This is a genomic window from Deltaproteobacteria bacterium (assembly GCA_019308905.1).
GTDB lineage: Bacteria > Desulfobacterota > BSN033 > WVXP01 > WVXP01 > JAFDHF01.
On record JAFDHF010000003.1, the window covers coordinates 1 to 115,343 of the forward strand.

The following is a 115,343-nucleotide window of genomic DNA, read 5'->3' on the forward strand; positions in this document are numbered from 1 at the left end:
TTTTGCAAGCAGGGCCGTGGTTATCCTGCTCCGAATGGTGAGAATCTTTCTGCTCACCTCCTCCAGAGGAGCATCGTCCTTGAAGGAAAGACACACCTTGAGCTTGAGGAAGCGGTCTGTTTTCGTCCCCTCTGTCGTGAGGGGGATAAAGAAAGGCTCCAGGGAATAAGAGGGAAGGGAGTCAACTACGGGTCGAGGTTCGGATCGACTCTGGGGGGCTGGTGATGGGACCGGGATTCGAGGCTCTCTTATTCTTCCATTTCGGCTCCTTCCGTACTGATAGCCGAGAGTGAAAGCACTTCCTGCCAACATGACAGCAGTAATCAAGATGACAGTGGTACGTGTTGGCCGAGTCCGGGTTTCCCCTGCGAGCTGGTGGGAACCGGCGGCACCGGATGGGGGAGTGCTTTCTTCCTCTTGTTTTTCGAGGCCTTCCAAATCGAGTTCCACCTTTTCCTTGCGTCTTCTCGGAGAGGGACCTTGTTCACGAGACCCGGTCTTTTCAGGTTGATCGCCTGAGATGGGTGTCGAATCATGGGAAGAGATCTCCTCCTGCCCGCTCGCTTCCGCACTCTCGGGTTCGAAGGATGTGTCGGATCCGCTGAGGCGGATCTCTGGATTTACAGGGGGTGCCTCGTTCTTCTCCGACATCTCGTGATCCTCGACGGACGGCGACACGGTCGCCAAAGCAAATACTGTGCCGTTTTACCCATCGCGGGCGGCAAGACCGGGTCGAGAAGGCTCGTGGTATCTGTGGCGAAGCCAAGGGGGACTCCGCCGAAGTGTAGCACCCGCCTTTGCCATGGCTTCGGTGCGGTTGCCTCTCGCTTCCTTCCTGCGGCAAGTCGCGGCATCCGCGTGAAGACGAGTGAAAGAATCTCCGAGTAGGCCCCTTCTGTCAAAAAGGTTGCAGACTTGACAACAAATTGACATTCTCTCAAGGCTTTCTATCCAAAAAGACTTGTGATTTCAATAAATTAAAAATAAGGAAGTGGCAGCGCATTTGCTTTTGACACGGGCCAGCGGGTCTGTTTCCGGTCTTTTTCCTTAATGGGGAACCGGATTGTTGCCGAAAAGATAGATGGGACCGGGTCTGCACGATCGGATTCGGCGAACGGGAGAGGCAAGTGAGCGGCTTGTGAGGGTGGCCTTGGGGTAAGAGAAAAGGGTTTGACCGAATGGCTCGGCAGGAGGCACGGCGGATCGATATTCCCGGAAAAGAGGGCTACTCCGGCCGATCGCCCTGCTCCGTTTGCTGGTGCCCATGCAGGAGTGAGGAGAGGGAAATGGATCGGACCGGAGCCCAAAGGGTAGTACGGCGGATCGAAGAGCTCCCGACTCTCCCGGCCGTTATCGCCCGTATCCTGGAGGTGCTTGAGGACGAGGGTTCTTCTTCGAGAGACCTCGAGAGGGTCGTCTCGTTTGACCAGTCGATTTCGGCCAAGGTCTTGAGAATCGCCAACTCGGCCTATTACGGGTTTCCCCGGGAGATTACCACGATTCATCGGGCCATCGTACTTCTGGGGTTCCAGGCAGTGAAGGGGTTGGCCCTGGGGTGTTCCATCTTCGAGACATTCTTCCGCCAAGGTGGAGTCTCCTATTTCGATCGGACCGCATACTGGCTCCATTCGATCGCCTGTTCCAGCTGTGCCAGGCTCCTGGGAAAGAGACTCGAGGGGCTCGACCCTGAAGGGACGTCTCTGGCCGGATTGATCCATGATATCGGAATGGTTCTGATGGATCACGTCATGCACGAGACCTACAGCAGAGTCCTGGAAAGGGTCATCAGACAGGGGGGGCGCCTTGCCGAAGTGGAGAGGGAGGTCTGGGGATTTGATCATGCCGAGGTTGGGGCATGGCTTGGAGAACAGTGGAAATTCCCCGCGCCCCTTGTCGAAGCGATCCGTTTCCACCATGGGATTCCGGGTGGCGGAAGGAGTTGGACGAGACTCCCCGCTGCCATCCATCTGGCTGACTTCTGCTCTAACGAAGCAGGCTTGAGCGTGACGGGCGGGCACGACTCCGCGGAGCTAATCACCGACGCGTTGGCGGCAACTGGCCTGGGCCGAGACGACCTAGCCGAACTGACGGCGGGGATCCGGAGTGAGAGGGAGGGGATCGAGGCCTTTTTTGCGGCCCTGTCGGCATGAAACCGAAGTTGAGGCGGTGAAGGGTTGAAAAGGAGAATCGCTCAAAAGCCACAGAGTCATAAAGCCTATGCAGAGGCTCTGGCTGCCATGAGCCGGCAGTTCGAGCAGAAGGTCAGAGAACTCTCTGCCATCCGCCGTATCGGGGATGCCCTTGCCTATCCCATGGAGATGGGCAGAGTGTGCACAGCGGTTCTCGATGCAGTCGTGGAAGGGCTGGATGCAGAAGGGGGTGTACTGATCCTCTTTGAACCGTCCGGACAGGTTCCCATGGCCGAGGTTGTCCCCCCTGCTTATCCCCGAGGTGAGGCGAATCCTTTCTATCCCAGTGGGGAGATGATCGATTGGGTTCTCAGGGAAAAAAGGCCCCTTGTCATCGAGGACGCCTCTCAGGAGACCCGTTTTCCCCCATCAGAACGGCCGGCCGGCGGCTCGGCGATGACCCTCCCCCTCATCTGCAGAGACGTGACCATCGGCGTGGTAAATCTGGGCCACTGCGAGGCGAATGCTCTCCGTTCCGAACAGATTCCGGCGGCCCACCTGATGTCCTCCCAGGCTGCCATCGCTCTTGAAAACGTGAAGCTGGTCCATGAACTCATTGCGATGAACGAATGCCTTGAGGAGAAGGTCCTTGAGAGGACCAGAAGCCTCCAGGTGACCAACCAGAAACTCATGGAACTCCAGGACCAACTGGTTCAGGCGGAGACGATGAAGGTTGTCGGCCAGTTCACGGCCGGAATCGGCCATAACTTGAGAACTCCCCTTTCGGTCATCCTCTCCACCGCCGATCTCATCAAGCTCTATGGAGACGGAAACAACAGGGTTACAGGCTACGCGGAAAAGATACTACAGCAGGGCTCGAGGATGGCCGAGATCATCGAGAACCTGATGGAGAAGTGCTACAAGACGCAGAGACAGGAGCTCGAAAGACTCGACATCAATCAGATCCTGGCAAAGGAACTCAGCTTCATGGAGGGGAACCTCGATTTCAAACACAACGTGGTCAGGGAGTGCGACTTCGACGAGGATCTTCCACGGATCGAGGGGTTTTATGGGGATTTCAGCCAGACCTTTGTGAATCTCATAAACAACGCCGTTGATGCCATGTACGAGACCGAGTCCAAGCGGCTGAAGATCTCCACGAGACACGACGAGGAGTATATCTACGTGGCCATCCAGGACAACGGGTGCGGCATCCCGGAGGAGGAGCAGAAGAAGATCTTCGATTTCTCCTTTAGTACAAAACCGGCAGTGCGGCAAGACGGCAGGCCGCCGGGCATGGGTATAGGGCTTTTCAACAGCAAATACCTTATGAGCAGGTACGGGGCTCAAATCAGGGTGAAAAGCCGCCCGGGTGAGACGGTCTTCACGGTCTGTATACCCATCCGTAGAGAGGGTGTGATCGGCGAGACCGACGAGATCCGTCCGCCAGGGGGGGGATCGCGACGATGGGCAGAGAAAAGATCCTGATTGTAGATGACGACGACGGTGTCAGGGAGATGCTTGCCGAGTTCTTCGGTGTCTTGGGCTATCCCTCGATTGTGGCCTGCAACGGCAGGGAGGCCCTCGGCCTTTTGGAGACCCAGGAAGTGGCACTGGTGATTTCCGATATCAAGATGCCGGTCATGGATGGGATCGAGATGTTGAAACGAATCAAGGAGGCCCATGCCGATCTCGACGTGATTCTAATCACAGGGTACGAGTCCGACTATTCACGCCGTTCGGTGAGGGAGGCCGGTGCATCGGACTACCTCTGTAAACCGTTCAATATCGACGTGATAGAGAAGAAGGTGAAAAGCCTTATGGACAAGCGGAGTGCAAGGAGGGGCGATGCACGATAGGGTGTCGAGAGGAATTCGGGGTTTCCTGGCCGAGCGGGCATCCATGGTGTTGCCCCTTCTGAGGCAGCTCACCCTCTCGGTTCTCGAAGGGCCCGCGAAGTGGCCTGAGAGGCTTCGGGAAGCGGGGAACGGGGCGAGTCCCGCGTGGCCTTTCGAGGCAGACGGAACCCGTAGGATACTCAGAGAGGGACCCTGCTGCTGCGGATCAAGGGTAACAGGGATTTCCGAGGTTGAGAGGGATCTCGCCGAAAAGAACGAGTATCTCCGAGTCGTGAATGAAGAGGTCATCAAGCTCACGCCGAGTCTGGAAGCCACAAATGCCGAGCTCGAGAAGACCCGGGACCATCTGGACAGCCTGATCCAGAACTCTGCGGGCATGATCGTTTCCACCGGTCGCAGGCGGACCATTACCCTGTTCAACAGGAGGGCCGAAGAGGTTCTCGGTTACAGATCCGGACAGGTCGTCGGCAGGCCGGCTCGATAGCCGGGCGGGAAGTGGGGAAAATGACCAATGGTCGGCCCCCTTGATAGCCAGATAGTCATCAACCAGAGCACAACGGCCGAAAGGGTCCAGGAGGTTCAGCAGCGGCACCCTGACTTCCAACAAAAGCACTTCGCCCTCCAACTGCAGGAAGAGCAGGAAAAGAAGCAACGGGACATCAGAGACACGGAAAAGGCCGACCAGGCCCTGATCAGGGATAGGAGGCGAGGAGGGGGCGATCGGGGAGAGAGGAAAAGGTCGCGCCAGGATCGGTCGGGCAGAGAAGGTGGTGCGGCTGCCCGGGAATTGAGTGGAGAAGAGACGGGGGGACAGGTCGACATCTTTGTCTGATTGGCCCACGGGCGTCAAGACGCGTTTCAAGGGGCCCGGAGGAAAGCCCGTCTGGAAGGCCGGCAGGTGATACTGGAATCCACATTGGGGAACCATCTGATCCTTCTCCTGATCATGGCGGATCTGGCGGTCTGCGCCGTTGTACTCTTCTACCTTTTTGGTGGTCGGAAGCGGCAGGGGAGGTCCGGGGATACGGGCAAACTGCAAGAGACGGTATCCTCCCTAGGTGTTCTGCTCAGGGAATCGGACAGGGCCTCAAAGAATCTTATCGACGCGCTCCATGAAAGAAACAGGAGGACCGAAGAGCTCCTCACACAGATGGACTCCCAGGAAAAGCGGATAGTCGAGGCGATTCGGCGAGCCGAGAAGTTGACCCTCGAGCTGGAACATTCTGACATATCCGGTATGTACCGTGAAGTCTCCCGTCTGGGAAACCTGGGGCTCGACGCAGACGAAATAGCGAAGCGGGTGAAGCTGCCCAGGGGGGAGATCGACTTGATCCTGGGCCTGAAGAGATAGCAGAGCATGCCTTCCATCCACAGGGTCGGGCCGTCCCTTAAGACAGGAGAATCCCCAGCAGCACCAGGTTCCCGGTTGTTCGTGAGGGGCTCGGGGTGCCCTGGTCTGCTGAAAGCTCTCCATGTGGGCGATCTTTTGACCGGCCGTGTGGTCAGAGTGCTTGGTGGTTCCCGGGTGTTGATGGATATTGGAGGGACCGAGTTGGTCGGTACCACTGAGCTTCCCTTGTATGAAGGAGATCAGGTGGAGGGTGTCGTCAAGACCAAGGGCCCACCCATCATCCTCAAGATAGTCTCCCGTAACACTTCCGCCGATGCCAGAATCGTTGTTCTCTTCAGAGCGCTTGCCTCGCGGCTGCTCGTCTCCGGGGAGGATCCTTCGCCCATGGCCTTGCTGGAGAGCCTGAGCCCGGCCGATGGGGATTGGTTTCAACCCCTGCTGAGATGGTTTGCCTCCTTTGCCCTGGATCAGGGCGATCTGCCTGACCCGGCTTGGGTGCGGACCGCTTTGACCAGGGGAGGGTTGTTCTATGAAGGAAAACTTCGAAAGTGGGTCGAGGCGGGGGCCAAAGGGGATTTTCAGGAAGCGGAGACAGATCTCAAAGCACTGGCCCTTAAGCTCCTCGGCCTGAGTCGGGACCTCGGCAAAGAGGGGGGGTCTCTCCATGACAGAGCCGTGGGATTTCCAGAGTCACTGGTCGACAGGCTTGAGTTTTTCCAAACTGCAAACCTCCTTGCCAGGCAGCAGGGACTCGGCCTTCTCCTGCAGATCCCCTTTTTCTTCGGCAGTACCCCCGGGGCAGCCGACCTGCTGGTTCGACTTCCAAGGGGAAAAGGGAGGAAGGGAGAAGGGATTCTTCTGGTTGTCCTTCTCTCTATGGGGGGGCTCGGCCGTTTTCAGATCGAGGGGAAGATCTCCAACAAGGGAGTGACAATCAGAATCGGCATTGACCAAGAGGAGACCGTCACCCTGGTCCGGTCCATGGCGGGGGATCTCAAGGAAGGACTCCAAGGCCACGGCCTGACCGTTCTGGGAATGGAATGCTTTCTTCTCGAAAGGCCCCTTACCAGGAAGGCACTTCTAAAGAAGATCCTCCTGCCCCTGGATAGGCTGGAAGGGGTGAACATTCGAGTCTAGCCATGAGGAGAGTCCGAAACAGAGCGATCCGCGAGGCCCTGGCTCTTGACTACAGACCAGGGGAGGGAGAGGTCCCCAGGGTGGTGGCCAAGGGTAAGGGCGTGGTGGCTGAAAGGATAATCGGGGCGGCCAGAAAGGCCGGTGTTCCTATCAGGGAAGACCCCGCCCTGCTATCGCTCCTCTCAACCCTCGACCTGGACGAGGAGATCCCTCCGGAGGCCTATGCAGTTGTGGCTGAGATTCTGGCCTTCGTCTACAGGGTCCATCATAGGTGGAAGGCCGGCTTGGCTGGAGGGCCGAGATAGGCAATTTCTTCCATACCGGGGGCAGAGGCAGGAAAGCGAGGAGAGGAATCGGCATGGCCATGGATCCCTCCTGGGCCTAATTCAGCTGGAAATTCCATAGGTTATAACCGGAAGCACGAGGATCTCTCTTTGGCACGTCTCTTGATTCACCTCGTGATATCCTGATGTCTGGGGGGAGTCTGTTGAATCACGGGATCTATGTTTCGACCTCAGGATTTCTCAGCCAGCAGAAGAGGCTGGAGATGATCGCCAACAACCTGGCCAACGCAAACACGGCGGGGTTCAAAGGAGATGTGGCCGTGTTCGAGACTTCGAGCCCGCCCCTGACCGCAATCTGGGCGGGGGAGGGAAGACCCGTCTGGACCCCGACGTTCGTGAATCTGTCGGCAATAGTCACGGACTTCTCCGAGGGTCCCTTGACAGAGACGGGGAATCCTTTGGATGTGGCAATCGTGGGCCAGGGGTTCTTCGAAATCCAGACCCCTCAGGGCCCACGCTATACTCGAAGGGGCGACTTCGCCCTCACGGGTGACGGGAATCTTGTCACTCAGGAGGGACAACCTGTTATGGGACAGGGAGGACCTATCACCCTCACGGAAGGGGAGATCGAAATCGACCAGGGGGGGATCATATATGTCGACAGAAACGAGGAGGGACGCCTCCGAGTGGTGACCTTCCCTGACACGAGGAGACTCGTCAAACAGGGACGAGGTCTGTTTGCCTGGGCCGGGGGCTCTTCCGAAGTCAGGCCGCTTGAACATGTGGAGGTGAGATCAAAACACCTTGAGAATTCCAACGTGAACCCGGTCATGGAAATGGTTCGGATGATCGAAACGATTCGCACCTATGAGGCACAGCAGAAGGTGATTCATTCCTTTGATAGTACGGAGAAGAAAGCCGTGGACGAAGTCGGGCGGCTGAGATGATTTGCAATCTCTTCTACAGGCTTGCCCGGGTCTTGAACCCGGGTGCCTTGCCCGATGAATTTGGAGGATTGTAGGGGATGTTGAGGAGTCTGTGGATTGCCGCCAGCGGGATGCGTTCGCAGCAGATGGACATCGATGTCTGCGCCAACAACTTGGCCAATGCCAACACGGCCGGATTCAAGAGGAGTCGGATCGATTTTCAGGACCTGATGTATCAGACCCTGAAGCTACCGGGCACAGAGGCCGGTGGAGGAGGGATGATCCCCACGGGTATATACCTGGGTTACGGTTGCCGTCCGGTGGCCATTCAGAAGGTCTTTGTCCAGGGCGATTACCAGCAGACGGGGAACGAGCTCGACCTCGCCATTGAAGGGGCAGGGTTCTTTCAGGTGACGATGCCGGACGGGGAGACAGCATATACGCGGGCCGGTGCTCTCAAGAAGGACAACGAAGGCCGCATATGTACAAGTGACGGATATCTCATCGACCCCGCGATCACCATCCCGGAGGACACTATCAAGGTGTCGGTGGAAGCGGACGGAACGGTCTCGGTCCTGCAGGCAGGTCAGTCTTCTCCCACTCAAATAGGGACGATAGAACTGGCGACCTTTGTCAATCCCGCCGGTCTTATCCCCCAGGGGAAGAACCTCTACCTCGAGTCAGAGGCATCCGGGACGGCCATCACCGGGACCCCCGGGACCGAAGGTCTTGGAACCATCGCCCAGGGTTACCTCGAGTTGTCCAACGTGAGTGTGGTGGAAGAGATGGTCCAGATGATCGTGGGGCAGAGGGCATACGAGATCAACAGCAAGGCGATTCAGACTGCAGACGAGATGCTCCAGATCGCCAACAACCTGAAGCGCTAGCAGGTGATGCAGACCATGAAAGAGAGTGACTGCGGCATTCCGAAGAGAGGGCGTTCATTCCTGATGGTTCTCTGCTCGCTCATTCTTCTGTACGGCCCTGGAATGGGCCCGGGGGTCGAATCCGCCGGGGCCGTCGAGATTTCGAAGGAGACGATCAGAGAAGCGGTGGTGGGGTTTCTCGAGTCGAACCATCCCTGGAAACCGGCAGAGGTCCGGATCAGAGAGGTCCGCGTACCGGGCCCGGTCGTTCTGGCCGGCCAGAGGTACGATCTCTCCCTTCATGTACCGCCCAACACCCGGTATCTGGGCCGGACGCCGGTGCAGATAGTCTTCAATGAGGGCCGGCAAGATGAGAGAAGGATCTGGGCCAGAGCCTATATCGAGGTGCTCAAGGAGGTAGTGGTCACGAGGAGGCCGGTTGGGAGAAATCAGGTCCTTTCGGTCGAGGACGTCAGCCTGGACAAGAGGGACCTTGCCAAGGTCCCGCCCGGTGCGCTGACAGACCTGGGCGACGCCCTGGGACTCAGGATGAAGAGAACCATTGGCGCAGGCGTGGTTCTGAGAAGCGTCCTGGTGGACAAGCCCCCAGTAGTCAAGAGGGGGGACGTGGTGAAGCTGCTGTTCGAGACGCCAAGGCTGGAGGTGATCGCCCTGGGCCGGGTGGACCAGAGAGGAGGGGTGGGCGATACCGTACGGGTTCTAAACCTCGATTCCAGAAAGCGGGTATACGGCCGGGTTGTGGACAGCCAGACGGTCCGTGTGGAGTACTAGTTCCCCGGTTGGAAAGGGGCCGCAGGAATCGACCGGGTAGTGCCCGGTTTGATCGAGGAGGATCATGAAAGGGAAAAGGCTTTTCGGGTTGATTCTGTGGACCGGCTTGCTCGTGTTCGGGTGCGGAGCCCACACCGAGAATGCAAAGAGGGGCGGAGGAGTGGTGCCTGAGGGCACTGTCGCTCCCCTTGCCCAAGAACAACCATTAGAGGGTTCACTATGGAGAAGTGATTCGACCATGGCTTCGCTCTACTCGGACATCAAGGCGAGAAGGGTCGGGGACATAGTCACAATCACCATTGTCGAGTCTTCAAGCGCATCGGAGAGCGCCAACACAGACACGAGCCGCGATTCCTCGGTCAAGGCGGGAGTCGAGAGTTTTCTGGGTCTCGAGAAACAACTCGCTTCTCAGTACGACAATCTCAATCCCGCGGAGCTGCTCAATGCCAGCCTTAGCAACAACTTCAAGGGAACAGGGAAAACGGTGCGGAGTGGAAACCTGACGGCAAACATCACCGCCCGAATCATAGAGGTTCTTCCCAACGGCAACTTCGTCATAGAGGGGAAGCGGGAGGTGGAAGTCAACCATGAGGCCCAATATATCGTAATCAGTGGGATCATCAGGCCGGATGACATCTCGCGGGATAACGTGGTACTGTCGACATACATTTCGGACGCCCGGATTGCATACTCGGGCAGGGGCGTGGTCAACGACTACCAGCGGCCCGGATGGTTTACACGTTTTCTCAACAGGACCTGGCCGTTCTGAGGGCCGTGGCTTTCAGTATGGCATCCTGGCAATCAGATAGAAGCCGAACAGTGGCGGAGAACCCCTTCAGAGGGGAGACCAGATGAAGCGGATAGAGGCGCTGCTTGCAGTTACAATCCTCCTGTGGCTTTTGCTTTCGCCGGCGGCCGCGGTGCGGATCAAGGATCTTGCCGATATCCAGGGTGTCAGGTCCAATCAACTGGTGGGCTACGGCCTCGTCATCGGCCTCGACGGAACAGGGGACAACCAGGGGACGGAGTTTACCATTCAGAGTCTGGTCAGCATGCTGAAACGGATGGGAATTCAGGTGGACCGCTCCAAGGTCAAGGTGGACAACGTGGCTGCCGTAATGGTGACGGCGGACCTGCCGCCCTTTGCAAGGGCAGGAACCCGCATCGACGCCCTGGTTTCGTCTATCGGCGACGCCGAGAGCCTACAGGGAGGAACCCTCGTGCTGACCTCCCTGAAGGGACCGGATGGGTTGGTCTACGCTGTAGCCCAGGGCCCCGTTTCCATCGGCGGAGGATTCACGGTCTCGGGTGCAGCGGCAAAGGCACAGAAGAACCATCCCACGGTCGGGCGTGTCGTGAACGGAGCATTGATCGAAAGGGAGATTCCCTTCCGGTTCGGAAACAGGAGGGAGATCAGCATCAATCTCAGGCGCCCGGATTTTACCACGGCTTTGCGCCTTGCTCGGGTCGTCAATTCCGCCTTGGATGGAGAATTCGCCACGCCCATAGACGGCGGCACGGTGAGGGTGGAGCTGCCTTCCGAATATGCGGACGACGTTGTGGGACTCGTTGCCTCTATTGAGGGACTGGACGTAACCCCGGACAGGATTGCAAAGGTGGTTCTCGATGAAAGAACCGGTACGGTGGTGATCGGAGAGGAGGTACGGATCTCCGCCGTGGCTATCTCCCATGGCAATCTCAGCATCGTGATCAAGGAAAGGCCCGAGGTCTCACAGCCCATGCCCTTTGCGAGGAGGGGAGAGACGGTCGTTACGCCCAAGACCGAGCTCAGGGTCAAAGAGGAGAAGCAGAAGGTGATGCTCATGCCCGAGGGCGTCAGTATACAGGAGGTGGTCAAAGCCCTCAACGCCATCGGTGTTTCACCTAGAGATCTCATCGCCATCTTCCAGGCCCTCAAGCAGGCCGGAGCCCTTCAGGCTGAGTTGGAGATCATGTAGTTCGAAGCTGTCAGAAACAAGGGAATGAACCTGTTGGTGGAGTTGGAGTGGAACGAGTTTTCCCCCTTAGCGGTATGGTCGAGAAGGAGTTGCCCGGCGCTTCTCCACGTTTTTTGCCCGTGAGAGGCGGTGACCGCCCGGGGATGACCGACAAACCGGGTCGTCTGCGGAGGGCCTGCCAGGATTTTGAGTCGATCTTTATCTACACCCTGCTCAAAACCATGCGAGCCGGCCTTGCACAACCCCAGGGAATGGGCCTGCACAGCGGGTTGTATACATCGATGGGCGACCTTGAAGTTGCACGCTTCCTGGCCCGCGGCCGGGGTATAGGCCTGGCGGATCTCGTCTTCGAACAACTCAACGCCTCCTTAGACGAGCCGGGTGCCGGGGCAGGGAAGCGGGTTGCTCCCTACAAACCGGGTACGGTCTGGAATGTCCAGCGGGTGAGCGGAGGAGGGGGTGTCACCTTTGCGGGATCGCGTCCCCGCGATGGAGAATCGACCGGAGAAGACCGGAAGGGCCCGGCGGAGCGCCGGAATGGCTAAAGTTTTGCTTGTCGGCTGTCGATAGGTGTGGTAGACACGGTTTAGAGTCTGTGGAAGGAGTCGCGGCTATGAAGATTTCCGGGGACAAACCCTATGTGCTCGAGCCCTATATCAAAAGGGCGGGAGAGAAGGAGAAAGCCTCACAAGGGCGAGGGCCTGACAAACAGTCATCCAGGCTCGATAGGGTCGAGATTTCAAGGGCAGCGCGGGAGAGGGAGACCCAGGAAATAACACAAAAGGTGAAAGGACTTCTGGAGAAGGTCCCTGATGTTCGAGAGGATAAAGTGGTCGGCCTCAAAAGGGCGATCGAGGCAGGGACATACTCTGTGAAGGGCGAAGATGTCGCCCGGAAGATGATAAAAGAGGGGATTGATGAGTTTGCCTAGACCCTCCTCTTTTGTGTCTGAAACGCGGGCAACGGGAAAAATACCTTGGAATTCATCCTCACCGATTTATCGGATCTTCTGGCCAGGGAACTGGAAATCTATCGCTCCCTCCTCTCTCTTCTCCAGCAGGAGAGAAGGATCGTCGTTGACTGTTCCATACCCGAACTGATACAGGCCACCAAGGAGAAGGAGAATCTCGTCCTCAAGATACGGATACTGGAGCAGTCTCGACAGGCCATACTCCAGGATCTGGCCGGGAGAATGGGGCTCTCCCCCGATGAGCTGACCCTTTCGGCCCTGGAAGCGCGGCTCGAAGAGCCTCTGGCAGGGCGGCTGAGGAGCCTCCGGTCGAATCTGTCGGCGATCCTGAGGAGTATCCAGGAGGCGAACGAAGAGAACCGGGTGTTCCTCCAGCATTCTGCGGACTTTGTCAGGGGGTCTCTCGCCCTGATCCGGTATCTCGCGGTGTCGAGTCCGAAGTATGCTGCCTCCGGGGTCTTGGACGGTGACCGAGGCGGCGGCCGATTCCTTTCGGAGAAAGCTTAGGGCGGGTTTGAAATGTCGACCATATATGCCATCATGAACACGGCCAAATGGGCCCTTCTGACCCATCAGAAGTCCCTCCAGGTTGCGAGCCACAACATCGCAAATGTGGGGACACCGGGCTTTTCCCGGCAGGAGGTGATCCTCGAGACGGCCACGCCCCTCTCTTCCAATCCAGGACAGATCGGAACCGGAGTCCGTGCGGAGGAGGTGCGGAGGGTCTACGACCGGTTCCTCCAGTCTCAACTCGCAAAGGAGTCCCAGATCCTGGGCAGATGGCAGGCCCGCAAGGGGGCCGTAGGCCAGGTTGCCGCGATTTTCGATGAGACCTCCGAGACAGGCCTGAGTGCACGGATGACCGAATTCTGGAATGCCTGGCAAGAGTTGGCCAATAATCCGTCAGGCCAGGCCGAGAGAACAGATCTTGTCCTGAAGGCCACCTCCATGGCGGAGATGTTCAACCGTGCTTACTCGAACCTGTCCGACCTCCGGGATCAGATGGACGACTTGGTTTCAGATGGATTAGACACCGTCAATACCATTTCCACCCAGATTGCCAACCTGAACGAGAAAATAGCCTCCGTCGAGGTGACCGGGCAAAACGCCAACGACTACAGGGACCAGAGAGACCAACTCCTGAAAGACCTCTCCGAGATGATCGATTTCAACAGCTTCGAGAGTTCAGACGGGATGGTGACCGTTTTTGTCGCCGGGGGCAAGCCGATCGTCCAGGGTAAGATCAGTTTTTCTCTCCAAGGCGAGACGAACAGCTCGGGCTTTTACGATGTAATGTGGAACGACGGCAAGGATAACCTGACCGACATCACCTCAAAGATCGAGCAGGGGAAGCTCGGGGCATGGCTTGAGATGCGGGATGATACGATAGCGGGGTACATCGACCAGTTGAACACCCTCGCCCAATCGATGATAGGCGAGGTCAACCGGCTCCACAGCTCGGGGGTGGGGCTCAGCTACCACACTTCTCTTACGACCTCGTACGAGGCCGACCCGGCAGCCTCTCTCGCCTCGTCCGCGTCGGGCCTCCCTTTCTGGGACGAAATAGTGGAAGGCAACGGTTTTTCTCTCTGGGTGTACAATACGGCTACACAAGGGGAGACAGAGACGTCGATAACCGTGGACCCAGGGGATACGCTCCAGGACCTCGGGCAGAAGGTCGACGCGGTGACCGGGGTTTCTGCAACGGTCTCGGGAGGCTACATGACGATCAGCGCGGATAGCGGGTATGAGTTTCATTTCTCAGATGACCAGAGTGACGTCCTCATGGCCCTGGGGTTGAACGGTTTCTTTGACGGGACCGGTGCTTCGGACATGGCGGTAAACTCCGTCATCCAGAACGATGTGAGTAAAATCGCCGCAGCCACGGACCACCGGGCCCTGCCCGGAGACAACCGGAATGCTCTTGCCATCGCCGATCTTCAGAATGCCAACCTCCTCGCCGGCAACACGGCCACCTTCGACGGGTATTACAACAGCCTTGTTGGTTCGGTGGGTGCCTCTCTGTCGGACGCCAAGACTGCCACGGACCATCAAGAATCCATGGTCGAACATATCGAGAACCGGAGGGAGGAGGTTTCAGGCGTCTCCCTGGACGAGGAGATGACGAATCTGATGGAATTCCAGCAGGCCTACGAGGCATCGGCTCAGATGATTCGTGTGGTGGGAGAGATGCTGGATACTGTTATGAGTCTGGTGTGAAGGAAGACGAGAGAAACCCAGGCAGATCCATCAAGGAGTGATCTATGCGGGTTACCAACAGAATGGCCTACAATCTGATCGGTAAGGGCCTTTCCCAGAGAGCGGAGAGGATCATGAGGGTTCACGAGTCGATCTCCTCTGGGAAGCGCGTCAACGACCTCTCTGACGATCCGCTGGCCTTGACCCGGATCCTGGACCACCGGAGGAGTCTGGCCTCCCTGGATCAGTATACGGAGAATATCGACCAGGCCACCTCCTGGCTGAAGGCGACCGAATCGAGCCTCTACGATGTCAATAAGCTCCTGGCGAGAACCAAGGAGCTGGTTCTCGGTCAGACAACAGGGACGGCCACGGATGAGACAAGGCAGGCCGTGGCCGAGGAGGTGGACAGGATTTTCGAACATGCCATTCAACTGGCCGACCTCCGTCTGGGAGACAGATACGTCTTCTCGGGTTTCAAGACAGATACACTGCCATTTTCTTCGACTTCTGACTACACCTATCAAGGAGACACGGGATCGATTCAGGTGGAGATCGCCAGGGATCAGAAGGTAACGATCAACCTGAACGGGGCGGAGGTCTTTACCAGTGGTTCCATCAATGTATTCTCGGTTTTTGACAACGTGGTCACCCATCTGGGAAGCAACGACGTCTCGGGCCTCCAGGCAGACCTAGCCGATCTTGACACAGCCATGGACCAGATTCTTGGAAAACTGGCCGAAGTGGGAGCCAAGGCAAACCAACTGGAGTCGACCAAACAGAGCCTCCTGGATCTCAAACTCAACATTACCGGAATGGTCTCGGAGTTGGAGGATACGGACCTGGCAGATGCCGTGGCCGAACTCTCACTCCAGGAGACGGCCTATCAGGCCTCCCTGGCTTCTTCCGTTAGGTTGATGGAGACAAACCTGTTGGACTTCTTGAAATAGAACTGCTCGCGAGGCGGGTCCAATCCCTTCGCCATACACCATGGAGGGTGGAGTGCTGATCTTGACAAGGAAGTCAGGTGAGAGGATCACTATTGGCGATCGGATCCGGGTAACGGTCGTCGAGATCAAGGGGAAACAGGTTCGTCTGGGTATCGAGGCCCCACCGGATACCAAGGTTCACCGGGAAGAGATATTCCAGAAGATCCAGCACGAAAACGAGGTGGCAGCCAGCAGCGGTGTGAAGGCCCTGGAAACCCTGGCCCGCTTCTGGCAGGAGAAGTCCGAGTGAAGACCGGCGGCAGCGGGTTTTCCCGGGCCAGGCGGGTTGAGGCAGAAGGTATGAGAGGTGGCAACTCTTCATTGAGCCGAGAATCCCGGAGGAGCATGCATCGTGCCGGAGAGGCTTGGCGGTTGCCCGCCGACGGGGGAACCCCGTCGGCGAGGACTCCTCGCCTCAGGGCAAGCAGCCGCTCTCAGGAGAGCAAGGCGCGGACCATGAAGCTCATTTCCAAGAAGCTCGGCGAGGTTTGCTACAGGGAAGACGAGGTAATCACTTTCCCAGAGGGTCTGCTCGGTTTTCCAGAAAAGAAGCGCTACGTCTTTGTCGAGCACCGAGGGGGAAGCCCCCTGAAGTGGCTCCAGTGCCTCGATGATCCGTCGCTCAGCTTCGTAGTCGTCAATCCTCTGCTTTTCAAGAGGGATTACGAGGTGCGGGTTGACAAGAGGGATCTCGCCCTTGTGGGGGATTCCGATCCCGCCCATATCACCATCTGGACCCTGATCTCCTTCACTCCCGACGCTCCCGAAGCCAGTACGGCCAATCTCCTGGGTCCCCTGGCCATCAACTGTGCAACCCGTCTCGGAAAGCAACTGGTCCTCGATCCCTCCAAGTACGATCTCCGGTATCCCATCTTCAAGAACAAGAGATGAAAGGCGCAGGATCGTTCTTGCCTGGTGAACCCCCTCCGGTAAGCCGCCGGGCATCCGCGTGAAGGCGAGTGAAAAGGCTAAAGTCCTCCCTCCAATCGACCGATAACTCAACTGAATACGAGAGGGTCTCTCAAGGACCCGGAAAAAGACCGGAGAGAAAGGGGGGATGAAAGCGCGATGTCAGGTTCTCACAAGGCAACAAATGTGAGGACCCAGCAGGGTAAGGATACCCTGACTATTAAGACACGGACGGCCCAAGGCCGGCCGCAACAGGACAAGGAGGTTTGAATCATGGCACTTCGTATCAACCACAACGTAATGGCTCTCAATTCCTACCGGCACCTGAGCATCACCCAGGGCAAGCTGTCCAAGTCGATCGAGAAGCTCTCGTCTGGTCTCAGGATCGTCCGGGCAGCCGATGACGCCGCAGGCCTCGCGATTTCCGAGAAGATGCGGGCCGACATCCGCGGTTTCAATCAAGCGGTTCGGAATGCCAACGACGGTGTGAGCATGCTCCAGACCGCTGAAGGGGCTCTGAACGAGATCAGTGGCATGCTGACCCGAATGAGGGAGCTTGCCGAGCAGGCGGCAACGGGTACCGTGGGGACGAGCCAGAAGGGAACCCTGGATCAGGAATTCCAGGCCCTGGTGAGCGAGATCAACCGGATCGCCGACGCTACGGAGTTCAACGGCACCAAGCTGATCAACGGTGCTCTCTCTTCCGGGTCCGCCACCGCGGCGACCTTCCAGATCGGTATCGGCAACAACTCGAGCACAGACAGGTTGAGCATCGGCATCAGCGGCATGCACGCGGCATCCATCGGCCTCAGCGGCATCTCCATAAGCGCCACCGCCAATGCTCTGACCGCTCTGGCGGCCGTCGACACGGCTATTGCCAATGTGGCCAGCCAGCGAGGCGATATCGGTGCGGTTCAGAACAGGCTCGAGAGCACCATAGCCAACCTCAATATCTCGGCAGAGAACCTGACGGCGGCCGAGTCTCAGATCCGTGATGTGGACATGGCGCTCGAGATGGCCAATTTCACCAAGAATCAGATCATGACCCAGGCTGGAACAGCCATGTTGGCCCAGGCGAACCTGGCCAACCAGTCGGTTCTGACGCTTCTTGGTTAATCGGTATCGAGATGCCTGGAGGGGAGTTCTCCTCCAGGCATTACCGCCGAGAGGTGAACCATGAAGCCCTTTGATGGTATTGGATCCATAGAAGCTTCCTCAGTTCAGTCCGTGGAGGGCTACCCCTCTCAGGAACGGGGAAAGACCCCCCAGGTGGCCGGGCCTGAAAGGGCGACCCGGGACGCAGAGGCGTTGAATGAGAGGAGACAGGCCGAGAGGGAGCAGGCAAGGAGGATCGCCGACCATCTGAACCGCACGAGCCGCGTCTTTGACAGGAGAATCCACTTCGAGGTACCGTCTGACAGCAGGGAAGTGATCGTGAAAATCGTCGACCGTGAGACAGGGCATGTCATCCGTCAGATTCCGCCGGCCGAACTCGTGAAACTGGCAAAACAGATGGACGAGATCTGTGAGACCATCTTCAGTTCCAAGCTGTAGTCAAAAGGGAGAATGATCGATCATGGCAACATCTACTGTGAGCGGCTTGGCTTCGGGGATCAACTGGACGGACATAATAAGCCAGTTGATGGAAATCGAACGCCGCCCCATCACACTTCTTGAGAGCAGGAAGTCCGACTACCAGGAGAAGCTCTCCGCGTGGCAGACGATCAATACGCGTCTTTTGTCTCTCAAGAGCGAAGCCGACTCCCTGAAAACCGCCTCCGATTTTCTAGCAAAGACCGCCTCGTCCAGCGACGAGGACATCCTTACGGTCTCCGCCACCAGCTCCGCTGTGGCAGGCAGTTACTCGGTAACGGTCAACCGGCTTGCCCAGTCCCACAAGATCGGCTCTCAAGGTTGGGAGGACGAGGACAGTACGGCTGTGGCCAGCAGCTCCGGGACCTTCACATTCTCGGTGGGGTCCGGTGACAGCGTGGAGATATCGGTGGATTCCACCACCACCCTGCTCGATCTCAGGGATGCCATCAACGGAGCCGACGGCGGCCTCACCGCTACGATCCTCAATGACGGTTCGGCAACCAATCCTTACCGTCTGGTACTGACGGCCGACGAATCCGGAGAGGAAAATGCCATCACGATCTCAAATAACGACACTTCTCTCAACTTCAGCACAAAGAGTATCGAGACGGCCGCGGCCGACAGCGACAACACCTTTGACGGTACCGTAACCTCTTCCGGCACGTACACCGGTACGGAAAACAAGACCTATCTGATCGAGATCACCACTGGAGGGGCTCTAGGGGCAGCCAAATTCAAAGTTTCCGAGGACGGTGGAGTAACCTGGGGTGCTGCCGATGCGTACACGACCAGTGCGACCGCCACGTCGATTTTCGACGAGCTCCACAGCACAGATCAGGGGGTGGATGTGGCCTTCGGAGCCGGAACCCAGGATTTCGCCGTGGGAGACCGCTTTACCATTGACGTATTCAACCCCACCCTTCAGGCTGCACAGGACGCGAGCCTCGAGGTGGACAACATCAGCATGACCAAGAGCTCCAATACAATCACCGATGTGATCGAGGGAATGACCCTCAACCTTCTCTCCGCAGATTCCAGCAGTCCGGTTTCCGTCACTGTCTCGAACGACACGTCGACGGTCATGTCCAATATCAGCGATTTTGTGGAGGCTTACAACAGCGCCCTTTCCCTTATCGATGAGCAGTTTCAGTACGATAGCGACAACGATACTTCGGGTCCCCTCAACGGGGACGCAACTCTGCGCAATATCCAACAGCAGCTCAGGAGCATTATCAGCACATCCATCGATGGGCTCACCGGCGACTATGTGGTTCTCTCCCAGATCGGAATCAAGACCGGAAGCGACGGGCAACTCGCGATCGACGAATCTGATCTCTCTGACGCCCTTTCTGACGATTTTGTGGGGGTCAGCCGGATTTTCGTTGGTCACGGCAGCACGAGCCACGGTTCCGTCTCCTACCTCTCCCACACCGATGACACCGAGGCCGGCACTTACGATATCCGTATTTCCGGCAACACCTTGCAGTTCAGAGTGTCCGGCGGGGATACATGGTACGATGCCCCAGAGGCGGTGGACAGTTCGGATGTTTTTACCGGGCCAGAAGACAGTCCCATGGAGGGCTTGAGAATCCAGACAGCGGCGTCGACTCCCGGCGACTATGGGACAGTGACCATTACCCGTGGGGTGGCCGCCCAGCTGAGCAGGCAACTGGATTATCTCACCGACTCGTACACGGGTACGATTCACTACCAGGAAAAGGGCATCGAGGACCACATGGACTATCTGGACGACCGGATCGCCGATCTCGAAGTCCGGATGGACCAGATTGAGGCGAGGTACACCAGGCAGTTTTCTGTTCTGGAAGCCCTGCTCGGTCGGATGCAGAGCCAGAGTGACTGGTTGACCAACCAGGTGGTGAGATTGCGTTAGAATACCGGACAATGAAGGGAGTATGTCACATGGATCTGAACTATTCCTTTACCCAGTACCAGAAGACCCGCTTTGTCACGGCGGACCAGGGCAGGCTGATTCTCATGATGTATGACGGGGCTATCCGGTTCATTGAACAGGCAAAGACGAAGATGGAAAGGGGAGACATCCCGGGCAAGGGGATTGCCATTGCAAGGGCCCAGGGTATAATTTCCGAATTGAACGGCAGCCTGAACCGAGAAAAGGGAGGCCAGTTGGCCCTTTCTCTGGAAACCCTTTATCTGTACATCAACAATCAGCTCTCCATGGCCAACCTCAAGAACAGCCAAGAACACCTGGACGACGCACTCAAGGTTATTCGGGAACTGTTGACCGGGTGGAAGGCGATTATCCAACGGCCCAACTCCCAGAGGCTCCACAGGGCAGCAAGAGATTTCAGGCCTGAGACCGCATCGGCTCTGTAGGGAAGGTTGCAGGAAACCCCAAGGTTGTTCCTTTCTGAAAGGGGCGAGGCAGATCTTTCCTCTCCTGCCGGAGTTGCCCGCACCCGGGGTTGATACCTTGCAGGGTCCGTGGTCCGGGGATACGCCTCCCCGCCTTTGCTCCCGAATAACAACAAAAGACATCCATGGGTACCTTGCCTCACCGGCCCGGTCTCCGTCTCAGGCATGGGTTGGTACGGCCTTTGCTTCCAAGGCGGTGGATATTTCCCTGACCGGAAAAGCAAACTGGAGGACGGGGTGGCTACCGGGTCGTGTCTCAATATCCTCACCTTCAACTGGCATGAGGCTTATCTGACGATGCTCGCCCGAACAGGGCATCTTTTCCACGCGGTGGAGGTCGCCAAGGGGGGACACTTCGGGTGGCAATACAACATGCGACCTCTCCCTGAAAACATCACCCTCCTGCAGGAGGCGGAGGCCCTCGCAAGGCTCCGGGCAGGGGATTTCGACCTCGTGGTATGCCATAACATGAGGGACCTTCTGGCAGTCGAAGGGGTCGATATCCCCAAGATCCTCGTGTTTCACAACAAGATCTCCACCGAAATCGCCCTGGGAGGCCACAGGGCCACAGCCGAACAGTACCGTACCGGGATCCGTGACCTTGCGGCAAGAAACCGTCTGACCCTTGTCTTTATCTCCGAGTCTAAGCGGGAGAACTGCGCACTGGAAGGACCCGTGATCCTCCCAGGGATCGACCTGAATCACTACGGCGGGTATAAGGGGGAGGTGGAGCGGGTTCTCAGGGTGGGCAACCTCATGAAAGAACGGGACATCATGCTCGGGTTCTCATGGCAGGAGGAGATCCTGAGGGGTATCCCCTCCACCCTTGTAGGAATCAATCCTACGGTTGCCGAGTCGAGAGTGTCGGAAAGCTGGCAGGATCTGAAGAACCACTATCAGAGCCACCGCCTTTTTCTCAACTCCACCCTCCATCCGTGGGAAGACGGGTACAACCTGGCCATGCTGGAGGCCATGGCCACGGGGATGCCTGTTGTCTCCATTGCGAACCCGACATCCCCGATCGTGGACGGCATAAATGGTTACATTTCTCAGGACACGGCTTATCTGAGGCATAGGATCGAAGAACTTCTCTCGGACAGGGAAAAGGCCTCCGAACTCGGGAGGCAAGCCCGGAAGACTGTGGAGAAGCGGTTTCCCATGGCCCGGTTCGTCCGAGGCTGGAACCGTCTTTTCGAAAAGGTCATGGAGAGATCGACGAATCCCGCGATCCCCCGCTGGCGGAGAAATCCCGAGTGGTGTCGAGGCGGTCGCTCTCGGTCCACGAGGGAAAACACTGTTGGGATGAAAAACGTCCTTCTCTGCTATACCTCCAACCCGACTACGACGGGATGCTACCTGGAGAGAAGCTTCAGAAGGCATCACAACGTTATCACCTGTGGTCCTGCTATCAGCCGGGAAATGATCCGCGCCTGGAACCTTGAAAACATGAAGGAGAAGCCCAGGACTCATGATTTTTCCTCGGCTTCAGTGGATCTGAGGGTTGTCATGGGATCCGTGGGCAAGGTTTGGCGCCCCGACTTCTTGCTCTGGGTCGAGACGGGGATCTGGTTTCCCCTGGAGGGGCTCGATTCACTCGACTGCCCCAGGGCCTGTTACCTCATCGACACCCATCTGCACAGGGATCTCCATCTCAGGTGGGCCAGAAACTTCGATGTGGTCTTTCTGGCCCAGCGGGCCTATATCCCGATTTTCCAGGAGGCAGGGATAGAAAGGGTCTACTGGCTTCCTCTGGCCTGTGATCGTGATATCCACGGCAGGAAGAGGGTAAAGAAGCGCTATGATATTGGGTTCGTAGGGAGCATCACCGCTGGAAACCAGAGGAGAATCGTTCTTCTCGATCGGCTTTCAAAGCGTTTTGATCTTCATGTTGAGAGATGTTTTCTCAAGGACATGGCCCGTGTTTTCAGTGCTTCGAGAATCGTCTTCAACAACGCCATCAAAGATGATCTCAACATGCGTATTTTCGAGGTCCTTGCCAGTGGAAGCCTTCTCCTTACCGACAGGGCCAGGGGGAGCGGGCTCGAGGACCTCTTCCAGGACAGGGTCCACCTGGTGATCTACGAGGACGAGAGTCTGGAAGATATCGCCGGATACTATCTCGACCATGAGGAAGAGCGGGAGGCCATAGCGGCCAGGGGAAGAAGAGAGGTCCTGATGAGGCATACCTACGACCACAGGGTTCGGGAGATCATCAACAGGCTCGGGGACGTGAGCCAACAGGGCAGTCGGAGGGCTTCCTGGAGGGCAATGAGAGGATTCAGGCGGAGGCCTCAGCAGGGGCCGAGCCCCGCGAGTTCGATTCCAGGTGAGAAACTCGAAGAGAAGGGCTGCCTGACCGAAGCGAGAGAGCGATATTGGGAGCGGTTGAAGAGAGACCCATCAGACAGAAGGGCGCTCATGGGGCTCGGCAGGATCTCCATCCGGTTTCAGAAGTGGCAGGCCGCAGAGTCATACCTCCAGAGGGCGGTTGATGTGGAGGAGGATTGGGAGTCGCTCTTTCTCCTGGCGAGGTGCAAGATGAATTCTGGAAAGCAGTCAGAGGCACTGGCCTATCTCGACAGAGCCAGGGATCAGGACGGCCGGGATCCCCGTCGTCGGACGGCGGTGCTCAGCGCCATGGGGGAGTGCCTGGGACAATTGGGTGATTACGAAAGAGCAGAGGCGAGCTTTGTCGAGGCCGCCGGTGTGGACCCCTCTTCCGATGAGGCCTGGACCGGCTTGGGAGAGGTCGAAAGTATGAGAGGGAATCACGAAAAAGCAGAAGGGGCCTTTCGAAAGGCCGTCGGTATCAACTCGAAGAACGATCGTGCCCGGTGCGGCCTGGGACTCGCCGTGTGGGAGCGGGGCAAAAGGGACGAGGCCATCGAAATACTCCAAAGGGCTCTCGACATAAACCCCGAAAACCTGGTCTGCCTGAACCGTCTTCTCGGATGCTGCCGCGAGGAGGGGATGTTCAATGTGGCGGAGAGGTATCTCAAGGAGTACCTGAGGGTCCATCCCTTGAATTGCGAGGTTCTTTACGGCTTGGGCTCGCTCTACTACGAGTGGGGGCGGTACGAGGAAGCCAGGAGAGCGGCGGAGACGATCCTCATGTTCGAGCCGAACCACAAAGGAGCAAATGAGATGACAGCCCTCCTCGCGGGCAAGGAGGAAAAGGGAAGTGAGGGGCGGCCCCCTCTGCCCGATCCGGGGGGTCCCGGGTCCTGGAAAAAGCAAGACCGGCCTATGCCTTGATCCTCAGGGGAGAGCGGTGTCAACCCATACTGGCAAGGTCAGCCTTTACATACCCTGCCGAAACGCAGAGAAGCATCTGGAAAAGACTCTGAGGAGTGTCTTCTCCCAAACCCACCCGCTTCTCGAGGTCATCGCGGTGGACGACGGGTCCGAAGATCGTACGGGGGAGATTCTCGAGTCTTACGGGGTCAGAGTCGTCAGGCATCAAGAGCCCATGGGGATCACCCGGGCGCGCAATACCGCCCTCCACCATGCCAGAGGGGAATTCCTCGCCTCTGTCGATGCGGATGTCGTGCTCGAACCGGACTGGTTGGAGAAAATCATGACCAACTTCTCCGAAGGGTTTGTGGGGGGTGTTGGAGGGAGAATCGTCGAAAGGAACGTCGATTCTCTGGTGGGGAGGTGGATCCTCGCCCACCGGAATCCAGACAAGGGAGAGACAAAACTGGTACCCCCGGCCCTTCCGACCACGGCCGTGGTCTACAGGAGAAAGACCCTCCTGGAGATCGGCGGGTTCAACGACGATAAGCGTTACGACCACTCCGACCTCGACGCCTCAATGCGGGCGGTCATGATCGGATACAGGCTCGTCTATGAACCCGAAGCCACGTGCTATCACTACTTTCAGGGAGACATACGAAGGCTCTTTGACGGGATGTGGCGGTTCAAGAAAGACGCCTATGTGAACTGCGGGCTTTTTGTCAACCCCTTTGGTTTGAGAAGAAAGGTCGAAATAAACCTTGGCGAGTTTTACCAGATGCTGATGGACGATTTCGGCGCTGGAAGGCGCACCATCATGCCTCTGGATATTATCGGGGCATTGCGTCATTCCCTCATGGACATCCGGCTTTATTGCAGACTCCACCCAGACCACATCAGAGGTCTTGAAGGGGACACCTTTGGAGCCCTGAAACTCGGGCTCCGATACATTCTGGAGCAAAAGGAGGCTGTCTCCGGCCCGCTGGCAGCGGATATTCTGAGAGAGATCTGGGACATTTCCGTGGACTCCGCAAGAGAGGGGGCGTTGTCCGAGTCCGCAGGGGGAAATGGGAATGTCGGCCTCTCCGGTTTTCTCAGGGCCCGGTTTCCAAGGGCCGATCTGGAGAGGGTCTCGGAGTGGCTGACCATGTTCCTGGGCTTCCTGAACAGTTTTCCCGACGAGATATGGGAAAGCATGAATAGACCGGCCGAGCAAGCAGGCCGGAGTATGACGGATCAGGGTTGAGGGCAGAGCATATGGAAAAGACGATGGCTGAAACCGCAAGCTGGAAGGCAGGGGAAGGCGACGTCAGGGTCTTCGACACCCACCCGGAAGCCGTTGCCCTTCAGCCTTTTTGTGTGGGAAAGGGTGTGGACGTGGGGTGCGGCTTCAGGAAGACACACCCCGACGCGATCGGTATCGATTTGCTGGGAAAAGGTGAGATAGGGCAGTACGGTTGCATGGAGGGAATGCCCTCTGTTGCAGACATAAAGGCATCAGGGGACGATCTCTACATGTTCAAAGACGGGGAACTCGACTACGTGGTGAACAGGCATAATCTCGAGCACTATGTGGACGTCGTCAAGACTCTTTGGGAATGGAAGCGGGTGCTTAAGATCGGAGGAGTGCTGGGCATGGTCCTTCCCGATGAGACCAGACTCGATACCATAGCTCTCGATCCCACCCATAAGCATGTTTTCACGCCCGAAAGCATAACGAACCTACTTGTATTGATCGGTGGGTTTCGGGTGGAGAAGGTCGAGGTCGTAATTCCCGACTGGTCATTCCTCGTGGTCGCAAGGAGGGTCGAGGAGAAGGGGGCGCTGGGTAAAACGTTACCGAGTGGGCTGTTCGGAGAACTTCGGTCTTGCCTTCCGGAGCGGCGCGGATCCTTGCAGCAGGAAGACTCGGATTCGGCTTGTGAAGGATCTGCCGTGGCGACAAGTACGTACAGCCATATACCCACAATTATCCGTTTCCTGAAAAAGACAAGGCCTTCGTCGATTCTCGACGTGGGCGTTGGAAACGGGAAGATCGGCTTTGTTGCGAGGGACTACCTCGATGTGATGCTGGGCCAGAGAAACAGGAGAAAAGACTGGAGAGTGAGGATAGACGGAATCGAGATATTCTCTGACTATATCCAGGAACATCAGAAGGCCGTTTACGACAGTATCTTCATCGGTGACGCCTTGGATGTCATCCAGAAGCTGGAAAGATACGATGTTGTCATCCTCGGCGACGTGGTCGAGCATCTCGAGAAAGAAAGGGCAATGGATCTGCTGGACGCATGTGCTTCTCGGTGCGGTTACATGATTCTGGCCATGCCACTGGGAAGGAACTGGAAACAACCCGCCGTGTACGGCTACCCCTCCGAGGAGTGCTGCTCCTTTTGGCAATACGAGGAGTTCAAGCCTTTTGTCTGTGATGAGGAGCTCTTCTCGTTTTCCGGTACCGGTGACTACGGGTGCTTTCTCGTGCAAACCGAGGATTATCTTCACCATCGTACAAGGGAGAAGGCGGACGCCCTCTTCTCGGAAGGAAAGAGGGATCAGGCCGTGGCGTACATGGAGAATTCGATCCGTCAACTTCCCCCAAACGTGGAGAGTGAGTATATCCTGGTGGACCTGCTTCTCAAGAGCGGCAGGATCCGGGAGGCGGTGGATCGCCTCAAAGGGATTCTGAATGTATTCCCCGAGAACAGGGCGGCCAAGCGGTATCTTGGCATGCTTGCCGAAAAGACTACGGTAGCTTCCCAACCGGGGAACCAGTGAGGTGGAAGCCCGGTCGCTCGATCCCATGGAGAGATACCATTGGCGAAGTTGGTCTGGGCCAGCCTGGATGACTACCTGCCCCCTGGCAAGGGTTTTGGGTGTGTGGGCAGAAGCGTGGCAAACCACGCCTTCTTCCAGGCTCTCATGAGATACGGCCGTTTCGACGAATACCACTTTTTCCTCGCAAACGGGAGTCACAGGAGGGCCTTCGAGACGGGCCACGGAGGCTTTCTGGAATCCGTGGGTGCGAGCAAGAAGGTGAGACTATTCGACCGCTTGGACCTACCGGAGCAGGTGAGCAAGTACGACTATACGGTCTTTCATCAGGGCGATCACATAACCTACTTCAACTCTCTCTGCCACTTTCGTAACCGATCGGCTTCCTTCCCTGTCACGGCTTTCATCCACTCGTTGAGCTATCAGAGCTTTATGAGCACCTACCTCCAGATGACCCTCGGGGGGGTGACATGCTCTGATGCGTTGATTTGTTCGTCCGTGAGTGGGAAAAAGGTACTCGAAAACTGTTTTGGACACATTGCCCGTCAGTTGAAAAGAGAGCCCCCCTCCGTTCAGATGGAGGTCATTCCGCTCGGGGTGGACGGCGGGGGCATGTACAAACTCAGCCGGCGTGCTGCCAGGAAGCGGCTCGGGCTTGATGAGAAGGAAGTGATCGGGCTCTGTTTCGGCAGATTCTCAGACTACGACAAGATGGATCTCTTCCCACTGTTGCAGGCCTTCCAGATGATTCTGAGAGCGGGCCGGCCGTGGAGACTGATCCTGGCCGGGGCCGTTCACGTGGAGGCCTATCTTGAAATCTTGAAGCTATGGGCCAGGGTTTTGGGAGTTTCCAATAGGGTGACTTTTCTCACCAACCTCTCAGAGGAGGAGAAGGCAGCTGTCTACGGGGCTGCCGACTTCTTTACTTCCGTCAGCGACAACCCCCAGGAGACCTTCGGGATTACCCTTCTGGAGGCCATGGGATGGGGGCTCCCCCTCCTTGTCTCCGACTTTGACGGATACAGGGAGATCGTCACCGAGGATGTGGGAAGGAGAATCGCGACCACATGGGGCGACTTTGAACCCTTCTGGAAGCTGAGCCCTCTGATGGACGAGGTCACCCTCCATCGATATCTCGGCCAGTCGGTCTGTGTGGACGTGGAGGGACTGGCCGACGGCCTGGAGTTCTTCTTCTCGGACCCGGATCGCTGCCGGGAAATGGGAATGGCAGCCAGAGAACGATTCTTGAGGCTCTACGACTCACGCGTGATCATTCCACGGTTGGAAGCCCTCTGGACGAGGCTGAAAGAGGGTTTTCGTCCCGGCCCCGGAGCTTCCTGCGAAGACCCTCTGGCCATGAAGGCCTTTCCCTGCTTCTCGCACTATGTGACCCAGACTCTGAGTCACGAGATGAGGATAAGAACCACCCGGTTTGGGCGGAGCCTGCTGGCTTCAGAAGTGCGGTATCCCCTGCTCTCGGGGATGGGCCGTCTGGTAGATCCTGAAGAAACAGGTCTTGTTATGGCCCAGGCAATGGACCCCTGTTCGGTCGGCCAGATTTTGAGGAGCGCCGAGCACCAAGAGTGGAAGAGGCGCTATCTGATACTGTGGATGCTCAAACACGGCCTCTTGCAGTTTGTTCCGCATACTGATCGAGAAGGGAACAGACATGCCCCGGAACAGGATGAAACGAGTCCGCTGCTCTTTGCAGGAGACACAGGGCGTACGGTCCATCGGTAGATGATGGAGATCGGGCGAGTCACGGGCGGTTTGTATTATGCAAGGGCCGAAGATATTCTACTTCTGCTATGACCACCAGAACCCCACAGGGGGGCAGAAACAGGTATACAGACATGTGGACATCCTCAACGGCCACGGCCGTCAGGCCTTTGTGCTCCATCTGGAGAGAGGATTTAGGCTCACCTGGTTCGACAACACGACCCGGGCGATCAGCCTGGACGAATTCAAGGGGACCTACCAGGCCGACAGGGACGTACTGGTTATTCCAGAGGATCTGGGTGAGAGGATCCTCGCATTCCCGGGCCGAAAGGTCATTTTCAACCAGAACTGCTACTACGGGTTCTCCTGTTTCGGTCTCCGGGAGCCCGAGATCTACCCGTACCTACACCCTGACATAATAGGCGTGTTCGTGGTATCGGATCATAACCGGGAATATCTGAGTTTTGCCTATCCTCGGTTGAAGATTCACCGGGTCTACTATGGAATAGATCCGGAGAGATTCGCCTATCGGCCTCTGAAGGAAAAGAAGAAAATGATAGCCTGCCTCCCGGCCAAGAACTCTATGGAGGTTGCACAGGTTTATCACCAACTGATTTCCAGATCGAAACAGGCTCTGAACGTACTGGAGGACTATGAATGGGTTTTTATCCAAAATCGATCCGAGACAGAGGTGACCAGAATACTCGGAGACGCCTTGCTGTTTATCTTTTTGAGCACGAATGAGGGCTTCGGGCTCATGCCCCTCGAGGCTATGGCCTCCGGGAGTCTGGTTGTTGCTTACGATTCTGGCGCTTCGTCGGAATTCCTTGGCCCCTCGAACTCGTTTCTTTCTGCACCGGGCGATGTGTTGGGTATCGTAAGGACTGTGGAGCGAATCACTTCTCTCTTCCCCGGCGATACGCGGGAACTGCAAGCGGTGAGCGAGGCAGCCCTGAGAGGGGCACGTGAATACTCGCTCCAGAGAGAGATCGAAAGCGTGGTCGCAGCGTGGCAAGAGATCACAGGAGAAATCCGCCCTTGAGACGGGGACGACATGATCGGATCTGCACCCGGCTCGGCAAGGCGTTCCGTCTTTCCGATGTGAATGGCCATCGCTTTCCTGGAGCGAGGATTTCTCGCCTCGCGGGAGGGAGGAACGATCTTCCCAGGGGTTGTCAAGGGGCCGGCCTCGGATGTCAATAACCCGTACGGGTGACTCTCTGCTTTTCTGATCAATTTCCTCCTCGGCCAGACTTCTTTGGCCTTCCGGTCTTCCGTGGTGAACAGCCCCCAGTGGCACACTAATTGCTTTTCCACTCACTGAATGGACAGTTGGGTTTCAGTCGGGCGTATTGGCTATGCCGCGAAGTGTCGAGGAATATCCACGGATCAGCTTTCCTGAGGATGTGCTGGAGCACCGGGTTGACGGCGAGCTATGGTGGGTGGCTCACACCAAGAGCAGGAGGGAAAAGGCGCTTGCCGTTTTGCTGGAGAGGCAGAGAATCGGGTACTTCCTGCCCCTGATGAAAAAGCGTTACCGGAGCAGTGGCCGGGCCAGAATATCCATAGTTCCCATGTTTTCGGGATATGCCTTTTTCAAAGGTTCGAGATTGGACCGCTATCATGCTTTGAAGACCGGTCATGTTGCCAACGTTCTCGAGGTCTCTGACCAGCAGCAACTGGTCAGGGAGCTGAAGCAGATTCAAAAGGCAATCTGTCTGGATGCCCCGGTTGAACCCTTCCCTTTTGTGAAGCAGGGAAACAGGGTGAGGGTGGTTGATGGACCCTTCATGGGGCTCGAAGGGGTCATTGAGAGGCGCAAGAGGTCGGACCGGCTGATCCTGTCTGTCGATACCATCAGACGGTCAGTCGCCCTCGAAATCGACGCGGATAGTGTCGAACCGGTTTCCTGAGAACCACCTTCCACGATCCATCGATGCCTACAACGCAAGGGTTTTGACAAACTCTGACATCGAAGGGGACGAAGTGCAGCCAGGCAGTGCGTGGTGGTATCGAAAGATGGGCCGCAGGGCACCTTTCTTCTCAGCCAAAGGGGCTCAAGTGGGACCTGATTCCTGCCGATAATGACCATATAGTGAATGGACGGTCGGCTGTCCATCTCCAGTACGATCTCAGAATTTCTCCCGCGGACTGCAACACCCAAAGGTACAGCGAAAGGGACGAAGTGTGTTCCCCCGGCGCCGTTAGGAACGGTATTGTCGACCGAGACATCTCTCTTTCCAGGGTAACCATGTAGTGAATGGATAGTCTCTTCAAGGAAGCGAAATGATAAACGGAGAATCGAGATTTTTCGTACCCAGCAAGCTCCTGAGGACTCTGCATGTTTTGACCGAGATAGGGCGGCAACCCGACATCAGCCAGCACCAGCTTGCGTTGCGGGCCAGACTGAGCAGCTCGCAAATCAACAACTACGTCAAAGAACTGAAGGCCAAGGGCCTGGTCAATACCAAGGGCAATACGAACCGGACGATGCGCTATCTCCTGACTCCTGAAGGGCATCGGACGAGATCTTCGCTGCTGGTGGCATACTCGGTGGATGTGATTCAGCTTTACTCCCGGGTGAAGAGGGAATTCGCGGCAAAATTGCAGCAGATCTTCGACGAGGGATTGGCCAGGGTCATTCTCTTTGGGGCTGCAGAAACCGGGGAGTTGGCTTTGACCGCCTCGAGGGAAACTGATCTGGACGTCATCGGTATTTCCGACAACGACCCGCTGAAACACGGTAAACCCTTCGGAGATCTGAGGATCATCCCTCCTTCGGAAATAGAGGGTTTGAACCCGGATGGAATCGTCATTACTTCCTTTGGACGGTTGGGAGAAATCCTCGAGAGCCTGCGGTTCTTGGAGAAAAAGGGGATAGCCATGAGGAGCCTCACTGATGAATAGACACTGCCCGGAAGAGCACCCCGGGGTGACAGGAAAGAGGCCATGAAGGGAATGGACAAGATTAGAGTTTTTGTAATGGATTGCGACGGCGTCCTTACGGACGGGACGATTTATTACGGCAAAGACGGGGAGAGCCTGAGGAAGTTCAACACGAGGGACGGCATGGCGATCGAATTACTCCGGCGACACAATGTCCGGACTGCCCTCGTTTCCGGCGAGGACTCTGCCGCCATCTCGCAGAGGGCTGAAAAGCTTCGGATCGACAGGATATGGCTGGGGGTGAAGGACAAGAAAGGGGTATTGCGAGAGCTGGAGAGAACCTTCGATGTTTGTGCAGAAGAGATTGCCTACATCGGTGACGACATCAATGACATAGAGCTCATGAAATCAGTCGGCTTCCCCATTGCCGTAGCCGATGCCAGCCCCAAAGTCAAGAATGTGGCGACCTATGTCACCAGGGCGGCCGGGGGCCGTGGCGCGGTTCGGGAGGCGATCGAACTCCTCCTGGATGAGAGGGCGAAGAAGGCCATCGATGTGGCGGGTCGTCTGATCGGTGAATCGCAACCGTGCTTTCTGATAGCCGAAATCGGAAACAACCACCAAGGAGAGGTCGAACTGGCCAGGACATTGATCGACATATCCGGCGAGGCGGGAGTGGACGCGGTCAAATTCCAAAAGAGAGACAATCGAACCCTCTTGACCCGGGAGGGGTTTCACAAATCCTACGGGGGAACCCATAGCTTCGGCAGGACCTACGGCCAACACCGGGAATATCTGGAACTGAGCAAGGATGATTTCGCCTCTCTGAAGGAATACGCCGAATCCAAAGGTCTCATATTCTTCTCGTCGGTCTGGGACGAAAAGAGTGTGGATGTCCTGGAATCGATCGGTGTTGCCCTCTATAAGATTCCCTCTGCCGATCTCACCAATATCAGGCTCGTGGAGAAGGTCGCCGAGATCGGGAAGCCTACCATACTCTCCACGGGCATGAGCTTCCTCCATGAGATCGACTCCGCTGTGCACCTCTTTCTCAAGAGGAACGAAAACCTCATCCTGATGCACTGTGTAAGCGTCTATCCTCATCCACCGGCCCTGGCGAACATGAGAGTCATCGAGACCCTGAGACAGCGGTATCATCTCCCGGTTGGGTATTCTTCGCACGAGGAGGGTATTCTCGTGACCAGCGCCGCTCCGCTCCTCGGTGCTGTTGCGATAGAGAAGCACGTTACCCTGGACCGGAATATGAGAGGGAGTGACCACAGGGCCTCGATCGAAAAGGAGGAACTGGTCAGGATGGTGAGCCTGATCCGCCTCTACGACAAGGCTCGGGGGGATGGAATCAAGACTCTCCTGCCCGATGAGATTGAATCGAGAAAAAAGCTCGGCAAAAGCATCGTTGCCAAAAGGGACATCGAGAAGGGTGAGGTACTCAACTGGAGGAACATCACCTACAGATGCGCCAACAACGGGATGTACACCCTGGATTTGAAGGACGTCCTTGGCAAGGTCAGCTCTTGCAACATCAAGCGTGACGAGTTGATAAGCGAAAGGGTGATCGCCAATCCATGAAGATCATTCACTTTGCCATCAACGATCCAGCAGGAGCCGCCATCGCTTTCGTGAAGGCCATCAACCGGTACACTCCCCACCGGGCAAGGCTCGTCACCTGGGAGATTCGGTACAACTTCATGTTCGAAAAGGATTTTCACATTCCCTGGATGGACAAACAGGCCCTCGAGTTTCTCTATGAAGAGATGTGGGAGGCGGACATCTTCCACTTCCACATGCTTATCGACGAAACCCATCCTGTGGGCGGGTTCAGAATCTCCGATTTTGCCAATTGTAAGAAAATCCTCCACCACCACCACGGCCATCCGGATTTCAGAGCGAATCCCGACAAGTACAGGAAGAAGTACCGAAATCCGAAAAGAAGGGTCTTAGCCAGTACTCCCGACCTACTGCACCTTATCCCTGAGGCGCTGTGGCAACCCAATCTGGTTCCGATCAACGACCATTCCTACCTGCCTGCGTGCGATTCCAACAACGGCGTCGTGAAGGTAGGCCAGGCACCGACGCGGAAGGATCTGAAGAACACGGCGGAGTTGGTTCGGGTCGCGAGCAGGCTCCGATCGGCCGTAGGCCAGTCAAGGCTGGAACTGGAGATCATCGAGAATTGCCTCCACAGGGATTGCCTGGAGAGAAAGAAGCGGTGCGACATCATCTTTGATCACATGCAGGGTTACTACGGGGTCTCATCCTTGGAATCCCTGAGCCAGGGCAAACCTGTGATAGCGGGCTTGGACGATTGGAACGCGGGATGGATCAAAAAGTTCGCGGAGTCAAGTGATCTGCCCTGGGTTTTGGCCCGGAATCAGGACGAACTCGAGGGACAGCTCTTGAGGCTTGTAGAAGACCCGGACCTGCGCGTTGAAATCGGCTGCAAAAGCAGGAGGTTCATGGAGGAACACTGGACCGAAAAGCAGGTGCTCAAACCCCTTTTGGAGGTCTATGCATCTCTTTGAGAGGGCGTTATCAAGAGGTTGAAGGCCTTGGTCCAGCACGGAGATTTCACCGCTTATCGGAATCCACCTCTTCTGGCAGTGAATTCCTCACCTCACCACTTTGCATAGGAGTCGATGCGATGGCAACGCCCCGCCGAGTCACAGAGAGCGAGGAATACACCTTTACCGATCTCGAGAAACACTTTACAGAAACACTCTGTGTAAGAGACTATGGAGCCCGGTACCTTTCCTATCTGGCCGACCTGATGGTACGTGTTGATCTGCAAGCGGTAGAAAACATCACGGATGTTCTCGTCGAGGCCGGAGAGCGGGGCAACACGATTTATTCCATTGGAAACGGCGGCAGTGCTGCCACGGCCTCCCACTTTGTCAATGACATCACCATCGGCACAAGAACCAGGGGATCGAAACCCATCAGAGCTTACAGCTTGGCCGACAACCTGCCGGCTCTGACCGCCCTTGCCAACGATGAGGGATACCCCAGTGTTTTTGTCAGGCAGTTAGAAGGTCTGTTGCAACCCGGAGATGTGGTCATCGCTTTTTCGGTGAGTGGGAATTCGAGAAATATCCTGGAAGCCTTGAGATATGCCAAGCAGCACCTAGCCATCACAATCGGTTTGACAGGGTTTGACGGTGGCCGGATGCTCGAAATCGCGGATATGACTCTGCATATTCCGACTCGCCCCGGCGAGTATGGACCGGCAGAGGATCTGTTCACGGTTCTGACCCATCTCATTTGCAGCTACATAAGGCTCGACCGGGAGGCTGCTCTGCGGCCTTTACAGAGTGAGCAGAGGCATTGAGCACATCCGGGTTTTCCGAGCTTGTCCCTTGCCCTGATCAAGGTCCGCGAGTGGTCGATAGCCATGTACTGGCCTGGATAAGAGGAATCCTCCCGTGAATATTGTTTCGTTCATTCCCGCCAGAGGCGCCTCCAAGGGGGTCCCGGGAAAGAACAAGAAGATTCTCGGCAACAAGCCTCTTGTCGCCTGGACGGTGGAGGATGCCTTGGAGAGTGAACTCATCGATAGGGTCGTCGTGTCGACCGAGGACGAGGAGATTTCGAGAATCGCAAGAAAGTGGGGGGCAGAAGTCATCCCCAGGCCCAAAGAACTTGCCACCGACACGGCGGACCTCCAGGATGCCGTCGAGTTCACCCTGAACAGGTTGCGGGAGAACGGTTATGACCCGGACTACATGGTTGCGATGTTTCCGACTTCGCCTTTCAGGAGAAGAGGGCTTGTCGACTCGGCCATCAGGATGGCCTTGGACAATCCCGACATCTGCTATGTCCATTCCCTGAAGCGTGTCGATTTCGATTTGGAGGATCTCGTCGATTCCGATGGGACTCCTTACATGTCCCATGAGGTCGCAAGGGATCTCAGGGGTTGCGTCTTTTCCACGAAGATGAACTTTGGGGTCGAGAGGATGCGTGAGGGGCCGGCGGGGAGGCGTGGGATCATCCTGCTCCCGGACGAATCGATAGACATCGATCTGCCCCGAGACTGGGAAGCCGCCGAAAGGGCATGTGCGAGATGGCTGTGAAGCGGATTGAGATCGATTTCGGGAAAATAGGGAAACCCCTCAGGCTCCGCGTCAGGCAATGGGTCAGGCAGCAAGGGATCACCCCCCCTTGTCTACTCGTCGGCAGGGGTGTCGCCATCCCGGAAGAGACGCTGAACGATTGGGAGTCATGGGGATACAATCTCATGTCAGCCGTCCCGGCTCCTGATCACCCCTTTCTTTTTGCCAAGCAGGACCTCGAGACAGGAGAGATCTCATTCCCCTTCAGAAAAGACATCGGGAAGGGAAAGAGACGACAGGATCTGGAGCCTGTCTACCTCTTCGTAGAGGGCTTTGCCTTCATTCACGAGATAGAAGCGCCTTTCAGACCTCTTGTTGTGTCCGGCGAGGTGCCGGCACCTGAAGATTACGGTTGCCAGGAGATTCACCTCCCCGCGCTCCTAGAAATGGAAGCGGTGTAATACATGTGTGGAATTTGCGGCTATACGAGATCCCACAGGGATATTCCCGAGGGAATCATAGACGATATGAAGGATGCCCTTGTTCACCGGGGACCGGACGAGGAGGGTACCTATGCGGATGACCAAATCGTTCTCGGCCATAGGAGGCTTTCCATCATAGACCTCGAAGGGGGGCGCCAGCCCATGGCCAGCGAGGACGGAAGGATCATCGTGGTATGCAATGGAGAGATATACAACTATGTGGAACTGAGAAAGTTCCTTGAACAGCGGGGACATCGGTTTTCCAGTCGATGCGATACGGAAATCCTCGTCCATCTTTTCGAAGAATACGGGATTGACATGGTCAGGCGGCTCACCGGGATGTTCGCAATGGCCGTCTGGGACTCCGGGGACCGGGCCCTCGTGCTCGTCCGGGACCGCTTCGGTCAGAAACCCCTGTACTATGCGGAAAGGGACGGGCAACTGATCTTCGCCTCGGAACTCGGATCCCTTGTCAAACATCCCGGGATCGAGAAGAAGATCGACAAGACCGCGTTGAGCCGGTACCTCGCATACCAGTATGTTCCGGCCCCGTTCTCCATATACGAGGGGGTCTACAAGTTGGACGCCGGATCGTGTCTGGAATGGAAGCGTGGGAAAGTACGGACTTTCCGTTACTGGGATTTCCCGGTGGGTCGTTCCAACTTCGACGGGACGATCGACGAGTGCTGCTCGGAACTGTCGAGGCTGCTCGGTGATTCTGTCCGCCGGAGATTGATAAGCGATGTGCCGATCGGCGTCTTCCTCAGCGGCGGGGTCGATTCTACCGCGATCGTGGCCCTTATGGCTCGGCACATGCCTCCGCAGGCGATCAAGACCTTTTCGATCGGTTTTACCGAAAAGAGGTTTGATGAGTCGGCCTATGCCCGGTCCGTGGCCCGGTACTTCGGCACCGCCCACGAAGAGGAGATCCTGGAAGGCACGGATCTGATAGACATGCTCCCGAAGGTGGCCGAAGCCTATGACGAGCCCTTTGCAGATCCTTCTGCCATACCGACCTATCTGCTTTCGCGGTTTGCACGCCGTCACGTTATCGTGGCCCTGGGCGGCGACGGGGGAGACGAGCTCTTTGCGGGGTACGAGGCTTTTATCGGTCACCGGATTGCCAGGCTTTTCGAGTACCTACCGGACTCTCTCAGGAGAGGGGTTTTCCCCAGGTTGGCCGGCTTGTTCCCACCCTCTGACGGAAACATGAGTTTTCCCTTTGCGGCCAGACGGTTCTTCAGCCACCTCGAAGCCGACTCCGTGAGGAGGAACCAGCTTTGGCTGGGTGCGTTCGACTATGATTCGCAGAAAGAGCTGCTGGCGGGGGAGTTTTCGTCCGGTCTGGCCGATCCTTTCGACGACGAGCGCAGGGACAACGAACGACTTCATTACCTCGATGCAGTGGCTTACTCCTACATCAGGACCTACCTCCAGGAAGACATACTCACCAAGGTCGACAGAGCGAGCATGGCCCACGGCCTCGAGGTGAGGGCCCCTTTCCTCGACCACGAATTCGGTGAGTTTGCCGGGTCGATACCCATGAGATGGAAGCTAAAGGGCTTGACGCCCAAGTACCTTCTCAAACGTGCAATGAGCGGTCTAATCCCGGGGGAGGTCCTGAAACGAAGGAAGAGGGGCTTTGCAATTCCAAGGTCCAAGTGGCTCAGGGAAGATCTGGGCCAGTGTCTCAGGGACTTGTTCACCGAGGAGAGGGTCAAGGAACAGGGCACATTCTCTTATACCTATGTTAGAAGACTCATGGAAGAGCATTTTGACCGGAAAAGCGATCATCAGAAGGAACTATGGACGCTTCTGATGTTCGAAATGTGGCGCGGCAAGCACGGCGGGAGCATGTCTTGAAGAGGACGACAGGACTCTTCGTCTGCAATTGTTACTATCCTCTATCCGCAGGAGTGGGAAACGCCACCGCCAATCTGTGCCGTGCCCTGAAGGAGTATGGGGGCATCGATCCAGTGGTTATTACCCCGAAACGGTCGCAGAGCCCCGATCGGGAGGTGCACCAGGGGGTCACCGTTATACGTGTTCCAGGCGGAGTCTGGGCCGGAAATCCTGTGCTTTCCTTTCTTTACTATCCCTGGTTCGCAATCCATCTCCTACGGGAGGTGGTCAGGTACAAGCCCCTTTTTGTGCTTTTTCAGACAGCATGGGAAGGCGGCCCGCTCATTCCCCTTGTCCGCATGGTCAGCAAAACGCTCGTTGTCGTTCATACCCACGCGGATGTCCACTATGCCAGTCGATTTGAATCTTGGGCCCGGTTAGCCTATGGCAGGGCAGACATAGTCATGGGCACCACCACGCAGTACCTGCGAGACGTGGAATCCCGTTACATGCGCGCCGACGCGGTTCTTCTGCCGAACGCTTACTATGCCCCGCGACTTCCCGAAAGCCGAGAGGAACTGCGCAGCCGCTATGGATACTCCCCCGGGTTTGTTCATGTGACCGCCGTCGGCAGAATGGTTTATGAACTCGATTTGGAGACAAAAGGATTCAGCCATCTGATCGAAGCAGCAGCCAAGGTACCGGGGGTTTGGCTTCACATGTTCGGCACAGGTCCGGCCAGGCAGAGATATGAGCGGATGGCCGAGAACCTGGGGGTTGCCCTCAGATGCACTTTCTATGGCCACCAGCCCGGGGATGTCCTCTTGCGGCACCTGAAGGCCGGGGATGTGCTGGTTATTTCTTCCCTCAACGAAGGCCTAAGTATGGCCCTCATCGAGGCCTTGTGCCTTGGGGTTCCGATAATCGCCACCAGAACCGCCGGAGCCTTGGACTATATCCGCAATGGTTATAACGGGCTCCTCATCCCTCCGGGAGACACCGCCTCGCTGGTAGAAGCCCTTGAGTATGCCACGAGAGAACCGGACAGACTCGCCCGGATGGGCAGAGAGGGTAGGCTCACCTTTGAGCGGAGTTTTGCCCCACCCGTCATTGCATCGGAATTCGTGCAGGTGATCTCGCGTGTATTGGAGTCCCGACGGATGAGAACAAGAACCCCTGTAGAAACCACATGAAAGCGGTTGTCTATCGGCCCAACGACGGCTTTCTCTGCGAAGAGAACGGGACCAGTGCACCGACCACGTACAGGGTCTTCCCATACTCCCTTGCCGTTTGCGCGGCTTCCCTGGAGGAATCCGGCGTGGAGGTGGGGGTGGTGGATGCCGCGGCAGGACGGCTGGGGTGGCAGAAGGCGATCGGCCTGGTCGAGAAGGAGAGGCCCGAGGTGGTGATAGTGGCCGTGAACAACATTGCAGCAGGCCTCGATATGCAGGGGATAGAGCAGATGAAGTCCCGCCTGGCCATACCTGTGGTGGCCCTCATGACACACCCCATGGAAGAGGAGACGATCCGTTCCTACCCCTTCCTGGACGTGGCGATTCGGAGGGAATGGAGTTCGACTGCGGTCGACGTCCTAAAGGCCTTGGCGGGAAGAAAAGACCTTGCCCTTGTTCCCGGTGTGACCCTGGTCCGTGACGGCGAAGTGGTCAGGACGGAAGGGCGTCCCCATCAGGGATTGGACGAAAGGCCTGTTCCCGCCTTACACCTCTTCCCCATGAAACAGTATGACTCTTATCAGATAGCCATGTCAGAGGGGTGCAATTACCACTGCTCCTTTTGTTGGTTTTGCGGCTATCCACCATCAGGTTGGTCGGGCAGGAATATCGACCGCGTCCTGGAGGAACTCCGGAGGTTGAAGAGCTACGGGAGTAAGCCGGTTTTCACCATAGACGACGAGTTGACCTTCGACCCGGAGTACGCGAAACGGGTGTGCCAAGGCATCGTCAAGGCCAAGATCAACATGATGTTCTCGGCAAACACCCGGGCAGACAGAGCAGAGGACGAACTACTTGAAATGATGTCTCGCGCCGGATTCTTCAATCTGCAGTTCGGCGTGGAATCAGGATGCCAGGAGATCCTGGACAGGAACGGGACCAGAAAGACCCTGGAGCAAGCAAAGGCGGCCTTCGCCTTGCTGGAGAAACACCGGATCGCTTCGAAGGTATTTTTCTTGATCGGCTTGCTCCACGAGACCAGGGAGACCGTACAGCAGACCTTTCGTTTTGTCAGGGAGGAGCTCAACCACTACGATGCCTCCTTTGATATCGCCATCCCGTACCCGGGTACGAGCATGCACAGATTCCTCAAACGGAAGGGGTGGATTCGAACCCTCGACCCGGAGAACCTCTCGTGGATCTATTTCCATGTATACGGCTGCAGGCAGCTCGCAGGGACACCCATGAGGAAACCTTTCTGGCGGATTGGAAAGATGACCTTTGACGACTTGTACGAGATGGAGAGGAAGTTCTACCGTTATGTCCCTCGGGGCGGTCTGGTGCCGCAGCTCAAGCGTCTGATGTTCAATCGTGCTTTTCGAAGGACGACCAGGGATCTGCTCTGGCACGAACCGGGCGAGCTCCTCGGGCTGGCCGCCCGCCTCCTCAGTTAGACCTAGCAACCCGCTCTTTATTTCAAGGTTTTTCCGCGAGGACATATGAAGATCCTTATGGCAGGAGCAGGACTGGCGAATCTGAGTGCCGCCTATCACCTGAAACTCGGGCAGGCCGGGCAGTTGGAATGCAGAATCTTCGAACAAGGGAATCGAGTGGGCGGACTATGCAGGACCGTTCTCAAGGACGGTTTTGCCTTCGACCTCACGGGGCACCTGCTCCATTTTCGAACGGACTACTGCCGGGAATTGGTGACGGCCCTGCTCGGCGACAACCTCCGCAGACTCGAAAGAAAGGCGTGGGTCTACTCGCACGGCCGATATATCCGGTATCCCTTCCAGGCAAATCTGCACGGTTTGCCGCCGGAGATAGTGCGGGAGTGTGTGAAGGGTTTTATGGAGGCCGACCGTCGGCATGGAGGGGTGACACCCGGTGAGCTCTTGGAAATGAGTTTCAAGGAATGGGTCACCGGCAGGTTCGGTCGGGGTATCGCCCGGCATTTCATGATCCCCTATAACCGAAAGCTCTGGACCGTTGACCCCGGCGAGCTGACCTGCGACTGGATGGGTAGGTACGTCCCGTGCCCGACCGTGGAAGAGGTGATCGCGGGTGCTGCCGGCGAGAACGTCAGGCAGTACGGCTACAACGCCCACTTCTGGTATCCCCTGAAAGGTGGCATCCAATCCCTTTCGGACGCTTTGGCTCAAGGTGCGGGCGATATTCGGCTGAACAAGGAGGTGGTCTGTGTCGACCTCTCCTCGAAGACGATCGAGTTCCAGGACGGGGATGGGGCCGACTATGAGATCCTGGTATCGGCGATTCCCCTCAAGAAGATGATCGGCTTGTGCCGCGGAGTGCCCGAGGGACTGAAGAAAGCCGCCTCCGGCCTGAGATACGCCTCTGTTCTCGATATCAATCTGGGCATTGATAGGGCGAAGATCTCCGAAAAGCACTGGATCTATTTCCCAGAGGGGAGATTTGTCTTCTATCGGGTCGGATTCCCCATGAATTTCTCCCCTTACGTCTGCCCGCCGGGCTCGAGCTCCGTTTACGTGGAGGTCGCCCTCACTCCGGGGAACTCTGTAGATGAAGAGGATACGGCAAGAGTCGCCGTGGACCAGCTCGTCGAAACCGGCCTGCTTCGAAATCGGAAAGAGGTGGTGGTCACTCATATCCAACGCATTCCTTTCGCGTATGCAATCTATGACCAACATCGCCGCCGGGCAGTGCCGGCCTTGCTCTCCTTTCTGAGGGAGTACTCAGTGTATTCGATAGGGCGGTATGGTGCCTGGGAGTATTCGGCGATGGAGGACGCCCTCCTTGCCGGAAGAAATGTAGCCAGAGAGATCGTCGCGTCCCGGTTGGTCAGCCGGGGCTCCAGGGCCGCGTGAAGAGCATGGAGCCGCGAGACGGTACCGAAGGTCACCCATGGAGATAGTCCGGATAGACGACATGCAGGCCTGGGAAACCATAAGGGCAGCCACATCGGATCTTCGTGGTTATTCCTTCAGTTACAGATGGCTCAGCTTCCAGGCCGCCTGGACCGGGGGGAAAAGGATAACGGTTGCACTGTACGGTGATGACGGGAGGCTCCTGGATGTCTTTGCAGGTGTGGAAAGGGGAGGAGTCGTACTGGCCGGGCCGGAAAAGGCGCCCGGGGGATGCATCGACCCGTGTCATCTGACCGCCTTCTCCGAGTACTTCTCGAAGAAGAAGATGTACCTTACCTCCCTGCGCCGATTTCCCTTCAGGCACGACGAAAACTACGAACTGGTAATCGATCTGAAGGGCATTGAATCCCTGGATCAGTTCGTGAGAGAGAGGGTTTCCAGAGATGCAAGGCAGCGTTACGGGAAGGCGAGGAGGAAGGGGTACGAGGTGAGGCCCGGCCTTGTCGACGACTTCATGGAGTGCTACTTGGAGTTGAGCCGAAGAAAACGGGTCACCTCTCCATTTCCGAAAGACTATTTCGAAAGGATGATGAACCACCTAGGCGACGAAGCGATCTTGAAGTCCTTCTGGCTGGGAGAGGAGCTCATGGGTTCGTCGCTCCTTTTCGTAACCCCGGCACAGATCCATTCCTATTTCCTCCTGTCGAAGCAGAAGGCCTTCAAGGACGGCCTCTCAGCGCTTATCTATCTCGACATGGTGGCAGAAGCCCTCAGGCGGGGCAAGGGCACGGCCAATTGCGGTCCCTCTTCGCCATGGGACGGCACCTTCGCGTTCAAGAGACGGTTCGGTGCAAGGCCGCGCAGGGTTTTTTCTTACATCGTAAACGGCGGTTTCCTGGAAAGAATGCTCTTCCTGGCAAAGACCAAAGTGAAGCAACACGGCAATGGTTCACCGTTCACTGCTTAGGAGACTCAAGGTCGGAACGAAACATCTCCTGGATCACATCCGGCCGTATTTTCTCTTGACCGGGATTTCGCCCATACCCGGATACACGGCGCGGCAGTTCGGGAGCCTTATTCACAGAGAAGCCTCGGTCCGAGGCCGGCTGGGTCTCTGTGAGCCTGCGTGGTTTCAGATGAACCGGGGCGCCTTCTGCAGAAACATCAGGGTGCCGGGCAAACACTTTTGCTATGTAGGTGAGGACTCTTCCCTTCTGGACAGAACCGTCCGATCCCATACGATGGTCTTTGACGGAGCAATACTGGAAGGCAGGGAATGCCCCGCAAGGGGGATCACCGTCTCGGTGGATCTGGAGGGGAATACCGCCTCGAGTTGTGATGGCTCGGCCGGAGAACGGGAAGTTCAAAGGGAGGCTGCCGAACGGGCCAGGATCATCCATTCGATATTCCAAGATCTGGGGCTGAGAACCGTCTGGTATGTCGTGGGGTCTCTGTTTGAGGATCGAGAAATGAAATCGCTCTGTGAGGAGATCATGGACGACCCAAACATCGAGATCGGTTGGCATACCCAGAACCACATAAACTACTTCGATGCGGACGAGGACGCGGTGAAGAGAGACATGGAATGCGCCGACACGATACGCCACAGATACTCTCTCGACATGACCGCGATGGCCTTTCCGTACAACGCGGTCGGCTACGTGGAAGAGGTGATCGCAAACGGGTTCACGAAACTGAGAGGATACGTGGGACAGTACAGCCTTCCCTTCACCGTCGATTTCGGCATGTTCCTGTTCTGCGGGACGACTCTGTACCTGGGCCCACACACGGTGGCCGCATCTCGTCGCGCCTTGAGCGCGATCAAGGGAGGCTCGAACATATTCCTGCATCCGGTAGACTGGATCGGGTGTGACCTCGACCCTCTCAGACACGCCCTGGAGAGCCTCCGGGCCACATTCAATCAGGCCGAATCCTGACGTTCTTCAATGAGACTCATGACTGACCCATTGGTCCTCATTTCAGGCCTGGCCTTGGCCTGCATCGGCTACAACTCCCTCTGGTATGCCCGCTTCAGGGATTCCCTTGAGGACACTGATTTTGGGTATGCCAGCTACCACGGGTGCAAGGCCGGGAAGGAGGGGAATCGCAGAGTCCTCTCAGAGGCCGGAGACTTTCCGTCTTTCAAGACGATCCTGTACTACTTCTTCTATTGGTCATATGGGCTTTCCAGGTCACCGGTTCGGGCTCCGCGGATTCTCTTCTGCATCGTCGATACCTTCGGCGTGATCTTCTTCTCCCTGGCTCTCTATCTGCTCTCCCGTTCACCATCTCAGACGATCATGGGCACATTGGTTTTCTGTGTCCTCTCTTCGGCCCCGCAACTCGGAGGGTTGTATCTCCAATCCGAGTTCTGGGCCCTCACGTTTACCTCCGCCGCCCTTGCCCTCATTTTGTCGAACAATCCCTTCTCCGCCTTTGCCGGGGGAATGTGTCTCGCCGTAAATCCTCTCTCTGTGAAGCCCGTCTATCTCGTGGAATCCATGGTTCTTATCTCCTTGGCGCCGGGAGATCTCAAAGCACCTGTGGGAACTGGTTTTGTTGCTTGTGCCTGTCTCATCCTATTGCTATACGGGAAGGACGGTTTCCTGGGATGGATTCCCTTCCATCTCAAGGACCGGGGGATGCTCAAGTATTTCTTGAAGTTCAACAGAAGGGGCTCAGGCAGGAGGAGGATCCGGAACCTGATCGTATTTTTCCCTGTCTTTTTCACGGTCTTTCCACCACTGATCGCCCCTGCGTTGTCGAACCCGCAGGCCTTACCGACAAGGCTCTGGGCTTTGGCTGTTGCAGAAGGGCTTATCGTGGTGGTGCAGTTTCGGTTTTTCAGGTATCACTTCGTCACGCTTCTCCCCGGTTGGGTCTTGCTGTTTGCATGCGCCCCCTTTTCGGTTCTTCACCTCCCCGGGTTCATCCCCGTGGCGTACACCCTATCTTTCCTTTTCTTCAAGAGCAGGGAAGGCCTCGACCGGCGCCTGAACGGTGTGATAGTCCACTACCACACGAGGAACTGTGCCGCGCGGCCTATTGCCGAATGGATCAGGGAGAACACGAGCCCCCGGGATCGCATACTGGTTGTTGGGAGTACTTTTCAGATATACGTGCATAGCGAGAGGCTCTCTATGTATCCACGGCTGTTTTTCACACCTGAAGTTACTTACAGCAACCCACAGTCAATACGGCTCATGGAGAAGACGTTGGCCGGAGCGCCTCCAAAGGCGATCGTCCTCGATCAGAACTGTCTGAACTGGAAGATGGTCGAGTATCTTACAGGGTCGCGCTACAGATTCGCAAAGGGTTTCCGATGGAACTCTGAATTTTTCCCCATATACATGAAGGCAGAAAGCGTCGATCGAAAGGCCCCGGAAAACAGAGAACTCTTCATAGAGTGCCTCCATGTAACCGAGAAACGCCTTTTGTGGAATCCGATGCCGCGACCCGGAGGTATCGATCCCAACCCCACGGCTTTCTGTGAGAGCACGTGATGTCATCGGTATCCATACTCATCGGTATCGTAACAGTACAATCCCTGGTGCGGATCGTGTATTCTCTCAGGCTCTTCTTCGAGGCTGACTACTGTATGAATTCCCAATACGACGTGGTCCTTCAAAGTGGGGGCAAGCCAGGGCGGGATTTCGAAATCTGCTGGGGGGCAAAAATCGTATCGTACTTTGGATGCCGGTTGGCGAGGCGCCTGCTCCCCTTCGGTATATATGCACCACGCATCGCCCTCGTGTTTGTTCAGGTCTTGACAACCGTCGTCGTGTTTATCCTCACCCTTCACGTTTCAAATTCCCATGTCGGTGCGGTGAGTGCAGCAGCCATATACGCTGTGGTTTCGTCTCTGATCCACACCGGGACATACGTCTGTAGTCCCGAGAACTTCGATGTAATGGCCTTGGCGGTTCTCGCCTCGTGCCTTGTCTTTCCATCGGTCGCGACGGCGGCACTGGCAGGTCTGGTGCTTGCCCTCATGATTTCGTGGTCAAAGATGGTCGACGCCTTCCATGCGGGTCCTGTGTTCTTTTTATACTGGATCAACGGTCGCAGGGGCCTGTCCTTCGTTTTTCTGGGATCGCTGGCTGTCTTCCTTGCAGCCTCGGTCGTCCATTACAGGATGAGTCCTTACTATCAGCCCCTCTCAGGGATCCTTAGGAAGGCGTATCGCTATGCTACCCGGACACAGGACAGATCGAAGAAGAAGCTGTTCCACATCAGTCTGACAGGAGCCGAAAGGCTTCTCTGGAGGGGGCTGCTCAGGGAGATCCCGGTCGTTCTGTTCGCCCTTGCGCTCGGCCCCTTGTTCCTCTACCAGTCAGCTTCGGGCAGGGCTGTGGCGTTGCTCGCCTGGAGCGCGGTTTTTGTGATGGTCCTTCAAAACAAGCTCTGGCCGGTCCACTTCTATCCCGTGCTCTCCCTGGCCTCCGTGCTGGGCGGCTTCCTTGTGGGGGTTCCACCCCTTTGGTATGCCGTTGTCTTTCTTTTCGGAGTTTCGGTGTATCACTTCCTGAAGCCGCTATCCATACCCGGACACTTGCTTTCAAAGTATTTCTGGCGTGAAGGGACCGGCGCCCTCCATTACCTCGATGAGGAAGCCAGCATAGAGGCGGCGGAGTGGATAAGAAGAGACTCTCCCGAGGTGAAGCGGGTTCTCTGCTGGGGGATGCAGACACAACTATATACGCTCTTGGAGATTATGGGACCAAGACCGATCCAGCATTTCAATCGAGAAACATTGACCATTCCTTCAAGGAGGGAAGAGCTCCTGAGGTGGTTCACCGAATCTCCACCGGAGTATGTATTCTTCTCCGACCCGTATTTCAGGTACTTTCCGATCCCGATTCTGGAAGGGCTCGCCGGAAAGGAATACCAGAGAGTGGCGATTCTGGGAGAAGGCTGTTTTCCCCTTTACCGGCTGACCGAAAAACCGGTCGAACAATGGAAGAGACAGGTTGCGGAGTCTGTTGGATTCGACCCGGAAAAGGTCGACTTCGTTGATCCCTTCTGCAGCAGACAGGCGATCAAAGCCGGGTTCCTCGAAGAAACCCTCGGCAGAATGAAGGGAGCCGGGATACGTTCGGTATATCTCTACGGTCGGTGTGATCAGGAGAGGATCGCGGAGGAGGCGGCCAAGAGGGGTATCGATATCATCGGCGTCGTTGAAACGGAGCCTTCAAGGGGATCCGGGGTGTTCTCTCCAAGAGAGGTTGCCTGGCCGGTGGGTGAAGAAACAGGATTTCTGATCACGGCAAGGAGTTACAATTCCATATCCCAGATCAGAGAGCTGGTAACCGAAAGGCAGCCCGGCGCGAAAATCTTCACGGTTGTGGACGAGTCTCCACTGGTAGACTGGCTCTCCGAGGAATCCAGGGAGAAACCCCTGACGGTCTACGCCCTGGGGGACAGGGGCCGGTATGTCCTGAATCTCTGCCTTTGCCGGGGTATCCGGACCGTTGGGTTCTTCGACGAAGCGGAGAAGGTCTTTCACGGAAGGGGCAACGGTCAGGCCCGGTTCGAAGAATTGAGAGCTCTTCCACTGGATCAGGTCATTCACGGGGAGGGTACCATACTCCTTGGAGGAGCTCCATCCACAAACGTCGCGATCTACTTTTCTCTTATCGCAAAAGGGGTGGTGGAATCGAGACTCAAGGATTTTGGAGCGATCTTCGGGCGGTGCTGTCTTCCGGGGAATTCGAGCGAGGTGAGGGTAGGGCGTTTAGATCCGGAGCGGCGGTCAAAAGATCTCTTGCCCGGGGCCGGTGAGTTCGCATCCCCCCTCTGCCCCTGAGAGACCATTGCTCAGGCGCACCGTGTTGTTTTCGAACATCCATTACATAGTTCTGCGGGTGCTGAGAAGATTCGTCTTCCGCGGACGTCTTCTGTCCGTTTTCGAGAGGAACCTGCCGTACTACAGGACGAATTTCAACGAGATTTCACCCTCTACAGTAGCTGAGAAGTATTCGAAGTACTGTTCCGTTGTGGACATGAGCCCCAGAGGTAAGAACGTCCTTGAGATTGGAATCGGTGTTACAAACAGTTGTGGTTACGAAATAGTAGCGCAAGGGGCGCGCCGGTGTTGGGGTTATGAACCGTTTGAGAAGTTCAACGCGGAGCGGGACAGGGCTAGGCTCGACGACGCGGTGCAAAGACACGTGCGAGATTACGACTTCTTTCGTCACAGGTTCACCAGAATCGACACTCTGGCCGACCTCGAGGAAGGCTCGATAGAGCTGGTTCTTTCACACAATGTCCTGGAACACGTTACTGCACTTTCAGAGCTGGTGGACGAACTGGAGAGGCTGCTGACGAGGGACGGGTGCATGATTCATATAGTCGACTACCGTGACCATTTCTTTGAGTACCCTTATCATTTCCTGCAGTTTTCAGACAAGACGTGGAACAGGTTCTTGAACCCCGGCCACTTGCCCAGGTACCGGCTGGACGATCACGTCGAGGCTTTCAGGAGCAAGGGGTTCACGGTTGAGATCCTGGAGACGTCGACCGACAATGGGGAGTTTGCGAAGGTTCGCGAAAGAATCAGCCAGAAGTTCAAGGAATACAGCGAGAGGTCGTTGGCAGTGACAACGGCCGTATTGGCAGTCAGTCGCTCGAAGAACCGGCGGATCCCGGAATATCCGGGATGTGACTTTTGACTCTGGTGGTACGGGATGTCCGGTTGGAGTGTCGAGCAAGTCGTTTCGGGATGAATGCGTAATGGTCCAGGAAGTCGTTCTCAGGAGCCTTATGCGAAAGGCAATCATGCCTTTCGGGAAATACGACGGGAAAAAGGTCTTCAACTTCACCCTCAATGTTTTGGAACGCTTCATGCGGAGGAGAAGGCTCGTGTCTTTTCCGATAGGGATCGATCTGATCAGCACGACCAGGTGTAATCTCAAATGTTTCTATTGCAAGAAGTACGACTGGGGAGGGAAACAGGATTTCACGAGGGACGACTTCGAGTTTGTTGCAAAGACGTTTTTTCCGAGACTGTTGTATGTGAAGTTTGGATCTGCAGGTGAAGCGCTGGTCAACAGGGATCTGGGTTTTATGCTCGAGAAATGTCGTGAGTATGGCGTCTCCGTGGTAATGAATTCGAACGGCTCCCTCCTCGATGAGGAAAAAATCGAGATGCTCTTCGAGCAGGACGTGAAGATCTTCGGGATATCACTCGACGGGGCCACAAGGGAGACGGCAGAGGGGATTCGAAGGGGCCTCGATTTTGAGCTATTGATCGAAAAGATCAGAATGATCAGAGACTTGAAGGAACGGTACGGGCGGAAGTACCCGATCTTGACGGTCAACTTCGCCGTGATGAGACGGAATATCACGGAACTCCCGTCGTTTGTCGGCCTCATGTCGGACCTGGGAGTATCTGCCGTCCGTGTGATGTTCCTCTACGTCCACGAGTTCATGGATCCTGGGGAATCCCTGTTCCTGCATCGGGAGCTGGTGGAGAAGTATTTTGCCTTGGCCGGGAAAAGTGCGAGGGCCTCCGGCATCAGGCTGCTCTTGCCCCCTGGGTTGGAGGGAAGAAACGGGGACAGGATGTGCTTTTTCCCCTATCACGAGATAGGACTGAGTCCTGACGGGTCGGTCGCCTTTTGCTGTAATGCATGGGGTGAAGAGAAGATGGGGAATGTTTTCAAGCAGGATTTCATGAGTGAAATCTGGAACTCCGGGAGATACCAGGAGTTGAGGCGGCGGGTGAACAGTTCCAGGCCGATGCATACCCTCTGCCGAGAGTGCTCGGCCCTGGACAGAGGGGTCGGTGGGATCTCGAGGCATTTTGCCCGAGAGCACCACACCCGTGTAAGGGAGATGATTTTATCCCAATACGGGCGGCCTGTTTGATACAGGACATGCGCCCTTTTGGGGCCGGTGGAGGCGGTCCCTGGCCATGAAAGTCGTACTCATCAATCCTCCCCAGGTATTTTCGAAGTCACAGGTTGCAGCCGGTGTCATCCCCCCCTTGGGTCTGCTCTACCTAGCCGCTGCTTTGAGGCAGTCAGGGCATGTGCCCCTGATAATCGATTCTGTTGTCGAGGCCGCAACAAATATCTACAGGATCAGCGGCAGTATTGCCTGCAGGGGGCTTGAGATCGACGAGATCGTCGCCCGTATACCGAAAGATACGGGTTTGGTGGGGGTAAGCAATCTCTTTTCTTTCGCCTTCCCGGTCGTGAAGAGGCTTACAGAGCAGATCAAGAGGGTCCGCCCGGATGTGGGAATCGCCGTGGGCGGCGCCCACCCATCGGCCTTGCCCTTGGAGACCGTGTCCGAGAAGTCGATCGACTTTGTGGTCATAAGCGAAGGCGAGGAAACACTCACCAAACTCCTAAACAATCTGGGAGACCATGAAGCTTACAGGGGGATAGATGGGTTGGCCTACAAGGGCAGGGAGGGAATTCCCTGCGTCAATCAGAAGGCCGAGTTTATCGAGGATCTAGATGGTCTTCCCTTCCCTGCGAGGGACCTGGTTCCCCTAGAGAAGTACTATGAGATAGGCGAGGCCCATGGTCCGACCCAGGGCAGGAGGTGGACGCCGATTCTCTCGTCAAGGGGCTGCCCGTACCAGTGTACCTTCTGTACCCCGAGGCTGTGGGGAAGAAGATACCGCGTTAGATCGGCCGAGAACGTGCTGGCCGAGATAGAGGAGTGCCAGAGGGAGTACGGAATAAGGGAGTTTCATTTCGAGGACGAGAACCTGACGATAGACAAGAGAAGACTCATGGAGATTTGCAATGGGATCATCGAACGAGGCCTGGAGATAAGATGGCAGACTCCCAACGGAATAAGAGCATCTGTTACCGATGTGGAAATGCTCGATCTGATGAAGGAGTCGGGGTGCTGTCACGTCACCGTGGCTCCTGAATCAGGCTCCGAAAGGGTTCTCAACGAAATAATAAGAAAGCGGCAGGACCTCGCAAAGGTGACGCGCCTTGTCAGGCATGCCCACCGGAGGGGCCTAAAGACCGCAGCCTATTTTATCATGGGCCTACCCGGTGAGACCAGGAAGGACGTGGAGATGTCGATCGATTATGCCTGCCGCCTGGCAAAGGCAGGACTGGACGAGGTCGTTTTCTCGAATTTTGTTGCTCTTCCGGGTTCGGAACTTTTCGACAGGCTTCTAAAGGAGGGAAGATTCCACGGGGATTGGTCGAGACTCGTGGCCATGGGTGATATTTCGACTGCAGAATCCTGGTCCGAGGGAATCACCTCCAGAGAGCTCAAGGCGCTGAGAAGGAAGGCCTATCTGAAGTTCCACTTGGTCAAAGCCTTTTGGTACCCACTGAAGGCCATGAGATCGGTTCTGAACGTTCTGAGAAAAAGGGAAGAGCTCAAGACAGAGAGGGTGTTGATAACCTTTATCAAGAGGATCGGCTTGAGAACGGGTTGAATTAGGTGGTCGAATCCCGATTCTGAGGGTTTGCGGGTTCAGCGTGTTGCCGGCTCGACAGAGGGTCGGCCGGTTTGACAACCAATCTGCCGCCGGCACTCGGTTCAGAAGGAGGACATAGCTGATGAACGAAATCAAGGACGGCAACCCGAGCTTTCTTCTGATCGGGCACTACCGGTGCGGCACCTCTCTGCTGAGGCACGTGATCAACCGCCACTCCAGACTGCTACTGACGACGGAGGCTCATTGGCTCCCCCAGGTGTTTCAGGCCGGGGCGGTCTTCCAGAAATTCTTCGAGGTTAACCCCGTTGAGTTTGAACTGAACGAGTTGCCCCTGCAGAGAACTTCCCGCTGGTATCATGGGATTCGTGCATTGCACTCGGCTCTTTTCGAAGAACATCGGGACAAGATATGGGGCATGACAGTAATCGGCCACGGAAACGCCGCATACGCCGATTATCTGTTTACCCTGTATGGGGAAGCCAAGTACGTCCTGGCGATTCGTGATCCGAGGGATATTTACCTTTCATATCTTCGAACCAATATCGGGGGGGAATACGGTGCGTATACGTTGAAGACCTTCTTGAACCATCTCAATATGAACGGCTTGCCGTACCTTGTAGTTCGATATGAGGACATGGTCATTGACCCGAGGAGACAGATAGAGAGGCTGTGCTGTTTTCTCGGGGTGGACTATGAACCGGGTATGCTGGAGCCACTGACTCGCAGACTGTCCGGGAACTTGACGCCGGCCCTCCAAAGGGCCGCTTTGAACGAGGAGTATCCGGTGGGAAATCGGGCACTGGTCGAAAGGTGGAAGTCCCAATTGACCGACGAGGCACTCCTGAGACTGAACGATCAGGTGGATGCCATCGATCAGTTGGGATACCCGGTCGTCAGGGCCGAGGGTGCCGGGTTGCGCCACAGCATCAGAGACGAGGTCTCGGGGACCTTGATCGGCATGAAGGACTCCCTTACCAAAAGGGATTGTTTCTCGGGTGCCCTTCCTGAAAGGGTCGACATTCTTTCGGCAGGGGCGTTCGGGATCCGATTTCAGAACCGGCCTGGCAACGGCACGGCAAGAATCAGAATCGATGGTTTCGGAGAACTCGCTGAGAGCATGGAGTCGCCCCTGCTTTACTACCATGCCGTCTACGGATCTCCTTTACCCTTCCATCCTGTCTATGGGGAGTCTTTTCCCACTGAGAGGAAGTGGAAGTATCTGTTGAAACAGAACAAGAGGAGGCTCCTGCTCTTTTCCGCCGGAGGTGCGACCAGGGCGTTTTTATCAGGGCAAACGATCCCGACCTCGGAATTCGAGATCGTAGGCGTGATCGACAATCACAAAAGGGGATTCATGGACCATGGGGGCAAGCGGTACAGGATCTACCCGCTCAAGAAGGCACTGGAAGTCGACCACGATGCGATTCTCATCACCTCTCCCACCTTCCGTCATGAGATAAAGGAGTGTTTGGTCAAATGCGGGCTCAGGGAGAACAGGGATTTCTACTGCTTTTTCCCAAGCCGGTGTGCGGGGAGTGGAAAGTTCGAATGAAGACGTGTTTCCCTGTTCCCGTCGGAATGCACCACGAAAATCGAACACTATAGAGGTGGAATCATGATCAGCGTAGTCATACCTGTTTACAATGAAGAGAAGAACATCGATCTACTGTACGATCGGCTCTCCTCTGTTCTGTCTCAGCTAAAGTATGACTGGGAGATCATCTTTGTGAACGACGGGAGTGAAGATAATTCTCTCGAGATACTGAAAAGGTACGCAAGCCAGGACAGAAGAGTAAAAATCATAAGTCTCAGCAGGAATTTCGGCCATCAGGTCGCACTGAGCGCAGGAATGCGGGAGGCAAGGGGTGTCGTGTGTGTCACCATGGATTGTGATCTCCAGGATCCTCCTGAGCTGATTCCAGCCATGATAAGAAAATACGAAGAAGGGAACAATATTGTCTATGCGAGGAGAACGAACAGATCCGACGGTTTCCTGAAGAAGCTGACCGCAAGGGTCTATTACAAGATATTGGATTTGATCTCCGAGGTCCGCGTCCCCCAAAACGTCGGGGACTTCAGGTTGGTCGACAGGAAGGTTTTGACGGTCCTGAACAACCTGCCGGAGAAATGCAGGTACCTTAGAGGTATGGTCAGTTGGGTCGGATTCAAGCAGGCCTTTGTGGAATTCGACAGGCCCAACAGATGCAATGGGAAGACCAGTTACACCTGGATAAGGATGCTTGAACTCGCTGCAGCCGGTATTCTGAGCTCCTCGCTCCTGCCACTAAAGTTGGGGATGTACATTGGAATGCTCTCGATGATTGTGGGTTTTGGGTTTCTCATATACATGATCGGAGACACTCTTGTATTCAACACCGTGTACCCTCTGTACAGGTGGCTCATGGTAGTCGTCTTTGTCTTCTTCGGGCTCAGTTTTATTCTCATTTGGATAATGGCGGAATATATAGGAAGGATCTACAAGGAAGAAACTGGAAGGCCGCTTTACATCATCGACGAGAAGACAAATCTTGAAACTCAAGTCAGTGAAGATAATCAATTGTACAGTCCCGTATGTGATTGCTCCTGGGTGGAGATGGGTGAACGGACGTTGAACGGCGACCGTGTCGATTACGGATCTGACCCTCTTGCGGCCGGGCCTGATGGAGAGAGTCTCGAAGTCGCTCACTCATTGCAGTAAATATGCCGAAGCGACGGATATGGAGAAGAACATACTGATCATCAACAACGAATTTCCGCCGATCGGAGGGGGTGCCGGAAATGCCTCTTTCTACCTTGCCAAAAATCTCTCGAAACTCGGGCATAGAGTCAGGGTTGTAACTGCGGGGTTCCGTGACCTCCCTCCCAGGGAGGAGGAGGGCGGAGTCACAATCAACCGTGTGAAATGCAGCAGAAGGAAACGGTTTGAGTCGGGGCTTTGGGAACTTCTGTCATATGCTGGAAGCGCCGTGAGATTCATATCCCGGGAATTGAAGGCCGGCGGAGAAAGGTATGATATCTCGATATGCTTCCACACCCTTCCAGCAGGGATGGTGAGTTATGCCTTGCTAAGAAACTCGAATGTACCGTACATAGTCATGCTGCGAGGGGGGGACGTGCCGGGTTTTCTTCCCGAGAGGTTCAGATACTACCACATGGTTTCCATGCCGGTGATCAAGGCTGTGTGGAAGAACGCACGGCACGTGGTGGCGAACTCGAAAGGACTGGGGGAGCTGGCTGGAAGAACGGCATGCAGGATCGGCCGGGAGGTCCTGGTCATAGAGAACGGCGTCGATCTTTCCTCATTTCAAGCCCGAAGCAGACACCGGTTCGATGGAACCCTGAGAATGCTCTTTGTGGGCCGGTTGGAGAAACAGAAGGGCATTCCCTATCTGATAGAGGCCGTGTCTCTGCTCGCAGTGGAAGACCGCGAAAGGGTCAGAGTCGATCTGATCGGAGAAGGACCCGAAAGGGCGGTTTTGGAAGAGATGATAGAGGAGAGAGGGCTCCGCAATTTCAGGTTCCTGGGGTATTTCCCTCATGACAGAATCAGCACGCGATTCGGGGAGGCGGATCTGTTCGTCCTCCCATCCCTTTACGAAGGAATGCCGAATGCCCTTCTCGAGGCGATGGCAGGAGGGCTTCCTGCATTGGTAACGGATATCATGGGCAACAATGAATTGGTTGAGAATGAAATAAACGGTTTTCTGGTCCCCCCTGCTGATCCGTGGGCGCTGAGGGCTGCCATAATGAGATTCCTGGAACGCCCCGAGTTGCTCTCAGAATTCCGAGAAAACACCCTGTGCAGGGTACGGAAATTCGATTGGATGAAGGCGACACAAGAGTTGAACAACCTGATAATGAGCTAGTGCCCGTCCGGAAAGCCCCTGTTCACGTCCGATCAGTTCAGAAAAAAGACTCGAGTCTCTGGGATTTCCTCGAACCACCCGACAGTCAAGAATCAAACCCGAACGGCCGCCTGTCAGATAGACCTTATGACCGTAACACGGCTCACGTCCCCCTTTTTCGATGATGCCGGTATGATCTTCAAAAAACGAAACCACCTTCTCAGAGGCTGCAACCTTCTCCCCCCGAATCACCCGACGCTCGGTCTGATCGATCACTCGCCCGAAGATCATCAGCTCCCGCTCCAGCTTCTCCATCAATACCCGAGCCCGGCAAAACTCTCCTACATCATCGCTCTGAAAATGATCCAATGCCGATATGGCCTCTGTAGTATAACCCACAACCCGACGAGCCACCCCGAGAAGCTCTCGGTAAGCCTTCTGGCGAACTTTGCTGCTCCTGCTGTTGACAATGGCCATGACTCGCCTGTTTGCCACCCGTCGGTGGTCCGAAAACCGATACCCAGGCACAGGCCGAAGCCGTTTTCCCTCAATCAAAAGCCGAGTGATAAGCCGGATGCCATCCTCCAGAAGCCTGGAGTCCGTAGGATAATGGATATTGCTCTCAATGGCCGTGGAGTCGAGCCGAACCGTACGACCCTTCTTGAACCCTTAAACCACAGCGTATCGGATGAGCAGCCTGTTGACCGCCTCCCGGGTACCGGGCCTAAGTTGCTTGATGTTTTATTGAAGGGTCGATACCCCAGCCGCTGCCCCATCCCAAGCCGACAAGAGGCCCGAAAGGACTGAGAATCCTCCAGATGAAAGGCCAGCTCCTCATAGCTCAAATTGCGATACTGCTTCAATATGGTACATCGAAGGACCTGCTCGGCCGTCATCCCCTCACGCCCCGTGTCAGGACGCTTGGCCCGAACCATATCCCGATAAACAAGATCATAGATGCCTGGATTGTCATCGAGAACTCTCGAAATGGCCTCCAGTTCTCGGGCGACCTGGTTGCGCGGCATGGTGTGGAAAATACTCAGTTGAGAAATCCGTTTTTCACGCATCTTTATCCCCACAGAATAGAGATTTGTCTAACTATTTCAAGACCTTATTGTGAGGATGATACACCGAATAACATGAAAATACAACACAAAAATGACCACATATTCAATTAAATCAATCAATTAGAGTTTCCGGATGGAGTCTATCTACCTGCAATCATGATCTTTCCAAAGGACAAGACGGCCGCTCCCGGGATACACCCGACCGATTCCGGGGATTTTGTCTCCCGTGCCTGTGGAGATCCCGCAGATGTATACGTGGCCGAAGACTCTGATGGCCTGTTCATGGGGGACCTGATGACCAAAACCGGAGATCCTTTCTATGAAGGATCGAGCATCTTGAAGGTTTCATACTGGTACAAGAAGTCTTTGGTGGTTCCCCGCTTCAACCTCGTCCTCTTGGAGAAGAAGATCCGGTTCCACTTGGTGGACATCTCTTCCGCGTGGAAGAAGGTAGAAGAGCAATCGGATAGGGTGGTAACGTCGATTCTTTCTACGTTTGACTTCTTTGAGAGGTCTCCCGATGCAATGGAGGATTTTGGCCGGCTCCTTGGCGACTACTACAGCAGAAAGGGTGTCGAGCTGGATAAGATGGGTCGCTCCGAAGAGGCAAAGGCGGCGATGCTTACCTCGATCTCCTGTTTCCTGAATCAGGCCGACGTGCATCGGAATCTCGCGGTGATTCTCGCCCGGCAGGGCGAGCTGGAAAGAGCCGTCCGCTACATCCGTGGTGCTTTACAAATCGATCCACGAAAAGAGGAGTACTGGTCTCTTCTGATCGCACTGTTGAACAGATGCGGGCTCGACTCGGAAGGGATCGACTGGATGAGGAAGATGGAGGGGGTGATCCCGCCTGATCCGGGATTGCTCAGAGCCCTTGGGGCATTGGGGTTGACCTATCACCAGGAAGATATGATCGCCATTGTGCTCGGCTTGATCGAGAAGATTGAGCCAGAGGATGCCATGATAGGTCCCTTGAAATCAGCCCTGGAAGGCGATCTGAGTGAGGCGGTCAGGCAATATGAGGCACTGCCCACGAAACCGGGCAGCAGGAGCATCCCCCGGGATCTCTCAACGGCAGGGTGTGAAAGGCCCTTTTCCAACCAAGAGATGCTGAAAACGTTGAGATGTCTCCTTCCGGAGGGGAGACGGCGAATCGCGCTCTACACGGCAGGAGGAGCTACCAGATCTCTCTTGGAAAGGACCTCCTTTGCCGGCTTCGAGATTGTTTGCATCATCGACAGGGACCGTTCCGGAGGCACACTTAACGGCTATCCGATTGTGACACTCAGCACGGCGCTGGAACAAGGAGTGGACTATATCATCGTCTCCAGCCCTGCTTTCTATAGCGAAATCAAGCCGAAACTACAGGCAAGGGGCCTTAGAGAATTCAACGATTTCAGCCCCCTCCCGCCCCACTCTTCTTGAAGGCGGGCATAGGTCTCGAGAAGCCGGATCAGAGGAGAATCGAATCATGCCTTCGTTTATTTGCGATTTCTTGAAGGAGATCGTCGTCTTGTCCGACGGTGGTGTGACAACCTGCTGCATGGATCCCCTGGGAATGAACCGTTTCGGCAGCATTTACAGGGACAGCTTTGAAGATATCCAGGCAAGATATATGAGCGTCCGCCGGAGAATAACGAAAGATGTTCTCCTTATGCCCCGATGTTCCAGGTGCTTCAATAAGATCAAGGAACAAGGCTTTCCCGAGACGGGGACTTACAAGGTCGATCCGGATTCAGCAGAAATCAGGAGGTTTATCGACAGAGGAAGGGACGATGTATTTCAGCTCGTGATCGAGCTTTCTTCCAAATGCAACCTCAAGTGTAATGGCTGCATGCAGAGCCGGGTGAATTTTGAAGAATACAGGGCCGATCCTTTCCTCGACGTCGACTATCTGCAGTCATGGGTGGGCCGATACTGGGGCGAAGTCAAGAAGATACGCCTCTACAATTACGGTGAGACTTTCATGCACCCGGGGGCACTGGGATTCTGCTCTTTTGTCAAGAAACACGGTCCTGACACCGTGGTTGAGATTGCGACCAACGGAATGCTGCTGGATACGCACGAAAAGAGAAGGGAAATCGTCTTGTCCGGGGTCGACGATATCGTCTTTTCGATTCACGGAAGCAGCCAAGAGATCATACAGAAGTATATGACCAGGAAGTTCTCTTTTGAAAAGGTTCTGGATACCTTGAAGGACCTTGCAGCGATCAAGCATGAGCTCGGCTTCTCGAAGCCGAGATTGTTCTGGAAGTATCTCCTCTTTGAATGGAACGACTCGGACGAGGAGATAACGAGGGCTAGAACCTTATCCAGGGAAATCGGGCTTGAGGGCGTGATCTTCGGCCTGGTGGGATTTCCGGCCCCTTCAAGACGTTTTACACGACACAGCGAAGAGTGGAAACGCCTCGTGAGGGAATCCCAGGCTCTTTGAGACTAGGTGGCGATTCTCTCAGTTCTTTGTGAAAGGGTAGGTCATGGAGGAATGGTCTCCGCCGAAGAGATGGAATCCTTTCAACAGCAACAAACTCCTAGCCCAGGTATACCGGTGGCGCCTGATAAAGAGGGGAGCCTCTCTGCCTCAACCGGTTCTCGTCACGGTCGACCCGATAAACGCATGTAACCTGAGATGCACGTGGTGCAATTCCCGGTTCGTGTTGAGAAATCGGAACGGAATGATAGATCGAGAAGCGCTGATGGAAATCGCAGAGGGTCTGGCCCGCTGGCAGGGCAGTCCTGACTGGCCGGCCGGGGTTGAGGCGGTCTGCATCGCGGGTGGAGGGGAACCTCTCCTGCATCCTGATGTTGGCGCTTTTATCGAATCCTGCATCGACAATGGGATCGAGGTGGGGGTGGTTACCAACGGAGTCAATATCGACAGGTTCATCCCCCAGCTCGCCCTCTGCACTTGGGTAGGGGTTTCGGTGGATGCCGGTTCTCGCAAGACGTTCGAATCACTCAAAGGGAGGGACCTTTTCAACGAGGTCTGCAGGAACATGAGGAGTCTGTCGGACTATCTGTCGCGGAATGCCTGTACCTTAGGCCGCGAAGGCTCGGGCCGGGGGGTGAGCTACAAGTATCTACTGTACGACGGGAATATCGACGAGGTTTTCGAGGCAGCGAGGATAGCAAAGGAGGTGGGGGCCAAGAACTTTCATCTCCGTCCCGCAGGAACCCCGTGGCATCTTCTCCCTGGGAGAAGTGGGTCGGTTTTTCACGGAGATGCCAAGATGAGACTCGGTGAGCAGATTGACAAGGCCCGTGAGCTCGAAGATGAAACCTTCGGTGTCTATGCGATTACGCATAAGTTCGGTCCCGAGTTGGAGATCGCGAACAACTTCGACACATGCCATGCTATCTTCATGACAGCGGTTTTCATGCCGCCGAGGGATGAGAGAAGAGAGAGGTTTTGCGTGAGCTGCTGCTGTGACAGGCGCGGCGACCCCAGGCTGGAGTTTGGAGAATCTCTCAGGGAATTCAAACAGGTGGAAGAGTTGTGGGGATCCGAGAAACACTGGCAGATATTCGACCGGATCGATCTGAAAGATTGCCCGCGGTGTACTTACGCACCCCATAATCAGATGTTCACCCAGGTCATAGAGAGAGATGACATGACCTATAAGTTCATCTAGCGGTCACCGAAGAATGCGCCTTTCAAACCCTATCTGGATATGAGGCTATGGAGAAGGTAAGCATTGTCATTCCGAATTATAACCAGGTGAAATACCTCCCCGCATGTATCGACAGTTGCTATTTTCAAACCTATCCGAATATCGAGCTGATCATTGTCGACGGGGGGTCGACCGACGGAACAAAAGAATATCTGGCAGGCCTTGAGCAGAGGATCGAAAGCGAGAAGGTCGCTCCTGTACTCTATATGGACGGGAACGGAGAGATAGTCTACAAGGAGTGCCTGGCCTACCATGAAGACACCCATGCCGAACATCCGAAACGTGAAATAAAGATATTTTCTTTTCGTGAAAACCTGGGCAGGACGCGCTCTTATAATGTGGGTTTCAAAGAAGTCACGGGTAGATACTGCACATATGTCGTCGGGGATGACATTGCGCATCCCCATATGATAGAAGAACTCGTTTCGGCGATAGAGGCAAGTAACGCGGATGTGGTCTATTCCGATTTCAATATAGTCGATGATACAGGGCACATCCTCCGTCTCGTGCGCAAACCGGACTACGATTTTGAGGAATGTCTTGCCAAGTGGTTCCATCTAGGCGTTTCCCGCCTTCACCGGTCGTCATGGTTCAAAAAAGTGGGATTCATGGATGAGGACTTCCGGGTGGCCAACGATTACAGCTTCTTCCTCAAGATGGCCAAAGCCGGGGCGACCTTTCATCACGTCGCGAGGGTCCTGTATTCGGTCCGCTTCCACGGTGCCGAAACGGACCTGGAGGAATCTAAGAAGCTCGCTTTAGAGGCAAGGCGATTCATCTGTTCAGGCGGGAGGAAAGAGGAGCAACTCCACCTTAACGGTGTATAGAGACACGGCAATGACAAGACTGAGAAGACTCGTGATCGAAGTTAGCAATCGATGCAATCTGAGATGCAGGACTTGTACGGATAGGCCCCTGAACGGTCCCATTATTCAGCCTGAGGCCTTTGAGGGGATCCTGAAGAAAGTCTCCAGTCCGGATGACATCGAACTTGTCAGGTTTGTAGGGGCTGGTGAGACATTACTGGTACCCTATTTTGACGAAATGGTCGCCAGGGCGACCAAGGCGTTTCAAGACACGGAGGTGAACTTCTTCACCAACGGGATGCTACTGGAACACAGGCTGGTAGAATCCCTTCTAAGACGGAACGTGAGGGCATACATCACCCTATCGATGGATGCCGCTACACCTCATGTGTTCGAGTACATCAGGCGAGGGGCTTCTTTCGACAGGATTCTAAAGAACATAGAGAATATCGGCAAACTGAAAGAGGACTATGGCTCCAGATATCCTGTATTGAAAATCAACTTCACCATGTTGAAGCACAACGTCAAAGAGATTCCCAAGATGGTCAAATTAGCCAGTGATCTCAACATCGCGGAGATCGTATTCTCGCAGATGGGAGTCAATGAATCGATTGAATTCGCGAGGATCGACCAGCATCCATTCTATGGAGACAACAGGAAAGCAACCAAACAGGCCCTGCTGGAGGCGCGGGAGTTGGCACAAGCCTGTGGAGTCGTAGTCACCGCCACGTGGCCACAGGTTTTCGGTTGGACGGAACAGTACTCGGACCGGCACGAACTCGCAGAAGGACTGGGTGTGGAGTTGAGATATGAACCGTGTGTGTGGGCATTGTCGGCTTTACTGGTGAACATCAGGGGGGACGTATATCCCTGTTGCCGGCACAGTACCGCGTTTGGAAACATCAAGGATCGCGATGACCTGATCGCTCTGTTCGATTCGGATGAGGCGGAGAGCCTGAGACACAGGTTGTTGAACGGACAGGCCGTAAGGGAATGTGACAACTGCATCTGGTACAACCGCTATTCGTTCAGGCATGATAATGAGTACTATTGGATATCGGAAAGCATGTTCGGCAACACAGTCAACATACGATGAATGGAGTTTTGTCCCGCCCCGTGGTGCCGGACCTGTGTGATCAGGCGGGAATAGGATTTGCTTCGCTTCGGAATCATGGAGACCGTGGAGACGGATGTGCTCGTTATCGGGGCGGGTGCTGCCGGAATTCGCGCGGCCCTGGCCGCTTCAGAGCGTGGGAGTAAAGTGGTCGTCGTTGCCAAGGGCGGCCTGACGCACTGCGGCTCCACGTTTTCCCCGCTTTCCGAGGGGTGGGGATTCCAGGCTCTGATCGGTGCGGAGAGGACGGAAGCGAATCTCGAGGCCTTCTTCGACGATATTGTTCGAGTGGGCCTGGGGCGGTGTAACGAGGGGCTGGCCCGCCTTCTCGTTGAGGAATCGGGCCCGCGTTTTGAGGATCTGGTCGCCCACGGACTGGAATTCAGAAAGGATTCCCAGGGGCGCTACCTGCGGGTGAGAGGCTGTTTCAGCGACCACGAACGTGCTTTCGTAACGGATCCTTCCAGGAGCATGAAAGGGGTGTTCGGGCGGATTCTGGAGCGTTCCCGTGCCCTGCTCATCACGGGCTGCGCGGCAGAGTTGATCGTGGAGGACGGGAATTGTTGGGGAGCCTGGATTCTCACACAAGGGGAAGAACTGCTAAGGATGCGTGCGAGAGCGACGATTCTGGCCACAGGTGGCGGAGCCGGTATCTTCCGGGACAACCTGGTCAGCGACGGCCAGATCGGTGACGGGTATGCTCTGGCCCACAGAGCAGGAGCGGAGTTGAGAAACCTCGAGTTTGTCCAGTTCATGCTGGGCCTGACCGAGAACGGGGGGCGCCGTTTCCTCCCCCTTTCGGACTTGGACAGGGCGGGTGTCTTGACCGATTATGAGGGCAATGACCTCCTCGAGCTGACTATGCCGAACCCCCGGGCAAGGGCTGAGGCGGTCCGCCAGCGGCAGAAGCACGCCCCCTTCAGTTCTCGCGACGAATCGTACCTGATCGATGTTGCCGTGGCTCGGAGCCTCAAAGGGAGGAAGGAGATCTTCTGGCGTGGAGACCCCGGGAGGAGGGGCCAGGAGATGTGCAGGGTCCGGCATTTCGCCCATGCCTTCAACGGCGGCATCGAGATCGACGAGAGGGCGGAGTCGACGATCCCCGGCCTCTTTGCCGCGGGTGAAGTGGCGGCCGGCCCTCATGGAGCGGATCGTATCGGCGGGTGCATGATGACTGCTACACAGGTCTTCGGTGAGAGAGCCGGACGTGAAGCGGCCCGAAGGGCAATGTCACTGAAAGACGTGAGCTTTCCGGATTCTGTGGCAGGAGGCGATATCGAGTGGGCGAAACGGACGGCCGGGATGGGTACTGCCAAGCCTCCTCGCGCTATCGGATCCGGGATCAGGGAGGCGGTGAATAGATACTCCATGGTTCTGAGGTCGAAAAAAGGGCTGGAAAGGTGCGGAGAGATTCTCCATGATTCCCAACAGGAGCTTACGAGAATGAGGAGGGCAGGACAGATCTCGCCGGGAAGATTCTTTGAGATGCGAAATATGATTCTCACGGCCATGCTGGTCACAGAAGCCGCGCTTGACAGGGATAGAAGCCTCGGTCCCCACTTCAGGGAAGATACCGCCATGATTCGAGAAAAGGAGCGGGCCGGGCTCTAACGAGAGGGTGATGAATCTGGAACTGCTGGCCATAGAGTATTCCTCCCGTATGGCGAAGAGGTGGTATCTCCATCCTGATTTCGCCTCTATCGGGTTGTACGAGGGCGTCCATCTCGGAGAGTGCAGCGAGTACACGGTATTCCGTGAGTTGATGCGGATTGTCAAGTTCAAGCTCCTGACCTGCCGGCCCGGTGGCCCAGGAGCCCTGCCGCCGGAAAGCATGGAAGGGCCGTCACTGAGAAAGGCAAGGCAATCCCGCCTGCTCTCTTTCGAACAATTGGCCGCCTCTGCTCGCATCACAGACCAGGATTCGCCAAGGCCCGCCATCCTCCTCAGCGTTCGAGCCCAGAATCTGGCCCTCGCCCGTGCCCTGGACAGCAGCGGTGTTTTCGACCTCGTTGTCGAGGGCAACAGAGAAGCCATATCCCGGCCCCTGATCCGGAACGGGATCGACTACGAGAGATTCGAAGACTTCCTCACCCCTGAGATAAGGCTCGCGTGTGAGGCAAGGTTTGCGGCTCTCATGCCCCTTTGGATGGAGGCCGTTGAAGGTAAGTCCTTCCAGGCCCAGTTTTCATTGGGAGAGACGAGCCTTTTCCCTGAAATCGGGGACAGCCTCCGGAACCTCTTTCAAGGGGAGTTCCTGCAAGAGGCGCTGTACATCGAAACCCTCAAGCATCTTGTCCGGCAGCGGCGGCTCGTGATGGTTCTGGTCTGGAATGACAGCCTGCCCCTTCACAGGGCACTGGTGCTCTTTGCACAGGAAGCCGGGGTCCCGGTGCTCCACGTTGCTCACGCGATTTACGGAATGGAACCTACAAACGAAGTCGTCTATGCCGACAGAATCGCCGTTTACGGGGACCACAGCAAGGAGCTCTATGTGGGGAGGGGAAATCCACCCGAAAAGGTGGTCGTTACCGGGAACCCGGACTGGGACAAGTACAAGTACCTGCACACGGTACTGAGTAGAGCCGAAGTCTGCCGATCCCTCGGGCTTGACCGGAGAAAACGGATCGTCCTGTTTGCTACGTTCTTTGTTGCCGGTCCCATGGCGGCGGCAGACTCTTCGCTGCCGAAGAGGTTCTTCCAGACTCTCCTCAGGTCGATAAAGCGGCTAGGGTCTCGGTATCAGATGCAGCTCGCAGTCAAACTCCACCCGGCCGAACGGGACAGGGGATCCTGGTACCGGAGGATTGCAGCCCAAGAGGATATGGGAGACGTGGTGGTCGAAGCAGGCCATTTGGAAGAACTCCTCTTTGTCAGTGATCTTCTCATATGTCGGGGATCGAACATCGGTTTCGAGGCCCTCTTGCTGGGCAAGCCCGTCATTTCCTATGGTTTGCCTGTGCGAGGCGAGGAAGAGGCGGTGACGATCGTCAAAGACTCTTCCGAACTCACCCGTGCGATCGAAAAGAGCCTTTTTGACTATACCTACCGGGAAGCACTGGAGAAGAAAAGAGAAAAAGCAATATACAGATTTAATTACCTGTGGGATGGCAGGGCAACCCATCGGGTGCTGGGTCTGATCGAGGAGATGACCGGTATCGATATAAGGATTCCGGATGACTTTGTTCCATTCACCCTCTCCGGATCTGGAGGAGTGGGGGATGACGGCAAACCGAAAGAAGAGTTCGGAGCGCCCTTGCTGGAGGAGGGTGACTACGCCGATGCCAGAGGAGAGTTTGAAAAAGCATTGGACATCTATCGGACGGCTCAGAAGATGTATCCATCCTCGCCGGAGCTTCTCAAACGGCTCGGCAGGACCCTGCTCAAGACCGGGCGCCTTGATGAAGGGATGGAAAGTCTGAGTGCCCTTATCCGGATAGACCCTGAAAACATGGAAGGCCATCTGCTGATGGCCCTGGCTTTGTATTCCCAGGGAAGGCACTCCTCGGCGTTGAATCACCTGAGGTCGGTCCTCGGTTCGAAGCGGTCCACAGAGGAAGAGCGGAGATTGGCTTACCTTCACACCGGACGGTGCAAGAGGGCGATGGGGGACCTCGAAGGTGCAGAGGACGGCTACCGGGAGTGCCTTCTGCTTGACCCTGATTCAAGAGAGATCCTAAAGGAACTAGGCAGTCTCTATTTTGAAACGGCAAGATTCGACCTGGCACACAGTGCTCTTCGTAGAGTTGTCGCAGAGGATCCGGGTGATACAGAGGCACTCAGTGATTTGGGGGTCGTGCTCTTTCACATGGGGGAGGTTGAAGAGGGAAAGTCATACCTGAGAAAGGCTCTGGAGCGAGACCCGGACCGCTTCGAAACCATGGCCAATCTGGCGGAGGTCGAAAGAGCGGAGGGACACCTCGAGAACGCTCTGGCCCTTGTAGGTAGATTCCTCGAGAGAAATCCCGATATGGAGAGGGCACGGCGGATATACGATGAGCTCCATGCAGAAAGTTCTGGTGATTCAACTGGCTAGAATGGGGGACGTCCTCCAATCATCGGCGCTCGTCCAGGGCATCAGGGAGAAGAACCCGGATGCCATGGTCACCTTTCTGACAAGTGAGAAGACAAGGGACGTGGCCAGCAGTATAGGTGGTGTTGACGACGTCATCAGTCTCGATTTTGGCCAGGCTTCAGGCATTGCAAGTGACCGAGAGGCCGGGCTGTCGGAAAGGTACCGTCGCCTGTCGTCCCTCTTGAATGATCTCAAAGGGAGATGTTTTGATCTTGTCTATAATCTCAACTACTCGTGTGTGAACACCGGTCTGATGAACCTGATCCGCTACAGAAGAGCCCTCTGTTACAGCCTCGACACCAGCAGGAGGCAGATCGTGAAGAGCCCGTGGCTCAGCTACCTGTTGAGCATGCTGGGAGACAGACGGCTCAACCTGTTCAATCTCGTCGATCTGTATCTTAGGGGATCTGGACTTTCCGTTCGGAAACCCTCCCTCTCTTTCCAGTTGGACAGAAGGGCCATGGACTCAGTCGACCGGTTCCTCACCGGGCAGGGTATCCAGCACCGGGAACGGTTGGTGGGGTTCCAACTGGGGGCAGGCGACTCGGTCAGGTGTTGGCCCGTTGATTCCTACAGGGTTCTGGCAGATCGGTTGATCCGGAGACGGGGTGTGAGGATTCTCCTTTTCGGCACCTCCTCTGAGACGCCCCAGGCAGAGGCGCTGAAGGCGTGTTTCACGGCAGAAGGGACGGACCCGACCCGCAGGGGACTGGTCATCGATCTCGTTGGGAAGACCAGCACCAGGGAGCTGGCCTGCTTCTTGAGGCGTTGCGACCTCCTCGTAACGCCGGATACGGGCACCATGCACCTTGCCTGCGCCGTCGGCACCAGGGTTCTCGCACTTTTCATGGGATCGGCATTTCCCCATGAGACCGGCCCTTATGGCACGAATCACTTCGTTCTCCGACCGGTGCTTCCTTGCTATCCCTGTTTTGAGGGGGGGCCTTCCTGCACCAGTCAGGAGTGCAAGAGACTGATCCGGCCCGAGAAGGTGGCCCTCGTGGTGGAGAGACTCCTGGCCGGGAACAACGGGGATCTGGAAAAGGGAGTGTCTGACTTCCTCGATTCGAACCTGATCCTTCTCCGCTCGGCAATGACACCCGATTGCGTCGGGTACAGCAGGGTCTGCCAAAGCACCGCTTCTCTTGAGGACGTCTTTGCCCTCGCATACCGCGCCATGTGGCAGGGCGTGCTCGATGAGGACCGGATCTGTGACTCCTCCGGGCAGGCGAATGTCCTGGAAGCTCTCGCCGTGCCTTTGCACGGTGGAGACCTGGTCGGTGATTTGAAGGAGGCCGAAAGGGATTTTGACAGACTTCAAAGGATGCTCGCGGCCTACGGTGCATCGATGCGGGGTGGAAATGGCCCGTCGGGCCCAGACTTGAACCTCATGGCGGCCACCCTGAGATCAGAGGAGGACAAGAGGAGTAGGTGGGCAAAGCCGATACCGCGTTTCTTCGACGTGGAGTATGCCAATATCCGACTCTCCGGGAGAGATGTCAACAGGCGGGTGGAGAGACTGGTGGGAGGGCTTGCCTGGGGGGCCGGCTTCATGAAGGCCTTTGTCAGGCGGTTAGTGAGAACTCTCTCTTCCTGAGAAGGGATAGCGAGCCATGGACCTTTTTGAAAGAAATCTCAAGATTCTCAATCGGATCGACGGTAGTCTCGCCAGGAGAATGGAAAGAACCAGGGCTCTGCCCTCAGCCGAAGTCCTCGAGGCAAAAAACGGCAGCCTGACATTGAAGGTCGATGGTGCGGCCTTGCACAGCACGTACGATCCGGTGAGAGAGGCGATGGTCTCGGTGGAGAGATTCCTGGAAAAGGAGCCCGGGCCGGGGCCGATCTTCGTTCTGGGCCTGGGGTTCGGATACCATGTGGAGAGGCTTCATAGGGCGGCTCCCTCCTCGCCTCTGATCCTTGTCGAGCCCACTCCGGGGATCTTTCGACTCGCCCTTGAAAAGATCGAGATGGAAGGAATCCTCGCGCCGTGCCGCCGTGTTTTCGTGGGAGAGGCCGTTGATGAGGTCTTTGCCAGAATCAATGAGAAATCCCTTCTCCGAGGCGGGTACCGGGTCTTCGTGCACCCCCCGTCCCTTAAGATGAGCCGGGCCTATCTCGACCGGCTGCTTGCCGGGCTTGAGGCAAGGGAGATTCTGGCAGGACTGAGGCTCAACATACTGGTCGTGCCACCGGTCTACGGGGGATCCCTCCCTGTCGCCGACTACTGTGTCCGAGCCCTGAGGAGAATGGGCCACACGGTCACCACGGTTGATAACTCAAAATATCTCGGACTCTTCAAGGAGATCGAAGGGGTTACGACCAATCGGTTTCACCAGCGTCAGTTGCAGGGTTCTCTCACCCAGCACCTCTCGGAGATCGTGATGGCAAGATGCCTGAACCTGAAGCCGGACTTGATCCTCGCCCTGGCCCAGGCCCCACTGACTCCTGAGATTCTTGACAGGATGAAGAGGTTTGGGATGCTCACGGCATTCTGGTTCGTGGAGGATTTCAGGGAGCTTCCCTACTGGAGAGAGGTGGCGGCTGGATATGGTCATTTTTTTGCCATCCAACGTAGAGAGGCCTTTGAAGAATCGGGCGGACTCGACGGAGTGGATTTTCACTATCTGCCCCTGGCCTGTGACCCACGTGTTCACAGGCCAGTGATACTCAATGACAGGGAGAGAAAACGCTACGGTTCTGAGGTCTCCTTTGTAGGAGCCGGCTATTACAACCGGCGCGTGTTTTTTGAGGGGCTCCTTGATTTGGATTTCAAAATTTGGGGAACAGAATGGGATCTCCTATCTCCTTTGAGCCGTGCGGTCCAGGAAGGGGGCCGGAGGGTCACAGCCCGGGAAGCCGTAAAGATCTTCAACGGGTCAGCGATCAATGTCAATCTCCATTCTTCCACATACCACAGGGGGGTCAACCCGGCAGGGGATTTTGTCAACCCCAGAACCTTTGAGATCGCATCGAGCAGGGGGTTTCAACTCGTCGACCGCCGGTCCGACCTGGGTGAGCTGTTCCAACCCGGCCGGGAGCTCGTCTGCTTCGAGACCATAGAGGATCTCCGAGACAAAATCGCCTACTATCTGTCCCACAGAGAGGAGAGGGAAGAGATTGCGGCAAATGGCCAGAGGAGGGCCCGAAGGGATCATACCTATCAGAAGAGGATGACAAGGATTCTGGAAGCGGTAGTGGAAGGGAACCTCTCCCGTTTCAGGGAACTAAAAAGGAGCATCCAGACACCGGAGCGGTTGATCGCCGAGGCAGGGCCCGAAACGGAGCTCGGGCGATTCTTGAGGCGTTTCAGGGACAGGGACCGCCTGACCCTGGATACGATAACCTCCGAGATCCGCCGCGGCCGGGGGAGGCTCACCGAGCCTGAGGTTATCTTCCTTTTAATGGAGGAATTCTCCAAGCAGGGCAGGAAAAGTCTGGGAGAGCAATGACGTTGAACCGTGGGGGAGGCAAGAAGATACTGATCATCAATCTGGCCCGCATGGGTGATCTCCTCCAGATGACGCCCTTCCTTAAAGGATTTTGCAGGGAACGGCCTGGCGTGAGAATCACCCTTCTGGTTCTCAAGGAATTCTACGACGTCTGTAAAGGTTTTCCCTGCGTCGAAAGCGTGGAGACCTTCGATGGGGACGGCTACATTTCACGTCTGGAAGACCCGGGTTGTTCTCTTGTCGAAAACTTCAAGACGATCCAAGATCTGGTGGAGGACCTGAGAAACAGAGGGTTCGACACGGTCATCAATCTGACCTTTTCGAGACTTTCCGCTCTGCTCACCTACCTGCTCATGGTCGAGGACGTGCGAGGAATAACGATCGACGACCATGGAAACCGCCTGGTGAAAAACCCCTGGATCAACCACTTCTACAACATGGTCACCAAACGGGAGATAAACCTCTTCAACTATGTGGATTTCATCAGGAAGGCCGGCGGATCGGATTCACCCTCTTCCATGCATGTGGACATCTCAGAGGCCGATCAGAGGTTCGCGGGAGCCTTCTACGCTCGCCGGAGCGTCTCGGATGAAGATTTTGTGGTGGGCTTTCAGCCAGGAGCCAGCAAGGAGAGCAGGAGGTGGCCCACCAGGTCCTTCGGAGATCTGGGAGGAGCCCTGATCGAGGATGGAGCCAAGATCCTTCTCTTTGGGACTGCCGCGGAAAAAGAACTCGGGGAAGGGATCGGCCGATGCCTTTGCTGTGCCCAGGACCGTAGGGAGGGGCATCTGTTCGACATGACGGGGAAGACCTCTGTGGGACAGCTCGCTGCCCTGATCAAGAGGTGCGACCTCCTGGTTACGGGTGATACCGGCACCATGCACGTAGCCACGGCCGTGGGCACTCGAGTGGTGGCCCTCTTTTTTGGGCCCGCCTTCTATCCTGAGACCGGTCCTTACGGAGAGGACCACCTTGTCATACAGACCGATCTGCCCTGTGCACCCTGCGGTCACGACGTGCGGTGCAAGAATCCCCGGTGCCGGGAATCGATCAAGGTTTCCCATGTCTTACAGGTGATTAGAATGATACGGGAGGGTTTTCCGGAGAGAGAGGTACAGGTCAAAGACGGCCCCGAGTGGGCGGGGATCAGCCTCTACCGGGGAGTTTTCGACGAGGAGGGGATGCTCGAGTTTCGTCCGGTGATCCGGAGGCCCCTCGCACCCATGGACCTCATCCGCCAGGTCTACCGGGAGATGTGGAAGATCGTGCTGGACGGACGGCCCGGCAAGATCGATCCCGCCAGGGTAGGCGAGAAGGTGAAGAGCCTCTTTGCCCTGGACGGAGTCCGATTGAATCTGGATAGGGAATCGGAAATCTTCGAGAGAGTCGCCGGGCTCGCCCGTGAGGGGAGCGAGATTTCCCGAAAGCTGGTCCGATGGGCCGGAGACGTGCGAGAGCACCTCGCCTCGATAAAGAAGGCGGGAGATGTGATCCACCGCATCGACGAAGAGATCGAACTCCAGGGAATGGCCCACCCCGCATGCCATCCTCTGACCTACATGTTTCGCCAGGGCAAGGAGAACCTCGAAGAAGGGGACCTGGGCCTTTTGTCGAGAAAGACACTCGGGCTCTATGCGACCCTCCTTCGCGAGGCTGTCCTGATGAGGTCCGGTCTGCAGGAGACCCTGGCCTGTCTCAAAGGGCCTCCACTGGGGAGAGAGACAGGAGATGGCTCTTTTTGAGAGGAACCGGGAGGCCCTGGCAAGGACCTTTCCCAAACTGGCCGAGAGGATCGACAGGGCCCCCGATAAGAGCGGGTCTATCGATGTCTTCCCCTCCCGTCGAGGGCCGATGACCTGTAAGGCCTTGGGCTCCGACGGCCGATGGTTGACCCTCCATAGCACGGTGGATCCAGACAGGGAAGCAGTGCTCACCCTCAACAGGGTCAAGGATCTGGACAGAGGGATCGTGGTCGTACTGGGGATGGGCCTGGGGTACCCGCTTCTGGCCCTGGCAAGACGGCTGGGGAAGGGCCGGAAGGTCGTTTTCGTGGTGGAGAGAGACCCGCTGCTGTTCCGGCTCTCCATGCAGCTGTTCGACTGGACGGGGCTCCTGGCGAGGAGAGACCTCCATCTCCTGATCGGGGATGAAGTCGACGAGATCCTCGGGACGGTCACAAGAGTCCGTATGAGATCCGGGTTTCAGGATCTGGTGGTCATTCCTCACAGGCCTTCGATCCGGAGAGATCCGGGCTTCTACGGCCCCCTGTTGGACCAGTTGCGCCTTATCGAAGCCTCGCCGCTCAGGTCCAGGCTGGACTACAGGCACCTGAGACGAGATCAGCTGACGGTTCTGGTGCTGGATTCGCATTACTTTCTCGTCAGAGAGTGCATAAAGGCGCTCAGGAAACTAGGGCACAGGGTCCTGAGGGTTCCCCTGTCCGAGACTGGACTCGTAGGGTCGATCCTCGGCCGGGTCGTAAGGGAGAGACCGGACTTCCTCCTCTCGGTGAATCACCTGGGCTTTGACGAAGATGGAAAACTGACCGACCTTCTCGGAGCACTCAGGCTGCCCTACGCGGTCTGGTATGTCGACAGTCCGACCTTCATAATAAAGGACTTCAGGAGAAACATCTCCTCGTACTGTGCCCTCTTTGTCTGGGACCGGTCGTATTTGGAACGGATGAGACAGTTTGGATTCGACCACGCCTGCTACCTCCCCCTGGCCACGGATCCTTCGGTCTTCAGGCCGATAGTGCCGAGTGCCGTGCCCGCCCGCTTCCGGGGGGCGGTCAGTTTTGTGGGCAACTCGATGAAGGAAGCCGTTGATGAGTGGTCCAGGCGGTTTCCCCATAGCGAGCGGACAGAGGCCGTTTCACGCCTGGCTGTCGCGTTCCAGATCAGCCACCCCCATGTATCAATGGAAACGATTCTCGAGACCGTCGGCAGGGAGCAGGGCCTGCGGGTTGAGTTTGAAGATCCGGTCCACTATCTGAACTTCCAGGCCTCACTGGTATGGCGGGCCACCCTGGAGTTCCGAAAGAGGCTTGTGGAGAGCCTGGAAACCCTGGGCATTCGGATCTTCGGAGACAGAGGGTGGCGTCAGATTCTGGACGGGAAGGTGAAAATATCCCCCCCCGTGAGTTACTACAGAGATCTACCCCTGGTTTTCAACGGTACGGAGGTGAATATCAATGCCACGAGCTTTCAGATGAATTCCGCTGTAAACCAGCGGGTCTTTGACGCGGCCTCTTGCGGAGCATTTCTCGTAACCGACTATCGACCGGATATGGACATCCTGTTCGACCGGAAACGGGAAGCGGTCTGTTACGGAGATCCGGCCGAGGCCAGGGACCAGGTGGCATACTATTTGAAGCACGAGGGGGAAAGGATGAAGATCGCCGAAAGGGCGAGACAGAGGATCCTGGAAGAACATACCTACTGTCATCGGATTCGGGAGTTGATAGACGTCATGAGGGAGAAGTTCGGATCTTTCTGACCAATTCACGGGAGGAGAAAGGATGCGAGTCTGTGTAGACGATCTCGAAGAAAAGATGGAGTTCCCCCCCGGGTTTTCCCTCGGGGAAATAATCAATCAGCTCTGTACCGAGAAGATCTCTCAGGACAGGGTAATCACCCGGGTTCGAGTCAACGGAGAGGAACTCGCTGAGGATGAGAGCGGCCTTTTTCCGGATGTTCCGGGCGGTGAAATAGATTCGTTGGAACTCGAAACAGAACACTCCTTTGAAACAGGGTACCGGGGAATCGTGGATGCAAAGGAGTATCTGAAGAAACTCACCTCCGGAATTCAAGAAACGGCCGAACTCTTCCGGACGGGAGAAGAGAAGAGGGCTCACAATCGGTATGCTCTCTGCATGGAAGGAATCAACTGGTTCATCCAAATCCTGGAAGGGGCGAGGCAGGTGATGGGCCTCGACTACGGTACGATGGTCTTCAACCGGGTTTCGGTAGACTCCTATATCGAAAACCTCCAGCATATCATCGGCGAAATGTTGTCAGCCCAATCCGATGAAGACTGGGTGATGCTGTCCGACCTTCTCGAGTATGAACTGCTGCCGACTCTGGAAGGATGGAAGGGGATCGTTCCCCTCATAGAGGAAGCGGCCAGAAAGCGGTGGGAAGAGGCAAAAGGCGGTGAAGCGACCAGAGGGGGGTAAGGGCAGAGGCCCTGAAACGAGACTTCTCCAGCTTCTCGCTCTTGCCAAGGAGCTTTGCGGTCTAACAGAGCGCCAGAGGGACGCGATCCGATCAGGAGACTGGGAGCGCCTCAATGCGATTCTTGATCAAAAGGACCGATTGATCCATGCCTTCCAGGAGATGGAGGCGTCCGTGAAAGACGGGGAGGCGCCCGAGCAAACGGATACCTCCCCTGCGAGTGCCGAAAGCCTGCTGGCAGCCATCAAATCGAAGCTGACCGACACCCAATCCATTGAGGAGGAGTGCGAGCGCTTGCTGGTGGAAGAGAAAAACCGGACTGCCGTGACCCTCGGACAGATCAGGAGGCTCCACGACGGGATCAGGAGATTTGTGTCGCGGAGGCCTGGATCCGCAAGGTTTGTCGACCTTCGAAAATAGACAACCCCTTAAGTTTGGCGGGCCGACTGCCGATTAGGTTGGATAGGGAAGGAAAATCGATGGAGGGGGAGACAGGGCATGGCCATCGCCGGGTTTCAGATTCAGAGCATCATCCGGACCTACCACAGAAACATTCGGCGGATGGAGAGAAGGACAGGGAACCGTGCGGAACAATCCCCGGGCCGCGATCTGGTGGAAATCTCGGTTGAGGGGAGAAAGAAACAGATCTGCAAGAAGGCGGCAGATCAAGTCATTCAAAGGCTCACTCGCGCTGCAGATCCAGGAGCCTCCCTTCCGAAGGAAAGCCGGTGAATTCCCACAGAGACTCCTTGAGTATCCTCCTGGTAGATGACTATATCCCTTCAAGAAACGTGCTTCAGGAATTCCTCGAAGGGGATAGTTTCTCTATCGTCACCGCCGAAAACGGGCTCGAAGCGATTCACGCCATCGGAGAGAACCGGTTCGACCTTGTCATCACCGATCTCAAGATGCCCGGGCCTAACGGCATCGAGGTGTTGAAGAGAGCCAGGCAGGCGAATCCGGATGTGCAAGTCATCATCATTACCGGATACGCATCCCTTGAAACCGCTATTGAGGCCGTCAAGGAGGGCGCTTACGACTATATTACCAGACCTTTCAAGCTCGACGAGATGAGAGTCGTGGTGGAGAACGCCTGCGAGAAGATCCGTCTCATCAAGGAAAACCAGAGACTGATCCGGAACCTCGAGGAGGTCTACCGGAAGATGAGGGATTTTCAGAAAGGGGGAGCGAAAGTCTCCAGAGCCGAGGAGATGGCCTCACGGGAACAGATGGAGGCCCTGGCTTCGTTTCTGGATTTCAGTTCGGTTGCGGGGGCGCGTCTTCCCCTCACCATGCAGAAGAGGCGGACAGACAGGGGCTTTGTCCTGGTGGAACTCGAGAAGCTTGGGCAGCTGAGAAACGAGGGAGTGCTCAGCCAGGACGAATTCGAGCGGTGCAAGCAGAAGATTCTGCAGAAGCTCTAAAGGGGGGCCGGAGGTCCTGCCCGAGCCGCCCCATCTGTGGGGACCCGGATTTCAACTGTTTTTCTGAACACGATCCAGACCGATCGATCACGCCATCGAACTGGGGAAACGAGGGTATGGAGAGGAGATACCGGGTTCTTGTCGTCGACGATGATGCCGATGTTCGTGACACCCTCAGTCAGATTCTCACGGAGATGGGGCAGATCGAAGTCGAATGCGTGCAGGATGGGGAGGCGGGATTCGCCCTGGTAGGCAAAAGGCGTTTCGACCTGGTTTTTGTCGACATGTGCCTCCCTGGGATGAGCGGCCTCGAACTGTTGAGGCTCATAAAGGGTCGTGCCCCGGAGCTCGTGGTCGTGATGGTCACGGGATTTCCCTCGGTGGAGAGCGCCATCCAGAGTATGAAGGACGGAGCAGGTGACTTTATCACGAAACCGTTTCGGTTTCAGCAGATCGAACACGTGGTGCATAAGCTCCTTCTCACGCGGCCGGCAGGCGAATCCGAGATTTACAGGGGGGGCATGACCGCCGGTGACCAGAACATCGATACGAAGCTCGGCAGGAAGATCAAGGAGCTCTCGATTCTCTACTCCATCAGTGATTCCATGGGGACTGCAGACTTCGATGTCGACCGCTTCTACGAAAAAATCGTGGACATGGCCTCCACCATAACGGGAGCGGAAAGAACTTCCCTGATGATACTCGATCCTGATGCCAATGAGCTGAGGATCAAAGCCGCCAAAGGCCTGAGCCAGAAGATCGTCGGTTCCGCCCGGGTCCCTCTGGGTACCGGTGTGGCAGGGCGGGTGGTGACGAGTGGGAGGCCGCTCTTTGTGAAGAACAGCGGGTCCTCCTCCCGTGCAGGAAGGAAGAGCTACAGGACCGGATCCTATGTCTCCATCCCTCTCACCATAAAAGGGGAGACCTTCGGTGTTCTGAACGTAACAGACAAGTGTGACGGGAGTCACTTCGATGAGGGAGAGGTTCTCCTGCTCCTCACTCTGGTGAAAAGGGCGGCCCTGAATATCGAAAACAGCATGCTCTATGAAGCCCTGTACGACAGTCTCGTGGACACCCTCCAGTGCCTGGTGGCCACCCTCGAAGCAAAGGACCGTTACACCCACAGGCATTCGGAAAGGGTCACGGATCTTGCTACAGAGGTGGCCAGGAAGATGGGCTGCCCGCGGGAGGAGATCGAGGGCCTTCGCCTTGCCGGCCTTCTCCACGATATAGGTAAGATAGGTATCCACGATGCGGTGCTGCAAAAATCCGACGGGCTTACCGAAGAGGAATTCGGTCTCATAAAAACCCACCCGATCATCGGAGAGAATATCATTCGGCCCCTGGCGCTTCTCCCCGTGGAGACGGCTGTCGTAAGAAACCACCACGAGCGATGGGACGGAAAGGGTTACCCCGACGGCCTGGCAGGTGGAGATATTCCTCTTCTGGCTCGGATTCTCGCCGTGGCGGATTCCTATGACGCCATGACATCCGATCGTCCCTACAGGCCGGCCAAGACCCCAGAAGAGGCAGCACGCGAGCTCAAGCGGTGCGCGGGATCGCAGTTCGACAGAACCGTGGTCGAGGCCTTTCTCCAGATGGACCTATCTAACCCGGCCCATCGAGCAGCGTGAGGACCCGGCGCCGAGCGGCATCCTGGCACGGCATATGCATTAGGGCTCGGAGATAGGGCGGTTTTTCACCGTGGGCTGCCGGGTCTCGGTGATCAATCCTGCACAGAAGGGGGCAGTATTGGTGAGGAGACTCGAGAAGGGACAGCGGATTGCCTTGAGAGTGGCCACAGGTGTGGAAGAGAGGCAGTATCCGTGCGTAGTCCGGTCATTCGATCGCGCAAGGGGGCTCATCTCACTGGAGGTCGAGGATGGGGCCGGCGCCGAGGCGGTTCTTGTTTCCGGCAGGGAAGCGACCATCGTGGGGAGGACAGCCTATTCGGATCTCGATCTGCCCTGTGTGCTGACAGGAGAGGGCCGTTTTCCGATCCTTGTCTGCCGGGGCGTGGATCGGAGAGACCATTTGAGGGTCAGTGCCTTTCTCCGGCTGAAGTACCGGCCCGTGGAGAGGGCCGTCTACGAGGCCGATCCAGACGGGGTTCTCCTGAGGATTCAGGAAGAGATGGGGACCAGCGAAAGTCCCTCCGAGGGACTCGTGGTGGATATGGATGGTGACCTCCTGAACCCCAGGCTCGCATCCTTTCTGGAGGAGATGGACAGGAAACTGGACCGGATTCTCTCCCTCCTCGACCGCGAGAAGGAAGCACTTTTCAGGCAGGCCACCACGGTCAACATCAGCGGGTCTGGGCTCCGGTTTGTAAACCAGGAGAGAATCGACGCGAAAACCCTCCTGGCAATGCGGCTCCTGCTGCCCTTTACTCCGCCGGTTGCAGTGGTCTTCCTGGGCGAGGTGAAGAGGGTCCGGGCTAAGGGGCAGGGGGAGTTCGAAACAGCGGTAAAGTTCGTTGCAATAGATGAAGCGGACCAGGAAAAGATTGTCCACTATGCCTTCAAGCGGATGAGAGAATCGATTCGCAACCAGAAGAAAAGGGGAATGGAAGAATGAATGGGCCCTCTCGCAAGATCTCCGGGCCGAGAGGGACCTTCTACTCCAGTTCGTCGAGTCGAGTCTTGGCCTTTGCGGCTGCATCGCTGAAGGGGTAGTTGTCCATCACACGGGTGAGGAATTCCCGTGCCTTCTGGGGATTCTTCAGGTGCCCGTATGAAACCCCGATCTTGTACAGGGCATCGGCGACCTTGTTGCCGAGAGGGTAGCGGTCGACAAGCTTGAGCCAGGCGGAGACGGCTCTTTCAAAATCCTCGTTGCCGTAATAGCATTCACCGATCCAGTAGAGGGCGTTGTCGGCCAGATCGCTTGATGGAAAGGCTGCCAGAAACTCCTCGAATCGAGAGATGGCTTCTCGATATTCCCCGCGTGAATAGGCTTTGAAAGCCTCCTGGTAGAGCTTACGCTCGTCAGGGGGCGACGGTCCAGTGGAGGCTGATTTTCCCTTGGCCTTAGCGGCTGCCGGAGCCGGTGGGCTGGTCTTGCTCGGAGGAGGCAGGGTGGCCGAGGTCCGGAGAGCGGCTCGCAGCGATGCGACTTCCCTTTCCAGGGCTTCCACCCTGCGGCTGTTCTCCACGATGCGGTCGTCCACGTCCTCGTATCGCTTGTTGAGAGAGACTATGAGAGTTCTCAGGGTTTCCTGCGAAATCTCCTGGCCGGAGGTATCAGCAGAGGCCGGAGGCAGAGCCGGTTTCCTGGCGCTACAACCGGCAAGCACTGCCATCAAGAGATAGACTGGTAAGCGGAAGCGGAAATGACGCGTCAGGATTCCCGTAGGCATCTATGTCTCCTCTCATCCGGAGTGAAGCTTGATCCGATTTATTGACTTATATCAGGTAGTTCGGTTTTGATCAAGAAAAATTTGCCTGGAGCCCGACGTTTGAAGAACAACCTTGTCCAAGCGCGACATTGCGGGAGCGGCGGGATACCCATCGCTCGGCGGACCCTCAATGAGTCCTGATAAGGCGTTCAAGGGTATGCGAGTGAGACTACAGGTCTTGGCTCTGGCAGGGCTGCTTATCCAGCTCGGGTGTGCTTCCGGGGGTGGGGTTTGGGGCCGGGGTAAGGCGCGTCCTTCCCGGGAGGCCGAGTCGAAGGCGCGTCCAGTACCCCTTGAGATGGGAATCAACGAGTTGGCCCGGGGGATGCTGGAATGCCTCGGACCGGAAGAGAAGCCTAAGGTAGCGGTGGTGGACCTGCTGGGACCTCGGGGAAACCACAGCGAGTTGGGGGCCTTCATTTCGGAGAAACTCATTACGAGGCTCTTCCTCTCCGGGAGATTCGAAAAGGTCCTGGAGAGAAGGCTCCTGAACCATTTGATCGCGCAGGAGCGCATCGAGATGGAGGCATACTTCGACCAGGATACGGTCGGACCGGCATGCGAAAAGATCGGAGTCGATGCCATAGTGATGGGTGTCATCACGGACCGGGGTCCAACGGTTGACGTGAACGCGAGACTCATCGACACAAGGGGTGAGATCCTCGGCGTGGCTGAGGTTCAGATCGAGAAGGATCCAACGGTCGGCCGCATGCTTCAGGCGGTGGAGAAAGCCACCCTCACTGTGATTGTCGATCCCCCCGCCGGAGCGGCTCTTGTGGCCCTGGACGGGAAGGTGATTAGGAGCGCAAACGGCATTGCCCTGTTCAGGTCGGTTCCCCAGGGTAACCGGAATCTGTCCGTTACGGCGAAGGGGTACGAACCTGTCCAGGAGAGCATCTATCTCAACGGCGACAGAACCGTCAAGGTCCATCTTGTTCCAAAGAGGGTTACCGTCACCCTCAGGGTGGATCCCCCGGGAGCACAGATCGTCTTCGATGGTGAAGCCAAGGGTGAGGCCTCCCAAGGGGTGATGATTCTGAAAGACGTTCCCGCCGGAAGGCACGCTGTCCTCGTCACGTCAGAGGGACGGATCCCGGAGATGAGGGAGATGGAATTCCACAAGGATACGACCATCTCCATCCGCCTCCTCTCTCCTTCTCCGTCAGTTGGGAGAGGCGTCCCCAAAGCCGACGCCGCAGGTGAAAATATGCGACAGGTGGCTCCGAGATCCAAAGAGCCTGGGAAGCGACGCACCGGCACCGGTATCTGGGAAGTGGAGGACGACGAAGGCAACCGGTCGACCCTCTATCAGGTGGGTGGGGGCGAGGCTGATGCGGAAGCAGAGAAGGACGGGCGGGACAGGCGCGACAGGGTCCAGGAGATGTTGAGGAACCTGGACGTGATCATAGATGGCCGGCGGGGATACTAGGCTCTCAGACTTTCTCCCGCTCGATATAGGCATAGGCGTTATGGTTGTGAATGGACTCGAAATTCTCCGATTCCACGGTGAACCAAGTGATGTTGGGGTCCACACTGAGCCTCGAGGCCACTTCGCGTACGACGTCCTCGACGAACATGGGGTTCTGATAGGCCCGCTCGGTCACGAGTTTCTCATCCGGGCGTTTCAGGATGGAGAAGACATCGCAGCTTGCGCACCCTTCAATGAGTTGGATAATGTCTTCGATCCAGATGAATTTCTTGAACCGGACCTGCACAGTAACAACGCTGCGCTGGTTGTGGGCACCAAAATCGCTTATCTCTTTTGAACAGGGGCAGACGGTTGTGAGGGGCACGGTGATGCCTAGATAGAAATCCTCCTTCTCGTTGCTTGAGCCGCAGAAGCGGCAGACATACTCCATGAGGCCCTTTGCCCCGCTCACGGGCGCTTTCTTTTCTATGAAATAGGGAAACTCCACCTCCAGGTGAGCGCTTCTGGCGTTGAGCCTCCGCTTCATCTCGCTGAGAATCTTTGAGAAGGTCTTTATGGCGATTTCACCCCTGTACCTGTTGAGAATTTCCACGAACCGGCTCATGTGGGTTCCCCTGAACCGATGGGGGAGATCGACATACATGTTGACATTAGCCACGGTATGCTGAAGCCCATTGGCCTTGTCGAGTACGATTATGGGATACCGGATGCCCTTTACACCGACCTTGTTGATCTCTTGATTTCGGTAGTCTCGCTCGTTCTGGATATCAATCATGACGGCTATCCCCATAATACGAAGCGCATGCAGTCTCGGATTCCCAGACGGTCACTCTGTTCAGATCGACCCTGTACTTGTCCGCGATTGGTTTGACCCGGTCGAAGATATATCTGGCAATGTTCTCGGAAGACGGGTTGATCTGGAGGAAATAGGGAAGCTCGTTCAGGTACTTGTGGTCGAGCCCTTCGAGGACCGTGCGGGTGGACTCCTTGAGAACCCTGAAGTCGAGAACCATCCCTCCTTCTCTCAGCCTATGGGACGAGACTGCCACCTCCACTTTCCAGTTGTGACCGTGAAGGGCCTCACAGCTTCCTTCATAGTCCCGGAGATAGTGGGCCGCAGAAAAGTGATCCTCGATTTTGATTTCATACATGACCGGTCCTCTACAAAAAGCCCCCGGGCCGACCGAGGAATCCGAATCAATGATATGACAGAGCTGCCCGGATTGTCAACAGGGTGGCCTTTTCTCCAAACCTTGACCGTGCCGTGTAGGTTGCTATAATTGAGGACCGACGAGCGGTCCGACAGGAGCGACCGATGGCCTTTGTTCCTCGCCCGATCTATACGGTGAGCGCCCTTACTGCGGAGATTACAGATATCCTGGAATCCAACTTCGACGAGATCTGGGTTGAGGGGGAGGTTTCCAATCTCCGTGTACCCCCCTCCGGGCACTTCTATTTCACCCTGAAAGACGAATCGAGCCAGATCCAGACGGTGATCTTCAGGTCTCAGGCGAGGAGCCTCCATTTTGAACCGGAGGATGGTCTCAGAGTCATTTGTCGGGGAAGGGTGAGCGTCTATGCCCAGAGGGGACAATACCAACTGATCGCGGATTTGATAGAGATCCGGGGTGTGGGAGCCCTCCAACTTGCCTTTGAGAAGCTGAAGCGCCGCCTTGAGGCAGAGGGCCTCTTCGACCGTGCCAGGAAGAAGCCTCTTCCCTTCCTCCCAAACAAGATCGGGATTGTCACATCGCCGACAGGAGCGGTGATTCGGGACATGCTCACTGTGTTGAAGCGGCGATGGGAGAACGTGAGTGTCCTGATCTACCCCGTGAGAGTCCAGGGAGATGGGGCCTCCGAGGAGATAGCCAGAGGCATCGGATACCTCGACGAGCGCACAGATGTGGACGTGATCGTCGTGGCCCGGGGTGGAGGGTCTCTGGAGGACCTCTCGGCCTTTAATGAGGAGATCGTCGCCAGGGCGGTCCAAAAGGCGGAAAAGCCGGTCCTGTCGGCCGTGGGACACGAGGTGGATTTCACCATCTGTGACTTTGTAGCCGACCTCAGGGCGCCGACCCCCTCGGCTGCGGCGGAGCTGGTGGTAAGAAACAAGGCCGAGCTTGTCTTTCGTATACAGAATCTGCGTGAGAGGCTCATCAGAGGGGTGGAAAAGGTTTTGAGAAGAAGGCGTGATGAGTGGACCAGGATGCAGAGGCGGCTGAAAGACCCCAGGAGAAGGCTTGCAGAACTGCGGTTGAGGGCGGATGACAGGGTGGGCAGGCTTGCGGGCCTCATGGGGAGGATGCTGGATGAAAGACGGCTGCGCCTCGAGAGCCTTGTGAAAAACCTGCTGTACCGATCTCCGCGGCAGAAGGTGGACCGTCTCCGCGACTCCTTGCGCCAGAGGGCAGAGCGGCTGGACAGCGCTGCCACCGATTTCCTGAGCAAGAAGAGACGGGTTTTGGAGAGGTCTATGGACCGGTTGGAAGCGATGAGTCCTCTGAGAATCCTGAGGCGGGGCTACAGTATTGTCCGGAGGATCCCTTCCATGGAGATCGTCAGGGACTCGAGGGCCGTCAGGCGGGGTGAGGGGGTCGATGTCAGGCTCCATCAGGGACGGCTGATATGCCGCGTGGAGGAGACAAAGGGGGAGTCTGGCCGACGAAGTCCGGTGGTCCTGCGGCTTGACGGTGCGGGGGAATAGGGTATAATACGGAACGTTTGGGGTCGTAAGGGGGAGAAAAAGCATCCTATGGCGGGAGAAAAGTTCGAAAAGGCGCTCGATCGTCTGGAAGGCATCGTTTCCAGGCTTGAGAGCGGAGATTTGGACCTGGAAGAATCGCTCAAGCTGTTTGAGGAGGGCATACGTCTCTCCCATTTCTGCAGTGAGAAGCTCGATGAGGCCGAACGGAGGGTCGAGATCCTCCTCAGGAACAGGGAGGGCGTCCTCGAACCTCAGCCCTTTGAACTAGAGCAGGGGCCGGAGGGGCAAGGGGAAGACCTCTGAGTCAGGGGTTTCTTTGGACATCCACATTTATCTCCAAGAGAGAAAGAAACGCGTAGACGCGGCCTTGGCCAGGATGCTTCCCCGGGAGATGGATTATCCTCCTTCCCTGTGCAAGGCCATCAGGTACAGTGTTCTGGAAGGAGGAAAGCGGATCAGGCCTATTCTGGCAATGGCGGCTTTCGATGCCAGTGGGGGGCGCGGGGATTCGATTCTCCCATTTGCGTGTGCACTGGAGTTTATTCATGCCTATTCCCTGGTCCATGACGATCTGCCGGCCATGGACAATGACGATCTCCGCAGGGGAAAACCTACCGTACACCGGGTATTTGGTGAGGCTGTGGCCATCCTGGTGGGTGATGCCCTCTTGACCGAGGCCTTCAGAACCATGAGTCAGGGTGCCCTCGACCATGGTGTGGACGCCGAGGTGGCAATAGGGATCATCAACGAAGTTTCGCTGGGAGCCGGTTTCAGCGGGCTCGTGGGCGGCCAGGTTGTGGACATAGAGTCAGAGGGACGGGATGTGGATCTGCCGACCCTTGAGTACATCCATTCTCACAAGACCGGGGCACTCATTGTGACGTCTCTGAGAACAGGGGCGAGGCTGGCAGGGGCCGCGCCTGAAGAACTGAGGGCAATCACCCTTTATGGTGAAAAGCTCGGTCTGGCCTTCCAGATTATTGATGACGTTCTCAACGTGGTCGGGGACTCGGAAAGGCTTGGGAAAAAGGTGGGGACCGATGCCGCGAGAAAGAAGGCGACCTATCCGGGGCTTCTGGGGACGGAGGAGTCCAGACGTCTAGCCAATGAAATCATCGGAGAAGGGATCGCCCATCTGGCCCTTTTCCAGGATCGGGCAGAGCCTCTCAAAGAGATCGCTCGCTACCTGGCCAGTCGGATATCCTAGGCCGGGGCAGCCAGTGGTGGAGGACAAGAAGGAAATGCCGTCGTATCTTTCGAGATTACTCGATCAGGTCGGTGGACCCAATGACCTTAAAGGCCTCGAGCCGAAGGATCTCCCGGAACTGGCAAGGGAGATCCGCGAGGAGATCCTTTCCGTGGTCTCCAGGTGCGGGGGGCATCTCGCTTCCAACCTCGGCGTGGTTGAGTTGACCATTGCCCTGCACCGGGTCTTCGACCTCGAAAGAGACAGGCTGGTTTGGGACGTGGGACACCAGTGTTACGCACACAAGCTCCTGACGGGAAGGCTTGAGGAGTTTCAGACTCTCCGCCAGTGGGGAGGGTTGAGTGGTTTTCCCAAGAGAGAGGAGAGCCCCTTCGACGTTTTCGGTACGGGCCATGCCGGAACATCGATCTCCTCGGCCCTGGGTATTGCCGAGGCGAAATCCATGAAGGGTGAGAAGGCCAAGGTCATAGCCGTAATAGGGGACGGGTCGATGACGGCCGGCCTCGCCTTTGAGGGGCTGAACCAGGCTGGTATGCTTGACCGGGACCTTATTGTGGTCCTGAACGACAACGAGATGTCCATATCCCCTAACGTGGGTGCCCTCGCCTCGTATCTGAGCCGTGTAATGACCGGCCAGCTCGCCAACCGGTTTCGCAACGAGATGAAGTCCTTTCTCCAGACCCTGCCGGGGCTTGGCCAGTCTTTCTACCGATGGGCCAAGCATGCGGAGGAGTTCTTCAAGGGCTTTCTCACCCCAGGGGTTCTCTTTGAGGAACTGGGCTTCAAATACGTGGGACCGATCGAGGGGCACCGCCTGGACCATCTCATCGAAACCTTCGAGAACGTGGCAGAGATGGACGGGCCTATTCTCGTTCATGTGATCACCAAGAAGGGAAAGGGTTACGGTCCTGCCGAGAGCGACCCGGCCCATTTCCACGGGGTGGGAGCCTTCGATTTGAGGAGCGGAAGGCCCCTTCAACAGTTGAGCCGTGGAAGAGCGAAGACCTACACCGAGGTCTTCGGGAGAACCCTGTGTCGGATGGCGAGGAGAGACGATAGAGTCGTTGCGATTACGGCTGCCATGCCCGGCGGAACAGGGCTTGAAGGGTTCTCAAAGAAATTTCCGAACCGCTTCTATGACATAGGTATTGCCGAACAACACGCGGTGACCTTTGCAGCCGGTCTTGCAGTGGAGGGTTTCAAACCCTTTGTGGCCATCTATTCGACCTTTCTGCAAAGGGCCTATGATGAGATCGTTCATGACGTCTGCCTCCAGAATCTCCCCGTTGCCTTTGCTCTGGACCGGGCGGGCATAGTGGGGGAGGACGGCCCCACTCACCATGGTGTCTTCGACTTCTGCTACCTCCGGCATATCCCCAACATGGTGGTGATGGTGCCAAAAGACGAGAATGAGTTACAGCACGTGATGGAGACGGCCAGAGTGGCGCAGTCGCCTTTGGCCTTCAGATACCCTCGAGGGCGGGGATACGGAGTCCCCCTGGACCGCCAGTGGAGGCCCATAGAGATAGGAAAAGGGGAGTTGCTGAGGCACGGAGACCATGTGGCCATCCTTGCCATTGGGTCTACGGTCCTTCCGAGTCTTGAAGCCGCCGAAGAACTCGCCAGGCATGGGATTCAGGCTGCGGTCGTGAACGGGAGATTTGTGAAACCCCTGGACACGGAACTGATCTGCAGGTTGAGCGAGGAGACGGGGAGAGTTCTCACCGTGGAGGAGAATGCTCTGGAGGGGGGGTTCGGAAGTGCCGTCTTGGAACTCCTGCAGGCAAGGGGACTCGATGCCGTGAAGGTAAGGCGCCTCGGTATTCCAGATGTCTTTGTGGAACACGGGCCACCGGAACGCTTGAGGAGGATCTACGGGATCGACAAGGCGGGAATCTTCAATGCGGTGGACGAGTGGATGAGTGAAGAGGGACGACCAGAGAGGAAGGCCGTTGTTTTCGATCTGAAGAAGATCTCCGTATGAGGCCGAAGGAGCGGTTGGACAGGCTTCTGGTGGAACGCGGCCTGGCTTCGAGCAGGCAGCAGGCCAGGGCGCTTATCATGGCTGGAAAGGTGGTGGCAGGCGGAAACCCTGTTGAAAAGCCGGGCACACTCGTCAGACCCGATATCTCCCTCGGCCTCAAGGGAAGGGGTTGTCCCTTTGTAAGCCGGGGAGGGCTGAAATTGGAAGCGGCCTTGAAGGCCTTCGAAATCGACCCCAGGGGTAAGAGGGCGATGGATGTGGGGGCTTCAACAGGGGGTTTCACCGACTGCCTGCTCCAGAAAGGGGCTGCCAGGGTCTTTGCCGTCGATGTCGGATACGGCCAGCTCGCCTGGAGGCTTCAGCAGGACCCCCGGGTCGTCAATCTGGAAAGGACGAATATCAGATACCTCGACTTCCAGGAGGTCGGCGAGCCTTTAGACCTCATCGTGGTGGATACATCATTTATCTCGGTAGAGAAGTTTCTCTCTCGCCTCAGGGGGATGGTGAAGAGAGGAGGCGACCTGGTGGTCCTCGTGAAGCCGCAGTTTGAGGTGGGAAGAGGAGAAGTGGAAAAGGGAGGGATCATCAGGGACCGGACCAAGCAGATGAGAGTCGTCGAAAGGGTACGGCGGGCAGGCGAGGAGTTGGGACTGGTGGCACGGGGGGTCATCGAATCGCCCATCAAGGGGGCAAAGGGGAACAGGGAGTTTTTTGTCCATTTTGTGAGAAGCCGGTAGGCGTCTCTGTTGTGTCCCCCGGGGTGGGGATGGAAATCACTAGGTCGACCCGGAGTCGGTCCAGGAAGACGGGAGGGATTGGCCAGGGATGGGTCAGCCGAGGTCACCCAAACCGGTCAAGCTGGTGATGAGCGTCATTACGGCTCGCGAGGATCTGGTGGAGGGGATCCTGGCGGATCTGAAGGGCACCTACGGGGAGACGGATTTTGTAGGGCCGTGGATGGTCTTTGACTTTACGGATTACTACAGACCGGAGATGGGGCCTGACCTAAAGCGGAGGATTCTGGCATTTGAAAGACTGATCGCCCCTGAAACCCTCCCTTCCGTGAAACACCGGACCAACCGGATCGAGGAGGACTACGCAAACCGGGGAAGGAGGCGGGTCAATATCGATCCCGGCTATCTTTCTGGAGAGCATGTGATTCTCGCAACGACCAAGGCGTATGCTCACCGGCCCTACCTGAGGGATGGGATCTATGCCGACCTGACCCTGATATACCACGGAAAGAGCTATCGCTCCCTTGACTGGACCTATCCCGACTACAGGCAGCCTGAAACGATACGGATATTCAACGCCATTCGAAGGACATATCTTTCCCAACTGAGTGGTCGGCCTGAGGCGGGCACTCGGCGGGGATCTGGTGGATGCGGAACGAGTGGTCCGGACCATCTGGAGGAATCCACCCCGGTCTGAATCAGAGGACTTTTCAGGGGACCAAGGAGAGCGGTCTTGGAGAGCATGACAGGATATGGGAGTGCAGAAGGGATAAGCCAATTAGGCTCGGTTTCAGTGGAAATTCGGTCTGTTAACTATAGGTTCTGTGATATTACTTTAAGGTTGCCCAAGAAGCTGAATGCCTTTGAGGGCCGTATAAGAGAGTTGATCAAATCGCGGTTTTCCCGCGGGCGATTCGATATGTCTCTCAGGCTCGATTCTGACCAATCGGTGGGATACCGCCTTGAACCGGACCTGGAAATGGCCCGCCAGTATCTCGCTGCCCTTAGAACGATAAAGGCCGAACTGAGGCTGAGGGGTGAGATAGGCATGGATATGATCTCCCGGGCCAGGGAGATCATCGTTCCTGTGGAAGAGGGGCAGGTGGCCGAAGCTTACTGGGAGGAGATCAAGGCGATCATCGCCCGGTGTCTTGACGACTTGAAAGCCATGCGGAGGCGAGAGGGGGAAGAGCTCACGACGGACCTGCGGAACAGACTTCGATCCATTTGTGGTCTTCTCGAGGAGATCAAGGCGAGGGCGCCCGTAGTTGTGGAGCATTACCGGCAGAGGTTGGGCCAGCAGCTCCAGAACATGTTAAAGGGGACGGATGTAGATCCCATCCGTTTCAACCAGGAGGTGGCTTTGTTTGCTGAAAGGAGCGATATTTCAGAGGAGACTGTGCGGCTGGCGAGCCACCTCGCCCAGATGGAGCGGATGATCGACGGGGAAGCTCCCGTGGGGAGGAAGCTAGAGTTTCTCCTCCAGGAGATCCATCGTGAAGCGAATACCATCAGTTCCAAGGCAAATGACGAGGCGATTTCCCACTGGGTGGTGGAAATCAAGGGTGAACTGGAGAAGATGAGAGAGCAGATTCAGAATATCGAATGATTCTGTGAAATTGTGAGATCTTGTGGATGTAGTTTCTTAGGGGGTATGAGATGACACCAAAGCTCCTGAATGTTGGTTTCGGAAACATTGTCGTGGCGTCGAGGGTAGTGGCTATAGTGACGCCGAGTTCGGCTCCCATGAAGCGGCTGAAAGAAGGGGCTAGGGAGGCAGGCAAGCTGATAGACGCCACCCAGGGAAGGAGGACCCGGTCGATAGTGATCACCGACAGCGATCACATCATCCTTTCCGCGGTCCAGGCCGAAACGGTCACACAGCGGTTCATGTCCGATGACAAGCCGTCCAGTAAGGGATAGCAGAGGGATGACCGGCGGAAGGCTCTATGTGGTTTCTGCGCCGTCGGGAACGGGAAAGACGACTCTGCTCAAGAGAGTCATGAGAGAGCTCCCCGGGATGGAATTCTCTGTCTCTTACACCACCAGGCCCCCGCGGCCGGGTGAGAAGGAAGGGATCGATTACCACTTCGTCTCCCCTGAGGAGTTCAGGAGGATGATCGAGGCGGGTGCCTTTGCCGAATGGACCGAGCTCCACGGTAACTATTACGGCACCTCCAGGGACCTCCTCGAGGCGTTCGTGGCCAGGGATGCTGACGTGATCCTGGATGTGGACACCCATGGAGCCCGGCAGATTCGCAGGATGTTTCCCGAGGGAGTCTTCATCTTCATACTCCCCCCCGGAATCGGAGATCTGAGGGAGCGACTCCTGCGGAGGGGGTCCGAAAGCCAGGAGATGATCGACCTTCGGCTCCGGAACGCCTCAACGGAGATGGAGAGGCTGGACGACTACGACTACGTTGTCGTAAACGAAGAGATCGGGGAAGCGGTGGAGAAGATCAAGGCGATCATAATCGCCGAAAGATGCAGGCGACACCGGGTGATGAAGGAACTCGGGCAGCGGCCTTGATCTCCTACTCTCTTAGGACGGCTCCTGTGGCTGCCGAACCCACCAGTTGCGAATAGCGGCGGAGGTATCCTTTCTTGATCTTGGGAGGAGGCTTCCTCCACTGGTTTGCTCTCTGCTCCAGGGTCTTTTCGTCAACATTCAGAGAGATTTTCCTTGCCGGGATGTCGATTTCGATGATGTCCCCCTCTTGAACCAGGGCTAGAGGGCCTCCTTCTGCCGCTTCAGGGGATATGTGGCCTACCGCGGCACCCCGGGTACCTCCTGAAAACCGTCCGTCCGTCAGGAGGGCCACATCCTTGTCGAGTCCCGAGCCGGCAATGGCCGAGGTGGGGGCCAGCATTTCCCTCATTCCCGGCCCCCCTTTTGGGCCCTCGTATCGGATCACGACTACGTCGCCCTTTCTTATGGCCTGCTTTCTTATGCTCTCAACAGCCTCCTCTTCCGAATCGAAGACCCGGGCAGGACCCCGGTGTGACATCATCTCCGTTGCCACGGCCGCCTGCTTCACAACGGCTCCTTCGGGGGCCAGGTTCCCGAACAGGACGACCAGCCCGCCCCTGGATCGATAGGGATAGTTTGCATAGTGGATTACGTCGTGGTCGAAGATCCGTGTATCCTCGAGGTTCTGTTCCATCCTTTTTCCTGTTACCGAAAGGGCGTCCAAGTGGATCAGCCCTCGACCGGCGAGTTCCTTCATGACGGCATAGATGCCGCCCGCGCGGTGGAGGTCCTCCATGTGAAAGGGGCCTGAAGGGGAAAGGGAACAGATCTGCGGGACCTTCTCGCTGAATTCGTTGAATCTCTCCAGATCGATCTTGATCCCCGCCTCATGGGCGATGGCAGGGAGGTGGAGAACAGTATTTGTCGAACCCCCGAGAGCCATATCCACCGCGATGGCGTTTTCAAAGGCCTTCTCGCTCAGGATGTCCGAAGGCCTGATTCCCTTCTCAACAAGAGCGACCACCTGAATCCCCGCCTCCTTGGCCAACCTGATTCTCTCCGCCGACACGGCAGGAGCCGTCCCGTTGTTTCTCAGTGCTATTCCCAAGGCTTCTGAAAGGGAGTTCATCGTATTGGCGGTAAACATGCCGCTGCAACAGCCGGGTCCAGGACATGCCTGGTTCTCGAGCTCGCGAAGCTCATCTTCGTCCATCTGCCCTGAGGCGACCTTCCCGATCGCTTCGAAGACCGTGACGAGATCGACAACGGAGTTGTCCCAATGACCCGCCAGCATGGGCCCCCCGCTCAGGATAAGAGCGGGAATGTCGAGCCGAGCCATGGCCATCATCATTCCAGGAACCACCTTGTCGCAATTCGGGACAAGAACGAGACCATCAAAGGGATGTGCAGAGGCCACAAGCTCAATCGAGTCCGCTATCAGTTCTCTGGAAGCAAGAGAAAATTTCATTCCCTCGTGGCCCATGGCGATTCCGTCGCATATACCGATGGTGGAAAACTCCATGGGAGTTGCACCGGCCAGGCGGATGCCGGCCTTGGCCGCCTCGACCACGCGGTCCAGATGGATGTGGCCGGGTACGAGCTCGTTGGCGGAATTTGCAATACCTATGATCGGCCGACCGAGTTCGTCTTCCGTGTAGCCCATGGCTTTGAAGAGAGACCGGTGCGGTGACCGTTCGAGCCCTCTTTTCATAATGTCCGAACGCATGGCTTCCCTTTCTTCGAGTGGTTTATTTCCGTCAGAATCTAGAGAAATTAACATCTCCTGAAAAAAAGTCAATCGGTTCTTTTTGTGGAGTTGGGACTCGGAATAGACATGGTATCCCCCTGGTGAGGGTTAAGGTGATGGGGAGGTTTGGTTATGGGGAGGTAGGGTTGTGGTTGAGAGAGTGGATATGAGTATGGTAGGACCCGTAGGAATGGATAGAGCGAACGTCCAGAGGTCATAGGCTCTGGGTTGGGAAGAGGTGATCTTTGGATCCCTCTGGTGCTTTGGGAGGCGGTGTGGTTGACCGGAAGGGCATTGCGAATGGAGAGGCAGTGCACGCCGCGAACCCGGATAGCGTCAGGAGCAAGGAAGTATTTGCACAGTGCTCCCTGGGAGTTCCTGAGGAGGATCAGCGATTTGTCATAATTCCGGACAGTTGAGGATCTGGTGTTTTGGCATGAAACATGCACTACCGGCCCGTGAGAATCTATTCCCCTGAACCCGGGATGGTTTCAAATGGATACCCTTCTCTACAATCTTGTTCGTCTTCTCAACGTCGCGTTGGTCAATATGAGGGTCTATGCACCGGACCATCCGACCACTGCTGCCAGTGTGCAAAAGGCCTTCGGAGTACTCTCCCAGATGGTTCAGGACAAGGGGGAACTATCCCTCGGTGTGGTGGAGAATACCCTGCTCGTAGGGGAGGCACCTGTGGAAGGGGCAGACGCGTTCATTGTGAAATTCGTTGAAGAATTGGTGACGCGAAACATAGACGGCCTCGTCTTCTATCCTGAGATCTCTGAAGATGAGTTCAGGGTTTTCCTTGACTGCATGAGTCAGGACCCTGATCGGCTGACCGCCGGTGGAGGCGTCCAGAGCTTTCTCGAGAGCCGCGGCGTCTCCCATGTGGTGGCCAACGAGGTGCGATACGCAAAGATAAAGGACTCCCTCAATACCGGCGAGGGGCTTGACGAGGCCGTGATTGCCGCCTTCCTCATGGGAAAGGTACCTGCATTGCCGGGGGACCAGAAGGATCTCGGCGCTCTTTTGGAGGAAGCTCCGGCCAAGGTTGCAGAGATGATCGATGCAGGGCTGTCTGAGGTAAGAGAAAGGGGCGGAAACGAATCGGAACTGGCCAGATCGGCCAACCGGGCCATCGAGCGGATGGTTCGTCTTGTGGAAAGCAAGTGGGGGGGATCGGAGAAATGCCTGGGCATTATGGCCCGGATCGTCTTTTCCTTGAGTCCTGACGCCCAAGCAGCCATCTATAGATACAGAGCTGACCATGCAGACCGGCCGGAGGATAGGCTTGACTCTATCGTAACGGATTTCTCAGACCAAGAAGCGATTCGTCTGATCTGCAATGTCTACAGGGGAGGACTCAGATCACCTGAGATACTGGCCAGGGTGGTGAAGAAGGTGTTGCCCACTCAGGAGCGGAGAAAGAGGATCGCACAAGATCTGGGGAGGGAGTTGATCGGATCCGGCATGGGTGAAGAGGCCTGGGAGAGTCTAAAGGATGAGATCCTCTGGGAGAGCTTTACCCTCGGCCAGAAAGTCGAGCGCCTGGCCTCGAGAACGCAGTTGGCCCCGAGCGATTTGGTTCGGATCAGGCAGGTTGCCCCGAAACTCGCAGAGGAGAGAATGGGGCCTGAGATGGCCAGGCTTCTCAAGGCCCTGGTGGCCGGGCTCAAAACGGATGATCCTGAGACTCGAAGAGCTGTAGCCTCCTACCTCGGCCAGTTCTACGGGATCGTGGAGGATTCGGGGAGATTCAAAAGGGCCGATTTGTTCTTCCTAAAGAAGTTGATCGGGGCCGTCAAGGGGGAAGAGGAGCAACACGTGCGGGAAGCGATTCTCCAGTCTCTGGCGGCGATTCTGAAAAGAGAGATACTGGAGGCCCGCTTCAGGGTTGCTGCCAGGGCATTGCTCGCCCTCTCCAGGTTGGGTTTCCTGGAACCCCTGATACAGCGATGTGACTCTCTGGTTTCCCAGGATTTGACCGATCAGCTGACAGGTGCTCTCGGGCAAGGAGACAAGACCCGAAGGGACGAGGCCCTGGCCATCTTGAGACTCTTGGGAAGGGCGGTCCTCGAATCGGTTCTCTTTGCGCTGGAAAGGGAGGAGAACCCGGATGTGCGAAGGAGATTGGTCTCGGTAGTGCGGTCTATGGGAAAGGAGATCACAGGGGAGATCGTACACCGTCTTGCGGACAACCGGTGGTACGTCGTTCAGACAGCCCTCTATGTACTCGCTGAAATCGGCGACAAGACACTCTCACCAGACCTTCTGACAAGTTCGGTCTACCATGAAGATATTCGGGTGAGGAAGCAGGCCGTCAAGACCCTGAGCAGGTTGGGTGGGAAGGGAAGCACCAGGATTCTCTGTGAGCTCCTGAAAGACGGAAATGAGGAGATTCGGCTTCTCGCCTTGAGAGCCCTCGGAGAGGCCGGAGACAACATGGCCGTGCCCTATATTATCCCCCTCGTGGAGAAAAAGAAGCTCAAGGGCTTCAAATCCGACGTTATGCGGCAGACTGCCATGGAAGTCCTCGGGAAGATAGGGGATCCGAGAGCCGTTCCGGTGCTGCTCGGTATTCTGAGAAGCAAGGGCGTTTTCAAGAAAGAGGACGAAACCATCCGGAAAGTGGCTGTTCAGGCCCTGGGGGCTATCAGAGATCCTGAGCTCGAAGGGGTCCTCCGTGAGGTCCTCGAAAGCGAGGCCGACTCCGGTGTGAGGGAAGCAGCAAGGAGAGCCCTCCTCAACCTGAACCCACCCGAAGACCGGAACGTTTCGGCCTCTGCTCCCTAACCAGGCCCCACCTGTCTCATTCCCTCCCTCCTGACTTTCTCCATACCACGAAAAAAGGGCTCGCCTCCCGGGGGCTCTACAGCCTCCGGACAGAGAGGCGAGTGGAGAGTCCCCGGCAAAAGCCATCCATGATGTGTTTTCGAGGAATGGATTGACAAGATCCCAGAATTGGATTTAAATTTTTCATTGAAGAACCGAAACAGGAGGGGCGTTGGATCATAGACGGGAGAGAAAGGGGCCGGCAGTTTTCGTGGAGAGATGGAGGTTTGTCAGGTATAGGAATGTAAGTGTCTGATATAGAAAGGTATTTCTGTTGCACAGTTTTTAGGCAAAACGCCAAAAATTACGAATTATGAAGGACTTGACTGCCGGGTGAACAGGGTTTTCCACAGGGTTTTCCACAAACCCTGTGGATGAAAGGGCGGGTAGTTCGGGAGAGAGCCCGCCGGGAATCCGAACATGGGGCGCGGGAGGTGGAACGACCCATTCAGAAAATCCTCGTAATCCATCAGGGTGCTCTGGGTGACTTTCTCTGCTTCCTGCCGGCACTGGCTTCTCTCCGCCGGTCTATCCCTCATGCCCACGTGACACTGATGGGGTACCCTCGGATCTTGGAGCTCGCCGAGGGTCGCTACTACGGAGACGCGGTCGTCTCGGTAGAAAGGGCGGAAGTGGCTCTTCTCTACCAGGAGAGGAAAAGGCCGCCGCGGGCTTTTGAGGATTTCCTCAGAACCTTCCAGCTTATATGTGTCGTCGGATCTGGCAAAGGTCCTTTTGTCCGTAACCTGCAGGCGATCAGCGGGGCAAGGGTTGTTGCGGTCCCGCCCTTCCCTCCCCGGGGCGAGAAGGTTCACATGGTGGATCATCTCTTGTCGCTGCCCCGGTGCATGGGACTGCCGGTACCCGGCGATGTCCCGGAGCTTCGTCTTTCGGACAAGGACCGGGTTGAGGCACAGCGGCTGCTGGGAAGCCTCGGCATTGATTCCGAAAGCCGCTTGATAGCCATCCACCCTGGAAGCGGCAGCCCCGCGAAGGTGTGGCCGATTGAGCGCTTCCGGACCCTCGCACAAGCCCTCCGCCTTGCTTACAAGGCCATGATTCTCTTCATTATGGGTCCGGGAGAGGAGCAGGTGAGGGAGGAGTTGCTGGAGTGCCGCAGGCCGGAGGGGTCTGTGGTCGTTGAAGGCCTGTCCCTTCCCGAACTGGGGGCTCTTCTGGAGAAGTGTTCGATCTTCATAGGGAACGATTCGGGGGTGACACATCTGGCTGCCGCCGTCGGGGTGCCCGTAGTGGCCATATTCGGGCCGAGCGATCCTGCCAGGTGGGCTCCCAGGGGAAGAAAGATCGTCTTGGTGAGCAAGGATATCTCATGTGCGCCTTGCGATAGGCAGGCCATGGCGCGGTGCAAGGTGCGGCGATGTCTTCTGGACATCCCAGTGGATCAGGTCTTCCAGGCGGTCGGTAGAATCATGGGAAAGGACAGCCGGGGGAGGAGCCGATTCCTGAATCTTCCGGCCGATTTCCCCGACCGAGCTGGAGGCGATGTCGTCCCCTGCGTGAGGATGAGAGCAGGGGGGATCGAGAAAGGGGGTTTACCGTGGCAGAGGAAAAGGTGGGAACAGTGATCAAGTATTTCTCAAAGATCGGCGTGGCAGCAGTCAAGTTGGAGGGGACTCTTTCAGTCGACGATACGATCCATGTTCAGGGGCATACTACAGACTTCACACAGAAGGTCGGCTCCATGCAGATTGAGAACCGGAACGTCGACAGGGCCGGCCCTGGCGCCGATGTGGGTATCAAGGTGCAGGACCGTGTCAGGGAGCATGATACGGTATACAAAGTGACGGACTGAGGCCTCCTGGAGAGGTCGAGATGAGAACAGGGATCGCCAATCTTCCCCTTCACGGGGGCAGGGCTCCCAGATGGCTCTTCCAGCGGATGAAGCTTCTTGCCCGGGAGATCGTCATCCTCGTGATCGATGAAATGGGGCCCTTTGAAATGCTTAAGAAGCTGTCAGATCCTTTCTGGTTTCAGGCTTTTGGCTGTGTATTGGGTTTCGACTGGCATTCCAGCGGCTTGACTACCACGGTCTGTGGAGCAGTAAAAGAGGGGATCGGCGGACTCGAGGGGGACCTCGGTTTTTATGCGGCAGGGGGCAAGGGAAGGGCTTCCAGGAAAACGCCTCAGACGATTGAGGCTTACTGCGGAAGGTTGTCTCTGGATCCGGATGGGTTGGTTTACGCCAGTCGCATGGCTGCAAAGGTGGACAGTGCCGCTGTGCAGGATGGATATCAGCTCTATCACCATGTCTTCTTCTTCACCGAGAAGGGTGAGTGGGCGGTGGTCCAGCAGGGTATGAATTGCGAGACTCGCTATGCCCGGCGGTACCATTGGCTGGGCGGAGACGATCACGACTTTGTCTGCGAGCCCCACCAGGCGGTGTGTTGCGATGCCCGGCAGCCGGGTCTCAACATGGTGGCCGCCGAAAGCCGGCAATCGCGGGAAGCCGTCAGCGTTGTGGCCTGCGAGACCCCTGATCGGGTGGTTCGAGAGCTAAAGAAAGCCCGGACTCTGACCCTGCCGGCCCACCATGACATAAGGGTCCTGGATATAGATTTCAACCGGATAGAGAAGACTCTCACCAAGATTTACGAGCGTCAACCCCAGCACTTTGAATCTCTCCTGGGGATTGAGGGAGTTGGGCCGAAGACGATTCGGTCTCTCAGTCTTATTGCAGAGCTGGTATATGGAGCCTGCCCCAGTTTCAGGGACCCGGCCCGGTTCAGTTTCGCCCACGGGGGCAAGGACGGCCATCCTTACCCGGTGGACAGGGAGATCTACGACCGATCCATCTCATTGCTGGAAAAGGCTATAAGAAGGGCAAGAATCGGACAGCGGGACAGAGTCGATGCGCTGAGGAGGTTGAACCGTCTCATGACGGGCTAGAGAGTCCTTCCCGGCACGGACCGGGGAGTGCCTTCGGAATCCAAAGGGGGAAGCGGGCCGCGGTGTCTGGGAATGATGCTTGGGGAAAGGGTACGTTTGATCCGCCTGGCGAGTGGAGAAGGCTTGTTCCGGTAATCCAGGATGAGAAAGGTCCTGTCATGGTTCTGGGCGCTCCGGACACGGGCAAGACCAGTCTCATCCGCTTCTTGGCCCGGGAACTTTCTGCCAGGGGAGAAAGGGTGGCCTATATCGATGGTGACATGGGGCAATCCATCTTGGGACCGCCGACTACACAGGGTGTGGCTCTGGTTGGGGCGCCTTGGGGCGCCGGCGGGGTCCCCCAGGCAGGGGAGCTGTATTTTGTAGGATCCACCTCTCCCAGGGGGCACAGGGTGGAGACCCTTATAGGACTGAAGAAACTTCTGGAGCGCTGCCTGGTGGACCGAGGGCGAGTCGCCCTTATCGACACAACGGGATACGTGACAGGTGAGGATGCTATCGAACTGAAGTACCAGAAGCTGGACCTGCTTGGGCCGAGACATATCCTTGCCCTCCAGCGTGACGGGGAGCTCGAGCCCCTCCTGAGGATTCAGGAGGGGCTCGAAGGAGGAGTGATCCACCGGCTCCCTTGCCTGCCGCCTGTGAGGATCCGCTCGCAGCAGGAGAGGCGGAATTACCGATGGAGTCGGTTCAAGGAGTATTTCAGGAGGGTTCGCTTCCATGAGGTCGATCTGAGAAGAACCGGGCTGACCGGAACTCATCGCCGGAAGATCGAGGGGGGAGGGCAGGGGGAGTTGGAGGGGCTGCTCGTGGGGCTCAACGGGCCGGACAATTTCCTTGTCGCCCTGGGCATCGTCGAGAAATTGAGCCGCCGCGAAGGGGTGCTGGTGTGCGTTGTCCCCTCTCAGGCCGACCTGGGGAGAGTCAGGACGGTCCGTCTCGGAAGTGTCAGACTCGACCTATCCGAGGATTCCGACGGAGAGCGCCCTGTTGGGCCCGGTGGAATCCCTGCCCTTTCCCCGTTCTGAAGACGGAGTTTTGCCGTTCCTTTCGACTGCGCTCAGGCCGGCGCCTGCTTGCCCTCGACCGGTGCCCCACCGCTTCCGTAATGCCCGTCTGGAACAGGAAGCTTTGTCAGGACTGGAGAAATCCTTCATGGGTAGGCCTCTGAATCATGAACCAGACCTTTCCCGTCCCATCTATACCCTGGGGACGAGCAATCGGGAGTTCCAGGAATTCATCGAGATCCTGGACTGTTATGGTATTGTCAGCGTAGTGGATGTGAGGCGGTTCCCCACAAGCAGATTCGAGCACTTCAGGAGAGAGAACCTCGAGAAGGCTTTGGCGGCCGAGGGCTTCGACTACCTGTATCTGGGCGGGTACCTGGGAGGATACAGGAAGGGAGGGTACGAGGCTTACATGGAGTCTCCTGATTTCAGCCGGGGTTTGGAAATTCTCCTCTCAGTGGCCGGCAAGGGGGCGACCGCTGTCATCTGTGCCGAAAAACTCCCGTGGAAATGCCACAGGAGGTTCATAGGTGCCGCCTTGGAGAACATAGGGCGGCGTGTGGTCCATCTCATCGAGAAGGGCAGAGCATGGGCGGGAACGGGAAGGACGGGAAACGGCCGATAGCGTGGCCGGGAACAGGCCATTTCCAGATCGACCCTGAGCAAAGGTCAAAGGGGCCTATCCATGTTCGAGACGCCCGGCCGTTCCTCATGGAGAGGGGAGGACCTTGCGGTGTGAGACTTGGCATTCGGATTGCTAAAGGGATCAACAAAGGGAGGTGGTTGGAGAGTTGGTCCCAGGGTATCCTGAATCAATGCCGAGATCCAGGGCAAGGCAGGTTCGGGGAAGGGGACTACAGAGGGCCGCATGGTTTGGTCTTGCCTTTCTTGTCGCCTCACATCTCAGCCAGGTGCGCCAGGCCCGAGCCGGAATTTACAAGTACGTGGATCAGGAAGGGGTGGTCCATTTCTCGAATGTGCCCACGAGCCCCAGGTACGTTCTCTATCTGAAAGAGGATGGGGACATCGAGTTTCACTATTCAGACAAAGACCGGTTTGACTACTTGATCGAGGAGGCCTCCAGACAGTACGGCGTGGATTTCGCTCTGATCAAGGCTATTATTCGGGCGGAATCGGATTTCGACCCACAGGCGGTTTCACGTACCGGGGCAATGGGTCTGATGCAGCTTATGCCCACGACGGCTGAAAATCTCTCCGTGATAGACGCCTTTGATCCCCGGGAGAATATCGACGCCGGAGTCAGGTATTTTAGACGGCTTCTCAGGACTTTCGGCAATGACCTGGAACTCTCCCTCGCGGCTTACAATGCGGGGAAAAACGCTGTCCTGCAGTTCAATTCCGTCCCCCCCTACGAAGAAACCCGCCGTTTCGTCAAGAAGGTTCTCCACTTCTACAGGATTTACAACCGGTAGCTGCAGAAGAGGTCGCTTCTCTGGTTCGAGGTCTCCTGGGGATCATCCGGGTCCTTGACGCCACCCAAGGCCGTGCTTGTCCACCCGTGAATCCCGATTGGGTCACCGGAAGACCTTGGGAGCAAAGCAACAAGGGGTTTTCCTGCCGAAGCATAGAACCAGATACAGGGTCAAGCACTCGCAAGACTCGCCGATAGAGAGCTCGGCAAACTACGAAGAGATTCTGTATTGACAAGGGCTGCTCTCCATTGTAGATAAATATATGTAAGAGGATCAGGTGCGGGAATAGCTCAGTTGGTAGAGCACAACCTTGCCAAGGTTGGGGTCGCGGGTTCGAGTCCCGTTTCCCGCTCTCTTTTTGGGCCTTTGGGGAGGGCCCTTTCGGCGGCGTAGCCAAGTGGTAAGGCGACGGTCTGCAAAACCGTTATTCACCGGTTCAAATCCGGTCGCCGCCTTTGCGCAGGAGCCGAGGACCCCCAGGCTTGAACAGAATTCACGGAAGTTCTTTGTTTTTGGATGCTTCCTCTAGAACGACCCGCCATGTTGCCCCTCTCCAGCCTCTCGTCGTTGTGCACGCCAGGGCATCAGTAACGTTGTGGTGATGAGACACCGATCACCTAGAGTCCTGGAACTCCACCAGAGAACATAATGGCAATGTATGAGGCTGTACGCGATTTTGGGAAATACTGAAGAGCTCGGTCGGGCTTTCCAAACGATGCAGTCCGACCAGGGCGAAAGCGGAGAATGGCCATGTCTGATTTACTTAAGGACGACCCGAGAGTCGCCGGGATCATCGAAGCCGAAAGGGCTCGAATAAACGGCACATTAGATCTCATCGCTTCAGAGAACCACGCCCCGGAGTCGATAATGGAGGCTCAGGGATCTGTCTTCAATGCCAAGGCGGCAGAGGGTTATCCGGGCAGGCGTTTCCACTCGGGATGCGCTCTCGCAGACGAGCTGGAGAGCCTGGCGATTTCGCGGGCAAAACAACTCTTCGGCGCCGAACACGCAAATGTCCAGCCCCACAGCGGTGTTTCGGCCAACCTGCCCGTCTATTTCTCCGTTCTCGAGGTGGGGGACAGGGTTCTTTCCATGAAGCTCTCTCACGGCGGCCACCTTTCACACGGAGATCCTGCTTCTACTACCAGTAGGTGCTTCAGATTTTCCCACTATAGCGTGAATCGAGAAACCGAGTTGATAGACTACGACGAAGTAAGCCGTCTTGCGAGGGAATTCAGGCCGAAGATGATCGTGGCAGGAGCAAGCTCGTACTCCCGGCTCATAGACTACCCGAAGATGGCCGCAATCGCCAGGGATGTGTCGGCTTATCTGATGGTGGACATGGCCCATATCGCAGGCCTGGTTGCGGCCAAAGTCATTCCCAGCCCGGTTCCCTACAGCGATTTTGTGACCTTTACCACGTATAAAACACTGAGAGGGGGAAGAGGCGGGGTTATCCTTTGCAGGGAGAGGTACGCTGACAGGATCGACAGGGCCATATTCCCCGGCAGCCAGGGTACCCCCACACTCAATCTTGTGGCCGCAAAGGCCGTCTGCTTCAACCTTGCAATGAAGCCGGACTTTGTGAATCTTCAGGAGAGAACCCTGGAAAACGCGGCTTGTCTTGCGGTAGAACTCGGCAGAAGAGGGTACAGAGTGGTATCCGGGGGGACGGAGAATCACATGGTTCTTGTGGACTTGCGGCCGAAAGGATTGAAAGGGAGCGTAGCCGAAGAGGTTCTTGAATCTGTGGGGATACTCGTCAATCGGAATGTCGTGCCCTATGACCCAGAAAATCCGACAATAACAAGTGGCATCAGACTCGGTGTTCCGTCGATTACCAGCAGGGGAATGGGAAAATCCGAAGTCGCCCGTATAGCAGAGTTGATCGATGTTGCCCTGTCCAACCGTGCCAGAAAGGATGTGTTGGGTCGTGTGAACCGGGAGATCTCGGGACTGTGTGAGCGGTTTCCTGTCTATGCAGGGTAGGACACGATAGTGAAACGACAGGAAGGTCGGTTCCATCATGGGGGCCGGCCTTTTCAATACGAGGCTAAGCAGACCTCACTCGGTGGAGTTCCTGAGTTTTCGGCCGAGGATTCTTGGAAGTATATGAGTTCACGGTTTTTTTCTGTTTTGGCAGGAGAACGCCCTTGTCCCCTCGCTCCTGAGCTCACGGGGTGACCCTATCAAGGTTCGCGGGTGGACGGTTCCTGCCCCTTCCCCACGAACACGAATCACGCCTCACGAACACGACCCACGAACACGAACACGAATCACGAACACGAACACGAATCACGAACACGACCCACGAACACGAACACGAATCACGAACACGCCTCACGCCTCACGAACACGCCCCACGAACACGAATCACGAACACGATTCACGCCCCACGAACACGCCCTTTCCCCTCCCCCCTCCCCCTTGATGGGTACCCCACCGCTCCGGCAATGTCGCCCGGAGGCAAGGTGTTCTCCAAAAGTCAGGAAACTAAACCTCACTCGCTGTTGACAGGAGAGAGCCTATAGGCTATCATCTCTGGCTGGGAGGTCGTCTCGCGATCCGTCGGCCTCGGCCGCGTGCCTTGGGGGGAGCGGAGATCTGCTTTCCGCCTGTGATGGACGGGCTTTAAGCCGGAGTGATGGAACTGGTAGACGTGCGGGACTCAAAATCCCGTGGCCCTTGCGGCCGTGTGGGTTCGACTCCCACCTCCGGCACTGACGGGACCGGCCTTTTTTTGTGTTGCCGTGGTGAGGAGAAGACAGAGCCTCGGGTTCCCACAAGGGTACCGAGATCTTCCTCTCACGAGGGCCTTATCGAGTCCGGGTTTTCAGACATGTCTCGCCTCCAGGAACCTCCGCGAGATCTTCTGGGCGATAATTGGAGCGTTTCCGCCTGCACGGTTATTGATCACCACGTTGACATGCACGCCTCGATCAACGGCCTCTGACATGACCTCGACCGTCTCGTCCACCATGTGAGGGCTCATCATGCCGTCTACCAGCCTGTTGAAAGGATAGGCCATTGCGTATGCCTCTGCGTACCGCACTCCGCGAGGGGTCATCAGCCTCACTACGGTCTGTCCACTCCGGTTCAGAAACCTGCCTCCACTCAGCGTAAACTGCTTCCGGAGAGAGGGGAGCCAGGTCCAGTGCGACAGGACCTGCCCGACTCCATGCTTTTCGAGAACACTGAAATAGGGTTCTGAAAGGAGGGATTCTGTTCTGACCTCTATGTGGTACCTGTTGTCCTTGGGGATCTCTTGGAGAAACCCGTCGAGTGCCAGTGCATAGGCATCGGGAGAGGTTCTGTCTTGCTTCGGTTGGTACTCCTGCTCGAAGATCAGTCCCTGGAGCAGATCTCCAAACAGCTGCACGGCTGGTTGGTAAAACCGCCGGGTGAAGAGCTCCGGGTTAAGATAGTCGGGATTCTCAACGAACCTCTTCTCTCTCCAAAGCCTCTGGGCAAAAATCACCTGGGGGACCTTGATGATCACCCGGTCACTTGCACCCATGTACTTGCGGTAACTCTGAAGGACCCTGTAGTTCTGCGTGGGTCTTAGATCCTCGTCGAGCAGGAGACCGTAGAAGGTGAAATCCAATTCGAGAACAGAGAAATGTTCAAAGTACTCTTCGACTGATTTGACGGGCAGGACCTCCTCCCTGAAGGATCCCCCTCCCACCGTCTTGAGCCTTTGAGATATCCTACCCCTGTAGAGCTGCTCGGAATAGATCTGCCCGAGCCAGCCTGCGTATCTGTCGCTGGCGGTCCCGATTGAAACAAGGGGATGGAGGTCTCTAAAACGAAACCCCTCCACACTGTGGATTTGCTGCCCAGCCATTTTCCCCTGATCGACAGACAATACGGCAACAAAAGAAGATCAAATTGACACGCCCGGATCAGGGCAGGAGAGAGCCTGTGCGGGTTCAGGTTTTTTCGAATTCGTCCTTGGAGGCTCCGCACACAGGACAGACCCAATCGTCAGGGAGTTCTTCGAAAGGGGTGCCTGGATCGATTCCATTGTCTGGGTCTCCCTTTTCCGGGTCATAGATGTATCCGCATACCGTACACTGCCACTTGTCCATCGTTTCCTCCCTATCTCTCGAGTTTCTGGAAATCGAACCCCTCTGCGAGGATATCTCCTTTGAAGGCCGTCACGTCTCTTCTGTTCTCCATGGCGTGGAGGATCTCTCGATGCCCTGAAATATCTCCCATAAGGATGCATCCGACAATGACACCGCCTTCCAGGACCAGCCTCCTATAAACAAATTTTCCCTCGTCTTTCCGTACCAGATCTTTCAGATTTCTATCCGAGTCGATATTCCCGGAAGAGATCAGGTCGATACCTGCCACCTTGAGGCGGTTCGACATTACGGTTCCCTGATACGAGGCTTCGCCTCCAGCCATGTTGATTCCAGCTATTTCGCCTTGTTTTTGTGACGCGGGCCAGATGCCGTAGAAAAGCCCCCTGTGCTCCACAAGGTCTCCTGCCGCGTATACACCCGGTCTCTTGGTTTCCAGGTGGTCGTTGACGACCGCCCCCCTTTCTATTTCGAGGTCGAGGCTCCTTGCCAGATCGAGGTTTGGGCGGATGCCTGCCGAAAAAAGCAGCATGTCGCAGGGAAGGGTGGGGCCCTCTTCGAGAACCACCCCTTCAACTCGGGCCTTTCCCACTATCTCCTTCGACCTCGCCCCGAGATAGAATCTGAATCCCATGGTCTCCATCTGTCTTTTCAGAAGCTCACTTCCAGGAACATCCATCTGCCGTGGAAGAAGCCTTGGAAAAAACTCGACCACGGAGACTTCGATGCCAAGCCGGCGCAATCCGTTTCCCACTTCAAGGCCCAAGACGCCCCCGCCGATGAGAACTGCCTTCTTTGTGCTGGCAGCATATTCTCGGATCTTCTCGGCGTCCTTCAAGGACCGGAGGGTGAAGACACCGCGCTTTGCCGCACCCTTGACGGGTGGAACAAAGGGGTGGCTGCCGGTGGCAAGCAGGAGGCGGTCATACGGATAGGCAGCCTGCTTGGTGGTTTGAACCTCTCTCTTTTCGGGATCGACAAGTACTACAGGTTCCTCCAGATGGAGCTCGATCGAATGCTCGTGATACCATCCGGGTTTGTGAACGACGAGCTTCTCCTCATCCACCTCCCCGGCAAGATACTCCGGGAGTCTGATACGGGTGTAAAAGGGCTGCGGCTCGTCGGTGAAGATATCGATCTTCCCGGCCTTATCCACCTGCCGGATCGACTCGGCCGCCGTGGTTCCTGCAACCCCGTTCCCGACAATCACATACCGTCTCATGACTTTTCTCCCAGGCCCGGACAGGAAAGAACACGGTAAAACCGCTTCAAGTACGGAACCCACGGATGTTGAAAATTGATCTAATTCTAATGTGGAGGGCAAAAGAAATTCAACCCCGGGGGCGGCCGCCACCCCGGGAAGAGACTTTGGTTTTGAGTTCTCCGGGAGGCAGAGACCGTCGGGCCCTGCCATGTGCACGGGATACCACACGTTCGATAACCCGGGGTTCACCGGAGAGAGTCGAATATCTGGTGTTCAACATGCAAATCCTTAAGGTGGAGTTTCCTGGGTTTTCGGCCGAGGATTCTTGCAAGTATATGACTTCACGATTTCTTTCTGTTTTGGCAGGAGAACGCCCTTGTCCCCTCGCTCCTGAGCTCACGCGGTGACCCTATCAAGGTTCGCGGATGGGCAGTTCCTGCCCCTTCCCCACGAACACGACTCACGAATCACGAACACGAATCACGAACACGAATCACGACCCACGAACACGACCCACGAACACGAATCACGAACACGAATCACGAACACGAATCACGACCCACGAACACGACCCACGAACACGACTCACGAACACGAATCACGAACACCACCCTTCCCCTCCCCCCTCCCCCTTGATGCGTACCCCACCGCTTCCGCAATGCCGCCCGGAGGCAAGGGTGTTCTCCAAGAGTCAGGAAACTCAACAAAATCCTTAAGAGGTTGACTTCCCAGAGCTTCTGGGGCATGATTTTAGCAACTGGCTTGTCGAGGATTCGGCGGCCGGGTGTTCTCTGGAGATTCTGGGTTTGTTGGAAGAGAGGGACAGCCCAATGGGTCGAAGGGATTACTATGACGAGGATCGGCCGAGCTGGAGGGAGATAGACCGGAGGAGAGACCGGAGTTCCCATGTGTCCCGCGAGAGATCCGAAACCAGACAAAAAGCCTCCCGTTCGAGTTGGCTCCAGAAACAGTACCGGAAAGAAGCCGAGAGACTATTCATGGGCAAGAAAGGGACTGACAAGCACAAGGACGACCACAGGGCGATATATGAATCCTACGGGTCCCCTCGGTTCGGCGAGGCTGTCAACACGTATATCGAAGAATACGGTCTTCCTGACGACTGGAGCACTCTCTTTCTCTTGCTCGACTATGACGAACCATCTGTCGTACGCCGGGCCATTGAGGCACTCAGGAAGCAATACGGTGGGAGAACCGCCCTGGAGAAGCAGGGGCTGAGGTCAAAGCTGGAGATTCTCGCCATGACTGCCAGGGACGAGGAACTGAGACAGTTCGCGGAAGAGGCACTGGGAGATTTGTGAGTGGATAGCCAGTCGGTGGGCGACGGAAGATGAACAGGATCAGGTACTCCTTTTTCCTTCTAATAGCGTGCTCTCTCTGCTGGATGAGCGGGGTTGGACTGGCTGAAACCATGTATGTGACCGACCGCCTCTATCTCTCCCTCCGGAATACACCCGAGTTAGAGCAACCCTCGATAGCCGTTCTTCCTTCGGACACGGCAGTGGAGGTGCTTGAGACGGATAACGGTTGGGCGAAGGTGAAGCTGGAGGACGGTAGAACCGGATGGGTTCTGAAGAAGTACCTCGTACGGGACTTGCCCAAGTCTGTTGTTATCGAGCGGCTGCAAGGGCGGATCAGGATTGAGTCCCTCACGATCCAGAACCTCAAGGACCGGATCAGGCAGTTGTCTCTCACCATTGAACAGTTGCAGAAACAGGTGAAGAACAAGTCGGCCGCCCTGGAACGACTCGAACAGCAGGGGGTCGGTAAGCCATCTCCAGTCACTCGGGAATCGGGAGGAGAGGGGGGCGGCACATCCCTGCTCCTTGCGAGGCTTAGGGATGAGAATGCATCTCTGAAGAGGCAACTTTCCGAACTGGAGTCCCTCAGGGCCAGAGAGGCCGTCTTGAAGGCTGAACTGGGGGATTTGAAACAGAGAATCGCACAGGATAGCAGTGATGAGACTGCCGGGGTGGGGCAAAGCCTGACAAGACGCAAAGAGGTCTACCTCATCGCCGCCGGAGCGCTTCTGGTGGGACTGATTCTCGGATACATGGCAAGACGTCCTGACAAGAACCGGTTCTATCTCAGATAGGTATCGAACTCACAGGTGTGGATGGACTGTGGAAATCCAGTGGATAGATTCTGTCTAAGCCTGTGGTTGCGGACAACAGGCCAGGGAGTATCCGGTCTTCCCGATTCTCATTCAAGGGGTGTGCTCGCCGATTTGACCCGGTTTTGCTCCAAGATTTGCTCCAAGACAAGAAGGGCCGTGACTCATGGGCCACGGTACTGCAGGATGTGAATTCTTCTGTTGACTTTCCCGTGGATAGGGCATCCGCCTTGAGATGATCGAGCCTGCCCTGTTGAGTATTTTCTCCTTGAGAAGTAGAATTTCTTTGAGTGGAGCCAGCAGGACGGAGAGTGGGGTTCTTTGTTCTTTTGAAGCTTCCTTGTCGGCAGGGCCTGATCTCAAGAACCGGGAAGAACAGAGACGAGGGCTCCGATGGGAGGGGATGGAATGGACAGGGTGGAGCTGAGGGGGTGGAAAAGGGAGGACCTGGATCAGGTTGCCGATCTCTGGTTCGGGCTGGCTACCCTTGTAAGTCCCATGGACGGCTTTTACAGGATTTCACCCGATGCGAGGAAGAAGTACATGACATATTTGAGAAGGGTCTTTCGAGACCCAAACTACGCCGTTTTCGTCGCCGAGGGCTCCGAGGGACTAGTTGGTTTTGCCATGGGGCGGATCAACAGGAACCCATCCGTTGTTATCCCTGAGAGCGTGGGTTATATCGAGAACGTTTTCGTCAAGGAGGAAAGGCGGAAGTCCGGGATCGGAAAGGCACTGTGCAGCAGGCTCCTGGACTGGTTCAAGGAGAAAGGGATCGGCCATGTCGAGCTCTTCTATCAGCTCGAGAATCGGGGGGCCGAAGCTTTTTGGAAGACCATGGGGTTCAAGGCGTGGCTTGCTAAGGCCTACATGATTCTCTAAGCCGGGAAGGGGCAGGAACTGCCCACCCGCGAAACCCGATGGGGTCACCGCTTGGGGATAAGGCTTGACAGTAAAAGATGAGGTTCCGGCAAAGGAGGCAGGAGGCATGATCATCAGTATCAACCCGAAGAATCCGCAGAAGAGATTGGTTGACAGGGCTGTAAAGGTGCTGCAGCAGGGGGGGCTGATCGGCTATCCCACCGATACGATCTATGGAATCGGTTGCGATCTCTTCAACAAAGAGGCGATAGAGAAGATCTATCGGCTGAAGAAACACGACAGAAAGAAGCCATTGAGTTTTATCTGCTCCGACCTTGACGACATCAGCCGGTATGCCAGGGTTTCAAACTACGCCTACAAGACGATGAGGAGGCTTCTCCCCGGGCCGTACACCTTTATCCTCGAGGCGACCAAACTCGTGCCGAAGATAGCCACTACCAAGCAGAAGACGGTCGGGATTCGTGTTCCAGACAACCAGATCTGCCTGAGCATCGTCCGTTCACTGGGTCATCCCATTATCAGTACGAGTGTGTATACGGTGAATGAGGAGCTGTACAGTGATCCGGCCGAGATCGAAGAGAGATTCGGCAAGCAACTCGACCTCGTTATCGACGGAGGCATTATCGCGGCGGAGCACTCGAGTGTCATCGACCTGACCGATGAGGAGCCGAGAGTGGTCCGGCGGGGTAAAGGCGACGTGAGCGTCTTCGAATCGATCTAGGAGGGTTGGATCGAGACGGCATGATCATCGATGGGCATACCCATATCTTTCCCCGCAAGGTGCGCGAGAACCGGCATAGTTACTGCCAGATGGATCCCGCCTTTCGCGAGATATACGGCAACGAAAAGGCAAAGCTGGTGGGACCCGAGTCCGTGATCGCAGCGATGGACGACGCTGGGGTCGACATGGCCGTTGTGTGCGGGTTCCCCTGGCAGAGCCATGACCTCTGTGTGATGACGAATGATGCGATCCTGGAGGCTGTCCAGCGTTTCCCCGGCCGGCTGGTGGGTTTTGGTTCGGTCTGCCTGGAAGAGCCGGAACGTGCGCCGAAAGAGATTGAACGCTGTGCTGAGGGGGGGCTTCGAGGGATCGGAGAGCTCGGCTTCTATACACGGAAGATGACCCGGCAGGACTGTCTCAGGATGGCTCCCATCTGCAGGGGAGCGGTGGATCTGAAACTGCCCCTGCTCCTCCACGCCAATGAGACCGTGGGGCATTTCTATCCGGGCAAGGGTGATACGGACCTGAAGGAATTCTACTGGTTCATATCTTCCTACCCCGACCTTGTGATCATTCTGGCTCACTGGGGTGGTGGGCTCGTGTTTTATGAAATGATGCCCTCGGTGGCCCGGGTGACTCGGAGGGTCTACTATGACACAGCGGCCAGCCCTTTTCTTTACAGGGAGGTTGTCTATCGGGTGGCCCATGAGATAGTTGGTCCAGATCGGATCATTTTCGGGAGCGACTACCCCCTTCTAGGGCCGGAACGGTACATCAGAGAGATAGAGGGGGCAGGCCTGGACCGATTATCCGTTGAGAAGATTCTGGGGGAGAATCTGAGGGGAATCCTTGCCCTGTAAGGTGCCTTGCTCTTTCCAGGCCGGGAGCATGGAGTCGTTACCCTTGCCCCGGCTGGAGTGGCTCACAGGAGGATGCAAATAGGACCGAAAAAGCCGGCGGGAGATCTTTTCGGAGGAGAGGCCGGTAGGGTGTCGAGGCAGTGGGCCCCCCTGGCTGAACGGATGCGGCCCGAGACCCTCGATGACTTCGTGGGGCAGCAGCATCTGTTGGGGGAGGGGAAGGTTCTCAGGGACACCATCGAGAAGGGCCATATCTACTCCATGATATTTTGGGGTCCTCCTGGAACGGGGAAAACCACCCTAGCCCGGATCGTGGCTCGTGCCTCGGGCTGCCACTTTATCAGTTTCAGCGCCGTTCTTTCCGGTGTTAAGGAGATTCGAGAGGTCATCGAAGAGGCGAAGGGACGGATGAAGTACCATGGCCAGAGGACCGTCCTTTTTGTCGACGAGATTCACCGTTTCAACAAGGCCCAGCAGGATGCTTTCCTGCCCCACGTGGAAAGGGGTACCCTGATTCTGATAGGGGCAACCACGGAAAACCCCTCCTTCGAGGTCATATCTCCCCTGCTGTCCAGAGCAAGAGTCTTTGTTTTGGAGCCTCTCTGTGTGGAGGAGATTATGGAGATTTTGAGGCGGGCACTCGGCGACAGGGAGAGGGGGCTGGGCGGATTGGAGGTGAAGGCCTCCGATGAATTTCTCAGAAACCTGGCCGTCTTTGCCAACGGAGACGCCAGGGTCGGCCTGAGCACCTTGGAACTCGCCGTGGAACTGGCACCTTCTGATCAGAGAACCGGAAGAGCCCTGACAGAGGAAGTCCTGAAAAAGGTTTTGGGCAGGAAGTCTCTGGTTTACGATAAGAATGGTGAGGAACACTACAACCTCATCTCTGCCTTCCACAAGAGCCTGCGAGGCGGAGACCCGGATGCGGCACTCTACTGGTTGGGAAGGATGCTGGAGGCAGGGGAAGACCCCCTTTACGTGGCTCGAAGGATGGTCCGCTTTGCATCGGAAGACGTGGGAAACGCCGATCCTCAGGCTTTGCAGATGGCACTAGCAGCGGCTGAGGCTTTCCGGTTCCTGGGTTCTCCCGAAGGAGATCTGGCACTGGCCCAGGCAGCCGTATACCTGGCGACCGCGCCTAAGAGCAACGCCATCTATACGGCCCACCGGGATATGATACGAGACGTCCGAGAAAAGAAGACGCTCCCGGTTCCCATGCACCTGAGGAACGCTCCTACGAGGCTTATGAAGGAGTTGGGTTACGGGAGAGAGTACAAGTATCCTCATGATTATCCGGGTCGGTTCGTGGAGGAGGATTATTTTCCCGAAAACCTGAAGGGGAGAGTGTACTATCGACCACGGGAAAGCGGGTTTGAGAAGGAGATCAGGGCCCGACTCGCCGCCTGGTGGAAAGACAGAAGGAAGAGCAGAGAACCAGGTGGCGGGAGTGAAAGAGGAGCTCCACCTTGAAAAGGAGGAAGATATTCTTCTATGTGCTGAGGGAGATTCTGGCTCCATTGGGCATGGGACTGGGTGTAATCACTTTCGTGCTTCTGGTGGGGAGAATGTTCAAGCTTTCAGACCTGGTCATCAACAAGGGCGTGAACCTTGTCGATGTTATCAAACTCTTCGTCTTTGTCCTCCCTAATTTCCTGGTCTTCGCAATCCCCATGGCCCTGCTTCTCGGTGTGCTTCTGGCATTCGGAAGACTGTCAGGCGACCACGAGCTCACGGCGATGAAGGCTTCTGGGATAAGTCTGTTTCAGCTGGTTCCTCCGGTCTTGACGGTCTCTCTTCTCTGCTGCCTGGCTGCCGCGTTGATGGCGATTTATGCCCTTCCCTGGGGAAGCAGGAGTTTCAGAAATACGCTTTACGAGATCGCCCGAACCAAGGTGCATATCGAGTTGAAACCCCGTGTCTTCAATGACAGCTTCCCCGGGCTTGTCTTCTATGTCGATGGAATGAATCCCAGGGGGGACAGGATGGAGGGGGTCTTGATCCAGGATGAGAGGGACAGGGAGCAGAGGCAGGTCGTTGTCGCGAAAGTAGCCCAAGTGGTGTCAGACCCTGATAAAGGGGAGGTGATCCTGGTACTGGAGGATGGAAGCATCCATATCACGGACCGGGAAGAGAGCTTTTACCGGAAAATCGATTTTGATACCTACTCCATGAGGTTGGATCTTGCCGGTTCTCTTGGAGGCAACGGGGAGATCAGGACCATGGACAGTGAGAAGTCGATTGGGGAGTTGAGGAAGGAGATCAGAGAGAAGGAGGCGAGAGGAGAGGAGTCGATCCACGAGAGAGTCGTGATCAATGAGAAATACGCTTTTCCGTTTACCTCGATTGCGTTCGGGCTTTTGGGAATCGCTATCGGGGTACGGCCCCCCAGATCCGGGAGGTCATACAGTCTCGTCAAGAGCCTCGGTGTGATCCTTGGGTACTACGTGCTGATGACCGCCATGGAGGCTCTGGCCGCAAGAGCGGTCTTGACGCCATGGGTAGCCACGTGGATCCCCAATGCGGTCTTTTTCTCCCTTGGAGTCTTTCTTCTCGTCAGGAGAGGCCTCGAAAGACCTTCTTCAATTGGAGACAGGTTAGGCTGGCTACTGGATGAGGTGGCAACTCGGATCAGACCGAAGGGGTAAGATGGCCTGCCGTGAAATGGAGCGAGGCATGTAAGGTAGCTAGATTGCAAAGAATTCTTCGTCGGAAAGCGAGAAAGCTCAGGCCCCGTTTTGCTTGACAATGGAGGGCCTTTCTGTTAATTATTCAAAAATCCTTTAACTGGTTAAAATTACTTCTCTATTAGGCAGCCGGTGAGACATTTTGAGGGTAGTCCAACGTGAAGATCTTCTTTGATTCCCGTCTCTCTTCCTCCTCGTGTCCAAGAGGGTTGAGGGGATTTTCCCTTCTCAGGACGACTGTACTGGTCCTTTTGGCCTGCTCTTTGAGCCTTACAGGTCGTCATACCATCAAGGGAGAGGAAAGACCCCTGGACTTGGATATTCCGGCAGTAGTCTTTTTTGGCAAGGATTCCTCTGTTTTTCATGAGATCTCGGAAATGCCCCTTCCATCGTTTGTTGCCCGTGGCGCCAAGGAGGAACCGAGGGTCGACTTTGGAGTACTCCAGAGGGTCGAGAGAGGGGAGAAGGGTGCTCCTCCTGCCAAGGCACCAGGATGTGCCTATTCGGGAGCCGTGCCTACTTCTGCAGCCAGGGTCGTCCAGGGGGCCAAGGCCGATTACAGGAAAGGCATGAAGCGGTATGTTTCCGGGAATTTTGAAGGGGCGATCAAATCCCTTGAACAAGCCGCGGAGGCATATCCGGGGAGTGAATTAAGCGGCTACAGCCTCTACTATATGGGCGAGTCGTTGTATCACCTGGGAAGACGTGATGAGGCTTTGAAGAGATTTCAGCAGGTGGTCGAGAACTACCCGGGCCATCCCATGGTAGATTGGGCTCGCTACTCCATTGGTTGGATCTTTATGGAAGAGGGGGACTTTGAGAAGGCTCTTTCCCAATTTCAGCTCCTTGCCAAGGGTCCGAAAGACAACCCTCTCACGAGAGAAGCCCTTTTCTGGACCGGGGAGGCCCTGGCGAAACTAGGACACATGGAAGATGGGATCGCCTCGAAGCGGCTCTTCCTTGCCACCTATCCCACCCACCAGAGAGCTCTGGATGTGCGCTTCTCCATTGGGAGAGATCTTTACCGTATTGCTCGCTTCGAAGAGGCAGCCGGAGTTTTCAGGGAAGTGGTGGATTCCGGTCCTTCTGAACGTCTGAAAGGCGACGCCGTCCTCGGTCTGGGACTCAGCCTGATCCGTGCGGGGAGTTATGACGAGGGGACCTCCGTACTGAAGGGATATCTCCAGGAATCACCCGACAGTCCTGTGGCGGATTCGATTCTCTGTGCACTGGTGAGAGGTTACCTGGGCAAAGATGAGAGCGAGGAGGCTCTGAAGACCTACGAAGCGTTGCTTGCGCGATTTCCATATTTCGAGGGCACGGACAACGCCCTTTTCGATATCGCCTATTCCTATCTTCAGAAGGGAGACTATTCAGCGTCAATAGAGCTCTACCGGAAGCTTCTCAGGATCCATCCCGAGAGCGACTTGAAGGCTCTTGTCTATTTCAACCTCGGCGAAGCCTTCTACAACCTGAAGCGATACGAGGAGGCAGCCACGTCCTACGGGCTTGCCAGAGATGTGGCGCAACAGCAGACGATCGTGGACGAAACCCTGTTCAAGATGGGGCTCTGTCTATATCAGGAGAGAAGGTACGGCAAGGCCATTGAATCTTGGGAACTCCTGCTCAAGAATTCCCCGGATTCGGTTCGACGGCAGGAAACGCTTTATTGGATGGCAGAGGCTTTTCTGCAGAGAAGGAATCCGAGAAAGGCCATGGCACTGTTTAAAGAATTTGAGGGGAGTCCGGACTTTTATCCCAGGGTGCTCAACAGCCTGGGGCGTTACTACTTCCAGGAGGGAGATTGGAACTCTGCTATCAGGAGTTTTCTTGAACTCCTGGATCGCTACCCGAATCATCCTCTATCATCGGACGTCCAACTTAGACTCGGAGAGGCTTTCTACAACAGAAAAGACTATTCCAAGGCGCTATTCTATCTGGATCAGCTTATCGAACACGGAGGTGGCGGGAGCCTGGATCGCGCCTATTTCATCGAGGGCCGGATCTACTACAGGGAGGGTAGGTTCGATCTCGCCGTTGATCGACTATCGAGGATTCCGGAAGAGTTCCCTGGGAGTCCTCTGGTTGTGGAAGCAAGGTACTGGATTGCTTGGTCTCATTACAGGAGAGGCATGTATGAAGAGGCAGCGGAGGAATTCAGGCGTGTGGCGGAAAACACGCCTCCTTCGAGATTCGCTTCACAGGCTCTGTTGAGGATCGGGGACTGTTACTACAACCTCGGACTTTACATGAAGGCGACCCTCACGTACCTCCAGGTTATCCGGGACTTTCCCCGGTCCAAGGAGGCACCGGAAGCGGAGTATGGAATTCTTTTGACCTTCGAGCGCCAGAAGAGATACACCAATTTCGTGGATCGGGCCAGAGACTTCCTATCAAAATACCCTGACAATCCATTGGGAGCGGATGTCCTGTTCAGGTTGGGCGGGTACTACCTTGGAAGCAACGAGGTGGACATGGCCGTCGGTGCCTACCGGGAGTTGCTCCGGAGGTATTCCAGGAGTGAACTCGCAGACGATGCTCAATTCAAGCTCGGGGAGATCTACAGGGAACGGAAGGATTTCGAAAAGGCCCGCATCGAGTTCGGCCGTGTAGTCAAACTCTATCCAAAGAGCAACTACCTTGTGGATGCCTACTTTGGAATCGCCGAGAGTTGCTTCGCCCTCGGCGACTATCGGAGGGCCTTGGAGGGGTACAGGCGCGTGGCCGTGAGGTTCTCTGCCAGCCATCTGGCCGGAAAGGCCTATCTCAGAGCAGCCGATTGCTTCGAGAGGCTCGGAAGGACAGACCTGGCCGAAAAGAGGCTCGCCGAGCTCATGGAGACCTACCCGAATGACCCGATCCGCTTTGAAGCTGCCCTCAAATTGGGGTTGATTCTTTTCAGAGACGTGCGATATTCTGAGGCTGTCAAAGTCTTGAGGAGCGCGACAAAATCGGGGGATCCCGAGGTGGCCAGTCTCGCCCAAGTAAGAATCGGCGAAGCCTACCGAAAAATGGGAGACAGCAACACGGCCATCGTTGAGTTCATGAAGGCCATCTATCTCTATCCCGGTCAGAGGCGACAGGTGGATACGGCTTTGCTCCAGGCCGGAGAGATCTATGTGGAACAGGGAAAATGGGCCGAAGCCAGGCGGGTCTGTTCGAAACTCATGGAGACGTCCCGTTCGGAGGCGGTGCGTGAGAGGGCTAGAAACATACTGAAGGAGATCGACCGGAGAATCGGAAACCAATAGGAGGCGGAGATGTATGCTATGATAGTGAAAGGGGGATGGGTCATGATCCCGATCGCCCTGTGTTCTGTAGTTGCCCTTGCCATTTTCCTGGAGCGCTTGTGGAGCCTGCGAAGAAGCAGGGTGATACCGAGGGATTTCCTCATAGAGGTGGAGGATCTCATTCGCCGAGAGAAAATACCCGAGGCTATTACCAGGTGCCGAACCGATGAATCGTCCATGGCGAATATCATCCTCGCCGGCATCCGCCATTTTGGGAAGCGAAGGGAGGTCATCAAGGAGAGCATTCAGGAGGTGGGACGGAAGGAGGCCTCGGTCCTGGAACGCTACATAAACGTCATCGGCACGATCGCCGTAATCTCCCCTCTTCTCGGTCTATTGGGTACCGTGACGGGAATGATCAAAGCCTTCGAGGTGATTACCATGCGTGGAGTGGGGAATCCCGGCGATCTGGCCGGAGGGATATCAGAGGCTTTGATAACCACGGCGGCAGGACTGATTGTTGCCATTCCCACTTATGTAGTCTATCGTTACTTGGCGGACAAGGCTGACGCATTGATAATGGAGATGGAAGAGAACTCCATTCGAGTGGCCGATCTTCTGAAGGAGAGGTAGGGCAGCACGGAGGAGTAAATGCAGTTCAAGAAGACAAAACGGGTGGATCCTAGAATGGACATCACCCCCCTGATTGATGTGGTCCTTCTTCTGGTGATCTTCTTCATGCTGACTACCACCTTTGTGGGTGCGCCGGCCATCAAGGTCAACCTGCCCAAATCTTCAGCCAGGGAAATAGCCAAGGAGCGGAAGGAGGTCAAGGTAACTATCACGAAAGACGGCAAACTCTATGTGGATCGAGAGACGGGTGGTCCAATAAGCCTGAAAGAACTCAGGAAGGTTCTCAACAAGGTGGCCAGGGAGAACCGGGACACCATGGTCATTATCCGTGCCGATGAGAACACCATCCATGGAAATGTCGTGGCAGTCATGGACGTCGCGAAGAATGCGGGTTTGAACAGGCTCGCCATCGCAACGAAACTCGGAAAGAGAGGAAGAAGGTAGGATTGAAGAACACCGTTGGGAAGGGCCTGTTGATCTTTCTTTTCTGTTCCCTTGCCATCCATCTCCTACTGGCAATGGCGCTGCCCGATTTCATGGGGAACGATTCGGGTATCATCCCGATTCAGCTTCTAGGATCGAGGGGAGTGGACCTGGAGGTCTTGCCCCAGCCCGTTGCGGGAAGGTTACGTGAAGCCGGCCGGAAGG

105 protein-coding genes and 3 tRNA genes (1 of these 108 running past the window's edge) are annotated in these 115,343 nt (G+C 56.3%); 99 read left to right on the top strand and 9 right to left on the bottom strand.

Annotated features, from left to right (window positions below):
* A partial coding sequence (locus tag JRJ26_01765; GenBank protein MBW2056201.1) for a hypothetical protein occupies positions 1–651 on the bottom strand: 651 nt, incomplete at its 3' end.
* 635 nt (positions 652–1,286) lie between these two features.
* Between JRJ26_01765 and JRJ26_01770 the strand changes: the two genes are divergently transcribed.
* The 50 genes from JRJ26_01770 (at position 1,287) to JRJ26_02015 (ending at position 54,660) form a co-directional block, all read left to right on the top strand.
* The gene (locus JRJ26_01770; protein ID MBW2056202.1) at positions 1,287–2,150 is read left to right on the top strand and encodes an HDOD domain-containing protein; all 864 of its coding nucleotides are present in this window, start codon (positions 1,287–1,289) and stop codon (positions 2,148–2,150) included.
* Between the two features lie 24 nt (positions 2,151–2,174).
* Positions 2,175–3,617, top strand: a complete 1,443-nt coding sequence (locus tag JRJ26_01775; GenBank protein MBW2056203.1) for a GAF domain-containing sensor histidine kinase — start codon at positions 2,175–2,177, stop codon at positions 3,615–3,617.
* Entirely contained in the window at positions 3,596–3,988 is a 393-nt protein-coding gene (locus JRJ26_01780; protein ID MBW2056204.1) for a response regulator, read from the top strand. Before JRJ26_01775 ends, JRJ26_01780 begins: the two co-directional genes overlap by 22 nt.
* A complete protein-coding gene (locus JRJ26_01785) occupies positions 3,978–4,472 on the top strand; it encodes a PAS domain S-box protein (protein ID MBW2056205.1) in 495 nt (164 codons plus the stop codon). Before JRJ26_01780 ends, JRJ26_01785 begins: the two co-directional genes overlap by 11 nt.
* A gap of 27 nt (positions 4,473–4,499) precedes the next feature.
* Positions 4,500–4,820: a hypothetical protein gene (locus JRJ26_01790; protein ID MBW2056206.1), complete on the top strand. Its 321-nt coding sequence runs from the start codon at positions 4,500–4,502 to the stop codon at positions 4,818–4,820.
* Positions 4,821–4,886: 66 nt separating this feature from the next.
* Entirely contained in the window at positions 4,887–5,339 is a 453-nt protein-coding gene (locus JRJ26_01795) for a DUF2802 domain-containing protein (protein ID MBW2056207.1), read from the top strand.
* A 201-nt stretch (positions 5,340–5,540) separates the two neighbouring features.
* On the top strand, positions 5,541–6,476 hold the full coding sequence (locus JRJ26_01800; GenBank protein MBW2056208.1) for a flagellar hook-length control protein FliK: 936 nt from the start codon (positions 5,541–5,543) through the stop codon (positions 6,474–6,476).
* 2 nt (positions 6,477–6,478) lie between these two features.
* Positions 6,479–6,781 carry an EscU/YscU/HrcU family type III secretion system export apparatus switch protein gene (locus tag JRJ26_01805; GenBank protein MBW2056209.1) on the top strand — a complete coding sequence of 101 codons (303 nt, stop codon included), beginning with the start codon at positions 6,479–6,481 and terminating at the stop codon, positions 6,779–6,781.
* 182 nt (positions 6,782–6,963) lie between these two features.
* Positions 6,964–7,707 (top strand): flagellar basal-body rod protein FlgF, encoded by a 744-nt coding sequence (gene flgF / locus JRJ26_01810; GenBank protein MBW2056210.1) that lies wholly within the window; start codon positions 6,964–6,966, stop codon positions 7,705–7,707.
* Between the two features lie 77 nt (positions 7,708–7,784).
* Complete coding sequence (flgG, locus tag JRJ26_01815) at positions 7,785–8,573, top strand: flagellar basal-body rod protein FlgG (protein ID MBW2056211.1); 789 nt, start codon at positions 7,785–7,787, stop codon at positions 8,571–8,573.
* A 15-nt stretch (positions 8,574–8,588) separates the two neighbouring features.
* Entirely contained in the window at positions 8,589–9,344 is a 756-nt protein-coding gene (flgA, locus tag JRJ26_01820; protein ID MBW2056212.1) for a flagellar basal body P-ring formation protein FlgA, read from the top strand.
* A gap of 64 nt (positions 9,345–9,408) precedes the next feature.
* Positions 9,409–10,113, top strand: coding sequence for a flagellar basal body L-ring protein FlgH (locus JRJ26_01825; protein ID MBW2056213.1), 705 nt, complete (start codon positions 9,409–9,411; stop codon positions 10,111–10,113).
* Between the two features lie 82 nt (positions 10,114–10,195).
* Entirely contained in the window at positions 10,196–11,302 is a 1,107-nt protein-coding gene (locus JRJ26_01830; protein MBW2056214.1) for a flagellar basal body P-ring protein FlgI, read from the top strand.
* A gap of 47 nt (positions 11,303–11,349) precedes the next feature.
* Positions 11,350–11,847 carry a hypothetical protein gene (locus tag JRJ26_01835; GenBank protein MBW2056215.1) on the top strand — a complete coding sequence of 166 codons (498 nt, stop codon included), beginning with the start codon at positions 11,350–11,352 and terminating at the stop codon, positions 11,845–11,847.
* A gap of 68 nt (positions 11,848–11,915) precedes the next feature.
* Positions 11,916–12,233 (top strand): flagellar biosynthesis anti-sigma factor FlgM, encoded by a 318-nt coding sequence (gene flgM, locus JRJ26_01840; GenBank protein MBW2056216.1) that lies wholly within the window; start codon positions 11,916–11,918, stop codon positions 12,231–12,233.
* Between the two features lie 45 nt (positions 12,234–12,278).
* Complete coding sequence (locus JRJ26_01845) at positions 12,279–12,779, top strand: flagellar protein FlgN (protein MBW2056217.1); 501 nt, start codon at positions 12,279–12,281, stop codon at positions 12,777–12,779.
* A gap of 12 nt (positions 12,780–12,791) precedes the next feature.
* Positions 12,792–14,492, top strand: coding sequence for a flagellar hook-associated protein FlgK (gene flgK / locus JRJ26_01850; GenBank protein ID MBW2056218.1), 1,701 nt, complete (start codon positions 12,792–12,794; stop codon positions 14,490–14,492).
* Positions 14,493–14,536: 44 nt separating this feature from the next.
* On the top strand, positions 14,537–15,421 hold the full coding sequence (flgL, locus tag JRJ26_01855) for a flagellar hook-associated protein FlgL (protein ID MBW2056219.1): 885 nt from the start codon (positions 14,537–14,539) through the stop codon (positions 15,419–15,421).
* 52 nt (positions 15,422–15,473) lie between these two features.
* Complete coding sequence (csrA, locus tag JRJ26_01860) at positions 15,474–15,710, top strand: carbon storage regulator CsrA (GenBank protein MBW2056220.1); 237 nt, start codon at positions 15,474–15,476, stop codon at positions 15,708–15,710.
* Positions 15,711–15,916: 206 nt separating this feature from the next.
* Entirely contained in the window at positions 15,917–16,351 is a 435-nt protein-coding gene (locus tag JRJ26_01865) for a flagellar assembly protein FliW (protein MBW2056221.1), read from the top strand.
* Positions 16,352–16,642: 291 nt separating this feature from the next.
* On the top strand, positions 16,643–17,485 hold the full coding sequence (locus tag JRJ26_01870; protein ID MBW2056222.1) for a flagellin FliC: 843 nt from the start codon (positions 16,643–16,645) through the stop codon (positions 17,483–17,485).
* Between the two features lie 60 nt (positions 17,486–17,545).
* Entirely contained in the window at positions 17,546–17,923 is a 378-nt protein-coding gene (locus JRJ26_01875) for a flagellar protein FlaG (protein ID MBW2056223.1), read from the top strand.
* A gap of 22 nt (positions 17,924–17,945) precedes the next feature.
* Entirely contained in the window at positions 17,946–19,856 is a 1,911-nt protein-coding gene (gene fliD, locus JRJ26_01880) for a flagellar filament capping protein FliD (GenBank protein MBW2056224.1), read from the top strand.
* 29 nt (positions 19,857–19,885) lie between these two features.
* A complete protein-coding gene (fliS, locus tag JRJ26_01885) occupies positions 19,886–20,320 on the top strand; it encodes a flagellar export chaperone FliS (protein ID MBW2056225.1) in 435 nt (144 codons plus the stop codon).
* Between the two features lie 276 nt (positions 20,321–20,596).
* Entirely contained in the window at positions 20,597–23,614 is a 3,018-nt protein-coding gene (locus JRJ26_01890) for a glycosyltransferase (protein MBW2056226.1), read from the top strand.
* A gap of 16 nt (positions 23,615–23,630) precedes the next feature.
* Positions 23,631–24,839, top strand: coding sequence for a glycosyltransferase family 2 protein (locus JRJ26_01895; protein MBW2056227.1), 1,209 nt, complete (start codon positions 23,631–23,633; stop codon positions 24,837–24,839).
* Positions 24,840–24,850: 11 nt separating this feature from the next.
* Positions 24,851–26,365 (top strand): methyltransferase domain-containing protein, encoded by a 1,515-nt coding sequence (locus JRJ26_01900; protein MBW2056228.1) that lies wholly within the window; start codon positions 24,851–24,853, stop codon positions 26,363–26,365.
* A 39-nt stretch (positions 26,366–26,404) separates the two neighbouring features.
* Positions 26,405–28,102 carry a glycosyltransferase family 4 protein gene (locus tag JRJ26_01905; GenBank protein MBW2056229.1) on the top strand — a complete coding sequence of 566 codons (1,698 nt, stop codon included), beginning with the start codon at positions 26,405–26,407 and terminating at the stop codon, positions 28,100–28,102.
* A 37-nt stretch (positions 28,103–28,139) separates the two neighbouring features.
* On the top strand, positions 28,140–29,123 hold the full coding sequence (locus JRJ26_01910) for a glycosyltransferase family 4 protein (GenBank protein ID MBW2056230.1): 984 nt from the start codon (positions 28,140–28,142) through the stop codon (positions 29,121–29,123).
* A 316-nt stretch (positions 29,124–29,439) separates the two neighbouring features.
* The gene (locus JRJ26_01915) at positions 29,440–29,994 is read left to right on the top strand and encodes a KOW motif-containing protein (GenBank protein MBW2056231.1); all 555 of its coding nucleotides are present in this window, start codon (positions 29,440–29,442) and stop codon (positions 29,992–29,994) included.
* 373 nt (positions 29,995–30,367) lie between these two features.
* Complete coding sequence (locus tag JRJ26_01920; protein ID MBW2056232.1) at positions 30,368–30,988, top strand: winged helix-turn-helix transcriptional regulator; 621 nt, start codon at positions 30,368–30,370, stop codon at positions 30,986–30,988.
* Between the two features lie 51 nt (positions 30,989–31,039).
* Complete coding sequence (locus tag JRJ26_01925) at positions 31,040–32,557, top strand: HAD-IIIA family hydrolase (protein ID MBW2056233.1); 1,518 nt, start codon at positions 31,040–31,042, stop codon at positions 32,555–32,557.
* Positions 32,554–33,510 carry a glycosyltransferase gene (locus JRJ26_01930; GenBank protein MBW2056234.1) on the top strand — a complete coding sequence of 319 codons (957 nt, stop codon included), beginning with the start codon at positions 32,554–32,556 and terminating at the stop codon, positions 33,508–33,510. Before JRJ26_01925 ends, JRJ26_01930 begins: the two co-directional genes overlap by 4 nt.
* 119 nt (positions 33,511–33,629) lie before the next feature.
* Positions 33,630–34,313: an SIS domain-containing protein gene (locus JRJ26_01935; GenBank protein ID MBW2056235.1), complete on the top strand. Its 684-nt coding sequence runs from the start codon at positions 33,630–33,632 to the stop codon at positions 34,311–34,313.
* 94 nt (positions 34,314–34,407) lie between these two features.
* On the top strand, positions 34,408–35,055 hold the full coding sequence (locus JRJ26_01940; GenBank protein MBW2056236.1) for an acylneuraminate cytidylyltransferase family protein: 648 nt from the start codon (positions 34,408–34,410) through the stop codon (positions 35,053–35,055).
* On the top strand, positions 35,052–35,495 hold the full coding sequence (locus tag JRJ26_01945; GenBank protein MBW2056237.1) for a hypothetical protein: 444 nt from the start codon (positions 35,052–35,054) through the stop codon (positions 35,493–35,495). Before JRJ26_01940 ends, JRJ26_01945 begins: the two co-directional genes overlap by 4 nt.
* Before the next feature lie 3 nt (positions 35,496–35,498).
* A complete protein-coding gene (gene asnB / locus JRJ26_01950) occupies positions 35,499–37,379 on the top strand; it encodes an asparagine synthase (glutamine-hydrolyzing) (GenBank protein ID MBW2056238.1) in 1,881 nt (626 codons plus the stop codon).
* Positions 37,376–38,551, top strand: a complete 1,176-nt coding sequence (locus tag JRJ26_01955) for a glycosyltransferase family 4 protein (protein ID MBW2056239.1) — start codon at positions 37,376–37,378, stop codon at positions 38,549–38,551. Before asnB ends, JRJ26_01955 begins: the two co-directional genes overlap by 4 nt.
* A complete protein-coding gene (locus JRJ26_01960; protein MBW2056240.1) occupies positions 38,548–39,984 on the top strand; it encodes a radical SAM protein in 1,437 nt (478 codons plus the stop codon). The genes JRJ26_01955 and JRJ26_01960 overlap by 4 nt, the downstream gene beginning before the upstream one ends.
* Before the next feature lie 45 nt (positions 39,985–40,029).
* Complete coding sequence (locus tag JRJ26_01965) at positions 40,030–41,376, top strand: FAD-dependent oxidoreductase (GenBank protein MBW2056241.1); 1,347 nt, start codon at positions 40,030–40,032, stop codon at positions 41,374–41,376.
* A gap of 37 nt (positions 41,377–41,413) precedes the next feature.
* Positions 41,414–42,343, top strand: a complete 930-nt coding sequence (locus JRJ26_01970) for a GNAT family N-acetyltransferase (protein MBW2056242.1) — start codon at positions 41,414–41,416, stop codon at positions 42,341–42,343.
* Entirely contained in the window at positions 42,321–43,313 is a 993-nt protein-coding gene (locus JRJ26_01975; protein MBW2056243.1) for a polysaccharide deacetylase family protein, read from the top strand. Before JRJ26_01970 ends, JRJ26_01975 begins: the two co-directional genes overlap by 23 nt.
* An 18-nt stretch (positions 43,314–43,331) precedes the next feature.
* Positions 43,332–44,879 (top strand): hypothetical protein, encoded by a 1,548-nt coding sequence (locus JRJ26_01980; protein MBW2056244.1) that lies wholly within the window; start codon positions 43,332–43,334, stop codon positions 44,877–44,879.
* The gene (locus tag JRJ26_01985) at positions 44,879–47,182 is read left to right on the top strand and encodes a hypothetical protein (protein MBW2056245.1); all 2,304 of its coding nucleotides are present in this window, start codon (positions 44,879–44,881) and stop codon (positions 47,180–47,182) included. The genes JRJ26_01980 and JRJ26_01985 overlap by 1 nt, the downstream gene beginning before the upstream one ends.
* A gap of 7 nt (positions 47,183–47,189) precedes the next feature.
* Positions 47,190–48,047 (top strand): methyltransferase domain-containing protein, encoded by an 858-nt coding sequence (locus JRJ26_01990; GenBank protein MBW2056246.1) that lies wholly within the window; start codon positions 47,190–47,192, stop codon positions 48,045–48,047.
* Positions 48,048–48,108: 61 nt separating this feature from the next.
* On the top strand, positions 48,109–49,245 hold the full coding sequence (locus JRJ26_01995) for a radical SAM protein (GenBank protein MBW2056247.1): 1,137 nt from the start codon (positions 48,109–48,111) through the stop codon (positions 49,243–49,245).
* Between the two features lie 46 nt (positions 49,246–49,291).
* The gene (locus tag JRJ26_02000; GenBank protein ID MBW2056248.1) at positions 49,292–50,791 is read left to right on the top strand and encodes a radical SAM protein; all 1,500 of its coding nucleotides are present in this window, start codon (positions 49,292–49,294) and stop codon (positions 50,789–50,791) included.
* 124 nt (positions 50,792–50,915) lie between these two features.
* Positions 50,916–52,346, top strand: coding sequence for a sulfotransferase (locus JRJ26_02005; protein MBW2056249.1), 1,431 nt, complete (start codon positions 50,916–50,918; stop codon positions 52,344–52,346).
* Positions 52,347–52,409: 63 nt separating this feature from the next.
* Positions 52,410–53,492 carry a glycosyltransferase family 2 protein gene (locus JRJ26_02010; protein MBW2056250.1) on the top strand — a complete coding sequence of 361 codons (1,083 nt, stop codon included), beginning with the start codon at positions 52,410–52,412 and terminating at the stop codon, positions 53,490–53,492.
* A gap of 19 nt (positions 53,493–53,511) precedes the next feature.
* Entirely contained in the window at positions 53,512–54,660 is a 1,149-nt protein-coding gene (locus JRJ26_02015; protein ID MBW2056251.1) for a glycosyltransferase family 4 protein, read from the top strand.
* Between the two features lie 530 nt (positions 54,661–55,190).
* Here the strand turns inward: JRJ26_02015 and JRJ26_02020 are convergent.
* Positions 55,191–55,706: a transposase gene (locus tag JRJ26_02020; protein ID MBW2056252.1), complete on the bottom strand. Its 516-nt coding sequence runs from the start codon at positions 55,704–55,706 to the stop codon at positions 55,191–55,193.
* Positions 55,707–56,000: 294 nt separating this feature from the next.
* Here JRJ26_02020 and JRJ26_02025 point away from each other — a divergent pair, with 294 nt between their 5' ends.
* The 17 genes from JRJ26_02025 (at position 56,001) to JRJ26_02105 (ending at position 76,994) form a co-directional block, all read left to right on the top strand.
* On the top strand, positions 56,001–57,131 hold the full coding sequence (locus JRJ26_02025) for a hypothetical protein (protein ID MBW2056253.1): 1,131 nt from the start codon (positions 56,001–56,003) through the stop codon (positions 57,129–57,131).
* A 46-nt stretch (positions 57,132–57,177) separates the two neighbouring features.
* A complete protein-coding gene (locus JRJ26_02030) occupies positions 57,178–58,140 on the top strand; it encodes a radical SAM protein (GenBank protein ID MBW2056254.1) in 963 nt (320 codons plus the stop codon).
* Between the two features lie 43 nt (positions 58,141–58,183).
* A complete protein-coding gene (locus tag JRJ26_02035; GenBank protein MBW2056255.1) occupies positions 58,184–59,338 on the top strand; it encodes a radical SAM protein in 1,155 nt (384 codons plus the stop codon).
* Between the two features lie 47 nt (positions 59,339–59,385).
* Positions 59,386–60,204 carry a glycosyltransferase gene (locus JRJ26_02040; GenBank protein MBW2056256.1) on the top strand — a complete coding sequence of 273 codons (819 nt, stop codon included), beginning with the start codon at positions 59,386–59,388 and terminating at the stop codon, positions 60,202–60,204.
* Positions 60,205–60,214: 10 nt separating this feature from the next.
* On the top strand, positions 60,215–61,279 hold the full coding sequence (locus JRJ26_02045) for a radical SAM protein (protein ID MBW2056257.1): 1,065 nt from the start codon (positions 60,215–60,217) through the stop codon (positions 61,277–61,279).
* A 57-nt stretch (positions 61,280–61,336) separates the two neighbouring features.
* Positions 61,337–62,908, top strand: coding sequence for an FAD-binding protein (locus tag JRJ26_02050; protein ID MBW2056258.1), 1,572 nt, complete (start codon positions 61,337–61,339; stop codon positions 62,906–62,908).
* Positions 62,909–62,918: 10 nt separating this feature from the next.
* Positions 62,919–65,330, top strand: coding sequence for a tetratricopeptide repeat protein (locus JRJ26_02055; protein ID MBW2056259.1), 2,412 nt, complete (start codon positions 62,919–62,921; stop codon positions 65,328–65,330).
* Positions 65,299–66,966: a glycosyltransferase family 9 protein gene (locus tag JRJ26_02060; protein ID MBW2056260.1), complete on the top strand. Its 1,668-nt coding sequence runs from the start codon at positions 65,299–65,301 to the stop codon at positions 66,964–66,966. The genes JRJ26_02055 and JRJ26_02060 overlap by 32 nt, the downstream gene beginning before the upstream one ends.
* A gap of 16 nt (positions 66,967–66,982) precedes the next feature.
* Complete coding sequence (locus JRJ26_02065) at positions 66,983–68,818, top strand: glycosyltransferase (GenBank protein MBW2056261.1); 1,836 nt, start codon at positions 66,983–66,985, stop codon at positions 68,816–68,818.
* On the top strand, positions 68,815–70,560 hold the full coding sequence (locus JRJ26_02070; GenBank protein MBW2056262.1) for a glycosyltransferase family 9 protein: 1,746 nt from the start codon (positions 68,815–68,817) through the stop codon (positions 70,558–70,560). Before JRJ26_02065 ends, JRJ26_02070 begins: the two co-directional genes overlap by 4 nt.
* Positions 70,547–72,316: a glycosyltransferase gene (locus tag JRJ26_02075; protein ID MBW2056263.1), complete on the top strand. Its 1,770-nt coding sequence runs from the start codon at positions 70,547–70,549 to the stop codon at positions 72,314–72,316. Before JRJ26_02070 ends, JRJ26_02075 begins: the two co-directional genes overlap by 14 nt.
* A 22-nt stretch (positions 72,317–72,338) precedes the next feature.
* Positions 72,339–72,995 (top strand): hypothetical protein, encoded by a 657-nt coding sequence (locus tag JRJ26_02080; GenBank protein ID MBW2056264.1) that lies wholly within the window; start codon positions 72,339–72,341, stop codon positions 72,993–72,995.
* Positions 72,973–73,413, top strand: a complete 441-nt coding sequence (locus JRJ26_02085) for a hypothetical protein (protein ID MBW2056265.1) — start codon at positions 72,973–72,975, stop codon at positions 73,411–73,413. The genes JRJ26_02080 and JRJ26_02085 overlap by 23 nt, the downstream gene beginning before the upstream one ends.
* A 78-nt stretch (positions 73,414–73,491) precedes the next feature.
* Positions 73,492–73,725, top strand: a complete 234-nt coding sequence (locus JRJ26_02090; protein MBW2056266.1) for a hypothetical protein — start codon at positions 73,492–73,494, stop codon at positions 73,723–73,725.
* Positions 73,722–74,417, top strand: a complete 696-nt coding sequence (locus tag JRJ26_02095) for a response regulator (protein MBW2056267.1) — start codon at positions 73,722–73,724, stop codon at positions 74,415–74,417. Before JRJ26_02090 ends, JRJ26_02095 begins: the two co-directional genes overlap by 4 nt.
* Positions 74,418–74,533: 116 nt before the next feature.
* A complete protein-coding gene (locus JRJ26_02100) occupies positions 74,534–76,051 on the top strand; it encodes a response regulator (protein MBW2056268.1) in 1,518 nt (505 codons plus the stop codon).
* A 121-nt stretch (positions 76,052–76,172) separates the two neighbouring features.
* Positions 76,173–76,994 (top strand): PilZ domain-containing protein, encoded by an 822-nt coding sequence (locus JRJ26_02105; GenBank protein ID MBW2056269.1) that lies wholly within the window; start codon positions 76,173–76,175, stop codon positions 76,992–76,994.
* Positions 76,995–77,034: 40 nt separating this feature from the next.
* Here JRJ26_02105 and ybgF read toward each other — a convergent pair whose 3' ends face one another.
* Complete coding sequence (ybgF, locus tag JRJ26_02110; GenBank protein ID MBW2056270.1) at positions 77,035–77,775, bottom strand: tol-pal system protein YbgF; 741 nt, start codon at positions 77,773–77,775, stop codon at positions 77,035–77,037.
* Between the two features lie 202 nt (positions 77,776–77,977).
* Between ybgF and JRJ26_02115 the strand changes: the two genes are divergently transcribed.
* Complete coding sequence (locus JRJ26_02115; GenBank protein MBW2056271.1) at positions 77,978–79,243, top strand: hypothetical protein; 1,266 nt, start codon at positions 77,978–77,980, stop codon at positions 79,241–79,243.
* Between the two features lie 4 nt (positions 79,244–79,247).
* On the opposite strand, the gene JRJ26_02120 is transcribed toward JRJ26_02115, so the two are convergent.
* Both JRJ26_02120 and queD read right to left on the bottom strand, forming a co-directional pair.
* Positions 79,248–80,018 carry a GTP cyclohydrolase I FolE2 gene (locus JRJ26_02120; protein ID MBW2056272.1) on the bottom strand — a complete coding sequence of 257 codons (771 nt, stop codon included), beginning with the start codon at positions 80,016–80,018 and terminating at the stop codon, positions 79,248–79,250.
* Positions 80,011–80,394, bottom strand: a complete 384-nt coding sequence (gene queD, locus JRJ26_02125; protein ID MBW2056273.1) for a 6-carboxytetrahydropterin synthase QueD — start codon at positions 80,392–80,394, stop codon at positions 80,011–80,013. The genes JRJ26_02120 and queD overlap by 8 nt, the downstream gene beginning before the upstream one ends.
* A 164-nt stretch (positions 80,395–80,558) precedes the next feature.
* On the opposite strand from queD, the gene JRJ26_02130 reads away from it, so the two are divergent.
* The 9 genes from JRJ26_02130 (at position 80,559) to gmk (ending at position 88,402) form a co-directional block, all read left to right on the top strand.
* Complete coding sequence (locus tag JRJ26_02130; GenBank protein ID MBW2056274.1) at positions 80,559–81,947, top strand: exodeoxyribonuclease VII large subunit; 1,389 nt, start codon at positions 80,559–80,561, stop codon at positions 81,945–81,947.
* 48 nt (positions 81,948–81,995) lie between these two features.
* Positions 81,996–82,250: an exodeoxyribonuclease VII small subunit gene (gene xseB / locus JRJ26_02135; protein MBW2056275.1), complete on the top strand. Its 255-nt coding sequence runs from the start codon at positions 81,996–81,998 to the stop codon at positions 82,248–82,250.
* 13 nt (positions 82,251–82,263) lie between these two features.
* Positions 82,264–83,154 (top strand): polyprenyl synthetase family protein, encoded by an 891-nt coding sequence (locus tag JRJ26_02140; GenBank protein MBW2056276.1) that lies wholly within the window; start codon positions 82,264–82,266, stop codon positions 83,152–83,154.
* Between the two features lie 34 nt (positions 83,155–83,188).
* The gene (locus tag JRJ26_02145; GenBank protein ID MBW2056277.1) at positions 83,189–85,138 is read left to right on the top strand and encodes a 1-deoxy-D-xylulose-5-phosphate synthase; all 1,950 of its coding nucleotides are present in this window, start codon (positions 83,189–83,191) and stop codon (positions 85,136–85,138) included.
* The gene (locus JRJ26_02150; GenBank protein MBW2056278.1) at positions 85,135–85,875 is read left to right on the top strand and encodes a TlyA family RNA methyltransferase; all 741 of its coding nucleotides are present in this window, start codon (positions 85,135–85,137) and stop codon (positions 85,873–85,875) included. Before JRJ26_02145 ends, JRJ26_02150 begins: the two co-directional genes overlap by 4 nt.
* Before the next feature lie 88 nt (positions 85,876–85,963).
* A complete protein-coding gene (locus tag JRJ26_02155; GenBank protein ID MBW2056279.1) occupies positions 85,964–86,569 on the top strand; it encodes a DUF4416 family protein in 606 nt (201 codons plus the stop codon).
* 36 nt (positions 86,570–86,605) lie between these two features.
* Positions 86,606–87,481, top strand: a complete 876-nt coding sequence (locus JRJ26_02160) for a YicC family protein (GenBank protein ID MBW2056280.1) — start codon at positions 86,606–86,608, stop codon at positions 87,479–87,481.
* Positions 87,482–87,531: 50 nt separating this feature from the next.
* A complete protein-coding gene (locus JRJ26_02165; GenBank protein ID MBW2056281.1) occupies positions 87,532–87,795 on the top strand; it encodes a DUF370 domain-containing protein in 264 nt (87 codons plus the stop codon).
* Between the two features lie 7 nt (positions 87,796–87,802).
* Entirely contained in the window at positions 87,803–88,402 is a 600-nt protein-coding gene (gene gmk, locus JRJ26_02170; protein MBW2056282.1) for a guanylate kinase, read from the top strand.
* A gap of 4 nt (positions 88,403–88,406) precedes the next feature.
* Here gmk and ilvD read toward each other — a convergent pair whose 3' ends face one another.
* Positions 88,407–90,068, bottom strand: coding sequence for a dihydroxy-acid dehydratase (gene ilvD, locus JRJ26_02175; protein MBW2056283.1), 1,662 nt, complete (start codon positions 90,066–90,068; stop codon positions 88,407–88,409).
* 516 nt (positions 90,069–90,584) lie between these two features.
* Between ilvD and JRJ26_02180 the strand changes: the two genes are divergently transcribed.
* From JRJ26_02180 to JRJ26_02230, 11 genes are all read left to right on the top strand, one after another.
* On the top strand, positions 90,585–92,879 hold the full coding sequence (locus tag JRJ26_02180; protein MBW2056284.1) for a HEAT repeat domain-containing protein: 2,295 nt from the start codon (positions 90,585–90,587) through the stop codon (positions 92,877–92,879).
* 473 nt (positions 92,880–93,352) lie between these two features.
* On the top strand, positions 93,353–94,504 hold the full coding sequence (locus tag JRJ26_02185) for a glycosyltransferase family 9 protein (GenBank protein ID MBW2056285.1): 1,152 nt from the start codon (positions 93,353–93,355) through the stop codon (positions 94,502–94,504).
* Positions 94,477–94,731: a hypothetical protein gene (locus JRJ26_02190; protein MBW2056286.1), complete on the top strand. Its 255-nt coding sequence runs from the start codon at positions 94,477–94,479 to the stop codon at positions 94,729–94,731. Before JRJ26_02185 ends, JRJ26_02190 begins: the two co-directional genes overlap by 28 nt.
* 20 nt (positions 94,732–94,751) lie before the next feature.
* A complete protein-coding gene (locus tag JRJ26_02195; protein ID MBW2056287.1) occupies positions 94,752–95,825 on the top strand; it encodes a DUF763 domain-containing protein in 1,074 nt (357 codons plus the stop codon).
* A 62-nt stretch (positions 95,826–95,887) separates the two neighbouring features.
* On the top strand, positions 95,888–96,853 hold the full coding sequence (locus JRJ26_02200) for an AAA family ATPase (GenBank protein MBW2056288.1): 966 nt from the start codon (positions 95,888–95,890) through the stop codon (positions 96,851–96,853).
* Between the two features lie 127 nt (positions 96,854–96,980).
* Complete coding sequence (locus JRJ26_02205; GenBank protein ID MBW2056289.1) at positions 96,981–97,457, top strand: DUF488 domain-containing protein; 477 nt, start codon at positions 96,981–96,983, stop codon at positions 97,455–97,457.
* Between the two features lie 190 nt (positions 97,458–97,647).
* Complete coding sequence (locus tag JRJ26_02210) at positions 97,648–98,265, top strand: transglycosylase SLT domain-containing protein (GenBank protein ID MBW2056290.1); 618 nt, start codon at positions 97,648–97,650, stop codon at positions 98,263–98,265.
* Between the two features lie 279 nt (positions 98,266–98,544).
* Positions 98,545–98,617, top strand: a tRNA-Gly gene (locus JRJ26_02215).
* A 31-nt stretch (positions 98,618–98,648) separates the two neighbouring features.
* Positions 98,649–98,720, top strand: a tRNA-Cys gene (locus JRJ26_02220).
* A 295-nt stretch (positions 98,721–99,015) separates the two neighbouring features.
* Positions 99,016–100,254, top strand: coding sequence for a serine hydroxymethyltransferase (locus JRJ26_02225; GenBank protein MBW2056291.1), 1,239 nt, complete (start codon positions 99,016–99,018; stop codon positions 100,252–100,254).
* Positions 100,255–100,900: 646 nt separating this feature from the next.
* Positions 100,901–100,985: transfer RNA gene (locus tag JRJ26_02230), tRNA-Leu, on the top strand.
* A gap of 113 nt (positions 100,986–101,098) precedes the next feature.
* Here JRJ26_02230 and JRJ26_02235 read toward each other — a convergent pair.
* The 3 genes from JRJ26_02235 to JRJ26_02245 all read right to left on the bottom strand — a co-directional run bounded on the left by JRJ26_02235 (position 101,099) and on the right by JRJ26_02245 (position 103,572).
* On the bottom strand, positions 101,099–102,109 hold the full coding sequence (locus JRJ26_02235) for a DUF72 domain-containing protein (GenBank protein ID MBW2056292.1): 1,011 nt from the start codon (positions 102,107–102,109) through the stop codon (positions 101,099–101,101).
* An 85-nt stretch (positions 102,110–102,194) separates the two neighbouring features.
* The gene (locus tag JRJ26_02240) at positions 102,195–102,353 is read right to left on the bottom strand and encodes a rubredoxin (protein ID MBW2056293.1); all 159 of its coding nucleotides are present in this window, start codon (positions 102,351–102,353) and stop codon (positions 102,195–102,197) included.
* Between the two features lie 10 nt (positions 102,354–102,363).
* Positions 102,364–103,572, bottom strand: a complete 1,209-nt coding sequence (locus JRJ26_02245; GenBank protein MBW2056294.1) for an NAD(P)/FAD-dependent oxidoreductase — start codon at positions 103,570–103,572, stop codon at positions 102,364–102,366.
* A gap of 812 nt (positions 103,573–104,384) precedes the next feature.
* Here JRJ26_02245 and JRJ26_02250 point away from each other — a divergent pair.
* The 11 genes from JRJ26_02250 to JRJ26_02300 all read left to right on the top strand — a co-directional run.
* Positions 104,385–104,873 (top strand): hypothetical protein, encoded by a 489-nt coding sequence (locus JRJ26_02250; GenBank protein MBW2056295.1) that lies wholly within the window; start codon positions 104,385–104,387, stop codon positions 104,871–104,873.
* A 29-nt stretch (positions 104,874–104,902) separates the two neighbouring features.
* Positions 104,903–105,667, top strand: a complete 765-nt coding sequence (locus JRJ26_02255) for a TIGR04211 family SH3 domain-containing protein (GenBank protein ID MBW2056296.1) — start codon at positions 104,903–104,905, stop codon at positions 105,665–105,667.
* A gap of 426 nt (positions 105,668–106,093) precedes the next feature.
* A complete protein-coding gene (locus JRJ26_02260; GenBank protein ID MBW2056297.1) occupies positions 106,094–106,567 on the top strand; it encodes a GNAT family N-acetyltransferase in 474 nt (157 codons plus the stop codon).
* Between the two features lie 106 nt (positions 106,568–106,673).
* Positions 106,674–107,288 (top strand): threonylcarbamoyl-AMP synthase, encoded by a 615-nt coding sequence (locus JRJ26_02265; GenBank protein MBW2056298.1) that lies wholly within the window; start codon positions 106,674–106,676, stop codon positions 107,286–107,288.
* A gap of 5 nt (positions 107,289–107,293) precedes the next feature.
* Complete coding sequence (locus tag JRJ26_02270; protein ID MBW2056299.1) at positions 107,294–108,148, top strand: amidohydrolase family protein; 855 nt, start codon at positions 107,294–107,296, stop codon at positions 108,146–108,148.
* A gap of 72 nt (positions 108,149–108,220) precedes the next feature.
* Positions 108,221–109,618, top strand: coding sequence for a replication-associated recombination protein A (locus JRJ26_02275; protein ID MBW2056300.1), 1,398 nt, complete (start codon positions 108,221–108,223; stop codon positions 109,616–109,618).
* Complete coding sequence (gene lptF, locus JRJ26_02280) at positions 109,615–110,793, top strand: LPS export ABC transporter permease LptF (protein ID MBW2056301.1); 1,179 nt, start codon at positions 109,615–109,617, stop codon at positions 110,791–110,793. Before JRJ26_02275 ends, lptF begins: the two co-directional genes overlap by 4 nt.
* A gap of 416 nt (positions 110,794–111,209) precedes the next feature.
* Positions 111,210–114,083, top strand: coding sequence for a tetratricopeptide repeat protein (locus tag JRJ26_02285; protein ID MBW2056302.1), 2,874 nt, complete (start codon positions 111,210–111,212; stop codon positions 114,081–114,083).
* Positions 114,084–114,092: 9 nt separating this feature from the next.
* Positions 114,093–114,695 carry a MotA/TolQ/ExbB proton channel family protein gene (locus JRJ26_02290; GenBank protein MBW2056303.1) on the top strand — a complete coding sequence of 201 codons (603 nt, stop codon included), beginning with the start codon at positions 114,093–114,095 and terminating at the stop codon, positions 114,693–114,695.
* A gap of 18 nt (positions 114,696–114,713) precedes the next feature.
* Entirely contained in the window at positions 114,714–115,139 is a 426-nt protein-coding gene (locus JRJ26_02295) for a biopolymer transporter ExbD (protein MBW2056304.1), read from the top strand.
* Between the two features lie 2 nt (positions 115,140–115,141).
* Positions 115,142–115,343, top strand: partial view of an energy transducer TonB gene (locus JRJ26_02300; GenBank protein MBW2056305.1) — the 5' portion only. Its footprint extends 641 nt past the window's final position; the window shows 202 of its 843 coding nt (coding positions 1–202); it begins with the start codon at positions 115,142–115,144; its stop codon lies off the right edge, out of view.

Coding starts and splice junctions, on each gene's coding strand:
- JRJ26_01770 (MBW2056202.1), top strand. CDS start 1,287: ATGGATCGGACCGGAGCCCAAAGGGTAGTACGGCGGATCGAAGAGCTC.
- JRJ26_01780 (MBW2056204.1), top strand. CDS start 3,596: ATGGGCAGAGAAAAGATCCTGATTGTAGATGACGACGACGGTGTCAGG.
- JRJ26_01785 (MBW2056205.1), top strand. CDS start 3,978: ATGCACGATAGGGTGTCGAGAGGAATTCGGGGTTTCCTGGCCGAGCGG.
- JRJ26_01790 (MBW2056206.1), top strand. CDS start 4,500: ATGGTCGGCCCCCTTGATAGCCAGATAGTCATCAACCAGAGCACAACG.
- JRJ26_01805 (MBW2056209.1), top strand. CDS start 6,479: ATGAGGAGAGTCCGAAACAGAGCGATCCGCGAGGCCCTGGCTCTTGAC.
- flgG (MBW2056211.1), top strand. CDS start 7,785: ATGTTGAGGAGTCTGTGGATTGCCGCCAGCGGGATGCGTTCGCAGCAG.
- flgA (MBW2056212.1), top strand. CDS start 8,589: ATGAAAGAGAGTGACTGCGGCATTCCGAAGAGAGGGCGTTCATTCCTG.
- JRJ26_01825 (MBW2056213.1), top strand. CDS start 9,409: ATGAAAGGGAAAAGGCTTTTCGGGTTGATTCTGTGGACCGGCTTGCTC.
- JRJ26_01830 (MBW2056214.1), top strand. CDS start 10,196: ATGAAGCGGATAGAGGCGCTGCTTGCAGTTACAATCCTCCTGTGGCTT.
- flgM (MBW2056216.1), top strand. CDS start 11,916: ATGAAGATTTCCGGGGACAAACCCTATGTGCTCGAGCCCTATATCAAA.
- flgK (MBW2056218.1), top strand. CDS start 12,792: ATGTCGACCATATATGCCATCATGAACACGGCCAAATGGGCCCTTCTG.
- flgL (MBW2056219.1), top strand. CDS start 14,537: ATGCGGGTTACCAACAGAATGGCCTACAATCTGATCGGTAAGGGCCTT.
- JRJ26_01865 (MBW2056221.1), top strand. CDS start 15,917: ATGAAGCTCATTTCCAAGAAGCTCGGCGAGGTTTGCTACAGGGAAGAC.
- JRJ26_01870 (MBW2056222.1), top strand. CDS start 16,643: ATGGCACTTCGTATCAACCACAACGTAATGGCTCTCAATTCCTACCGG.
- JRJ26_01875 (MBW2056223.1), top strand. CDS start 17,546: ATGAAGCCCTTTGATGGTATTGGATCCATAGAAGCTTCCTCAGTTCAG.
- fliD (MBW2056224.1), top strand. CDS start 17,946: ATGGCAACATCTACTGTGAGCGGCTTGGCTTCGGGGATCAACTGGACG.
- fliS (MBW2056225.1), top strand. CDS start 19,886: ATGGATCTGAACTATTCCTTTACCCAGTACCAGAAGACCCGCTTTGTC.
- JRJ26_01900 (MBW2056228.1), top strand. CDS start 24,851: ATGGAAAAGACGATGGCTGAAACCGCAAGCTGGAAGGCAGGGGAAGGC.
- JRJ26_01910 (MBW2056230.1), top strand. CDS start 28,140: ATGCAAGGGCCGAAGATATTCTACTTCTGCTATGACCACCAGAACCCC.
- JRJ26_01915 (MBW2056231.1), top strand. CDS start 29,440: ATGCCGCGAAGTGTCGAGGAATATCCACGGATCAGCTTTCCTGAGGAT.
- JRJ26_01920 (MBW2056232.1), top strand. CDS start 30,368: ATGATAAACGGAGAATCGAGATTTTTCGTACCCAGCAAGCTCCTGAGG.
- JRJ26_01925 (MBW2056233.1), top strand. CDS start 31,040: ATGGACAAGATTAGAGTTTTTGTAATGGATTGCGACGGCGTCCTTACG.
- JRJ26_01930 (MBW2056234.1), top strand. CDS start 32,554: ATGAAGATCATTCACTTTGCCATCAACGATCCAGCAGGAGCCGCCATC.
- JRJ26_01935 (MBW2056235.1), top strand. CDS start 33,630: ATGGCAACGCCCCGCCGAGTCACAGAGAGCGAGGAATACACCTTTACC.
- asnB (MBW2056238.1), top strand. CDS start 35,499: ATGTGTGGAATTTGCGGCTATACGAGATCCCACAGGGATATTCCCGAG.
- JRJ26_01960 (MBW2056240.1), top strand. CDS start 38,548: ATGAAAGCGGTTGTCTATCGGCCCAACGACGGCTTTCTCTGCGAAGAG.
- JRJ26_01965 (MBW2056241.1), top strand. CDS start 40,030: ATGAAGATCCTTATGGCAGGAGCAGGACTGGCGAATCTGAGTGCCGCC.
- JRJ26_01970 (MBW2056242.1), top strand. CDS start 41,414: ATGGAGATAGTCCGGATAGACGACATGCAGGCCTGGGAAACCATAAGG.
- JRJ26_01975 (MBW2056243.1), top strand. CDS start 42,321: ATGGTTCACCGTTCACTGCTTAGGAGACTCAAGGTCGGAACGAAACAT.
- JRJ26_01980 (MBW2056244.1), top strand. CDS start 43,332: ATGACTGACCCATTGGTCCTCATTTCAGGCCTGGCCTTGGCCTGCATC.
- JRJ26_01985 (MBW2056245.1), top strand. CDS start 44,879: ATGTCATCGGTATCCATACTCATCGGTATCGTAACAGTACAATCCCTG.
- JRJ26_01995 (MBW2056247.1), top strand. CDS start 48,109: ATGGTCCAGGAAGTCGTTCTCAGGAGCCTTATGCGAAAGGCAATCATG.
- JRJ26_02000 (MBW2056248.1), top strand. CDS start 49,292: ATGAAAGTCGTACTCATCAATCCTCCCCAGGTATTTTCGAAGTCACAG.
- JRJ26_02005 (MBW2056249.1), top strand. CDS start 50,916: ATGAACGAAATCAAGGACGGCAACCCGAGCTTTCTTCTGATCGGGCAC.
- JRJ26_02010 (MBW2056250.1), top strand. CDS start 52,410: ATGATCAGCGTAGTCATACCTGTTTACAATGAAGAGAAGAACATCGAT.
- JRJ26_02015 (MBW2056251.1), top strand. CDS start 53,512: ATGGAGAAGAACATACTGATCATCAACAACGAATTTCCGCCGATCGGA.
- JRJ26_02020 (MBW2056252.1), bottom strand. CDS start 55,706: ATGCGTGAAAAACGGATTTCTCAACTGAGTATTTTCCACACCATGCCG.
- JRJ26_02025 (MBW2056253.1), top strand. CDS start 56,001: ATGACCAAAACCGGAGATCCTTTCTATGAAGGATCGAGCATCTTGAAG.
- JRJ26_02030 (MBW2056254.1), top strand. CDS start 57,178: ATGCCTTCGTTTATTTGCGATTTCTTGAAGGAGATCGTCGTCTTGTCC.
- JRJ26_02035 (MBW2056255.1), top strand. CDS start 58,184: ATGGAGGAATGGTCTCCGCCGAAGAGATGGAATCCTTTCAACAGCAAC.
- JRJ26_02040 (MBW2056256.1), top strand. CDS start 59,386: ATGGAGAAGGTAAGCATTGTCATTCCGAATTATAACCAGGTGAAATAC.
- JRJ26_02045 (MBW2056257.1), top strand. CDS start 60,215: ATGACAAGACTGAGAAGACTCGTGATCGAAGTTAGCAATCGATGCAAT.
- JRJ26_02055 (MBW2056259.1), top strand. CDS start 62,919: ATGAATCTGGAACTGCTGGCCATAGAGTATTCCTCCCGTATGGCGAAG.
- JRJ26_02060 (MBW2056260.1), top strand. CDS start 65,299: ATGCAGAAAGTTCTGGTGATTCAACTGGCTAGAATGGGGGACGTCCTC.
- JRJ26_02065 (MBW2056261.1), top strand. CDS start 66,983: ATGGACCTTTTTGAAAGAAATCTCAAGATTCTCAATCGGATCGACGGT.
- JRJ26_02070 (MBW2056262.1), top strand. CDS start 68,815: ATGACGTTGAACCGTGGGGGAGGCAAGAAGATACTGATCATCAATCTG.
- JRJ26_02075 (MBW2056263.1), top strand. CDS start 70,547: ATGGCTCTTTTTGAGAGGAACCGGGAGGCCCTGGCAAGGACCTTTCCC.
- JRJ26_02080 (MBW2056264.1), top strand. CDS start 72,339: ATGCGAGTCTGTGTAGACGATCTCGAAGAAAAGATGGAGTTCCCCCCC.
- JRJ26_02090 (MBW2056266.1), top strand. CDS start 73,492: ATGGCCATCGCCGGGTTTCAGATTCAGAGCATCATCCGGACCTACCAC.
- JRJ26_02100 (MBW2056268.1), top strand. CDS start 74,534: ATGGAGAGGAGATACCGGGTTCTTGTCGTCGACGATGATGCCGATGTT.
- ybgF (MBW2056270.1), bottom strand. CDS start 77,775: ATGCCTACGGGAATCCTGACGCGTCATTTCCGCTTCCGCTTACCAGTC.
- JRJ26_02120 (MBW2056272.1), bottom strand. CDS start 80,018: ATGATTGATATCCAGAACGAGCGAGACTACCGAAATCAAGAGATCAAC.
- queD (MBW2056273.1), bottom strand. CDS start 80,394: ATGTATGAAATCAAAATCGAGGATCACTTTTCTGCGGCCCACTATCTC.
- JRJ26_02130 (MBW2056274.1), top strand. CDS start 80,559: ATGGCCTTTGTTCCTCGCCCGATCTATACGGTGAGCGCCCTTACTGCG.
- xseB (MBW2056275.1), top strand. CDS start 81,996: ATGGCGGGAGAAAAGTTCGAAAAGGCGCTCGATCGTCTGGAAGGCATC.
- JRJ26_02145 (MBW2056277.1), top strand. CDS start 83,189: ATGCCGTCGTATCTTTCGAGATTACTCGATCAGGTCGGTGGACCCAAT.
- JRJ26_02150 (MBW2056278.1), top strand. CDS start 85,135: ATGAGGCCGAAGGAGCGGTTGGACAGGCTTCTGGTGGAACGCGGCCTG.
- JRJ26_02155 (MBW2056279.1), top strand. CDS start 85,964: ATGGGTCAGCCGAGGTCACCCAAACCGGTCAAGCTGGTGATGAGCGTC.
- JRJ26_02165 (MBW2056281.1), top strand. CDS start 87,532: ATGACACCAAAGCTCCTGAATGTTGGTTTCGGAAACATTGTCGTGGCG.
- gmk (MBW2056282.1), top strand. CDS start 87,803: ATGACCGGCGGAAGGCTCTATGTGGTTTCTGCGCCGTCGGGAACGGGA.
- ilvD (MBW2056283.1), bottom strand. CDS start 90,068: ATGCGTTCGGACATTATGAAAAGAGGGCTCGAACGGTCACCGCACCGG.
- JRJ26_02180 (MBW2056284.1), top strand. CDS start 90,585: ATGGATACCCTTCTCTACAATCTTGTTCGTCTTCTCAACGTCGCGTTG.
- JRJ26_02195 (MBW2056287.1), top strand. CDS start 94,752: ATGAGAACAGGGATCGCCAATCTTCCCCTTCACGGGGGCAGGGCTCCC.
- JRJ26_02205 (MBW2056289.1), top strand. CDS start 96,981: ATGGGTAGGCCTCTGAATCATGAACCAGACCTTTCCCGTCCCATCTAT.
- JRJ26_02210 (MBW2056290.1), top strand. CDS start 97,648: ATGCCGAGATCCAGGGCAAGGCAGGTTCGGGGAAGGGGACTACAGAGG.
- JRJ26_02225 (MBW2056291.1), top strand. CDS start 99,016: ATGTCTGATTTACTTAAGGACGACCCGAGAGTCGCCGGGATCATCGAA.
- JRJ26_02235 (MBW2056292.1), bottom strand. CDS start 102,109: ATGGCTGGGCAGCAAATCCACAGTGTGGAGGGGTTTCGTTTTAGAGAC.
- JRJ26_02240 (MBW2056293.1), bottom strand. CDS start 102,353: ATGGACAAGTGGCAGTGTACGGTATGCGGATACATCTATGACCCGGAA.
- JRJ26_02245 (MBW2056294.1), bottom strand. CDS start 103,572: ATGAGACGGTATGTGATTGTCGGGAACGGGGTTGCAGGAACCACGGCG.
- JRJ26_02250 (MBW2056295.1), top strand. CDS start 104,385: ATGGGTCGAAGGGATTACTATGACGAGGATCGGCCGAGCTGGAGGGAG.
- JRJ26_02255 (MBW2056296.1), top strand. CDS start 104,903: ATGAACAGGATCAGGTACTCCTTTTTCCTTCTAATAGCGTGCTCTCTC.
- JRJ26_02260 (MBW2056297.1), top strand. CDS start 106,094: ATGGACAGGGTGGAGCTGAGGGGGTGGAAAAGGGAGGACCTGGATCAG.
- JRJ26_02265 (MBW2056298.1), top strand. CDS start 106,674: ATGATCATCAGTATCAACCCGAAGAATCCGCAGAAGAGATTGGTTGAC.
- JRJ26_02275 (MBW2056300.1), top strand. CDS start 108,221: ATGCAAATAGGACCGAAAAAGCCGGCGGGAGATCTTTTCGGAGGAGAG.
- JRJ26_02285 (MBW2056302.1), top strand. CDS start 111,210: ATGCCCCTTCCATCGTTTGTTGCCCGTGGCGCCAAGGAGGAACCGAGG.
- JRJ26_02290 (MBW2056303.1), top strand. CDS start 114,093: ATGTATGCTATGATAGTGAAAGGGGGATGGGTCATGATCCCGATCGCC.
- JRJ26_02295 (MBW2056304.1), top strand. CDS start 114,714: ATGCAGTTCAAGAAGACAAAACGGGTGGATCCTAGAATGGACATCACC.